The 113560-nt window shown below is 53.1% G+C and carries 111 protein-coding genes, 8 tRNA genes and 3 pseudogenes (2 of these 122 only partly in view); 50 read left to right on the forward strand and 72 right to left on the reverse strand.

Annotated features, from left to right (window positions below):
• The 3 genes from motA to flhD form a co-directional block, all read right to left on the reverse strand.
• Positions 1-688, reverse strand: the 5' portion of a protein-coding gene (gene motA / locus AC1MKH_RS15045) for a flagellar motor stator protein MotA (RefSeq protein ID WP_015963992.1). The gene continues 203 nt to the left of window position 1, outside the view; the window shows 688 of its 891 coding nt (coding positions 1-688); it begins with the start codon at positions 686-688; the stop codon falls past the left edge of the window.
• A 118-nt stretch (positions 689-806) separates the two neighbouring features.
• Positions 807-1385: a flagellar transcriptional regulator FlhC gene (gene flhC / locus AC1MKH_RS15050; protein WP_015963991.1), complete on the reverse strand. Its 579-nt coding sequence runs from the start codon at positions 1383-1385 to the stop codon at positions 807-809.
• A 2-nt stretch (positions 1386-1387) separates the two neighbouring features.
• Entirely contained in the window at positions 1388-1738 is a 351-nt protein-coding gene (flhD, locus tag AC1MKH_RS15055) for a flagellar transcriptional regulator FlhD (RefSeq protein ID WP_276219871.1), read from the reverse strand.
• Positions 1739-2519: 781 nt separating this feature from the next.
• On the opposite strand from flhD, the gene uspC reads away from it, so the two are divergent.
• Complete coding sequence (gene uspC / locus AC1MKH_RS15060) at positions 2520-2939, forward strand: universal stress protein UspC (protein ID WP_231826977.1); 420 nt, start codon at positions 2520-2522, stop codon at positions 2937-2939.
• Positions 2940-2987: 48 nt separating this feature from the next.
• Here uspC and otsA read toward each other — a convergent pair whose 3' ends face one another.
• The 6 genes from otsA to AC1MKH_RS15090 all read right to left on the reverse strand — a co-directional run bounded on the left by otsA (position 2988) and on the right by AC1MKH_RS15090 (position 9753).
• Complete coding sequence (gene otsA, locus AC1MKH_RS15065) at positions 2988-4409, reverse strand: alpha,alpha-trehalose-phosphate synthase (protein ID WP_276219870.1); 1422 nt, start codon at positions 4407-4409, stop codon at positions 2988-2990.
• The gene (gene otsB, locus AC1MKH_RS15070; RefSeq protein ID WP_276219869.1) at positions 4384-5184 is read right to left on the reverse strand and encodes a trehalose-phosphatase; all 801 of its coding nucleotides are present in this window, start codon (positions 5182-5184) and stop codon (positions 4384-4386) included. Before otsB ends, otsA begins: the two co-directional genes overlap by 26 nt.
• Before the next feature lie 163 nt (positions 5185-5347).
• A complete protein-coding gene (gene araH, locus AC1MKH_RS15075) occupies positions 5348-6328 on the reverse strand; it encodes an L-arabinose ABC transporter permease AraH (protein ID WP_253899039.1) in 981 nt (326 codons plus the stop codon).
• A gap of 14 nt (positions 6329-6342) precedes the next feature.
• Complete coding sequence (gene araG, locus AC1MKH_RS15080; protein ID WP_276219868.1) at positions 6343-7857, reverse strand: L-arabinose ABC transporter ATP-binding protein AraG; 1515 nt, start codon at positions 7855-7857, stop codon at positions 6343-6345.
• A 65-nt stretch (positions 7858-7922) separates the two neighbouring features.
• On the reverse strand, positions 7923-8903 hold the full coding sequence (locus AC1MKH_RS15085) for an arabinose ABC transporter substrate-binding protein (protein ID WP_015963984.1): 981 nt from the start codon (positions 8901-8903) through the stop codon (positions 7923-7925).
• Between the two features lie 292 nt (positions 8904-9195).
• Positions 9196-9753 carry a DJ-1/PfpI family protein gene (locus AC1MKH_RS15090; RefSeq protein ID WP_276219867.1) on the reverse strand — a complete coding sequence of 186 codons (558 nt, stop codon included), beginning with the start codon at positions 9751-9753 and terminating at the stop codon, positions 9196-9198.
• A 603-nt stretch (positions 9754-10356) separates the two neighbouring features.
• Between AC1MKH_RS15090 and AC1MKH_RS15095 the strand changes: the two genes are divergently transcribed.
• On the forward strand, positions 10357-10860 hold the full coding sequence (locus AC1MKH_RS15095) for a non-heme ferritin-like protein (protein WP_231826973.1): 504 nt from the start codon (positions 10357-10359) through the stop codon (positions 10858-10860).
• 66 nt (positions 10861-10926) lie between these two features.
• On the opposite strand, the gene AC1MKH_RS15100 is transcribed toward AC1MKH_RS15095, so the two are convergent.
• Both AC1MKH_RS15100 and azuC read right to left on the reverse strand, forming a co-directional pair.
• Entirely contained in the window at positions 10927-11175 is a 249-nt protein-coding gene (locus tag AC1MKH_RS15100; RefSeq protein ID WP_015963981.1) for a DUF2766 family protein, read from the reverse strand.
• A gap of 96 nt (positions 11176-11271) precedes the next feature.
• On the reverse strand, positions 11272-11361 hold the full coding sequence (gene azuC / locus AC1MKH_RS15105; RefSeq protein WP_015963980.1) for a stress response protein AzuC: 90 nt from the start codon (positions 11359-11361) through the stop codon (positions 11272-11274).
• 208 nt (positions 11362-11569) lie between these two features.
• On the opposite strand from azuC, the gene AC1MKH_RS15110 reads away from it, so the two are divergent.
• Positions 11570-12994, forward strand: a complete 1425-nt coding sequence (locus AC1MKH_RS15110) for an MFS transporter (protein WP_327621908.1) — start codon at positions 11570-11572, stop codon at positions 12992-12994.
• A gap of 45 nt (positions 12995-13039) precedes the next feature.
• On the opposite strand, the gene AC1MKH_RS15115 is transcribed toward AC1MKH_RS15110, so the two are convergent.
• Complete coding sequence (locus tag AC1MKH_RS15115; protein WP_149462858.1) at positions 13040-13678, reverse strand: RpiB/LacA/LacB family sugar-phosphate isomerase; 639 nt, start codon at positions 13676-13678, stop codon at positions 13040-13042.
• 253 nt (positions 13679-13931) lie between these two features.
• Here AC1MKH_RS15115 and yecR point away from each other — a divergent pair, with 253 nt between their 5' ends.
• A complete protein-coding gene (gene yecR, locus AC1MKH_RS15120) occupies positions 13932-14270 on the forward strand; it encodes a YecR family lipoprotein (protein WP_276219865.1) in 339 nt (112 codons plus the stop codon).
• Between the two features lie 159 nt (positions 14271-14429).
• Positions 14430-14927, forward strand: a complete 498-nt coding sequence (gene ftnA, locus AC1MKH_RS15125) for a non-heme ferritin (protein ID WP_276219864.1) — start codon at positions 14430-14432, stop codon at positions 14925-14927.
• A gap of 34 nt (positions 14928-14961) precedes the next feature.
• Here the strand turns inward: ftnA and AC1MKH_RS15130 are convergent, their stop codons facing one another.
• A complete protein-coding gene (locus AC1MKH_RS15130) occupies positions 14962-15201 on the reverse strand; it encodes a YecH family metal-binding protein (protein ID WP_276219863.1) in 240 nt (79 codons plus the stop codon).
• 194 nt (positions 15202-15395) lie between these two features.
• On the opposite strand from AC1MKH_RS15130, the gene tyrP reads away from it, so the two are divergent.
• A complete protein-coding gene (tyrP, locus tag AC1MKH_RS15135; protein ID WP_231826969.1) occupies positions 15396-16607 on the forward strand; it encodes a tyrosine transporter TyrP in 1212 nt (403 codons plus the stop codon).
• A 31-nt stretch (positions 16608-16638) separates the two neighbouring features.
• Here tyrP and AC1MKH_RS15140 read toward each other — a convergent pair whose 3' ends face one another.
• The 8 genes from AC1MKH_RS15140 to mzaA form a co-directional block, all read right to left on the reverse strand.
• On the reverse strand, positions 16639-17307 hold the full coding sequence (locus AC1MKH_RS15140; protein ID WP_276219862.1) for a YecA/YgfB family protein: 669 nt from the start codon (positions 17305-17307) through the stop codon (positions 16639-16641).
• A 114-nt stretch (positions 17308-17421) separates the two neighbouring features.
• Complete coding sequence (locus tag AC1MKH_RS15145; RefSeq protein ID WP_276219861.1) at positions 17422-17817, reverse strand: hypothetical protein; 396 nt, start codon at positions 17815-17817, stop codon at positions 17422-17424.
• A 35-nt stretch (positions 17818-17852) separates the two neighbouring features.
• Positions 17853-19021 (reverse strand): IS3 family transposase gene (locus AC1MKH_RS15150; RefSeq protein WP_488450847.1). Its coding sequence is split into 2 segments (ribosomal slippage): positions 17853-18772 and positions 18772-19021, totalling 1170 coding nucleotides; the frame shifts between segments, so codons are not numbered across the junction.
• A gap of 563 nt (positions 19022-19584) precedes the next feature.
• Positions 19585-21381, reverse strand: coding sequence for an MZA anti-phage system associated AIPR family protein MzaE (gene mzaE / locus AC1MKH_RS15155; protein WP_276220360.1), 1797 nt, complete (start codon positions 21379-21381; stop codon positions 19585-19587).
• On the reverse strand, positions 21368-22396 hold the full coding sequence (gene mzaD, locus AC1MKH_RS15160; protein ID WP_276220361.1) for an MZA anti-phage system associated PD-(D/E)XK motif protein MzaD: 1029 nt from the start codon (positions 22394-22396) through the stop codon (positions 21368-21370). Before mzaD ends, mzaE begins: the two co-directional genes overlap by 14 nt.
• Positions 22380-25238 (reverse strand): MZA anti-phage system associated Z1 domain-containing protein MzaC, encoded by a 2859-nt coding sequence (gene mzaC, locus AC1MKH_RS15165; protein WP_276220362.1) that lies wholly within the window; start codon positions 25236-25238, stop codon positions 22380-22382. Before mzaC ends, mzaD begins: the two co-directional genes overlap by 17 nt.
• Positions 25235-26737 (reverse strand): MZA anti-phage system associated ATPase MzaB, encoded by a 1503-nt coding sequence (gene mzaB / locus AC1MKH_RS15170; RefSeq protein ID WP_276220363.1) that lies wholly within the window; start codon positions 26735-26737, stop codon positions 25235-25237. Before mzaB ends, mzaC begins: the two co-directional genes overlap by 4 nt.
• Entirely contained in the window at positions 26734-28785 is a 2052-nt protein-coding gene (gene mzaA / locus AC1MKH_RS15175) for an MZA anti-phage system associated sigma-70 family RNA polymerase sigma factor MzaA (protein ID WP_276220364.1), read from the reverse strand. Before mzaA ends, mzaB begins: the two co-directional genes overlap by 4 nt.
• 267 nt (positions 28786-29052) lie before the next feature.
• Here mzaA and AC1MKH_RS15180 point away from each other — a divergent pair.
• Positions 29053-30185, forward strand: a pseudogene (locus AC1MKH_RS15180) (IS3 family transposase).
• A gap of 152 nt (positions 30186-30337) precedes the next feature.
• Here the strand turns inward: AC1MKH_RS15180 and AC1MKH_RS15185 are convergent.
• The 6 genes from AC1MKH_RS15185 to uvrY all read right to left on the reverse strand — a co-directional run bounded on the left by AC1MKH_RS15185 (position 30338) and on the right by uvrY (position 33863).
• Positions 30338-30424: transfer RNA gene (locus AC1MKH_RS15185), tRNA-Leu, on the reverse strand.
• Between the two features lie 11 nt (positions 30425-30435).
• A tRNA-Cys gene (locus AC1MKH_RS15190) sits at positions 30436-30509 on the reverse strand.
• Positions 30510-30547: 38 nt separating this feature from the next.
• A tRNA-Gly gene (locus AC1MKH_RS15195) sits at positions 30548-30623 on the reverse strand.
• Positions 30624-30774: 151 nt separating this feature from the next.
• Positions 30775-31323: a CDP-diacylglycerol--glycerol-3-phosphate 3-phosphatidyltransferase gene (gene pgsA, locus AC1MKH_RS15200; RefSeq protein ID WP_015963969.1), complete on the reverse strand. Its 549-nt coding sequence runs from the start codon at positions 31321-31323 to the stop codon at positions 30775-30777.
• Between the two features lie 54 nt (positions 31324-31377).
• The gene (gene uvrC / locus AC1MKH_RS15205; protein WP_276220365.1) at positions 31378-33210 is read right to left on the reverse strand and encodes an excinuclease ABC subunit UvrC; all 1833 of its coding nucleotides are present in this window, start codon (positions 33208-33210) and stop codon (positions 31378-31380) included.
• Positions 33207-33863 (reverse strand): UvrY/SirA/GacA family response regulator transcription factor, encoded by a 657-nt coding sequence (gene uvrY / locus AC1MKH_RS15210; protein WP_015963967.1) that lies wholly within the window; start codon positions 33861-33863, stop codon positions 33207-33209. Before uvrY ends, uvrC begins: the two co-directional genes overlap by 4 nt.
• Positions 33864-34316: 453 nt before the next feature.
• On the opposite strand from uvrY, the gene AC1MKH_RS15215 reads away from it, so the two are divergent.
• Positions 34317-34541, forward strand: coding sequence for a DUF2594 family protein (locus AC1MKH_RS15215; RefSeq protein ID WP_015963966.1), 225 nt, complete (start codon positions 34317-34319; stop codon positions 34539-34541).
• A gap of 67 nt (positions 34542-34608) precedes the next feature.
• Here AC1MKH_RS15215 and sdiA read toward each other — a convergent pair whose 3' ends face one another.
• The 8 genes from sdiA to AC1MKH_RS15255 form a co-directional block, all read right to left on the reverse strand.
• Positions 34609-35331, reverse strand: coding sequence for a quorum-sensing transcriptional regulator SdiA (sdiA, locus tag AC1MKH_RS15220; RefSeq protein WP_276220366.1), 723 nt, complete (start codon positions 35329-35331; stop codon positions 34609-34611).
• A gap of 205 nt (positions 35332-35536) precedes the next feature.
• Entirely contained in the window at positions 35537-36289 is a 753-nt protein-coding gene (gene tcyN / locus AC1MKH_RS15225; protein WP_276220367.1) for an L-cystine ABC transporter ATP-binding protein TcyN, read from the reverse strand.
• Positions 36286-36954 (reverse strand): cystine ABC transporter permease, encoded by a 669-nt coding sequence (gene tcyL / locus AC1MKH_RS15230; RefSeq protein WP_108475248.1) that lies wholly within the window; start codon positions 36952-36954, stop codon positions 36286-36288. Before tcyL ends, tcyN begins: the two co-directional genes overlap by 4 nt.
• 15 nt (positions 36955-36969) lie before the next feature.
• Positions 36970-37956, reverse strand: a complete 987-nt coding sequence (gene dcyD / locus AC1MKH_RS15235; protein WP_253899020.1) for a D-cysteine desulfhydrase — start codon at positions 37954-37956, stop codon at positions 36970-36972.
• A 93-nt stretch (positions 37957-38049) separates the two neighbouring features.
• Entirely contained in the window at positions 38050-38850 is an 801-nt protein-coding gene (gene tcyJ, locus AC1MKH_RS15240; protein ID WP_015963961.1) for a cystine ABC transporter substrate-binding protein, read from the reverse strand.
• Between the two features lie 85 nt (positions 38851-38935).
• The gene (gene fliZ, locus AC1MKH_RS15245; RefSeq protein WP_276220529.1) at positions 38936-39487 is read right to left on the reverse strand and encodes a flagella biosynthesis regulatory protein FliZ; all 552 of its coding nucleotides are present in this window, start codon (positions 39485-39487) and stop codon (positions 38936-38938) included.
• 32 nt (positions 39488-39519) lie between these two features.
• Entirely contained in the window at positions 39520-40242 is a 723-nt protein-coding gene (locus AC1MKH_RS15250; protein ID WP_231826961.1) for an RNA polymerase sigma factor FliA, read from the reverse strand.
• 162 nt (positions 40243-40404) lie between these two features.
• Positions 40405-42117, reverse strand: a complete 1713-nt coding sequence (locus tag AC1MKH_RS15255; protein ID WP_276220368.1) for a FliC/FljB family flagellin — start codon at positions 42115-42117, stop codon at positions 40405-40407.
• A 247-nt stretch (positions 42118-42364) separates the two neighbouring features.
• On the opposite strand from AC1MKH_RS15255, the gene fliD reads away from it, so the two are divergent.
• From fliD to amyA, 4 genes are all read left to right on the forward strand, one after another.
• A complete protein-coding gene (gene fliD, locus AC1MKH_RS15260) occupies positions 42365-43774 on the forward strand; it encodes a flagellar filament capping protein FliD (RefSeq protein WP_276220369.1) in 1410 nt (469 codons plus the stop codon).
• Between the two features lie 15 nt (positions 43775-43789).
• Entirely contained in the window at positions 43790-44200 is a 411-nt protein-coding gene (fliS, locus tag AC1MKH_RS15265) for a flagellar export chaperone FliS (protein WP_015963956.1), read from the forward strand.
• Entirely contained in the window at positions 44200-44574 is a 375-nt protein-coding gene (gene fliT / locus AC1MKH_RS15270; protein WP_276220370.1) for a flagella biosynthesis regulatory protein FliT, read from the forward strand. The genes fliS and fliT overlap by 1 nt, the downstream gene beginning before the upstream one ends.
• 85 nt (positions 44575-44659) lie before the next feature.
• Positions 44660-46147 carry an alpha-amylase gene (gene amyA / locus AC1MKH_RS15275; protein ID WP_327621868.1) on the forward strand — a complete coding sequence of 496 codons (1488 nt, stop codon included), beginning with the start codon at positions 44660-44662 and terminating at the stop codon, positions 46145-46147.
• A 106-nt stretch (positions 46148-46253) separates the two neighbouring features.
• On the opposite strand, the pseudogene yedD reads toward amyA, so the two are convergent.
• A pseudogene (gene yedD, locus AC1MKH_RS15280) lies at positions 46254-46664 on the reverse strand (lipoprotein YedD); the annotation flags it as partial.
• A gap of 181 nt (positions 46665-46845) precedes the next feature.
• Here yedD and yedE point away from each other — a divergent pair.
• Both yedE and yedF read left to right on the forward strand, forming a co-directional pair.
• A complete protein-coding gene (yedE, locus tag AC1MKH_RS15285; RefSeq protein ID WP_149462201.1) occupies positions 46846-48060 on the forward strand; it encodes a selenium metabolism membrane protein YedE/FdhT in 1215 nt (404 codons plus the stop codon).
• Positions 48057-48290: a sulfurtransferase-like selenium metabolism protein YedF gene (gene yedF / locus AC1MKH_RS15290; protein ID WP_108475236.1), complete on the forward strand. Its 234-nt coding sequence runs from the start codon at positions 48057-48059 to the stop codon at positions 48288-48290. The genes yedE and yedF overlap by 4 nt, the downstream gene beginning before the upstream one ends.
• A gap of 141 nt (positions 48291-48431) precedes the next feature.
• On the opposite strand, the gene fliE is transcribed toward yedF, so the two are convergent.
• Positions 48432-48743, reverse strand: coding sequence for a flagellar hook-basal body complex protein FliE (gene fliE, locus AC1MKH_RS15295; protein ID WP_015963950.1), 312 nt, complete (start codon positions 48741-48743; stop codon positions 48432-48434).
• A gap of 213 nt (positions 48744-48956) precedes the next feature.
• Between fliE and fliF the strand changes: the two genes are divergently transcribed.
• From fliF to rcsA, 14 genes are all read left to right on the forward strand, one after another.
• Positions 48957-50618 (forward strand): flagellar basal-body MS-ring/collar protein FliF, encoded by a 1662-nt coding sequence (fliF, locus tag AC1MKH_RS15300; RefSeq protein ID WP_276220372.1) that lies wholly within the window; start codon positions 48957-48959, stop codon positions 50616-50618.
• Positions 50611-51606 carry a flagellar motor switch protein FliG gene (fliG, locus tag AC1MKH_RS15305; protein ID WP_015963948.1) on the forward strand — a complete coding sequence of 332 codons (996 nt, stop codon included), beginning with the start codon at positions 50611-50613 and terminating at the stop codon, positions 51604-51606. Before fliF ends, fliG begins: the two co-directional genes overlap by 8 nt.
• Positions 51599-52294, forward strand: a complete 696-nt coding sequence (gene fliH, locus AC1MKH_RS15310) for a flagellar assembly protein FliH (protein ID WP_276220373.1) — start codon at positions 51599-51601, stop codon at positions 52292-52294. The genes fliG and fliH overlap by 8 nt, the downstream gene beginning before the upstream one ends.
• Positions 52294-53664: a flagellar protein export ATPase FliI gene (gene fliI, locus AC1MKH_RS15315; protein ID WP_276220374.1), complete on the forward strand. Its 1371-nt coding sequence runs from the start codon at positions 52294-52296 to the stop codon at positions 53662-53664. The genes fliH and fliI overlap by 1 nt, the downstream gene beginning before the upstream one ends.
• Positions 53665-53685: 21 nt before the next feature.
• Positions 53686-54132, forward strand: coding sequence for a flagellar export protein FliJ (gene fliJ, locus AC1MKH_RS15320; protein ID WP_276220375.1), 447 nt, complete (start codon positions 53686-53688; stop codon positions 54130-54132).
• Positions 54125-55267 (forward strand): flagellar hook-length control protein FliK, encoded by a 1143-nt coding sequence (locus AC1MKH_RS15325; protein ID WP_276220376.1) that lies wholly within the window; start codon positions 54125-54127, stop codon positions 55265-55267. Before fliJ ends, AC1MKH_RS15325 begins: the two co-directional genes overlap by 8 nt.
• A 106-nt stretch (positions 55268-55373) precedes the next feature.
• A complete protein-coding gene (gene fliL, locus AC1MKH_RS15330) occupies positions 55374-55841 on the forward strand; it encodes a flagellar basal body-associated protein FliL (protein ID WP_276220377.1) in 468 nt (155 codons plus the stop codon).
• Between the two features lie 4 nt (positions 55842-55845).
• Complete coding sequence (fliM, locus tag AC1MKH_RS15335) at positions 55846-56850, forward strand: flagellar motor switch protein FliM (RefSeq protein WP_276220378.1); 1005 nt, start codon at positions 55846-55848, stop codon at positions 56848-56850.
• On the forward strand, positions 56847-57260 hold the full coding sequence (gene fliN / locus AC1MKH_RS15340) for a flagellar motor switch protein FliN (RefSeq protein ID WP_149462261.1): 414 nt from the start codon (positions 56847-56849) through the stop codon (positions 57258-57260). Before fliM ends, fliN begins: the two co-directional genes overlap by 4 nt.
• Positions 57261-57262: 2 nt before the next feature.
• Positions 57263-57646 carry a flagellar biosynthetic protein FliO gene (gene fliO, locus AC1MKH_RS15345; RefSeq protein WP_276220379.1) on the forward strand — a complete coding sequence of 128 codons (384 nt, stop codon included), beginning with the start codon at positions 57263-57265 and terminating at the stop codon, positions 57644-57646.
• A complete protein-coding gene (gene fliP / locus AC1MKH_RS15350; RefSeq protein WP_276220380.1) occupies positions 57646-58383 on the forward strand; it encodes a flagellar type III secretion system pore protein FliP in 738 nt (245 codons plus the stop codon). Before fliO ends, fliP begins: the two co-directional genes overlap by 1 nt.
• 12 nt (positions 58384-58395) lie before the next feature.
• On the forward strand, positions 58396-58665 hold the full coding sequence (gene fliQ, locus AC1MKH_RS15355) for a flagellar biosynthesis protein FliQ (protein WP_007371488.1): 270 nt from the start codon (positions 58396-58398) through the stop codon (positions 58663-58665).
• Positions 58666-58670: 5 nt separating this feature from the next.
• On the forward strand, positions 58671-59465 hold the full coding sequence (gene fliR / locus AC1MKH_RS15360) for a flagellar biosynthetic protein FliR (RefSeq protein ID WP_276220381.1): 795 nt from the start codon (positions 58671-58673) through the stop codon (positions 59463-59465).
• 278 nt (positions 59466-59743) lie between these two features.
• Positions 59744-60367, forward strand: a complete 624-nt coding sequence (gene rcsA, locus AC1MKH_RS15365) for a transcriptional regulator RcsA (RefSeq protein ID WP_276220382.1) — start codon at positions 59744-59746, stop codon at positions 60365-60367.
• 46 nt (positions 60368-60413) lie between these two features.
• On the opposite strand, the gene dsrB is transcribed toward rcsA, so the two are convergent.
• Entirely contained in the window at positions 60414-60602 is a 189-nt protein-coding gene (gene dsrB, locus AC1MKH_RS15370; protein WP_015963935.1) for a protein DsrB, read from the reverse strand.
• Positions 60603-61415: 813 nt separating this feature from the next.
• On the opposite strand from dsrB, the gene AC1MKH_RS15375 reads away from it, so the two are divergent.
• On the forward strand, positions 61416-61625 hold the full coding sequence (locus AC1MKH_RS15375) for a YodD family protein (protein WP_015963934.1): 210 nt from the start codon (positions 61416-61418) through the stop codon (positions 61623-61625).
• A gap of 294 nt (positions 61626-61919) precedes the next feature.
• The gene (locus tag AC1MKH_RS15380) at positions 61920-62732 is read left to right on the forward strand and encodes a mannosyl-3-phosphoglycerate phosphatase-related protein (protein ID WP_276220383.1); all 813 of its coding nucleotides are present in this window, start codon (positions 61920-61922) and stop codon (positions 62730-62732) included.
• Here the strand turns inward: AC1MKH_RS15380 and dgcQ are convergent.
• The 3 genes from dgcQ to AC1MKH_RS15395 all read right to left on the reverse strand — a co-directional run bounded on the left by dgcQ (position 62729) and on the right by AC1MKH_RS15395 (position 65718).
• Positions 62729-64417, reverse strand: coding sequence for a cellulose biosynthesis regulator diguanylate cyclase DgcQ (gene dgcQ / locus AC1MKH_RS15385; protein ID WP_276220384.1), 1689 nt, complete (start codon positions 64415-64417; stop codon positions 62729-62731). The two genes, AC1MKH_RS15380 and dgcQ, sit on opposite strands and share 4 nt — an antisense overlap.
• 132 nt (positions 64418-64549) lie before the next feature.
• A complete protein-coding gene (locus AC1MKH_RS15390) occupies positions 64550-64729 on the reverse strand; it encodes a YodC family protein (protein ID WP_015963932.1) in 180 nt (59 codons plus the stop codon).
• Between the two features lie 77 nt (positions 64730-64806).
• Positions 64807-65718, reverse strand: coding sequence for a DUF808 family protein (locus AC1MKH_RS15395; protein ID WP_276220385.1), 912 nt, complete (start codon positions 65716-65718; stop codon positions 64807-64809).
• Between the two features lie 177 nt (positions 65719-65895).
• Between AC1MKH_RS15395 and yedA the strand changes: the two genes are divergently transcribed.
• Positions 65896-66807, forward strand: coding sequence for a drug/metabolite exporter YedA (yedA, locus tag AC1MKH_RS15400; protein ID WP_276220386.1), 912 nt, complete (start codon positions 65896-65898; stop codon positions 66805-66807).
• On the opposite strand, the gene AC1MKH_RS15405 is transcribed toward yedA, so the two are convergent.
• Genes AC1MKH_RS15405 through drpB form a run of 4 tightly spaced genes read right to left on the reverse strand, consistent with a single transcriptional unit; the run spans position 66782 to position 69752 of the window.
• A complete protein-coding gene (locus tag AC1MKH_RS15405; RefSeq protein WP_276220387.1) occupies positions 66782-67276 on the reverse strand; it encodes a very short patch repair endonuclease in 495 nt (164 codons plus the stop codon). The genes yedA and AC1MKH_RS15405 overlap by 26 nt on opposite strands.
• Positions 67257-68672, reverse strand: a complete 1416-nt coding sequence (locus tag AC1MKH_RS15410; protein ID WP_276220388.1) for a DNA cytosine methyltransferase — start codon at positions 68670-68672, stop codon at positions 67257-67259. Before AC1MKH_RS15410 ends, AC1MKH_RS15405 begins: the two co-directional genes overlap by 20 nt.
• A gap of 57 nt (positions 68673-68729) precedes the next feature.
• Positions 68730-69425 carry a phosphohydrolase gene (locus AC1MKH_RS15415; RefSeq protein WP_276220389.1) on the reverse strand — a complete coding sequence of 232 codons (696 nt, stop codon included), beginning with the start codon at positions 69423-69425 and terminating at the stop codon, positions 68730-68732.
• Positions 69426-69482: 57 nt separating this feature from the next.
• Positions 69483-69752, reverse strand: a complete 270-nt coding sequence (gene drpB, locus AC1MKH_RS15420; RefSeq protein ID WP_276220390.1) for a cell division protein DrpB — start codon at positions 69750-69752, stop codon at positions 69483-69485.
• Between the two features lie 699 nt (positions 69753-70451).
• On the opposite strand from drpB, the gene AC1MKH_RS15425 reads away from it, so the two are divergent.
• On the forward strand, positions 70452-71645 hold the full coding sequence (locus tag AC1MKH_RS15425; RefSeq protein ID WP_276220391.1) for a porin: 1194 nt from the start codon (positions 70452-70454) through the stop codon (positions 71643-71645).
• Positions 71646-71703: 58 nt separating this feature from the next.
• On the opposite strand, the gene AC1MKH_RS15430 is transcribed toward AC1MKH_RS15425, so the two are convergent.
• A complete protein-coding gene (locus AC1MKH_RS15430; protein WP_276220392.1) occupies positions 71704-72600 on the reverse strand; it encodes an N-acetylmuramic acid 6-phosphate etherase in 897 nt (298 codons plus the stop codon).
• A gap of 165 nt (positions 72601-72765) precedes the next feature.
• Here AC1MKH_RS15430 and AC1MKH_RS15435 point away from each other — a divergent pair, with 165 nt between their 5' ends.
• Together AC1MKH_RS15435 and dcuR are read left to right on the forward strand one after the other, a co-directional pair.
• Positions 72766-74385, forward strand: a complete 1620-nt coding sequence (locus tag AC1MKH_RS15435; RefSeq protein WP_276220393.1) for a sensor histidine kinase — start codon at positions 72766-72768, stop codon at positions 74383-74385.
• Positions 74382-75101 carry a two-component system response regulator DcuR gene (gene dcuR, locus AC1MKH_RS15440; protein ID WP_276220394.1) on the forward strand — a complete coding sequence of 240 codons (720 nt, stop codon included), beginning with the start codon at positions 74382-74384 and terminating at the stop codon, positions 75099-75101. The genes AC1MKH_RS15435 and dcuR overlap by 4 nt, the downstream gene beginning before the upstream one ends.
• On the opposite strand, the gene AC1MKH_RS15445 is transcribed toward dcuR, so the two are convergent.
• The gene (locus AC1MKH_RS15445; RefSeq protein WP_276220395.1) at positions 75082-76047 is read right to left on the reverse strand and encodes an FAD:protein FMN transferase; all 966 of its coding nucleotides are present in this window, start codon (positions 76045-76047) and stop codon (positions 75082-75084) included. The genes dcuR and AC1MKH_RS15445 overlap by 20 nt on opposite strands.
• 60 nt (positions 76048-76107) lie before the next feature.
• Positions 76108-78888 carry a flavocytochrome c gene (locus tag AC1MKH_RS15450; protein ID WP_276220530.1) on the reverse strand — a complete coding sequence of 927 codons (2781 nt, stop codon included), beginning with the start codon at positions 78886-78888 and terminating at the stop codon, positions 76108-76110.
• Between the two features lie 632 nt (positions 78889-79520).
• Between AC1MKH_RS15450 and AC1MKH_RS15455 the strand changes: the two genes are divergently transcribed.
• Both AC1MKH_RS15455 and fumA read left to right on the forward strand, forming a co-directional pair.
• Entirely contained in the window at positions 79521-81029 is a 1509-nt protein-coding gene (locus AC1MKH_RS15455) for an anion permease (protein WP_276220396.1), read from the forward strand.
• Between the two features lie 54 nt (positions 81030-81083).
• Positions 81084-82733 carry a class I fumarate hydratase FumA gene (fumA, locus tag AC1MKH_RS15460; RefSeq protein WP_276220397.1) on the forward strand — a complete coding sequence of 550 codons (1650 nt, stop codon included), beginning with the start codon at positions 81084-81086 and terminating at the stop codon, positions 82731-82733.
• An 82-nt stretch (positions 82734-82815) separates the two neighbouring features.
• Here the strand turns inward: fumA and AC1MKH_RS15465 are convergent, their stop codons facing one another.
• The gene (locus AC1MKH_RS15465; RefSeq protein WP_276220398.1) at positions 82816-83538 is read right to left on the reverse strand and encodes a YnfC family lipoprotein; all 723 of its coding nucleotides are present in this window, start codon (positions 83536-83538) and stop codon (positions 82816-82818) included.
• 226 nt (positions 83539-83764) lie between these two features.
• The gene (locus tag AC1MKH_RS15470) at positions 83765-84148 is read right to left on the reverse strand and encodes a VOC family protein (RefSeq protein WP_276220399.1); all 384 of its coding nucleotides are present in this window, start codon (positions 84146-84148) and stop codon (positions 83765-83767) included.
• Positions 84149-84323: 175 nt separating this feature from the next.
• Here AC1MKH_RS15470 and AC1MKH_RS15475 point away from each other — a divergent pair.
• The 4 genes and pseudogenes from AC1MKH_RS15475 (at position 84324) to AC1MKH_RS15490 (ending at position 87442) form a co-directional block, all read left to right on the forward strand.
• Positions 84324-85445 (forward strand): annotated as a pseudogene (locus tag AC1MKH_RS15475) (alkene reductase).
• A gap of 18 nt (positions 85446-85463) precedes the next feature.
• Positions 85464-85778 carry an ArsR/SmtB family transcription factor gene (locus AC1MKH_RS15480; RefSeq protein ID WP_015963915.1) on the forward strand — a complete coding sequence of 105 codons (315 nt, stop codon included), beginning with the start codon at positions 85464-85466 and terminating at the stop codon, positions 85776-85778.
• A gap of 110 nt (positions 85779-85888) precedes the next feature.
• On the forward strand, positions 85889-86797 hold the full coding sequence (locus AC1MKH_RS15485; RefSeq protein ID WP_276220400.1) for a LysR family transcriptional regulator: 909 nt from the start codon (positions 85889-85891) through the stop codon (positions 86795-86797).
• 126 nt (positions 86798-86923) lie between these two features.
• On the forward strand, positions 86924-87442 hold the full coding sequence (locus AC1MKH_RS15490) for an SRPBCC family protein (protein ID WP_276220401.1): 519 nt from the start codon (positions 86924-86926) through the stop codon (positions 87440-87442).
• A 38-nt stretch (positions 87443-87480) separates the two neighbouring features.
• Here AC1MKH_RS15490 and AC1MKH_RS15495 read toward each other — a convergent pair whose 3' ends face one another.
• Complete coding sequence (locus AC1MKH_RS15495) at positions 87481-89064, reverse strand: MFS transporter (protein WP_276220402.1); 1584 nt, start codon at positions 89062-89064, stop codon at positions 87481-87483.
• A gap of 109 nt (positions 89065-89173) precedes the next feature.
• Positions 89174-89416, reverse strand: coding sequence for a hypothetical protein (locus AC1MKH_RS15500; protein WP_488450866.1), 243 nt, complete (start codon positions 89414-89416; stop codon positions 89174-89176).
• Positions 89417-90002: 586 nt separating this feature from the next.
• On the opposite strand from AC1MKH_RS15500, the gene AC1MKH_RS15505 reads away from it, so the two are divergent.
• On the forward strand, positions 90003-91274 hold the full coding sequence (locus tag AC1MKH_RS15505; protein ID WP_442961926.1) for an amino acid permease: 1272 nt from the start codon (positions 90003-90005) through the stop codon (positions 91272-91274).
• A gap of 58 nt (positions 91275-91332) precedes the next feature.
• Positions 91333-92658 carry a branched-chain amino acid transport system II carrier protein gene (gene brnQ / locus AC1MKH_RS15510; protein ID WP_276220405.1) on the forward strand — a complete coding sequence of 442 codons (1326 nt, stop codon included), beginning with the start codon at positions 91333-91335 and terminating at the stop codon, positions 92656-92658.
• 167 nt (positions 92659-92825) lie between these two features.
• Here brnQ and AC1MKH_RS15515 read toward each other — a convergent pair.
• A tRNA-Ser gene (locus AC1MKH_RS15515) sits at positions 92826-92915 on the reverse strand.
• Between the two features lie 90 nt (positions 92916-93005).
• Between AC1MKH_RS15515 and mtfA the strand changes: the two genes are divergently transcribed.
• A complete protein-coding gene (mtfA, locus tag AC1MKH_RS15520) occupies positions 93006-93803 on the forward strand; it encodes a DgsA anti-repressor MtfA (protein ID WP_276220406.1) in 798 nt (265 codons plus the stop codon).
• Between the two features lie 100 nt (positions 93804-93903).
• A tRNA-Asn gene (locus AC1MKH_RS15525) sits at positions 93904-93979 on the forward strand.
• A 38-nt stretch (positions 93980-94017) separates the two neighbouring features.
• Here the strand turns inward: AC1MKH_RS15525 and cbl are convergent.
• Both cbl and nac read right to left on the reverse strand, forming a co-directional pair.
• Positions 94018-94968 carry an HTH-type transcriptional regulator Cbl gene (cbl, locus tag AC1MKH_RS15530; protein WP_276220407.1) on the reverse strand — a complete coding sequence of 317 codons (951 nt, stop codon included), beginning with the start codon at positions 94966-94968 and terminating at the stop codon, positions 94018-94020.
• Positions 94969-95069: 101 nt separating this feature from the next.
• A complete protein-coding gene (gene nac / locus AC1MKH_RS15535; RefSeq protein ID WP_108475194.1) occupies positions 95070-95987 on the reverse strand; it encodes a nitrogen assimilation transcriptional regulator NAC in 918 nt (305 codons plus the stop codon).
• 309 nt (positions 95988-96296) lie between these two features.
• Here nac and AC1MKH_RS15540 point away from each other — a divergent pair.
• Positions 96297-96372: transfer RNA gene (locus AC1MKH_RS15540), tRNA-Asn, on the forward strand.
• A gap of 56 nt (positions 96373-96428) precedes the next feature.
• Here AC1MKH_RS15540 and AC1MKH_RS15545 read toward each other — a convergent pair.
• Positions 96429-97505, reverse strand: coding sequence for a glycosyltransferase family 9 protein (locus tag AC1MKH_RS15545; RefSeq protein ID WP_276220408.1), 1077 nt, complete (start codon positions 97503-97505; stop codon positions 96429-96431).
• 292 nt (positions 97506-97797) lie between these two features.
• On the opposite strand from AC1MKH_RS15545, the gene shiA reads away from it, so the two are divergent.
• The 4 genes from shiA to AC1MKH_RS15565 all read left to right on the forward strand — a co-directional run bounded on the left by shiA (position 97798) and on the right by AC1MKH_RS15565 (position 101540).
• Positions 97798-99111: a shikimate transporter gene (gene shiA, locus AC1MKH_RS15550; RefSeq protein WP_276220409.1), complete on the forward strand. Its 1314-nt coding sequence runs from the start codon at positions 97798-97800 to the stop codon at positions 99109-99111.
• A gap of 114 nt (positions 99112-99225) precedes the next feature.
• Positions 99226-100674, forward strand: coding sequence for an AMP nucleosidase (locus tag AC1MKH_RS15555; RefSeq protein WP_276220410.1), 1449 nt, complete (start codon positions 99226-99228; stop codon positions 100672-100674).
• 205 nt (positions 100675-100879) lie between these two features.
• Entirely contained in the window at positions 100880-101272 is a 393-nt protein-coding gene (locus tag AC1MKH_RS15560) for a type II toxin-antitoxin system RelE/ParE family toxin (protein WP_276220411.1), read from the forward strand.
• Positions 101238-101540, forward strand: a complete 303-nt coding sequence (locus tag AC1MKH_RS15565) for a helix-turn-helix domain-containing protein (RefSeq protein ID WP_276220412.1) — start codon at positions 101238-101240, stop codon at positions 101538-101540. Before AC1MKH_RS15560 ends, AC1MKH_RS15565 begins: the two co-directional genes overlap by 35 nt.
• A 46-nt stretch (positions 101541-101586) precedes the next feature.
• On the opposite strand, the gene AC1MKH_RS15570 is transcribed toward AC1MKH_RS15565, so the two are convergent.
• From AC1MKH_RS15570 to AC1MKH_RS15580, 3 genes are all read right to left on the reverse strand, one after another.
• Positions 101587-101662, reverse strand: a tRNA-Asn gene (locus AC1MKH_RS15570).
• Positions 101663-101801: 139 nt separating this feature from the next.
• The gene (locus tag AC1MKH_RS15575) at positions 101802-103226 is read right to left on the reverse strand and encodes an EmmdR/YeeO family multidrug/toxin efflux MATE transporter (protein ID WP_276220413.1); all 1425 of its coding nucleotides are present in this window, start codon (positions 103224-103226) and stop codon (positions 101802-101804) included.
• A gap of 94 nt (positions 103227-103320) precedes the next feature.
• Positions 103321-103413, reverse strand: coding sequence for a DUF5951 family protein (locus tag AC1MKH_RS15580; protein WP_223145796.1), 93 nt, complete (start codon positions 103411-103413; stop codon positions 103321-103323).
• Positions 103414-103419: 6 nt separating this feature from the next.
• Here AC1MKH_RS15580 and AC1MKH_RS15585 point away from each other — a divergent pair.
• Positions 103420-103495: transfer RNA gene (locus tag AC1MKH_RS15585), tRNA-Asn, on the forward strand.
• 65 nt (positions 103496-103560) lie between these two features.
• Here the strand turns inward: AC1MKH_RS15585 and AC1MKH_RS15590 are convergent.
• The 13 genes from AC1MKH_RS15590 to AC1MKH_RS15650 form a co-directional block, all read right to left on the reverse strand.
• Positions 103561-104331: a riboflavin synthase subunit alpha gene (locus tag AC1MKH_RS15590; RefSeq protein WP_276220414.1), complete on the reverse strand. Its 771-nt coding sequence runs from the start codon at positions 104329-104331 to the stop codon at positions 103561-103563.
• Between the two features lie 38 nt (positions 104332-104369).
• Positions 104370-105173, reverse strand: a complete 804-nt coding sequence (dctP, locus tag AC1MKH_RS15595) for a TRAP transporter substrate-binding protein DctP (protein ID WP_276220415.1) — start codon at positions 105171-105173, stop codon at positions 104370-104372.
• Positions 105174-105188: 15 nt separating this feature from the next.
• Positions 105189-105413 (reverse strand): hypothetical protein, encoded by a 225-nt coding sequence (locus AC1MKH_RS15600; RefSeq protein ID WP_276220416.1) that lies wholly within the window; start codon positions 105411-105413, stop codon positions 105189-105191.
• Between the two features lie 65 nt (positions 105414-105478).
• Positions 105479-106411 (reverse strand): L,D-transpeptidase, encoded by a 933-nt coding sequence (ldtA, locus tag AC1MKH_RS15605; RefSeq protein WP_276220417.1) that lies wholly within the window; start codon positions 106409-106411, stop codon positions 105479-105481.
• Between the two features lie 142 nt (positions 106412-106553).
• Positions 106554-107609, reverse strand: coding sequence for a nicotinate-nucleotide--dimethylbenzimidazole phosphoribosyltransferase (gene cobT / locus AC1MKH_RS15610; RefSeq protein WP_276220418.1), 1056 nt, complete (start codon positions 107607-107609; stop codon positions 106554-106556).
• A gap of 30 nt (positions 107610-107639) precedes the next feature.
• Positions 107640-108380, reverse strand: coding sequence for an adenosylcobinamide-GDP ribazoletransferase (gene cobS, locus AC1MKH_RS15615; protein ID WP_276220419.1), 741 nt, complete (start codon positions 108378-108380; stop codon positions 107640-107642).
• Entirely contained in the window at positions 108377-108922 is a 546-nt protein-coding gene (gene cobU / locus AC1MKH_RS15620) for a bifunctional adenosylcobinamide kinase/adenosylcobinamide-phosphate guanylyltransferase (RefSeq protein ID WP_276220531.1), read from the reverse strand. Before cobU ends, cobS begins: the two co-directional genes overlap by 4 nt.
• Positions 108916-110442, reverse strand: coding sequence for a cobyric acid synthase (locus AC1MKH_RS15625; protein WP_276220532.1), 1527 nt, complete (start codon positions 110440-110442; stop codon positions 108916-108918). The genes cobU and AC1MKH_RS15625 overlap by 7 nt, the downstream gene beginning before the upstream one ends.
• On the reverse strand, positions 110442-111254 hold the full coding sequence (locus AC1MKH_RS15630) for an energy-coupling factor ABC transporter ATP-binding protein (RefSeq protein ID WP_276220420.1): 813 nt from the start codon (positions 111252-111254) through the stop codon (positions 110442-110444). The genes AC1MKH_RS15625 and AC1MKH_RS15630 overlap by 1 nt, the downstream gene beginning before the upstream one ends.
• Positions 111255-111262: 8 nt before the next feature.
• Positions 111263-111940, reverse strand: coding sequence for an energy-coupling factor ABC transporter transmembrane protein (locus AC1MKH_RS15635; RefSeq protein WP_276220533.1), 678 nt, complete (start codon positions 111938-111940; stop codon positions 111263-111265).
• Positions 111927-112208, reverse strand: a complete 282-nt coding sequence (locus AC1MKH_RS15640) for an energy-coupling factor ABC transporter substrate-binding protein (protein ID WP_015963893.1) — start codon at positions 112206-112208, stop codon at positions 111927-111929. The genes AC1MKH_RS15635 and AC1MKH_RS15640 overlap by 14 nt, the downstream gene beginning before the upstream one ends.
• Positions 112209-112946 carry a cobalt ECF transporter S component CbiM gene (gene cbiM, locus AC1MKH_RS15645; protein ID WP_189622863.1) on the reverse strand — a complete coding sequence of 246 codons (738 nt, stop codon included), beginning with the start codon at positions 112944-112946 and terminating at the stop codon, positions 112209-112211.
• Positions 112943-113560 carry the 3' portion of a cobalt-factor II C(20)-methyltransferase gene (locus tag AC1MKH_RS15650; RefSeq protein WP_276220421.1) on the reverse strand. Its footprint extends 96 nt past the window's final position, so only the last 618 of its 714 coding nucleotides appear in the window; its start codon lies off the right edge, out of view; its stop codon occupies positions 112943-112945. Before AC1MKH_RS15650 ends, cbiM begins: the two co-directional genes overlap by 4 nt.

Genomic DNA, 113560 nt, shown 5'->3' on the forward strand with positions numbered 1-113560 from the left:
TTTGTCTGAGCACGCTGGCCAGCGGCGAGACAAAACCATAAGCCAAAAGAATACCGAGGAATGTCCCCACCATAGCGTGAGCGATTAATGCACCCAGTTCTGCCGCCGGACGATCCGCCGAACCCAGTGCATGAACGACGCCCATCACCGCCGCCACGATGCCAAACGCCGGTAATGAATCGCCTACCAGCGCCAGACTGTTGGCTGGAACTTCGCTTTCGCTTTCGAAGGTTTCAATTTCCTCATCCATCAGCGCTTCAATTTCGAAGGTATTCATATTGCCGCTGATAATGAGTCGCAGATAATCGACGATGAAATCCAGCATGACGCTGTCAGCAAGAATGCGCGGATAGCTGGCGAAGATTTCACTTTCGCGCGGGTTTTCAATATCGCGCTCGAGCGAGAACATCCCCTGCTGGCGTGACTTGGCCATCAGGCGATAGAGCAGCGCCAGCAGGTCCATATACATGGTTTTGGTGTATTTTGAGCGGCGAAAAAGCAGCGGCAGCGCTTTAAGCGTGCCCTTAATCGCTTTCCCGTTGTTACCGACGATAAACGCGCCGACGCCAGCTCCGCCGATAATAATCAGTTCAGCGGGTTGATACAGTGCCCCAAGGTGCCCGCCGGTCATGGCATAACCGCCGAATACTGTCCCGATGACGACCAGGTAACCGATTAAGATAAGCACGTTTCATCCTTCCACTGTTGACCAGGCTGAAGGACAGATAAAAGCGTCGCCGAACGACAGGCAAAAAAAAGCAGCGGTCACGGGCCCCGCTGCTGGAGTGTTTGCCACACCGTTCCGGCTAAACAGCTTGCTCTATCTGTTCATCCAGCAGTTGTGGATTACTATCGGCAGCGTTGTCGGAAAGTTTACGTCTTTTTACGGCGCGTGATGGCGGCTGGCACAGACTGCAAACGAAGCTGCCCACCGGTTGATGTGCGTGAGTGATAAAATTACCGCCGCAGCTGTTGCAGTGCGACAGTTCCAGCAGGCCGCTTTCAACGAAGCGCACCAGCGTCCAGGCGCGGGTCAGCGCCAGTAGCGGCGCCTCATCCTGAGCCGGGCACTGTTCAAGATAGAGCCGATAAGCCTTGATGACGGCATCGACGCCGGAACATAAGCCGGTGCTGAGAAGAAATTGCCAGGCATTGCAGAACATGGAAGAGTGGATATTCTGCTCCCACGTCATAAACCAGTCAGTGGAAAATGGCAGCATTCCTTTAGGTGGCGGGCTGCCGCGCAGTTCTTTATAGAGCTTAATCAGGCGACCACGGCTCAGCTGCGTTTCACTTTCCAGCATCTGCAAACGCGCGCCCAGGGTAATCAGCTCCATCGCAAGCTGAATATCGCGGGCTTCCTGGACAATACTTTTTTCGCTCATGCTCAGGCCCTTTTCTTACGGCCGGAATCAGCGGTCTGGCTGGCGTCGTTCAGTAAACGCGTAGAAAGAAGAATACCGGTGTGAATCTGTTGCAGGTCATCGACCCGAGAATCCTGCGTGAGTTGAGTGATGGTTTGATGACTGTCGAAGCGGAACTGGCAAACCAGTTGATTGGTTTCCGCCAGTTTTACCATCTGCGGAAGCGTCAGTTCACCCAGCGTGGTGGCCATCTCTTCATTTACGCCCAGGCGAAACATGGCGGATGCTTTATCCTGACCGATCAGACGTTGCGCAAGAAGTAGATAGGACAAATTGATGTCATAGATATGTTTTAGCAACTCGGATGTATGCATTTTCCCCATCCCGAATAACCAACTATTGTTTTAATGCGGTCAAACCGCACACCCCGTGATGTCGTCGGGAAATCCCGATAAAAAAAAGAAATGGCTGAAATGCATAGCCGATGCTGATTGAAATATCGGCGAGTGCGCTTCACGTTATGAAGCAACAAATTTAAACATTTCTTACAAATGACTAAGAATTTTCCTAAATCCACGCAACTTTACCCGCCAGCTATGACACATACAATCTGGCCTTAGGGTAAATTTAGGAATTATGTGATTTATGTCACATAATTTACCTGAATGTTAATCGCCAATCCATCAGATTACATTGTTATTTGAACACTTATTAATCAAATGAGCTATTTTTCTATTCTTCAGGGACGAATATTCATTCAAAAGGGGAAAGAGTGCTTAACCCGATGAAGAACCATAGACGACAGAGGATTGACAACGGGCACGATGATTCGCTTAGCACCGGAGATTATAAATTTATATCTTAAATTCATACAATTAAATAAAATTAGCATTTGCATAATAACTCAATTAAATCATTTTTATTTTGTTAATCACTTTCGAATATGGGTTAAGTGATTACTATAACTTAAGGAAAGTAGTTACATTCTCAGCATAATTTGCAACACGCCCGCTTTTTACACTATTCCGAACATAAGAATAATTAATGCATACATTGAAGCAGCTCACAGTTACATTTGAAGCCACCCTTGCAGTCAGGCGGCAAAAAGAGTATGAGCTTAAATAAGGTTAGTGAAGTGTCCTGCAAGGAGGTCTGATGCCTTACTCTCACCTGTTAGTGGCGGTAGCGCCAACGCCAGAAAGCCACGCGCTGTTACGCAAGGCGGTTTCGATTGCGCGCCCGGTCAATGCCCGCGTCAGCCTGATCACGTTCTCAACCGATCCGGAAATGTATAACCAGCTTGCCGCGCCGATGATGGAGAATTTGCGTGAATTAATGCAGGAGGAGACCCAACAGTTTCTTGATACGCTGGTTGAACAAGCCGAATACCCCATCTGGAAAACCCAAATTGCCAGCGGTGAATTGTGTGAAAGTATTAAATCCTGGTGTCAGCACTACCAGGTCGATTTAGTCATCTGCGGGAACCACAATCAAAGCTTTTTCTCGCGTGCCACCTGCTCAGCGAAGAATATCGTCGGCAGCAGTTGCGCCGACGTTTTGCTTGTGACGTTGTAACATTCCCTGTGCGACGCCGGTTTTGTCTGCTCCGGCGTCACTCTTTCCTTATGCCAGCTTTGGGAAGGCCGCCACTTTACTCTCCATCTGACTCTCTTCACTTCTCGGCGTGATGCGTTTCAAATCGCTCATAAACTGCGCCTGCCAGTGGTGAATATCGTTACGCGTGATGATCTCCAGCATTTCCGCATGGCGCGAGATACGCTCGGCAAGCGGCATATTCAACGCTCTGTCCAGCGCCGCCGCCACTTCATCACGATCGTACGGATTCACAATTAGCGCAGAGGTCAGTTCATTGGCGGCCCCGGCAAACTGCGAGAGCACCAGCACGCCGGGGTTTTCCGGGTCTTGTGCGGCAACGTACTCTTTGGCTACCAGATTCATCCCGTCGCGCAGCGGCGTGACCAGGCCGACATCGGAATAGCGGAAGACCTTCATCAATAATTTACGGTCAAAATGCTGATTCAGGTAGTAGAGCGGCGTCCAGCCAAGCTGACCATACTGACCGTTAATCCGCCCTGCCGCCGTTTCCAGTTGATGACGAATATCCTGATAAGCCTGCACATCGCCACGCGACGTTGGTGCAATCTGGGTATAACGAATTTTGCCATGATGATGCGGGAATTTCTCCAGCAGCGCTTCATAGGCCTGAAAACGCTCCGGCAGGCCTTTGGAGTAATCCAGTCGTTCGACCGAAAAGATATTTTTGACGTTTTTCAGCTCGGCTTTCAGTTGCGCCAGCTTCGGCGGCAATGGCCCCTGCGCCTGTTTGGCTATCTCGTCCGGTTCAATACCAATCGGGTACACTTCCGTGCGGAAGGTTTTCCCCCAGGCGGTATGCGTTTTGCTGCGCGTGGTAAGCCGCGTTTGCGCACTGACGCAGTCAAGGAACGCCAGCCTGTCGTTTTCCGTCTGGAAACCCAGCAGATCGTAATCGCAGAGCTGCTCCAGCAGTTCGGCGTGCGGCGGTAGCGCGTTAAAAATTTCCGGCGTCGGGAAAGGAATGTGGAGGAAGAATCCGATACGGTTATTCACGTTGCGCTTGCGCAGTTCGCTGGCGAAAGGCAGCAGATGGTAATCGTGAACCCAGATGTCATCATCTTCTTTAAGCAACGGCAGCAGTTTATCCGCCAGCTTGCTGTTTACCCGCAGGTAACCTTCCCAGCATTCACGCTGAAAAGTGACCAAATCCAGTCGATAGTGAAACGCGGGCCAGAGTACCGCATTGGAAAACTGATTGTAGTAGTGTTCGTGATCCTGCTCGTTCAGCGTAAAAGAAGCCCAACTGATGTTGCCCTGGGTCACCTTTTCCAGCGGCGCATTCTCATCACCAATTTCGCCATTCCAGCCAAACCACAGCCCCCCTTTACTCTTCAACGCACCCATGATCCCCACGGCCAGCCCACCAGCACTGGCCTTTTTATCATCAGGAACGGAAATACGGTTAGATACTACGACTAAGCGACTCATAGCCATCTCTCCTGTCAGTAAGCGCGTTTTGTTTTTGATTTTCAGCCGCGTTTTGCAACCACTGGTGAACGGCCGCCACATCAGGCAAACGAGCAATCGCCTGCGTGTCGCCCACTCCCACTTTAATCGATAGTCCACCCAATCTGTTCACGGCGGCAAAACCCGCCTCATCCGTTAAATCATCGCCGATAAACACGGGCAGCTTGCCGCGAAACGGGGCTTCCTGCATAAAGGCCTCAATCGCTGCACCTTTGTTGATGCCTCTGGGTTTAATTTCCACCACGCACTTGCCCGGCTGCAGCGCCAGTTCGGGAAACTGCGTGACAATCTCCTGCGCCAGCGCCACGATCGCCGCTTGATGCTGTGGTGCCTGACGATAATGCAGCGCAAATGCCATCCCTTTGGCTTCGAGCTCCACCCCCGGCAATAACGCCAGCGCCTCACTCAGCTGCCGTTCCACGCGTTGAGCCGTCTCATCTTCCAGCGCAACGATATGCGTTTTCCCGTTGATATCGCGGCGTTCCGCCCCGTGTACGCCCGCCAGAGGAAAGCGATACGGACTGGCGAGCCTGTCCAGCTCTGCCATTGAGCGCCCTGAAATCAACGCTACTGCGCCACCATGCGCCTGCGACAGCCGCGACAACGCATCACGAACGGGCTCAGGTATAGCAACATGATCGGGATGCAGTTTGATCCCAGCGAGAGTGCCATCAAGGTCAAAGAAAAAAGCGACGTTTTCAGTTGGTGCAGGGGGTACAGATAACAGGTCAGCCACCCTGGGTTCCTCCTTATAAGTGAATTACTCAGTAGTGTGTTAACAAAAAGTTAGCAATTAAAGTATAGACAGTGTGACGCGGCTCGCCATTTTCAAATGAAAACGCCGGTGGGATTAGCCACCGGCGCTGTCAGTACATACACTTAAAAATTGGGTCCGTTTTTTAGACTGTTCGTTTCGCTTTTTGTTTGTAGCGGTCAAAGATAACCGCCGCCAGCAGAATCAAACCGCGTACCACATACTGCGAGAATGGCGAAATATTCAGCAGGTTCATGGCGTTTTCCACCGTGCCCAGAATCAGTATCCCGGCCACCACGTAGGAGATTTTCCCGATACCGCCTTTGAGCGACACGCCGCCCAGCACGCAGGCTGAGATAACAATCAGCTCATAACCGATAGAGGTCATCGGCTGTCCGCTGGTCATACGCGAAGCCAAAATAATCCCCGCCGCTGCCGACACCAGGCCTGACAGAATAAAGATGATAATTTTGGTACGAACCACCGGAACACCTGCCAGACGTGCAGCCTCTTCGTTCCCGCCAATCGCCAGAGTATTGCGCCCAAAAGTGGTCTTATTCAGTAATAATCCGAAAATGATTAAACAGGCCACGGTCAGCCAGATTGGCGCAGGTAAACCGAGCCAGTTAGCGTATCCCAGTTCAAAGAAACGCTCATCTTCAATCCCTACGGCTTTACCATCAGAGATGATATAGGCAAGGCCGCGCACAATTTGCATGGTGGCAAGCGTGGTGATCAGGGCGTTGATCTTCAGTTTGGCAATGACGAAGCCGTTGACCAGACCGCTCAACACGCCCAGCATCAGCCCGGCGAAGACGCCTATCCACAGGCTTTCTGTCAGGTTAATCACCACCGCAGCGGTGACGCCTGCGCAGGCAATCACCGAGGCAACGGAGAGGTCAAAGTCGCCAGAAGCCAGGCAGAACAGCATCCCGCAGGCGACCATGCCGGACATCGATATCGCCAGCCCCAGCCCTTTCATGTTGACGAAGGAGGCAAAATTCGGCACAAAAATCGCGCAGCCGATAAACAGTACCGCGAAGACAACCAGCATGCCGTACTGATCCCAGATACGGCCAAAGCTGAGTGATGGTCGGCGTGCGCCGGAAGTCGTTACAGAAGACATCATAAACTCCTTTCTCAGGCGACGGCCTGACTCACTTTAGGCATAGCGAGGCTTAACGCCTGCTGTTCATTCGCGCTGCCATGCAGCAGTTCACCGGCAATTTCGCCTTCGCGCATTACCACGATTCGGTCCGCTACGCCCAACACTTCTGGCAGGTCGCTCGAGGCGAACAGTACTGCCACGCCGGACGCCGCCAGTGCGTAAATGACGTTATAGATTTCATGCTTCGCGCCCACGTCAATGCCGCGCGTGGGCTCATCAAGCAGAATGACTTTCATCTCTTCCGACAGCCAACGCCCCAGAATCGCCTTCTGCTGGTTACCGCCGGAAAGATTCATAATCAGCTGCTCGGCACCCGGCGTTTTAATATTCAGAGATTGAATATGATGATCCGCGTTGCGCGCCTCCCAACCGTTGTTGATCAGGCATCCGGCGTGAATATTGTTGCGCCGTGCGCTGATGTTGATGTTGTCGCGTACGGAGTGAACGGGAATAATCCCTTCGGCTTTGCGATCTTCCGGACACAGCATCATGCCAGCGCGAATCGCATGCGCGGGCTTGTCGATGGTGACGGCCGCGCCATCAATATAAACCTGGCCGCTGGATATTTTGTTACCGCCAAACAGCCCTTTCATCAGTTCGCTACGCCCGGCCCCAACCAGCCCGAACAGGCCGACGATTTCACCGCTGCGCACCGTCAGGGAAATGGGTGTCCGCACGCCTGGCGCCTTGACCTGGTCCAGCCGCAGGCGCTCCGCACCGTGTTCGCGTGGCTGCCAGCCATAGATGTCACCAATGTCACGCCCGACCATCGCCTGAACCAGACTGTCGTGGTTCACTCTTTCCATATCGCTGAAGGTGCAGACATAACGTCCGTCTTTAAAGACGGTGATGGCGTCGCTCAGGGCAAAAATTTCTTCCATACGATGAGACACATAGATGATCACGCGGCCTTCTTTGCGCAGTTCGCGGATCACGCGGAACAGATTCTCAATTTCACGCGCTGAAAGTGAGCTGGTCGGTTCGTCGAAGGCGATGACTTTCGCGTTGCGGGCCAGCGCTTTGGCAATTTCCACCATTTGCCACTGACCGATAGAGAGATACTTCAGCGGTGTGTCCGGGTCGATATCGAGCCCAAGATGCTGTAACTGTAGCCCGGCTTCGTAGTTCAGCAGCGAACGATTAACAATGCCGCCTTTGCTGGGCAACTGCCCGAGGTAGATATTTTCCGCGACGGTCATCTCCGGCACCAGGTGCAGTTCCTGATAGATAATCGCGACGCCAGCGTTCAGCGCGGCGGTGGTATCCGCAAAGGCGACATCCTGCCCGCGCAGCGTTAGCGTGCCCGCCGTCGGCGCGTAGTTGCCGCTAAGAATCTTGAGCAGCGTAGATTTCCCGGCGCCGTTTTCACCCATCAGCGCGTGCACCTGGCCGGCATAGCAGTCGAAGCTGATATCGGATAACGCTTTCACGCCCGGGAAGGTTTTAGAAATGCCGCGAAACGAGAGATAAGGGGTTGACTGTTGCATAACCACTCCTGAATGACAGGGTCACATCTCCCCCGGCAACCTGGCCAGGGGAGAGACATCACGACTTACAGACCTTTTTTCGCCAGCTCTTCTTTGAAGTTTTCACGGGTAATCAGTACCACGTCGGTAACCGCAGTAAATTTCGGCGGCTCTACGCCCTTCTCAACCCAGTTGTAGAGCATTTCACTGGTTTTGTAGCCGTGAATATCCGGGCTTGGCAGCAGGGAACCATAGAAGCCGGTAGCCTGTGCTTTCGACAGTTCGTTCACTGCATCCACACCGTTGATACCGATGCCGATGACGTCGGCCGCTTTAAAGCCCTGACCTTCCGTCGCACGCACGCCACCCAGTACGGTGTTATCGTTCATACCGACGATCAGCCAGTGCTTCACGCCTGGATGTTGCACCAGCATGGAGTTACCAGCATCGAAGGCGCCGGGGATATCGTTAGATTTGGTTGGGACCTGATAAATCTGTTTTTCCGGGAAACCCGCGGCTTTCAGCGCATCCAGCGAGCCGGTGGTGCGACGACGCGCGGTATCCAGCTCGTTCGCCGTGATCGCCATCACGGCGGTATCTTTCACGTCCCAGCCGCGTTTTTGCATCTCTTTATAGAGTTCCTGCCCCTGACGTGCGCCGATTTCACTGGCCGCCATCATCACCAGCGGAACGGTGTCCATCGGTTTGCCTTTGGCGTTAACGAACTGGTCATCGACGGTGATCACTTTCATGTCATAGCCGCGCGCTTTCGCCATAATTGCCGAGCCCAGTTTCGGGTCTGGGGTACAGATAACGAACCCTTTCGCGCCGTTAGCCGCCAGGCTATCGATGGCGTTCAGAGTTTTCTCGCCGTCGGGCACGGCAATTTTAATCACGTCAAAGCCCAAATCTTTGCCGGCTTTGTCAGCAAACTTCCATTCGGTCTGGAACCACGGCTCTTCCGGTTGTTTCACCAGAAAACCGAGCTTCAAATTTTCTGCCATAGCTGATTGTGACATAACCGCTGCCAGGCCGATGGCGGCCAGCGCTTTAGTGAATTTGTGCATGGTATACTCCAGCCTTTGTGCTTTTATTTGTAGGGAAATAATCGGTTATAAAATTTAATTAGGACGTAAAACAACGTATTAGCCGTTTCGTTAATTGCTATACGGTTGTTAGCACATTAATAGCGGGAAAATATTTATCCATAAGAGAGCCGCATCACACCGCAGAATTACAGTAGTTGCATACATGGATTTAGCAGAAAATGACATACAGAAAGGGCGAATTGTCCGACAATTCGCCCTGGCAATAGCATTATAATCTATATTGTTAGCTAACTAATCCTTGTTTAACGGGTTACCACGGATAGTAGATGTGGTCCGCGTGATCGCGGACTGGCGCCTCATCCCCTAATAAGCGCGCCGCTACGGTAAAGGCGAAATCGAAAACATGACCAAATCCTTTTCCGCTGATGAGGTTGCCATCTTCCACTACCGGGGCATCAATATACTCACCGTCTTTAATATCCTGCCATAAGTCGCCAGAACAGACGTAGCGACGGCCTTTCAGCAGGCCGTTACCTGCCAGCACGCGGGCGGCGGCAGAGCAAATGGGGCAAATATATTTTCCGGCTTCATCATGTGCGGCGACAAACTTCACCACGTCTTTATTTGCCGCGAGATTCACACTGCCCTGCGGCCCGCCGGGCAGTACCACGGCGTCGTAGATTTTATCCATGCGTTCTGCAAGCGTGGCATCCGCCACCATCGGGATATCGTGATAGCTCACCACCGCACGCGATTCAGCGCAGGACACCAGTTCAACCTCAAGATGCAAACGACGCAGAATATCAATTGTGACGATCGCTTCACCTTCTTCAAACCCGGGTGCTAACAGCACGGCAACCTGTTTCATTGTAACTCCTGTTTTATCGTAATCGGGGATTGGCCGGATAATTGCGCGCGAACCAATCTGCCTCACCACTGGCAAAAATGATCTAAAACAATTTACTGGCTATTGAACTGTTTGCCTGACTCATAAAATAAACAAACAAAAATAAACCACTGTTTCATTTTATTCTACGAATAGTACGTAATGCCTGGCAAGCAGTGAAACAGGTTTATGTGATCGTCCACGAAAAATGCTAATGCGATCACAAATAAAGATGAGGCTTAATATATTCACCATACAAATCATATAGCTGTAATAATTAATTACGGTAACATGCGCAGGCATAATCCTTTTCTGGAATATAGTTGTAACAAAACGTAAATGAACAAACTTAAGAGTTTTCTTAGATGGTGACGCGCGGTATTATTTTTCGAGCCGATTCAGGAATCGTACATCGGTCACATTCAGAGGTCGTCGAATATTACATTCTGTCATTGTTCTCTGACGCGTAAATAGCGCGATTTAAACTTGCATTAATTTACGCTACTTAATCGTAGCGTCATGATGAAAAGTAAGAATCCCGATTGTTAACGCGAGTTGTCCCTTCCAGGAAATAAGGATATTGGTATGGCAGTCCCAGGAATGGTTCAAAAACTGAATACTCAAATGAACCTTGAGTTTTACGCATCGAATCTCTACCTCCGTCTGAGCGAGTGGTGTTCCGAACAACGTCTCAACGGCACCGCAACGTTTCTTCGCGCACAGGCACAAACCAGCGTCACGCAAATGATGCGCGTGTTTGATTACATGAAGAAATCCGGCGGGTACCCGGTAGTGAAAGCCATCGAGCCGCACGAAGAGAAGTGTGCCTCACTCGAAGAACTCTTCCTGAAAACCATTGAAGAGTATAATCAGCGCAGCAATACGCTTTCTGAGCTGGCTGAACAAGCGAAGGTTCTGCGCGACGACAGCACGCTGAGCTTCTTAACCAATCTTGAAGAAGAGCAGCAGCAGGATGGGGTTTTACTTCAGGCGATTCTTGAAGAAGTACGCAGTGCGAATAAAGCGGGCCTGTGTATGCAACAAACCGATCAGCACCTGCTGAACGTAGTGAACCACCAGGTGCACTAATCCCTCCCCCGCTCTACAACCGGCAGCATAAACCTGCCGGTTGCAAATCACGTCTCAATTACCCAATCAGTGTGCTTCACCCTGCGGTGTAAACTTCAGCTCAATCAGGGCAATCGCTTTCTGGATGGCGCGCAGCGTGACCGGGTCAGCTGACGGATGCCCGGCGAAATCGATAGATTTCAGCTGAGTGGACATCTTCTCACGCACTTCGACGGGGGCGATGACATCGATGACATCAAGAATTTGCTTAATGACCAACTGGCAGGCTACCACGTCGGATACCAGTTCTTCATCAGCAGTCAGGTTCTGGGACATATACGCTCCTTAACATTTAGGGGTACTATGGTACCCGAAAGGACCGAAGCGCGCCCCTTACAGACATAAAAAAACCTGCCGTGGCAGGTTTTTTTATCAGAACATAGCGCCTGGCGGTACGTCTTTGAAGGTTTTGCAATAGTTCTCGAACATGCTTTTGAGGATTTTGCGCATGCGTTGTTTCATTGTGATGCTCCTATTTTGTTACGCAGGTGTTATTGTCTTTTGACACATAGTATGACATTCATCACAAAAATCAACCAAAACGAGATGTACATCACGTTTATTTTTTCAACAAATGGCGATAAAGACCTATTATCTGAAACAAATCCGTTACTTAGCTTAAAACTTAAATTATAAAATTTGCATATTATTTTGATAGGGTAAAACAGAAATGAGTGAGCCTCTCCAGGCACAAAACGGGCGCGGCCTGTCGCCCGCTGCTCTGTTGGTTGCTGGCGCGTTTTTTATGGAGTTTCTTGATGGCACCGTGATCGCCACCGCCCTGCCCGACATGGCCAAAAGTTTCGGCGTTGACGCCGTCGATCTTAACATTGGTATCAGCGCCTATCTGATTACGCTGGCTGTACTCATCCCTGCCAGTGGCTGGATAGCCGACCGATTCGGCGCCCGAAAAATATTCACGCTGGCGCTGGCTATTTTTACTCTGGCGTCCGTATTTTGCGGCCTGGCGACCACTGTCGACAGTTTCGTCGCCATGCGCATTCTTCAGGGGATGGGCGGCGCGCTCATGGTGCCCGTTGGGCGTCTGGCGGTTTTGCGTACCACGCCAAAACATCTGCTTATTACGGCCATCGCCACGCTAACCTGGCCTGCGCTCATCGCACCAATTATCGGGCCGCCGCTGGGCGGGTTTATCACCAGCGTCGCGGACTGGCGGTGGATCTTCTTTATTAACGTTCCACTGGGTATTATCGCCATTTTGCTGTCGCTACGTATCATTCCCGATATACGCGATGACGAACGCCGCCCCTTTGACCTGCCCGGTTTTCTCGCCACGTCGGTGGCGATGGTGAGCCTGGTATGCGCCATGGAGGCGCTGGGCGGACAGAGCATGCAGAGCGGGCTGGTGCTGACACTGTTTGTTATTGGCGGGCTGGCGTTTTATTACTCGCTGTATCATTTCCGGCGGGCAAAATGGCCAATGATCCGCCTGGATGCGCTGAAGGTCCCGACCTTCAGGGTCACGATGTACGGCGGATCGCTGTTCCGCGCCTCAATCAGTGCGGTGCCATTCCTGCTGCCGCTGCTTTTTCAGGTCGGTTTTGGGATGGACCCATTCCATTCCGGCCTGCTGGTGCTGGCGGTATTCGTCGGCAATCTGACCATCAAACCCGCTACCACGCCGTTGATTCGCTGGCTGGGTTTCCGCCGCCTGTTGCTGATCAATGGCGCATTGAACGTGCTGGCCCTGACCGCCTGCGCCTTTTTAACACCACAAACGCCCGTATGGGCCATATTACTGGTGCTTTATTTAGGCGGCGTATTCCGTTCCATCCAGTTCACCGGCGTGAGCACCCTGGCTTTTGCCGACGTGCCAGGCCCGCAGATGAGTTATGCCAATACGTTGTTCAGCACTGCCAGTCAGTTAGCCATTGGGCTTGGCATCACTCTCGGGGCAATCGGTATTCGTTTGGGGGAGAAAGTCAGCGAGGTGCTGGCGCTCGGCGCAATGCCGGGGATAAGCTTCAGACTGGCGTTTGTGTTTATCGCCCTGATCTGTCTGATTGGGATGATGGATACGCTACGGCTGACTAAAGATGCCGGTGTGTCGGTATCCAGAAAAGTGAAGGCGTAGAAACAAAAATCCCCACGCAGGTGGGGATTTTCATATCATGCAGAATTAGCCGAGGATCTGGCGCACGAACGCTTCGATCTCTTTATTCTGGCAGTTTTCGAAGAAGCATTGCTGGAAACGCTGACCAGAAACGGCGGTTTTCACCAGTTCCGGGTCAATGGCGCGCAGCGTATCCAGATAATTTTCTTTCACCACTGCGGCTTTGACCTGGTTCAGAATGCCCGCGTTACGCACCTGCGGTTCTTTACGCTCTGGCGGATAGCCTTCACCGTTGCGCCCGGTGAACGCTTTTTCAAAGATAAAGCGCACGTTCAGTTCCGCACCCCAACCGAACCCTTTCGCGAATGGCAGCGACAGCGCGTTACCGTTGTTGATCTGCGCGAACAGGAAGGCATCAGCCGGGTCGATACAGTAGCCGCACACCACGCCCGGGTGGATGTTGAGAGACATCAGCGCGCCCTGGCCGGTACCGCAGCCAGTCACCACGAAGTCAACCGCTTTGGAATTCAGCAGGATGCTGGCCATGATACCCAGGTGAATGTAGGTCAGATGATGGTCGTTTTCATCGCTCATACCTACGTTGAAAACCGGGAATCCTTTTTCATCGGCAACCGCTTTTAACTCATTATGAATGATGGCGTTTTTGCTGGCCTGGCTGTTTTCCATCATCAGTGCAATTTTCATTCTTTCCTCTCCTGAATGCAGCGCGGGCGTCTCCCGCAAGGGTACGATAACAATGTATCAACCTTACAACCTTGCAAACATACTTTCAAATTTTATGAAAAATGGTTTTAAAATTCACAGCAAGGCTCACATTTTTGCTTGCCCGATGGAAAATCGTCGCCTTAAGAAGGCAACGTTATCGTCTTTATTCGAGGGATTACCCGCGCTTGTCTATGCCAGGATAAAGCAATGATAGATTGCCTCGAGTACTACCATGAAAACTCTCTTCCCGATTAGCGCTATCGCGCTGGTGCTTTCAGCCTGTAGCGTCCACCGACAGGCTGCCGTAAGCGAAATGGATGCGACCAGCGGGATCGTACGGCTGACGTATGGCCAGGCGATGTTGCAGAACGCGAAAACCGACGACTATGTTGTTACCGGCACCGCGACCAATGCCTGCCAGCAAATGGGCTATGCCACTGCCTTTGCCTATGGACAGCCAATTACCACCTGCGTCAGCAGCAGCGGGCCATTATGTATTAATGAAAGCGTGACGCTGCAGTATCAGTGCAGGGGGATCGCCGTTACGCCAGTTGCGCCGGCCTGGAATTAAATTATACGCCGGAATAAATCCCGGCGATATTATTATGCCAATGCGTTTTATTCCCATTCGCATTATTAAATAAAAATTTTTATTTTTACCTTTTGCAAATAATTTAATAACAACTTATAGTTCCTCCATAATTAATTAACGCCTTTATGGAGCCTGACAATGTTAAAAGCGGAAATGATCGAGAAATTAAACCAACAAATGAATCTCGAGCTTTATTCCTCCCTTCTTTACCAACAGATGAGCGCCTGGTGCAGCTTCAATAGTTTTGAAGGGGCTGCGGCATTTCTGCGACGCCACGCACAAGAAGAGATGCAGCATATGCAGCGTCTGTTCGATTACCTGACCGATACCGGTAGCCTGCCCTGCATCAGCAGCGTCGCCTCGCCGGTGGCAGAATATGCATCGCTGGACGATCTGTTCCGTGCCACCTACGAGCATGAACAGCTGATCACGTCTAAAATCAATGAGCTGGCACATGCCGCGATGACCAATCAGGATTACCCAACCTTTAACTTCCTGCAATGGTATGTGGCTGAGCAGCACGAAGAAGAGAAACTGTTTAAATCTGTGATTGATAAACTGACCCTCGCCGGTAAAAGCGGTGAAGGCCTCTACTTTATTGATAAAGAGCTTTCTACGCTCGATACGCAGAATTAATTAACAGGCAGCGGCGTTAATTCGCCGCTGCTGATTAATGTCGACAGATTTTACTTTCCGCCGTTGTGAAGCCCGCGTCCACCGGAATAAACTTGCCTTTTTTCTCCAGAAAAGCCACCAACTCAGCCGCACACATATTCTCTGCCGAACAGGTATGAAAACGCGCACTCTCGCCAAAACGACTTTCAATCGCCGCCACCAAACTTTCTGTTGAATAAGACTCACCCGATGCGATCATCATATTCAGTACTTCATGACCGTGAATAGATTCCATAATGCCTCCGCTAAAAACCGCACAATAACCTGCATTTGACTTACCTGTTTTGCGCTAGCGCAGACTTTCGTCCCTCGCCTCAGTTGTAAACATTTTATTACACCCACTGTAATCGCGATTTGACGAATCGTCTGGTTTCACATAACCTGCGCGACATATTTGTGTCGTATATGCGTGCTGTAGCAGAGGAAAGCGTGAAGAACCGTACCCTGGGGAGTATTTTAATCGTAGCGGGCACCACGATTGGTGCAGGGATGCTGGCGATGCCGCTGGCAGCGGCTGGCGTTGGCTTTGGCGTGACGCTGGTGCTGTTAATTGGGCTCTGGGCGTTGATGTGCTACACCGCCCTCCTGCTGCTGGAAGTGTATCAACACGTGCCTGCCGATACCGGCCTGGGCTCCCTGGCGCAACGTTATCTGGGTCGCTATGGTCAGTGGGTAACGGGTTTCAGCATGTTATTTTTAATGTACGCCCTGACTGCCGCCTACATCAGCGGCGCGGGTGAACTGCTGGCCTCCAGCCTCAGCCAGTGGTTCTCGGTTGATATGCCGCCCGCCATTGGCGTACTGCTGTTTACGGCAATCGGCGGCACGGTGATTTGCATTGGTACATCGCTGGTCGACCTTTTCAACCGCTTCCTGTTCAGCGCCAAGATTATTTTTCTGGTGGTGATGCTGGCGCTCTTGCTGCCGCATATTCATAAAATCAATCTGTTAACCCTGCCGTTGCAGCAGGGGCTGGCGCTGTCGGCAATTCCGGTGATTTTTACCTCATTCGGTTTCCACGGCAGTGTACCCAGCATTGTAAGCTATATGAATGGCGACATTCGCAAGCTGCGCCGCGTGTTTATGATTGGCAGCTTCATTCCGCTGGTCGCTTATCTCTTCTGGCAGCTGGCGACGCTTGGCAGCATTGAGTCTGGCGTCTTTGCCGGGTTGATGGCACAACATACCGGGCTGAACGGTCTGCTGGAAGCCATTCGCGCGGTGGTGGCTTCGGCCCACGTTGAGCTGGCCGTACACCTGTTTGCCGATCTGGCGCTGGCGACCTCTTTCCTCGGCGTTGCTCTGGGATTGTTTGATTACCTGGCAGATCTGTTCCAGCGTCAGAATGGCGTGCGTGGCCGCCTGCAAACGGGTGGCATCACCTTCCTGCCGCCGCTGGCATTCGCGCTTTTCTATCCGCGCGGTTTTGTGATGGCGCTGGGTTACGCGGGTGTTGCACTGGCGGTGCTGGCACTGATTATCCCGTCACTACTGACGATGCAGAGCCGTAAACATCACCCACAAGGGGGATATCGCGTCGCTGGCGGCACACCCGCGTTATGGTTCGTGTTTGCCTGTGGAATCGCGGTGATTGCGATACAGGTAGCGATAGCGGCAAACCTTTTGCCTGCCGTGGGCTAAAAAAATGCCGGGTAATTTACCCGGCATTTTTTCATTTATTGGCGCAGCACTGTTTGTATTTCTTACCGCTGCCGCACGGGCATGGGTCATTACGCCCCACTTTCCCATCGTTTCTGATTGGCTGCTGCACGGGCGCCACTTTCGGATGCGCCATCCAGTAACCATGCAGCATCAGCGCCGCCGGGCGAATCTTATCGATACTTGCCAGATACTCGTCAGCGGTGAAGTTATCAAGCGCCTCTGCTTTCTCTTCATCGCCGTGCAGCGCGATGGCATCCAGCTCTTCCTGTAACGCTGGCGGTAAACCAGACCAGTCGCTTAAGCCCACACCGCGCATATAGCCATAGCACCACTCTTCAACAACGGTCAGCTCCTGACCTTCTTCCTCGCGCGTGCCGAACAGGGGTTCAAACTGATCGGGATAGTCATTCAGACGCTCGGCGATATCACCCATATGCTGCAGCGTGAGGTTGATGAAATGATCACGCTCGCGATCTGCCGACCAGCGGGGCACGCTATCAGCCCCGCCCCATACGGCCACCAGCCAGTCCGCAGGTTCAATGTCTTGCGGTGAGGAAAGAATTGCCGTCAACATACCGTCCAGCTCGGAAACGTCGAGGATGGATTTATCCGTCGAATGTTTATCGATGGTCTCATCCAGCCATTCCAGCTCGCTTTCGGTTAAGGGTCCTGTTTTCATGTCATTCTCATCGTAGTGGGATTGTGGGGCAGTGAAATTCACCCGCCATCGGTAAATGTTACCACGCCCACCGTGCTGAGATCTGCTTTCACTGAAATGAGGATGACATTATTGCTATGGCTTTTTAGGTGTGCCCGGCTTTTGACCTGCCGCGCGGATTTGCATAAAACGTTGCAAAATGTCGAACCAGAACGGCGCGCCCAGAGAAACGGCGATGATGCTGATGAGCAGGCCGGCTATTTTAGCCAGCCAATGAGTACGAAACGTATCATAAAAGTCATCCCAATCAGTCCATCCAATTGATACTCCCGCAGAAATCAAGTCATTGACGGCATCATGTTGAATCTGTTGAGCAGACTCCGTCTTGCACATTGCCTCCCTGAGCTGTTCTTCTGTGCTTTTACTGACACATCGGGTTGATCCTTTATCATCGCCTTTAACCTGCTCTTCAGTCACCGTTAACAGTTTTTGCAACACTTCAGGGTTGCTCGACAACTGTTTTACCAGCACCAACGTATCCACGTTGAAACTAAGCACTGAAGTGGTCAACTAAAACTGGCCACAGCTTTAGAGTTTTTCCAGTATCGGTTTTCCGGTTCGTTTGGGGGTAACCCACCGTTATAGTCATGCGGCCTTAGCGAGCTGTAATAACCGACGATATAGTCTGTGATCGCATGAGCAGCTTCGCTAAAGTTTATATAACCTGTCACTGGCACCCACTCGTTTTTCAGACTTCTGAAGAAGCGTTCCATCGGGCTGTTGTCCCAACAGTTTCCACGTCGGCTCATACTCTGCCTGATCCGGCAACGCCACAGTAACTGCCGGAACTGCCTACTTGTATAGTGGCTACCCTGGTCACTGTGGAACATCACTCCGACTGGTTTACCGCGAATTTCCCACGCCATTTCCAGCGCTTTGATGGTCAGCCTGCTGTCTGGTGAGAATGACATTGCCCAGCCCACCGGTTTCCTTGCGAACAGATCGAGAACAACAGCGAGGTAAGCCCAACGCTTGCCTGTCCAGATATACGTCACATCGCCGCACCACACCTGATTAGGCTCTGTCACTGCGAACTGTCGCTCAAGACGATTCGGGATAACGATGTGTTCATGACCACCGCGTTTATACCGGTGGGTAGGTTGCTGACAACTCACCAGCCCCAGTTCTTTCATGAGCCTGCCGGCAAGCCAGCGTCCCATTCTGAAGCCTCTCAGGGTTGCCATAATCGCTATACTTCTTGCGCCAGCAGAGCCATGGCTGATGTTATGCAGCTCCAGAACCTGACTGCGTAACACCGCTCGCCTGCCGTCTGGCTTTTCGGGGCTTTTTTCCCAGTATTTGTAGCTGCTGCGATGAACCCCGAACACGTGGCAGAGTGTGACCACAGGATACTGCGCTCTGAGTTTCCCGATTAACGAGAACTGTTCAGGGAGTCTGACATCAAGAGCGCGGTAGCCTTTTTTAATATGTCGTTTTCCATTTCAATGCGTTGTAGCTTTTTCTTCAGCTGACGTATTTCAATCTGTTCCGGGGTTATAGGGGAGGCTTTAGGTATTTTGCCCTGTCGTTCATCCCGCAACTGCTTTACCCATCGCGTCATTGTCGAAAGACCCACATTCATAGCACTGGCCGCAGCTGCAACGGTGTAGTTCTGATCAAGGACCAGTTGAGCGGATTCGCGTTTAAACTCTGCGCTGAAATTTCTTTTTTTCATTGGGACACCTGTATTGTTCTGAGATGAGCATATCACCTCTGTTCAGGTGGCCAAATTCAGTAAACCACTTCAGATATACAGTACTCCGAACACCGAGCCCATGTCAGGAAGGTGAATTTCAGGCACAAAAAAACCACCCGTAGGTGGTTTCACGACACTGCTTATTGCTTTGATTATTCTTTACTTTCCCATGGTACCCGGAGTGGGACTTGAACCCACACAGCGCGAACGCCGAGGGATTTTAAATTCTACGCAGAATCAATGAATTACATAGCAATGTATTGTGAAACTTTGCTGCAATTTTCCTTCAACCTTTACTGTAATTAGCAGTAAATAGATAGACTTGGATAACTTTGAGCACAGAAAAAGCACAGGAGAACAGTTTCCTGTCTGAGAATATTTTAAAGAATGATGATGTGAAGCGCCATGGGGCTACCGGCGTTGTAAGGTGATGTGTAATCTAAGTCTTCAACTAAGAAAAAGTTCGGTTTATTCAACAAAGCCCCGCTGCGAGCAACCCATAACACACACGCGGGGCTTCGATCATGAACTCAGTGGACAATTTAACTACTCATGTGATCTTCCATTTTTCCATGTGCGGAGAAATAGATTTTACTGCGCACATACTCCCAGCATTCAGGCTTCTTCGCCCACTCCGATATCATCCTGCCATTCGCGGATTCAGTCAGAAGACTATTTACCCGATGGGCTAAGCTGACAAGCCGGTTGCCCATCGTTTCCTCAATGCCTTGTTGATTCCATATCTCTGCAAGATCCGTTTGGTTGCCATAAAGATGTGAATAGGCGGCCACGGTATAGGCGGCAATATTCGCCTTAAATGCGGGGAAAAGTGAATTAATCAACTTATAGGCTTTCTTATAAATAATGGCCTGCGCGATGTAATTTTTAAAACGCTCAATGTTCAGTTCATCCCCATAACGGTCAGTATCCTTGTCGATCATTGTCATTAATGCGGCAAAGTTCTTCTGTCCGCCAAGGCTGACTAAATCCGGACGCTGGAGCCAGGCACAGTGATATTTTGCGAAATCCGTTTTTGTTATCCGACGAGATGAAGGAATTGCTTCTTTTAACCGTTTGATTCCAGTTGGTGTTTTACCTTCTCGTTCCAGCATAACCTTATAACTGCCGTTCGCTCGCTCGTAAAACCAACGACTGTATCCGTCCGGGCAATACACCGTGTTTGCCATTTTTTCTAGCTGTACATGTACCGGTCGATTGGCTGACAGATCGGAAATATTGACTTTATTCTGGCTATTCGAGAAGCGCGAAATATCTGCAATTAGCATCTCTTCTTGCGCATTATTTGTCTGTTTCAGCACAATGACTTTTGCGGGTACACGTACGTTACGCAGATTGGTTGCCGGGAATTTCTTTTTGGTGAAAAACATGGAAGCCGTCGTCTGCCCACCGTTGACAATCTGCATCCCCTGCATCCACGCAATACCTGGGCCACCTCCCGTCGCTTCGCCAAGCCTGACCTGATCGGCTACAATCACAATGCCGTTGTTATAAGCCATAAAACGCTCAGGCTGCTCACGTAAAGTGTCGCGAATCCCTTTGTTGACTTTCCCCGTCTGGCTCAGAAATGAGCGAACGTTCGCTTCCAGAATCCGGTTGCCATATTTTTCATAGATAAATCGCAGCGTCTCGCCCGGAACCACCGTCAGCGCATAATCATATTCCCCCATTTCATCCGGGATCCAGACACAGGGGAGTGCGCCTCCCGCCACCTCATCAAAATTAATCTGCAGTTCGTCGCGTGGCTTACCTTCCTGCCAGTGGTTAAACAGGCGGACAATGTCCATAACCTCTAATTTAATGGTTTTACCGGCCACGTCACGGGACTGATACCAGCGGGTTTTCACCTGACCATCGGTCAGAACATAAATTCTGATTTGCTCCAGTTCCGTATAGGACTGTTCGATGGTCGTCACCAGTTGCCAGGCATCATTGGACTGATCGAGCGTGGATGATAATTTACCGTCAATGCACTTCTGCAAAAATTGAATGCAGTGACCAGCAATCGCTTTTGTTTCAGCATCCGGGACATGACAAAGCTCGTCGCTTCCGTGATAGATGCTGACAAAAAGGTCAAGCTGATCGCCATCCTCAGAGAAGGCATAACCGCTTAGTCGCACATTGTGGCCACTGACTTTCGCCATAAAGTGACACGTTTCAGCATCATCGAATGTCATGCCGATATCGGCCATATGACGCATAACAATATCGGTAAAAATCAGTTCCGGAAAAGGCGACTCAACCCCAGGCTGAGCCATTTGATCCTGATACTCCTTGCGAATCTCATTCTGAGTTTGACGTAAAAAATCAATAAGTTCCATGCGGTAATCCTGCAAAGTCTGACAAGCAATGGTTAAAATTTTGAGCCTGAGGAATAAGTGTCTGGAGTTCGAGTTGATAGCACGCACTCACCACCGGCAACGGGACATTGGCATGCGTCAAAGAGGGAAAATCCGCTTCAATGGGAAGTGCGAACGCCTCTGTCAGCAAGAAATGACGTGTATAGAATTCAGCATGCTCAGTGAAATATCCGACGTGACAAAGCGATCCCTCAAAAATACAGGCCGCCGGAGCGTTCCCCTCAAACCGCTGACGCAGACGGCTAATGAGGCCATTGAGGGTAGCGCCAGTGGGATGCTCGCTGAAGCGCAAACCGCACAATATGAGCGAGCCAGGCCGCTGCCAGTCCAGTTGTTCAAGAGCGTGGATGGTTACGCAAAAGCCCTGCTCTGCTGTGGTGCTTTTAACCTCAATGGCACGTTCATCGAGTTCAAAATCCTGTAGGCCATGCTGCGGTCCTACCCATGCTTCGACTGCCGTTGACGACGCAAGACCGCTCTCGATCAACCGCTCCAGACACGTCAGTTCCCCGATTAACCCCACTTCTTCTTCGTGACTGAGTGGACGGGTATCGCGTTCCATAAATGCCTGCCATAAACGAATCCGACGGAGCAGTGTTTCAAACAGACGCGGTTCAGAAACGTTCAGGAGCGAATGGAGAATATCCAGAATCATCGTCGTAAAGACATCCGCATTCCCCATTTTCTGGCGACGGATCATCAAACCGTTCTGCCGTCCCTCCTCTGTACCGGTCATCTCAACGCGAAATCCTTTACAGGACGGCAGCACCGTCGCCCCCGGCAAAAGAGGATGAGGAAACACGGCAATCAGCATTTCTTCATTATCAGGCTGACGACGTCCGGCATGAAAGCTACAGCCCTGGTGCGTGAAAAGCCGAATCCCACGCCAGCCCTGAACGCCGGGCTGTTCGTCTATCTGAGATCTATCTAAGGCTTTCCAGGCCGCCAGCAGATCATCTTTACTCAGCCGAACCATACTCTTGCTCCCACAGTACATTGTTCACTTTGTACTCCACGGTTACCCCACTACGGCTTCCCGGAAAACTGATGCCAAAAGCCACCACAGGCAAGGCATCATCCTGATATTCCGCTGGCGACAATGCCTGTTGCGGATCCAGTAAGTAAATGAGCAGTAACCCTTTTTGACGCTGTGCCGGGATGTCGTTTATGCCAAATCCTTTAATCCGACGCAGTACTACGCCACCAGGAATGACGGGCTCCTCTCGCCCTTCATTGCGTCCGGGATCGGCATGAAAAATACGCTGCGTTTCTGCCAGCGCGGCAAGCCAGGTCGATTCATCGCAGTCAATCCCTTCATCGCGTGGGGAAAGTAAACGGCCAATGGAATAGCGGTCAGTGACCCCCTCAGACGCTTTACGCATCATTAGCGGGACCGAGAAGCCACGGACAGCATGATGACGATCCACTCCCCCACCTATCACCGCCACTGTCCATTGGGTGAGTTCATCAACACGATTCATCCGCGTAATGAAATCCGCCAGCAGTTTGCTGTTGGCTTTCCTGGCCTGAGCGTGGGTCTCATATTCCGTTAAAAAATCAATGATCGGCTCGGGAGAGACGTTTTGCCAAATGACCCCTTGCCATTTTTCAATCTTCTCTCCGCGCCGTCTCTCAGGGATCGGCGCGCCAAAACCGACACGCCCGGTCAGATGCTGGAAGGCCGCGTAGTTACGCTTGTGGTACTCCGATTCTTTAAACAACGAAATCGTTTCGACCACCGTGCCACTGAAAGAGAGCCATAATGAGCGTGCGCTACGCATTTTTAAGGGGGATGTCACCATTAAAACGGGGTGTGATTTCACTTTTAGCCCGAAATCACGCGGGGTTCCGCCGCTGGCGACCATATTGTCAAATTCTTCTCTCAGCTCTTCCGATGCATCCGCAATGTGTTCAAACCATTCAATCAGCTCATCGGTGGTATACAGGCGACATACGTCCAGATATCCCTGGCGATAGCCAAACCAGCGTCCCATCTGCATTAACGTGTCATACATGCGGGAGGCGCGTAAGAAGTAGCTGGTGCATAATCCCTCAAGCGTTAGCCCTCGAGCCAGTTTATCTCCGCCAATCGCAATGACTTTTAAGCCTGTCGCACTGTCAGAATAATCAAGCGCATCCTTCGCCGTTCCGTTTATCATTCGTACCGACACGTTTTCGATCACGGTATACAGCTTGTCGACGATCTCCGGCCATGCAAAGGCGTCGTCCGGAACCTGCTGCGGCATAACGTCGCGGATCCTCTGACTAGTCGGCAAAAAGTCGGCCTGCCAGAGTGATTCAAGCTGATGTATAAAAGGCTCGTGTCCAATCCTTCGCGTCAGTCGTTGTCTCACGTCCTGAATGTAGGCGTTAATATGTTCATAAACGACCGACTGCACTTTATTGAAGCGGGTCACATGGACCAGCATCGAACTGTGTTTATCTCCCTGACCGCGTAATTCCCGGACGCAGCACGCCAGCAAAAAGCTATCGATGGCGTGTTTTAACGAGTCCGGAAAATGGGTTAGCGTATCGAGCGAAGGGTGGTGAGAGCTCTTATGAGAAACAGGCATCCACCCTCTTTTTCCATCATCGCTGCAATGATCGCTCACCCGCCTGATCAAAGGCAGTTCACCGGTCCGCTCTTCCGCAGCGGTCCGACCAAATACCTTCGCCGGGCCGATGTAGTTAGAAGGTGCGCCGAGGTTAATGATAAATGCGGAAGGGAACAAATCTGGGCCTTCATCACGCGTTTCATTGCTCTCGTGAATAAAAATATTGGCAAAGGGCGTGGCGGTATAGCCGACATACGCCTTACGGCTGAACTGCATCAACAGCTTACGAATCAGGCTATTGATTGCCGTTGGCTGATGTTCAGCATCCGGTTTTCCATCGTCATCGTAGACAATTTCCCCCGTATCAACTGAGGCGTTATCCGCCTCATCATCAATCATCAGCAGCGGTAATTCCGAAACAAAACGCTTTCCGGTGACGGGATCAACACTGGTGGCTACATGGTTTTCAATCCAGGTATGCAGGCGTTTCAGAATAGATTTATTTTTCTTTACCACGAACAACCAGGGCCGTTGCTCGGGGCTGATTCCCAGATTCTTAGCCACTCCGGCACTGAAGTCACCCTTTTCAGATCTGTTTGTGACGTAATTCGGACGAATGACGGGATCGCTATCAATATCCCCTACCCCAATGATGGTCACTTTTTCTCTGAGGGGACTCGTCTCGTAACCAAGAAATCCTTCATCAAGACGCATTTGGGTCTGCGAGCGAAGGTTATTATGCAAACCGGCAAGTACAATGATTATCTTATATCCCGCATCCGCGGCTTTACAGATTAGACCGGTATAATGGCTGGTTTTCCCCGACTGAACATGGCCGACCACCAGCCCACGCCGGTCCCAGCGCCCTTCCCGCCCCGGCTGCTCAAGTAATCCAAGAACACGATCCGTTGAACGGTCCAGGGTATCCAGGACTCCCCAGGGCATCGTTTTGCCAAGCCACTGGCGATATCGATGCCAGTAGCGCCACTCGCGTTTCGCATCAGCGGTCAGCCAGGGTTGATGCCCTTCGTCATTACTCAGAGAAGTATCCTCTTCCATCCAGATGCTATAACGGCGAATCAACTCTTCGACCAGAATCTCCCGGTTATCAAGGCGGCCCCACTCCGGTTTCATCTGACAAACCATGTCAATATGTTGGCGCAGAATGCCAGGCGAGATCGTGCTTTTATCATGGCCTTGCAGGAGCGTTTGTACAATCTGCAATACATTCAGTTGCGTGTCATCCAGGGGATTCAAACTCATAGCGATTTCTCTTGTTGATCGTCGGGGAGCTGTGCAATTAATTCGGGATAATTATCGAAAGGTTCCATGTTTTGCAGATGCTGTTTCGCCAGCACCGGTGACATCGCTTGCTGACCAACCAGGGTCTGGTACATGACCTGCAATACGGATAACACCTCTGCGGGCGGTGCGGTTTCAAACCCTGTTCGCGGCGTCTCTTTTGTCTCAGCCGTATCAAGCCAGATTTGCTGAACAGGAACAGTTTCCTCAATCAGTCTTAGCATGGCCTGAATTTGTGGGGATAACTCGCCAGCCTGCGAAAGGACATGGCTGATGACAGGATGTTGTAACGAAATCTGGTAACGAACACCGGATGACGTCTTCTGCGCCTGCCAGAGATGAACGAGTTCTTCGCCGGGCTTGCGCTTATTCATTTTCCCGCGTTTTGCAAATGTCCTTACCGCACGATCGCGTGTTGATTGCGCCAGTTGGGATAACCAGGGACGCAGCGAAACCGGCGGGCGCGCCATCGACTTACGAATATCAATCTTCCAGTCTATGTCGGCATCATTAGGGATATCCAGACGGATCCGCGCAAGGCGGTGGGTTTCATCTTTCGTCCAGGCCCGGGGGCTACCGAGTCCAAGCCAGTTGCCCGCGACCAGCAATCGCTCATTCCGATATACATAGAATCCTTGCTGAGCCGTCCATCCTGCCGGTCCTTGAGCCTGTTGATACTCCTGCGTCGTCAGATGATCCTGATGCGGCAGAACATGACACTCCACCTTCACGGCAGGAGCACCTGGCGCCATTGCCAAAGGCGAATGCCAGGGCTTGGAAGGATGCCCGCTGAGAAAGGGATCCCAGGCTTTAATTTTGCGACCATTAAGGGTGAGAGTGAGCCGGGGAGAGTGCCCCTCAAGGAATCGGTGAAATACCATCGCCAGATGTTGTTCAACGCCATCCATCAGATTGAGGAAATCTTTCTCACCGTAACCGGGTGTGACAATTCGGTCTAAAACTTCCCACAGCACTAGCGTACCCTGGGAGTCAGGTTCCGCATTTGCTAACGCATCCTGACTTCCTGGGTCAGCACCTTCAAGCAAATACCAACCGTCGTCCGTACTGGCGGCGAGAATGTCCAGATCCCACCGCAGGACAGTCGTTATCCCCTCTTTTTTAGAGGAGACAGTCAGACGGCGACATTGCGAAAAGGAGGCGGTTTTGAGTCCAAGACCGAAGCGGCCCAGATCGTGTCCCGGGCGTTTTGTCAGCGGGTTTTTGACACCCAGCCGCATCGCAACATCCAGCTCAGCGGCCGACATGCCGCAACCATTATCCCGAACCACGATATAGCTATCCGAATCACGCCAGTGAAAAGTCAGATCGACCTTACGGGCACCAGCACTAATGCTGTTGTCGATGATATCAGCCAGCGCGGTGGCGGTGTTGTAACCGAGCCCTCGCAGAGCTTCGATCATAATGGCTGCATTCGGTGGCGCATGGCGCATGGTCGTCATTCTTCTTCTTCCTGCATCTCGCTCAACGCGGTTTCCCATTGTTCGACGAAGCCGCCTAATTTCGACGCCCGGCTGTGATGGCGGAGCTTACGGAGCGCTTTGGCTTCTATTTGACGTATCCTTTCTCGCGTGACATCAAACTGTTTGCCTACCTCTTCCAGCGTGAAATCTTGCGTCATACCGATGCCAAAACGCATTTTTATGATCTGTGTTTCGCGGGGCAACAGCGTATTCAGAACCGATGAAATATGTTCTCTTAACTCCAGAGACTGAACGGGAGCGCTGGTAGAATCCCTTTTGGTCAGCAGCGAGTCTCCTGACAACGCCGCTTCGCGGTCCTGAGCGTCATCATGAAAATCACCAATCAGGACCGTCTGTTCTTCATATTTAGCCATCTGAAGAAGTTGACGCTCTGATAGGTCGGTCATTTCCTGCAACTGCCTAAGGGGGGGCGTTATCCCCTGGCGATACAGCAACTGATCCCGACTGCTCCGCCAGCGTCTGAATTGCTCATAGAAGTGAACGGGTAAACGAATGAGCTGCGCCTGATCGGCAATCGCACGGGTGATCTTCTGGCGGATCCACCAGGAGGCATAGGTGGAGAATTTAAATCCACGCCGATAGTCGAATTTTTCAACGGCCTTGATCAAGCCCAAATTACCTTCCTGGATCAGGTCCTCAATATCTAATCCTCGCCCGCAGTGTTTTTTCGCAATCGCGACTACAAGACGTAAATTGGCGTGGATTAACCCCTCCCATGCGTCTCTGTAACTACTGACATACAGACTCACTTTAGAGCATTCATCAGGGCTGAGCTTTTGGGCGCGCTCGACTATCTGTTGCAGGTCAGGGTACTCCGGGCGAGGGATATGATTATCCTGGTACTCTTCAGCTTTCCCACTTCTCAGCAGAATGAGCAGCTCGCTAAAGGTGATGGTGTCATCGTCATCGGCTGCGGCAGAGATTTCCTCCTCCGCTTCTTCCGCGTCGTCTTCCTCTTCAGTAACCTCAGGCGATGTCGCCGGAAGGCAATTCGGATGCAGCAACTGAAGATATTCTGCTTCAGGTAATCTCGCCAGGATCGTCATCAAGTTGATAAGCGCCGTATCCATGCGCTGCCCGAGTCGCTCTTCCTTTGTTTTATCGACGACATCCCATTGGCGAATGTCCACAAGATAACGTTCAAAGATGCCGGACTGCCGCAATGCACCGAAAGCGTCAAACCAGGGTTCGAGATCATCACTCGCCGCTAATTCTCCACAGGCATCACTTTCCGGGAAAGCATCATCGCCATCCACAATCAAAGGTAAGTCCTTGATCAATGCCTCTACGCTAACCCGGAATTCAGACCACGGCATGCCGAAATCCTCTTCCCCGGCGGACCGGATGTCACGAACAGAGACACGACCGGCATCCAGCGCGCCTGTGAGCAACGTTGATAAATGAGGATAATTTTGCGGAGAGTGAGTAACTGATGTCGGCGGGTCAGGAAGCGTGAGTTCAATATCGCTCCACTCAGCAGCGTCATCTTTAGGGCGATAGCGGGATAATAATTGCTGAGTCTCAGCGGAAGCGTGTCGTAATGTCAGATTATCTTCGGCGGGCTCCGACTCTACCTCAGCATCCCACTGCATAAAATCCATTACAGCTTCGGTTTCGGGAGGTTCTGTTTCAACATCGACTCCGATTACAACCTCAATGTTTGCCTCATCATCTAGCCCCCCTGCTGGTTGCTGCCCGGCAGGCGGAGGAGATTGCCGATAACCAGCCAACAGATCACGTAGCGTTTGCTCCTGCGCTAGGTCACTCGCGCAAAACCCGAGGTTGTTTTGATGCTCAACATCGAAACCCGCACACAACAACATTTCGCAAATAGCAAAATGCCCATTCTGGGCCGCAATCATCAATGGGCTATTTCCCATAGAATCTCGTGAATCTTTCGGCAATCCTCTGCTGAGATGAAACTCCACCACGGAGGAGACTCCACTTTTTAGCGCCCGAATAAGTAAAGGGGGGATGCGATAAAACTCAGAAACAGAGCGATGCATGTTGACAGCCTTTCCTTGTATACCATACCCGCTGAAATGCAATCTATCTTATAGGGAGAAAATCGAATTTGGTACTGTATATATAAGCAACATATCATTTTTGGTGATCTTCATCGCTAATTGAACTTTGATGAAAAAATCGATCTTTTGCTGAGATGAAGGACCTGTTAAAGCATTTGCTGACAACACATCTAGTCACGTAGCAAACTGGACTCAGCCCTCCCCGGTAGACCTTCCTGCCCTATAGTTTGAGCATAGGAGGAGCTTATGGGCGCACCACGAATTCCACCTGAATTTAAGGAAGAAGCCGATCGTCAAATAACGGAACGCGGTTATTCCGTTGCCAAAGTATCTGACCGTCTGGGTGTTTCTGCACACAGCCTCTACAAGTGGCTACGGGCTATCAAACCGATAACAGCGAAAAGCATGCACGGGATTTACTGGAAGCCAAAAGCGCGAGCCTGAAACTCCGGGCGCAGCTAAAACGCACCGAAGAAGAACGGGATATTCTGAAAAAGGCCGCGCGGTACTTTGCAAGCGAGCCCAACTGAAGTACCGCTTTATCAATGAATACCGCACTGTATGGGGTGTGATGACGATGTGTCGGGTACTGAATGTCGCCCGGGCCGGGTTCTATGTGTGTCTGCACAATCCTTCTCGGCACGTGATAAAGATAACCCGCGTCTGCTGATGCTTATCTGCGACTCATATTCACTGAGCGAAGGCGTATACGCTTACTGGCGGGTTCATGGCGATCTGAACGAAATCGGGGAAACCTGCGGTAAAAACCGGGTGGGCCGCATCATTCAATTGAACCGAATTAAAGCGGTACGCGGCTATAAAGCGCCACGTCATATCGCCGGCAGACGTTCAGTGGTTGCTCCTAATCGCGTGCAGCGGCAGTTTACCCTTCTCCGGGCAATCAGGTTTGGGTCATCGACATTACTTATACCCACACCTGGCAGGGATGGTTGTATCTGGCGGTGGTTATCGTTCTCTTCGCCCGTAACGTGGTTGGCTGGTCGATGAAACCCACTCTCTCACGCGAACTGGCACTGGATGTGCTGATGATGGCGGTCTGGCGTCGTAAACCTGACGGCGAAGTCATCGTGCACTCAGACCAGGGCAGCCAGTACGGCAGTGACGGCTGGCAGCGTTTCTGTAGGGCCAATAACCTGGCCCCGAGCATGAGCCGGCGTGGCAACTACTGGGATAATCCGGTGGCAGAATCGTTCTTCACTTCACTGAAAAAAGAACGCATCAGAAAACGTATATTTAAAACCCGGGATCTAGCCCGGGTGGATATCTTCGATTACATTAAAGTGTTCTATAATCGGTCCTGCCGCCACAGCCACCTCGGCAGCGTCAGTCCGGAGGACTTCGAACAGGCCTCGTCGTGAGAACAGGAAATGTCTACTGCCGTGGGGTCAGTCCACTCATTGCACTCCGCGAGCACAGGTAATGCACAGGGTGTGAATTTCAGGCACAAAAAAACCACCCGTAGGTGGTTTCACGACACTGCTTATTGCTTTGATTATTCTTTACTTTCCCATGGTACCCGGAGTGGGACTTGAACCCACACAGCGCGAACGCCGAGGGATTTTAAATCCCTTGTGTCTACCGATTCCACCATCCGGGCTCGGGAAAAAGTGGAGGCGCGTTCCGGAGTCGAACCGGACTAGACGGATTTGCAATCCGCTACATAACCGCTTTGCTAACGCGCCTTTAAAACTTAACACCCGCAACTGCCGATGCTTTAATTTGGAGCGGGAAACGAGACTCGAACTCGCGACCCCGACCTTGGCAAGGTCGTGCTCTACCAACTGAGCTATTCCCGCATCATCAAGTTGATTTGCTAACCACTTGATTTTGCTATCGTCTGGCAATCAGTGCTGCCGTTCGATGCGTTGCATTCTACTTATCTGACGCACTGAGTCAACGGTATTTTTCGCATCCTGGTGTTGTTTGCTGAAAATTACGCCGAAACGATCACTGTTCAAGCAAATCTGCACGCGCAGCGTTCAAATATTGCAGCATTGACCACAGCGTCAGCACCGCGGCAAACAGGAACAGCACGATACCGGCCCACTCAACCCACTCATTCGGACGCCACAGCAGCCACGCCAGGGCTGCCATTTGCGCGGTGGTTTTCACTTTGCCGATCCAGGAGACTGCCACGCTGCTGCGTTTACCCAGTTCTGCCATCCACTCACGGAGGGCGGAAATAATGATTTCACGGCCAATCATAATGGCAGCCGGCAGCGTCACCCACCACGTGTGGTAGTGTTCAACCACCAGCACCATGGCGATGGCCACCATCACTTTATCGGCAACCGGATCAAGGAATGCGCCAAAACGCGTGCTCTGATTCCAGCGACGCGCCAGGTAGCCATCAAACCAGTCGGTCACGGCGGCAATACAGAAGATAAGCGCGCAGGCGAACGGCGCCCAGACAAACGGGAGATAAAACGCCAACACAAAGAACGGGATAAGGATGACGCGGAACAGGGTAAGCAACGTAGGAATATTATATTGCATGCAAGGTAACTATCTGTTGTTAGTAAATATTAGCCCTATGTTGCTACAGAGCCCCTAATGTTTCAACGAGTAGAAGATCTTTTCTGCCAGGCCGTGTGAGATACCCGGAACTTTTGCTATCTCTTCTACGCTGGCATTCTGCAAGCCCTGTAGGCCGCCCATGTACTTGAGCAGCATCTGGCGACGCTTCGGCCCGACGCCTTCGATAGTCTCCAGCGTACTGGTGCTCTTTACTTTAGCGCGTTTTTTACGGTGCCCGGAAATCGCATGATCGTGTGATTCGTCACGAATATGCTGGATAACGTGCAGCGCAGGTGAATCTGGCGGTAAGCTGAAGCCCTCACCTTCCGGTTCGAAGAACAGCGTTTCGAGCCCTGCTTTACGGTCGCTGCCTTTCGCCACGCCGAGCAGTAAGGGATGGTTTTTATCCCACGTGACATCAAGTTCGGCAAAAACGGCTTTTGCCTGGCCCAGTTGCCCTTTCCCGCCGTCGATCAAAATGACATCCGGGATCTTACTCTCTTCTATAGCTTTGCCATAGCGACGTCGCAGCACCTGGTTCATCGCAGCATAGTCATCGCCCGGCGTGATGCCAGTGATGTTGTAGCGACGATACTCGGCGCGCAGCGGCCCGTTCTCATCAAACACCACGCAGGAGGCCACGGTCTGTTCCCCCATCGTATGGCTGATATCAAAACATTCCATACGCTTGATCTCGGGCAGCTCCAGCTGTGTCGCCAGCGCTTTCAGGCGCTGATGCACTGTGGACTGTTGCGAAAGTTTAGTCGTGAGCGCCGTCGCCGCGTTGGTACGAGCAAGTTTCAGGTATCGTGCGCGGTCGCCGCGCGGTTTGGTTTCAACGTGAATGCGTCGCCCGGCCAGCTCAGATAAGGAATCGGCCAGCAGTGTTTTATCACTGAGCGCAAAGTCGAGCAGGATTTCCCCCGGCAGAGTACGCATCTGGCTGCCCTGGAAGTAGAACTGACCGACGAAGGTTTCCACCACTTCGTCCAGCTCCGTACCGCCAGGCACTTTCGGGAAGTAACTGCGACTGCCCAGCACTTTACCCTGACGGATAAAGAGCACATAGACGCAGGCCATTCCCGCCTCAAACGAGACGCCGATAACGTCGAGGTCATCGCCGTTATTCGAGACAAACTGTTTCTCGGTCACGCGTCGCACGGCCTGAATCTGGTCGCGAATGCGCGCTGCCTCTTCAAACTCCAGCGCCTGGCTGGCTTTTTCCATCCGCGCGATAAGCATCGTCAACACCTGATCGTCTTTCCCGGCGAGGAACAGACGCACATAGTCGACCTGCTGCGCGTACTCCTCTTCGCTTACCAGCCCGGCCACACAGGGCCCGAGGCAGCGGCCAATCTGGTATTGCAGACAGGGACGCGAGCGGTTGCGGTAGACGCTATTTTCACACTGGCGGATCGGGAAGATTTTTTGCAACAGCGCCAGCGTTTCCCGCACAGCGTAACCGTTAGGGAACGGGCCAAAATATTCCCCTTTCGCATGCTTCGCGCCACGGTGCATCGCCAGCCGTGGGTGAGTATCACCGCTCAGGAAAATAAAGGGATAGGATTTATCATCACGCAGCAGCACGTTGTAACGCGGCTGATAGAGTTTGATGTAGTTGTGTTCCAGCAGCAGCGCTTCGGTTTCCGTGTGCGTCACGGTCACGTCGATCTGCGCAATTTGCGCCACCAGCGCTTCCGTTTTACGGGAAGAGACCTGGCGACGAAAATAGCTGGAGAGGCGTTTTTTAAGATCTTTGGCTTTACCGACGTAAATAACGGTGCCGCCGACATCGTACATGCGATAGACGCCGGGCTGGCTGGTGACCGTTTTCAGGAAGGCTTTCGAATCAAAAACTTCACTCACTGACTTGCTAACGACTCCGCATTACACAGACCATGGCGAATTGCCAGGTGAGTCAGCTCGACATCGCCATGAATGTTCAGTTTACTGAACATGCGATAGCGATAACTGTTCACCGTTTTGGGACTCAGATTCAACTGCTCTGAGATCTCATTTACTTTTTGGCCTTTGGTGATCATCAGCATAATCTGCAATTCGCGTTCAGACAAACTGGCGAATGGCGATTCTGTTTTTTCCGGCTCAATCTGACTCAGGGCCATCTGTTGCGCAATATCAGATGCGATATAGCGCTGGCCAGAGAATACAGAGCGGATTGCATTCACCACTTCTTGCGGTGCTGCCCCTTTGGTTAAATAGCCAGCCGCCCCTGCCTGCATAACCCTGGCGGGGAGCGGATTTTCGGTATGAACGGTTAACATAATCACTTTTGTGTCAACCGCAGAGCGCGCAATCTTACGCGTGGCCTCAAGGCCGCCGATGCCCGGCATGTTCATATCCATCAGTACAACATCAACGGGATTAGCGCGGCACCACTTAACAGCATCTTCGCCGCAGTTAACTTCACCGGTGACCCTAATACCCTTTATATCTTCGAGAATGCGTCGTATCCCTGCGCGCACCAGTTCGTGGTCATCAACAAGAAGGACGTTGATCAAAGGAATAATCTCCAGAATAGGGATAACGCTACTGCCTCTTAATTCACCCCCATAGTACCGGGTTTTATATCAATTTTGAAAGTCTAAAAGTGTCACAGCGTCGATTTTGATCTCGTTTTTGGAAATTAGAATGTACATCTGCTGGAAAGCTCTTAAAAACAGTGAGATGCAAAGTGCTCTTTTTACAACTTCCTACGCAATTTGTCCGTATATGGACAATTTTTCGCAGATGAGAAATACGCAATATAATATGTAACAATAATTAACGATGAGAGAACCAGATTTAAACATTTTGTGTGCATAATCACTGTTCTGGTCATTTTTAATTATCAGGAAAGGTGAAAGTAGCGGGTAAAAAACAAGCACTCCATTTTTTCTACTGGCTTGTGGTATACTTCGCGCCCTTCACTATCCAGTATCGCGCACCAGCGCAGAATTCATACGAGGCAATAAATGAGCACACCTGATTTTTCCACCGCGGAGAATAACCAACACCTGGCCCAGGAGGTATCCTGTCTGAAAGCCATGCTGACTCTGATGCTACAGGCCATGGGTCAGGCAGATGCAGGCCGCGTGATTCTCAAAATGGAAAAGCAAATTGCACTGCTGGAAGATGAAGCCCAGTCTGCTGTATTTTCCAGCACCGTTAAGCAAATTAAACAAGCTTACCGCCAGTAATAAAAAACCGGCTGTAAGCAATGCCTACAGCCGGTTTCCAGTCTGACACGCAGAACCTTAAGCAGAGTCAGATAAGACCAATCGCCACCGCATAACAGGCAATCTGCGTTTTATTGGGCGCATCAAATTTCTTCTGCATATTCTTTTGGTGGAAGTTCACCGTATTCTCGGAAATTGACAGAATCATCGAAATCTCCGCCGATGTTTTACCTTCTGCCGTCCATTGTAGTATTTCCAGTTCACGTTTACTGAACTTCATCTCCCTCGGCATGACCATTTCATCTTCTACGCGTAATAGCGCAAGGGAACTCATCTCTAATAACATTTGCAGGCGAAGTTCTATTTCATCGCTATGCGGACCCGCTTCTGTAGCGTGAGTTCGTGATACCGAAAAGAAACTATGAGCATGATTAGGAAGCATCAGGCATTGTGTCGCGCCGGTGCGCAGACCATGGTCCCGTGCGGCATCCCACAGCTCCTGGGCTTCACAGAATAACGCATCATCCCAGCGTAAATGTCCAAGACGGAAATTACCTTGCTTCAGTACCGGATCGACTGCCAGATAATTCGCCGCTTTGTAATGCGACATCCAGGCGTCAGGATAAGTGGTATAAAGTGAAATTTTAGGTCGCGTGAATGGCACCGGATGGCGCACGCACAGCGAGAAGAAGTCATATTCAAGGAGTTCGGTTTGCTGCTGCAGAAGCGTATAAATTTGATCGCTGGTCGATGCGGATTGAAAACGGTGCAGCATCTCCCGCCGCCAACTGAAAAAGTCACTGTCCCTCATAACGAACGAGAAAGCCTCTTATTGAGAATTATTTTTATCAGTACAGAAAACTAACACATAAACAGTGCTTATATGTATAAAATATTACATTCTCGCAAAATTAACTTAATTTTCGACTGCCGGGCTGAGATATGTCAGGCAAGTCTGCGGGAGGGCAGGACAATTACCGTCCTGATTTAGGTTAAGGACGGTAATTGATTACGGCTTATTGCATGAGGAATTTTTCGAGGAACTGACGGGTACGCGCCTGCTGTGGATTAGCAAACAGCGCTTTCGCCTCGCCCTGCTCCACAATGCGTCCCTGATCCATAAAAATGGCGCGGTCGGCGACATCGCGAGCAAAACTCATCTCGTGCGTCACAATAACCATGGTGCGTTTCTCCTGAGCCAACTGGCGAATGGTGTTCAGCACCTCGCCGACCAGTTCGGGATCCAGCGCAGACGTCGGCTCATCAAACAGAATCACATCCGGGCGCATTGCCAACGCACGGGCGATAGCCACACGCTGCTGCTGACCGCCGGACAAGCGGCGCGGATAGCTCCCCTCTTTCCCGGTCAGTCCCACTTTCGCCAGCAATTCACGCGCGCGCGCGCTGGCTTCAGCCTTATTTTCACCTTTAACAATCACCGGACCTTCAATGATATTTTCCAGTACCGTCCGATGGGGAAACAAATTGAAGCTCTGGAAGACAAATCCCACATGCTGACGCAGACGGCGAATTAACCCCTTCTGCTGGCTGATGGATTTTGCCGTGTCGATGGTAATATCACCCACCCGAATGGTGCCGCCCTCCGGCTGCTCCAGCAAATTAATGCTGCGCAGAAGCGTGGTTTTCCCCGAGCCGCTCGGCCCGATAATCGCCACCACTTCCCCTTCGTTCACCTGCAAATCGATGCCATGCAGCACCGTCTGGCCATGGAACTTTTTCACCAGTTTTTTTACGTCGATGGCACTCATTTTGGATCACGCTCCTGGCGGTTAAGCTGATTTTCAAAGTAGTTTTGCAGCGAGGAGAGTACCGTCGCCATCACCCAGTAGATCAACGATGCCGCGAGATACATGGTGAACACTTCCAGCGTACGCGACGTGATCAGCTGTGCCTGACGGAACAGCTCCGGCACCTGAATCGTTGCCGCAAGAGACGTATCTTTTACCAGGCTAATAAAACTGTTCGACAGCGGCGGCAGCGCAACGCGCGCAGCCTGAGGCAGAATCGCCCGACGCAGCGTTTGCCACGGCGTCATCCCGATACTGGCGGCCGCTTCCCACTGGCCTTTATCGATTGAAGAGATCGCCGCGCGCAGCGTTTCAGACGTATACGCCGCCGTGTTCAGCGACAGACCAATCATCGCCGACGGGATAGGATCTAATTCGATACCAAACTGCGGCAGGCCGTAGTAAATCATAAACAGCTGCGCGATAAGCGGCGTTCCACGAAAAATGGAGATGTAGAATCGCGCCAGCCAGCGCACCGGCCAGACTTGCGACATGCGCATCAGCGCCAGCAGGAACCCCAGCACCAAACCAAAAAACATGCCGCCAATACTCAATTGCAGCGTGAACACCGCGCCTTTGAGCAGATAGGGCAGCGAATCAACAACCAGTTGTATACTCTCTTGCATAAGTCTTTTTCTACGTTAGATATGCGGATGATAGGCGAAGAGCGCAGGCGCGCCGCCCGTATGAACAAACAGAATTGGCCCTTCATCCTTAAAGCGTTTCTGCGTAATACCGTCGATAAGCCCGGCCATCGCTTTACCGGTATAAACCGGGTCCAGCAGAATACCTTCGAGGCGAGAAAGCAGTTTCACCGCTTCCATGCCGGCTTCATTCGGCATGCCGTAAGCCGGGGCAAAATAGTCATCCCACAGCAGAATATCGGCACTGGCGCTCACTTCAAGGCTTTCGGCAACGGCCTGTTGCAGGGTCACCACTTTCGGTTTTTGGTCCGCGACGCTGCGCGAAACGGTTACACCAATCAGTTCCGCATCCGGCATCACCTGCTCAAGGCCCACCGCCAGCCCGGCGTGGGTGCCTGCGCTACCTGACGCCACCACCACGGAAGAAATCGCCACCGCACCTTCACACTGCTGAGCGATCTCCAGCGCGCTTTCTACATAGCCCAGCGCACCCAGCGCATTAGAGCCGCCTACCGGAATGACGTAGGGACGAAACCCCTGCGCTTCGATGCGCGTCGCCAGTTCAGCCAGCTGCGCGTTCGGATCGGTCAGCGCGTCGCACATTTCCACCTGGGTATTGAACAGATCCAGCAGCAGGCGGTTACCGTTGGTAAGATAGTTTTCCGCCGTGGTGCCAATCGGGTTTTCCAGCAGCGCCACACAGTGCAGGCCGAGTTTCGCCGCCACGGCAGCCGTCTGGCGCACGTGGTTCGACTGAATGGCCCCGGCGGTAATCAGCGTATCCGCACCTTCACGCAGCGCATCCGCCGCCAGAAATTCCAGCTTACGCAGTTTATTACCGCCCATCGCAAGCGGCGTGACGTCATCGCGTTTGATAAAAATGTCGCGTCCTACGTAATCGGAAAAACGCGGCAGATATTCCAGCGGCGTCGGCGCGCCAATAAATTCGAGGCGCGGGAAGCGCGTTAAGTTTTGCAGAGACATGAAACCTCCTGACTAAATTCTCTTGATTATGCACCCAGTTGCCGCGGAAATAAAAAAAGGCGCTCTGTTAGCGCCTTTTTTAAGCAACTTCGATTATTTCGTCACGTCAGCGCCGAACCATTTTTCGGACAGCGCCTTCATGGTGCCGTCTTTCTGCATGGCATCGATCGCGCCATCAATCGCTTTCAGCAGGTCTTCATTGCCTTTGCGCAGCGCCACGCCAGATTCCTGGTGAGAGAACGCTTCACCGGTTACGGCCAGCGTGTCATTGGTTTTCTTCACCATATCCAGCGCCGCCAGGCGATCAACCAGAATGGCGTCAACACGGCCTACGCGCAGATCCTGGAATTTCGTCGGGTCATCATCATAGGTGCGAACATCAACGCCCTGCACATTCTGACGCAGCCACTCTTCGTAGTTGGTACCCAGACCCACGCCGACTTTTTTACCTTTCAGGTCAGCCGGGGTTTTAATGGAACCTTCATTGCCTTTTTTCACCAGCGCCTGAATACCGGAGATGGTATACGGAGTAGAGAAATCATATTTTTTCTGACGTTCAGGTGAAATGGTCACCTGGTTAATCGCCACATCAATGCGTTTAGAATCCAGCGACGCCAGCATCCCGTCCCATTTGGTCGGTTTGAGGTCCGCTTTTACGCCCAAATGTTTCGCCAGGTCGTTGGCAAAATCGACTTCAAAACCGGTCAGTTTGCCATCGTCGCCCTGGAAGCTGAACGGCGGATAGGTGCCTTCCAGACCAACGCGCAGCGTGCCGCGCTCTTTCACCTGGTTAAGCAGATTTTCCGCTGCAAACGTGTTCGCGCTGACGCCTGCCATCAGAGCCACTGCCATCACGCCCATCAGTGCCTGACGACCGAAAAGTGCTAATTTCATTATACCCCCGAAAAGATTGCTTTTTTTGTAGTGTAGGCCGTTTGTGAAAACAGACAAACACCAGACAGTTATAAGCTATTCCGTTTTAATATATATCAGAGGTCGCGGGATACGCGAGGTTCTGACCCGGCGCCATGCCAGCCCGATTAACAAATTGCGTATATTTTCGTAGCGCAATACGATAATTATTGGTGCTGGTCACCGGCAGCCAGGGAATTAATATCTCATCCGGCGCGCCATTCTGCAGCAGGTTTCGGGGAATATTATTTTTAACCAGATGCTCGCCCAGACGCCGTAAGCGCACGACATACTCGCGCACCGTGCCAGGGCTCATTTCGGTCTGTTCAAAGAGAAACTGCTTAAAGCCGATGATATCGAAGAAATCACTCTGCTCTTTGCAGTGCAGGTCGCCGCAGAAACGGCATAGCGCGGCCCACTCGCCACGCTGCTGCAACCATGTTTCCTCGTCCACCAGCATATCCAGACGGGCGATGGCGAGTTTGTTAACGATTTCGCCAAGGCGAACGAGCGTCACCCGATCGAGCGCTTTATGGCAGTGAGTACAATGTGTTTGGCTGTGTTTAAAGTCTTTAAGGTAGCGGCTTAGTGGCCGTCTTTTTAATTGCTGCATAGTGATGAAAACTCCACGTAGTCATTTCTTATGCGGCATTACTCCAGCTTACCCAGCTTAGTGCGCAGGCGTTTGATTGCCTGGCTATGCAACTGACTGACTCGCGACTCCCCTACTTCCAGTACCGCGCCAATCTCTTTCAGATTTAGCTCTTCCTGATAATAGAGCGTCAGCACCAATTTTTCCCGCTCAGGAAGGGCTTCGATGGCCTCCATCACGCGCTGGCGGAGATTCCCCTCCAGCAATTGGTGTAGCGGGTTTTCCTGCTGATTTGCCTCCGTCACCATCTCGACGCTATCGCCATGCTCTTCCCGCCACTCATCGTAGGAGAACAGCTGGCTATTATTGGTATCGAGCAGCATCTGACGGTACTCTTCAACGGGAATACCCAACCGATGCGCAACTTCTGTTTCGGTCGCGTTACGGCCCAGTTCCTGTTCCAGTTGCCCCATCGCCTGCGCAACTTCACGCGCGTTACGCCGAACGCTACGCGGTGCCCAGTCCCGGCTGCGTAGTTCGTCCAGCATCGCCCCACGGATGCGTTGCACTGCGTAAGTGGTAAATGCCGTGCCCTGCAGAGCGTCGTAGCGTTCAACGGCATTCAATAACCCTATGCCGCCCGCCTGGAGCAAATCGTCAAGTTCCACACTCGCCGGCAATCGCACCTGAAGGCGCAGTGCCTCATGGCGCACCAGAGGTACGTAACGTTGCCATAGCGAGTGTTTATCCATTACACCATCAGCGGTATAGAGTGAATTCACGATAAACAGCCCTGCATTAATTAAGTTATCGGCATAATTATCCGTTTCTGCATAATTTTTAATTGAGGGAATAGTGGGTGAAATGAGGGGTTATTTGCGCAGTCGGGGGAGCGGAAACGTGAAAAACCCCGCCGGAGCGGGGTTTGCGAGGTGTTCAGGCGATTAGCCCTGCAGCAGAGACAGAACCTGCTGTGGTACCTGGTTGGCTTTCGCCAGCACGGAGTTACCGGCCTGCTGAATGATCTGCGCTTTCGACATGTTGGACACTTCGGTCGCATAGTCGGCGTCCTGAATACGGGACTGCGCTTCTGACAGGTTGGTGGTGGTGTTGTTCAGGTTGGTAACCGCGGAATCCAGACGGTTTTGAACGGCACCGAGGGAGGAGCGGAATTTGTCTACAGATGCGATAGCATCGTCCAGCGCTTTCAGCGGATCCGTGGTCGCTTCAGATTTACCTGTAGCTTCAGTGGTCAGAGAACCGTCAGCCGCTTTGTACAGAGCCGCGCCGTCATCATCCAGAATATTGCCGTTAGCAAATTCGTGATAAGTTTCTGTGACAGTCTTGTTGGTCGCAGTCGTCAGTTCACCATCAGAATCAACATTTACGGGAGCGCCACCTGTAGTAGCGGTTACTGCACCACCAGCGGCAACGTCATAAGACTTTGCGCCATTAGCTACGGTATAAGCCTGCCCGGTTAACGCAGTGTCCATATCTTCGGCGGATACCGTCGCGCCCTTAATATCCACATTGTTGCTAGCCTGGGTGAAATCAACGGTCATGCCGCTTCCGAAGGTAATCTTCGCATCAACTGCTGCTTTACCATTCGCACCGTTGAAAATACCGTCCAACGTTGCCGCATCTGGGCCGCCGGCTTGGTTTTTAGTCAGATTGCCGTCAGAACCAATATATAAAGCATCGCCATTGACGTCAGTCAGGGTGCCATCGCTGGCAATTTTAACGTCCTGAGCGCTTCCGCCGATGGAGATCTGAGCCGTGTTATCACCGTTTGCTGCATATGCTTTCAGCACATCAGCAACTTTAGTGGTGGCCCCAGTACCATCGCCATTGGTAAGTGCGGTTGCGTCAAATGAATAAGACTTGCTGGTTGCGTTGTAGGTATATGCAGTAGAAGCCGCTACGCCTAAGCCATTGTTTGTACCGGTATAACCGCTAATAGTGCTGCCGCCGCTAACGCTAGCCAGCACGTCGGTAGCTGTTGCTGCATTAAAGGTAGTAACAGTAGATTTAGTCCAGGTGCTGTTGCCACTGACGACTGCACCTTGGGAGAAGCCCGCAGCAGTCAGATCTGCTTCAGTGGCTTTCGCATTATCAACAGCGCCTTTACCGTTAACATTGAAGCTGGTCAGCTTCAATGTAGAAGAGTCGATTTTTTTCAGATCGATGGTGATGGTTTCACCATCATTTGCGCCAACCTGAATTTTCATTGAACCGTCTTTGGACAGCACGTTCACGCCGTTGAACTGGGTCTGCCCAGATACGCGGTCAATTTCATCCAGACGAGATTTAATTTCGTCCTGAATGGAGTTCAGGTCAGAATCAGAGTTAGTGCCGGTAGACGCCTGAACGGTCAGTTCACGGATACGCTGCAAGTTGTTGTTAATCTCAGACAGCGCGCCTTCAGTGGTCTGCGCCAGAGAAATACCGTCGTTGGCGTTACGTGCAGCCTGAGTCAGTCCTTTGATATTAGCGGTGAAACGGTTAGCAATGGCCTGGCCCGCTGCATCATCCTTTGCGCTGTTAATACGCAGACCGGAAGACAGACGCTCGATAGACGTCGACAGAGCAGACTGGTTTTTGTTGATGTTGTTCTGAGTGATCAGCGAGAGGCTGTTGGTGTTAATGACTTGTGCCATGATTTCTTTTCCTGTTTTCAAGTCTACGGTTTAGGTATTGGGCTTCCACCCTTCGGCTTCGTCGCCGTCAAACCTGTTATCGTCTGGTCACTCACAACCTTTAGAATTATTTTCTAGCCGCCGAAATACTCTCCTCTCACCGTCCTATTCTCGCCATTAAATAAGCAAAATTAATCGTAAACTTTGTGCCAATCCCGCCGATAACCCCGGTATTCGTTCTACGTGTCACACGATTAAGGAATTCATAATGGCAAGTATTTCAACGCTGGGCGTCGGGTCGGGTTTGGATCTGAGCGGCATTCTGGACAGTCTTGAAGCGGCGCAAAAATCGACGCTGACGCCGATTTCAACGCAGCAGAGTTCATATACCGCGAAGCTAAGCGCCTACGGCACATTAAAAAGTGCGCTGGAAACCTTCCAGACCGCCAACACTGCGCTGAATAAAGCCGACCTGTTTACCGCCACCTCCACCACCAGCAGCAGCACCGCGTTCAGCGCCACCACCACCGGGAGCGCGATTGCCGGGAAATACACCATCAGCATTACTCAGCTGGCGCAGGCGCAAACGCTGACCACTAAAAACAGCCAGACCGACACCAAAACCGCCATTGCCAGCAGCGACAGCGTGCTGACTATCCAGCAGGGCGGCGGAAAAGATCCGGTGACCATTGATATCAGCGCGGCCAACTCCTCGCTGACAGGTATTCGCGACGCCATCAACAATGCAAAAGCAGGCGTCAGCGCCAGTATTATCAACGTCGGCAACGGACAGTATCGCCTGTCGGTGACCTCGAACGATACGGGCAGCGACAACGCGATGACCCTGAGTGTGAGCGGAGACAAGGATTTACAAAGCTTTATGGGCTACGACCCGAAAGCGTCCAGCAACGGCATGGAAGAGAGCGTCACCGCGCAGAACGCCAAACTGACGGTCAACAACGTTCCGATTGAAAACAGCAGCAACACCATCAGCGATGCGCTGGAAGATATCACCCTCAATCTGAATGATGTCACCACCGGCAACCAGACGCTGACCATTACCAAAGACACCTCGAAAGCGGAAAGCGCGATTAAAGCGTGGGTAGATGCCTATAACGCACTGCAGGACACCTTCAGCAGCCTGACCAAATACACCGCCGTTGATGCGGGCGCAGAGAGCCAGGATACCAGCAACGGCGCACTTCTCGGCGATTCCACGCTGCGCACGATCCAGACGCAGCTGAAAACCCTCCTGGGTAATACTCACAGTAGTTCCGATTACAAAACGTTGTCGCAGATTGGCATTACCACCGACGCCAGCACCGGCAAGCTCGAACTGTCGACCGACAAACTGCAGGCGGCGCTGAAAAAAGATGCCTCCGGCGTCGGTGATATGTTTATCGGTGACGGCAAAAATACCGGCGTCACCACCACCATCGGCAACAACCTGACCAGTTGGCTCTCCACCACCGGGATTATCCAGGCGGCGAAAGATGGCGTCAGTAAAACCCTGAATAATCTGACGGATCAGTACAACGCCGCCAGCGATCGTATCGACACAATGATGGCGCGCTATAAAGCGCAGTTCACCCAACTGGACGTGCTGATGAACTCCCTGAACTCGACCAGCAGCTATCTGACGCAGCAGTTCGATACGTCCAGCAGCAACTCTAAATAATTAGCAGGAGACGACATGTACGGCGCAAAAGGCACGCAGGCCTACGCACAAATCGGAGTAGAGAGCGCAGTCATGAGCGCCAGCCAGTCGCAACTGGTGACCATGCTGTTTGATGGGGCGCTCAGCGCGCTGGTACGCGCTCGCCTGTTTATGCAGGACAATCAGTTGGAAGGAAAAGGTCTCTCGCTGTCGAAGGCCATCAACATTATCGAAAACGGCCTGAAAGTGGGGCTCGATGAGAACAGCCGTGATGAACTCACCCTGAATCTCGTTTCGCTGTACAGCTACATGGTACGACGCCTGTTGCAGGCTAATCTGCATAACGATGTCGCCGCCGTTGAGGAAGTGGAAGGCTTGCTGCGCAATATCGCAGATGCCTGGAAGGAGTCGTTACTTACGCCTAACTTGATTCAGGACGCCGTCTAATGAACCACGCACCGCACTTGTATATTGCCTGGCAACAGTTGGTTGAGAAAAGCAAAACGATGCTGCACCTTGCCACCGAAGGATTGTGGGATGAATTAATCGCCAGCGAGATGGAGTACGTGCGTGCGGTGCATCAGGTCGCGGAGCTCACCCAGCAGAATCCGCCGTCGGGCGCCATTCAGGACCAGCTCCGCCCGCTGCTGCGTGCCGTGCTGGATAACGAAGCCGAAGTGAAACGCCGCTTACAGCTGCGGATGGATGAACTGGCCACGCTCGTTGGGCAGTCCTCCATACAAAAATCGGTACTGACCGCGTATGGTAAACAAGGGGGACATGTACTGGTGCCGCAAAGCAGTAACGACACCAGCCATTAACCTTCGCGGCGTGAGATTGCGCAAATCTCGCGCCGTGCGCATTTCCCACTTATAGTACTTGTGTCGCCTTTCACGGAGAACAGGTATGCGCAACCCCACCCTCTTGCAGTGCTTTCACTGGTATTACCCCACGGGCGGCGAATTATGGCCCGAAGTTGAGGCGCTTGCGCCGAATCTGAATGAAATTGGTATCAATATGATCTGGCTGCCACCCGCCTATAAAGGCGCTTCCGGCGGCTATTCCGTGGGCTATGACAGCTACGACCTGTTCGATTTAGGCGAGTTTGATCAGAAAGGCACCGTTGCCACCAAATATGGTGATAAAGGCCAGCTGCTGGCGGCCATCGATGCGCTGAAAAAAAACGACATTGCCGTACTGCTGGACGTGGTGGTGAACCACAAAATGGGGGCGGATGAGAAAGAGCGCATTCGCGTGCAGCGGGTTAACGAAGACGATCGCACGCAGATCGATGAAGAGATCGTCGAATGTGAAGCCTGGACGCGCTACACCTTCCCTGTTCGCGCCGGGCAATATTCAAAATTTATCTGGGATTACAAATGCTTCAGCGGGGTCGATCATATTGAAGATCCCACGGAAGACGGCATTTTTAAAATCGTCAACGACTATACCGGCGAAGGCTGGAACGATCAGGTTGATGACGAGATGGGTAACTTTGATTACCTGATGGGCGAAAATATCGATTTTCGTAATCACGCGGTCACCGAAGAGATTAAATACTGGGCGCGCTGGGTGATGGATCAAACCCACTGCGACGGTTTTCGTCTCGACGCGGTAAAACATATTCCGGCCTGGTTCTATAAAGAGTGGATTGAGCACGTTCAGGAAGTGGCGCCCAAACCGCTGTTTATTGTGGCCGAATACTGGTCGCATGAAGTGGACAAACTGCAACAGTATATCGATCAGGTCGACGGCCAGACGATGCTGTTCGATGCGCCATTGCAGATGCATTTCCATGAAGCCTCACGCATGGGCGCGGATTACGACATGAGCCAGATTTTCACCGGCACGCTGGTGGAAGCCGATCCCTTCCACGCGGTGACGCTGGTCGCCAATCACGATACCCAACCGCTTCAGGCGCTGGAGGCTCCGGTTGAAGCCTGGTTTAAACCGCTGGCCTATGCACTGATCCTGCTGCGGGAAAACGGCGTGCCTTCCGTCTTTTATCCCGATCTTTTCGGCGCGCACTACGAAGATACGGGTGGCGACGGCGACACTTACACCATCGATATGCCGGTGATTGAACAACTGCATGAACTAATCGACGCTCGCCAGCGCTTCGCCCACGGCGTACAAACCCTGTGGTTCGATCATCCCAATTGTATCGCCTTCAGCCGCAGTGGCACTGACGACGCGCCGGGTTGCGTGGTGGTCATGTCTAACGGCGACGATGGCGAGAAAGCCATTACGCTTGGCGAAAATTACGGCAACAAACGCTGGAAGGATTTCCTCAATAACCGGGAAGAAATTGTTGAGACCGACGACGCGGGCAGCGCAACCTTCACCTGTAAGGGGGGAAGCGTCAGCGTGTGGGTACTGGAGGACGTGCTGTAAAACGTACCCGGCGGGAGAACCGCCGGGATAACACTTATTTGATGGGAACGATATCCGCAGGCACGCTGCTGGATTGAGTTTCCGGCTGCGTGGCTGGCAGCTCTGTCGGTAACGCGCTCGCCAGCGGTTTTTTCTCCAGCGCGGCGATACACTCGATGGTTGGGCGATCGACGCGTTGTAACGTCATGCCATCATAGTCCAGCGTCCCGTTTTCGCGATCGACGGAATAGACATCGCGTTTTTCGGTCACGTTATACAGCTCATCCCCACGCAGCATCAGTTTGCCCGGCACGGCAATCGTACGCTGCCACTGACGGCAATCCAGCGTATCGCCATCGCGGGTGACGATTAAACTGCCGATGGCTTCCGGGCTGACCAGCGAACGCTGCGGCCCTTTCGTTTGCCAGTAACCAACCAGCCCTTCTGGCGCGGGCGCTTTCACCACGTCTTTATAGTTCTCGACCTGCACGCAGCCTGCCAGCGTCATCAGCGCGGCAACCATTGCTAATTTTTTCATGATTCATCCTGCACACGGAGAAAAAAATATTGTGACATTATAGCCTTAAGCCCGCCACCCTTTCACGCCCGTTGTCTGAAATTGATCTGTTCGAGGTTTTACGCAAAAAGCATTCGCCAGATGAATAGAGCAGCGTAGAATTCCCGCTCTTTCGATCCTTCTGAGTTCAGAGGCTAGCACCATGACCTGGCAACACTTCAAACAGGCGTACCTGATCAAATTCTGGGCCCCTGCCCCGGCGGTTATCGCTGCCGGTATTCTCTCCACCTATTATTTTGGCATTACCGGCACCTTCTGGGCGGTGACTGGCGAATTCACCCGCTGGGGTGGACAACTGCTGCAACTGGCAGGCGTTCACGCTGAAGAGTGGGGATACTACAAACTCATTCACCTCGACGGCACCCCGCTGACCCGCATCGACGGCATGATGATTATCGGCATGTTCGGGGGCTGCTTTGCCGCCGCGCTGTGGGCCAATAACGTCAAACTGCGCATGCCACGCAGCCGCGTGCGTATCCTGCAGGCCATCATCGGCGGCGCGATTGCCGGTTTCGGCGCGCGTCTGGCGATGGGCTGTAATCTGGCGGCATTCTTCACCGGGATCCCTCAGTTCTCGCTGCACGCCTGGTTCTTCGCCGTGGCAACCGCGATCGGTTCCTGGTTCGGCGCGCGCTTCACCCTGCTGCCGCTGTTCCGCATTCCGGTAAAAATGCAGAAAGTCTCTGCCGCATCGCCGTTAACGCAAAAACCGGATCAGGCGCGTCGCCGCTTCCGTCTGGGCATGCTGGTGTTTATCGGCATCGTTGGCTGGGGGCTGTTTACCGCCATCGATAAACCCAAACTCGGCCTCGCGATGCTGTTCGGCGTCGGTTTTGGCCTGCTGATTGAACGCGCGCAAATCTGCTTTACCTCGGCCTTCCGCGATATGTGGATCACCGGGCGCACCCATATGGCGAAAGCGATTATCTTCGGTATGGCGGCCAGCGCTATCGGTATTTTCGGTTATGTTCAACTGGGAGCAGAAGCCAAAATCATGTGGGCGGGTCCGAATGCGGTGATCGGCGGTCTGCTGTTCGGCTTTGGCATTGTGCTGGCAGGCGGTTGCGAAACCGGCTGGATGTATCGCGCGGTGGAAGGTCAGGTACATTTCTGGTGGGTGGGCATTGGCAACGTCATCGGTTCAACTATTCTGGCCTACTACTGGGATGATATTTCCCCGGCACTGGCAACCAACTGGGATAAAGTCAACCTGCTCAATACCTTCGGCCCGACGGGCGGCCTGCTGGTGACTTACCTTCTGTTGTTTGCGGCGCTGATGCTGATCATCGGCTGGGAAAAACACTTCTTTAAACGCAAGAATCAGTCTGCCGTTGTCACGGCGAAGGAGATAGCATGAAAGATATCGTGCCTGATTACCGTCTGGATATGGTCGGCGAGCCGTGCCCGTACCCGGCAGTCGCCACGCTTGAAGCGATGCCGCAGCTGAAAAAAGGCGAAATTCTGGAAGTGGTCAGCGACTGCCCGCAGTCGATCAATAACATACCGCTGGACGCCCGCAACTACGGCTACACCGTGCTGGATATTCAGCAGGATGGGCCAACAATTCGCTATTTGATTCAGAAGTGAGTGGGTTTAGCCCCTCACCCCGGCCCTCTCCCACAGGGAGAGGGTGAAAAACGCAGGAAATTCAGCAACGTGCTCGATCGGTTCCCTCTCCCTGTGGGAGAGGGTTAGGGTGAGGGGACCCCGCGAGCACTCACCCATCAATTACACCTGCATGCCCATCACTTCCTGATACGCACTCACCATTTTATTCCTCACCTGAATGCCCATCTGTAACGACACGGATGATTTTTGCAGATCGGTCATAACATCATTCAGCGCCACGCCCGGTACGCCAAGGGTAAAGTTCTCCGCCTGGGTGCGTGCGGCGTTTTGCGTATCGCTGATGCGATCCAGAGCGGCGCTCAGTTGCCCGGCGAAGCTCACGGTTGACTGCGTATCAACCTGCTGATTCCGCGCCACATTGGCCGTCATTTGTAACTGTGACAGCACGCCCTCTATACCCTGAATTGCCATAACCCACCCCTGAAAATGTTAATGGAGCAGAGATTAGCATCTTGTCAATAAGATAAAGGCGTTAATTAGCGGCAAAAAAACGGGTTATTTGGACCATAGAAAATCCCGCGACAGCAAATAATGGCAGCGCTGTCATTTTGTGTTCGTCGCCCGGGAGTCTGCTTTGTTTTTGTACACATTTAACGCCATCTTTCAGGATTTACGAGGTGCGCAATGAGCGCGAACGCCACGACTACGCCGCAAACTAAAACGCTGGAGTGGGTCAGTCGCCTGCGCGCAAACCCGAAAATTCCGTTGATGGTGGCCAGCGCTGCCGCGGTGGCTATCGTTGTTGCGCTGGTGCTGTGGGCGAAAAGCCCGGACTACCGCACGCTGTTTAGCAACCTTTCCGATCAGGACGGCGGCGCCATTGTCAGCCAGTTAACGCAGATGAACGTCCCCTACCGCTTCGCGGATAACGGCGGCGCAATCGAAGTTCCTGCGGATAAAGTGCATGAACTTCGCCTGCGTCTGGCGCAGGCCGGTTTGCCAAAAGGCGGCGCGGTCGGTTTTGAATTGCTCGATCAAGAGAAGTTCGGCATCAGCCAGTTCAGCGAGCAGGTGAACTATCAGCGGGCGCTGGAGGGCGAGCTGTCGCGCACCATCGAAACCCTGGGGCCGGTGAAGAGCGCCCGCGTCCATTTAGCGATGCCCAAACCGTCGCTGTTCGTGCGTGAACAAAAATCCCCTTCTGCCTCCGTGACCGTCAATCTTGAACCGGGTCGCGCGCTCGACGAAGGGCAAATTTCCGCGGTGGTGCATCTGGTCTCCAGTTCCGTCGCCGGGCTGCCGCCAGGCAACGTTACGCTGGTCGATCAAAGCGGGCATCTGCTCACGCAATCCAATACCAATGCCCGTGATCTGAACGACGCACAGCTGAAATACGCCGCCGACGTTGAGAGCCGCGTGCAACGCCGCATCGAAGCCATTCTGGGGCCCATCGTGGGCAACAGTAACGTACACGCGCAGGTCACCGCGCAGATCGATTTTGATAATAAAGAGCAAACCGAAGAGCAGTACCGCCCGAACGGCGACGCCAGCCAGGCCGTGCTGCGTTCACGTCAGGTGAACGAGAGCGAGCAAATCGGCAGCCCGTACCCGGGTGGCGTGCCAGGCGCGCTGTCAAACTCCCCTGCGCCCGCGCCGTCAGCGCCGATTGCGACTCCGCCCGCCAATAGCACGACCCGCACCACCAGCACCCAGAGCAGCGGCGGGCCGCGAAACACACAGCGTAACGAAACCAGTAACTACGAAGTGGATCGCACCATTCGCCATACCAAACGCAACGTGGGCGACATCCAGCGTCTTTCCGTGGCGGTGGTGGTGAACTATCGCGCGCTGGCGGATGGCAAAACCCAGGCGCTCAGCGCCGAGCAAATGAAGCAAATTGACGATCTCACCCGCGAAGCGATGGGCTTTTCCAGCCAGCGCGGCGATACCCTCAATGTGGTCAACTCACCGTTCACCCAGTCGGAAGAAACCGGCGGTGAACTGCCATTCTGGCAACAGCAGTCGTTTATCGATCAGTTGATGTCGCTGGGCCGCTGGTTACTGGTGCTGTTAGTCGCCTGGCTGCTGTGGCGCAAAGCCGTGCGTCCACAGTTAATGCGCCGTCAGCAGGAGACGCAGGTCGCCGCCGAGCAAGCGCGCGTTGTCCAGGAAACGCAGGACGCGGTGGAAGTGCATCTCAGTAAAGATGAGCAACTCCAGCAGCGTCGCGCCAACCAGCGAATGGGGGCGGAAGTCATGAGCCAGCGTATTCGCGATATGTCTGATAACGATCCGCGCGTTGTCGCGCTGGTCATCCGCCAGTGGATGAATAACGATCATGAGTAAATTAAGCGGTGTAGATAAGAGCGTCATTCTGCTGATGACCATTGGCGAAGATCGCGCCGCCGAGGTGTTTAAGCACCTGTCGGCGCGCGAAGTGCAGCAGCTGAGTACCGCGATGGCCAATGTGAAGCAGATCTCCAATAAACAGCTTACCGAAGTGCTGGCGGAGTTTGAGCAGGAAGCCGAGCAGTACGCCGCGCTGAGCGTCAACGCCAACGAATATCTGCGCTCGGTGCTGGTGAAAGCGCTGGGCGAAGAGCGTGCCGCCAGCCTGCTGGAGGACATTCTCGAGACCCGCGAAACCGCCAGCGGCATCGAGACGCTCAACTTTATGGAGCCGCAGAGCGCCGCCGATATTATTCGCGACGAGCATCCGCAAATCATCGCCACCATCCTGGTCCACCTCAAGCGCGCGCAGGCCGCCGATATTCTGGCGCTGTTCGACGAGCGCCTGCGCCACGATGTGATGCTGCGTATCGCCACCTTCGGCGGCGTACAGCCTGCTGCGCTGGCGGAGCTGACTGAAGTGCTCAACGGTCTGCTTGATGGTCAGAATCTTAAGCGCAGCAAAATGGGCGGCGTAAGAACGGCGGCTGAAATTATTAACCTGATGAAAACCCAGCAGGAAGAAGCAGTTATCACCGCCGTGCGTGAATTCGACGGCGAGCTGGCGCAGAAAATTATCGACGAGATGTTCCTGTTCGAAAACCTGGTCGAGGTGGACGATCGCAGCATCCAGCGCCTGTTGCAGGAAGTGGACTCCGAATCGTTACTCATCGCCCTCAAAGGCGCAGAACCACCGCTGCGCGAGAAGTTCCTGCGCAATATGTCTCAGCGTGCCGCCGATATTCTGCGCGACGATCTCGCCAACCGTGGCCCTGTACGTCTGTCGCAGGTGGAGAACGAGCAGAAAGCGATTCTGCTGATTGTGCGTCGTCTGGCGGAAACCGGCGAGATGGTGATTGGCAGCGGAGACGACACCTATGTCTGATACCACGCCGTGGAAAGTCTGGCAGCCGGACGATCTCGCCCCGCCCTCAGAGGACGAGATATTCATCCCTGAGCAGGAACCCGACGCGGAAACGGTGACGCTTTCCGAAGAGGCGTTGCGACAGCAGCAACTGGCGCAAATTCAGATACAGGCCCATGAACAGGGCTATCAGGCGGGGTTGCAGGAAGGCCGCGCCGCCGGGCAGCAGCAGGGTTATCAGGACGGACTGGCGCAAGGGCTTGAACAAGGCCAGATGCAGGCGCAACAAGAGCAAGCCCCGCTCCATGCCCGCATGCAGCAACTGGTCAGCGAGTTCCAGCATACGCTGGATGCGATGGATAGCGTTATCGCCTCACGTTTGATGCAGATGGCGCTGGAAGCCGCCCGGCAAATCATCGGCGAGACCACGTCCATCGACAGTTCTGCGTTGATTAAACAGATTCAGGCGTTACTGCAACAGGAACCGTTGTTTAGCGGCAAACCGCAGCTGCGCGTAAACCCTGACGATCTTCCTCGCGTAGACGCGGTGCTGGGTGCCACCTTAAGCCTGCACGGCTGGCGGCTGCGAGGCGATCCGTCGTTACATCCTGGCGGCTGTAAAGTCAGCGCCGATGAAGGTGATCTTGATGCAAGCGTCGCCACCCGCTGGCAGGAACTCTGCCGTCTTGCCGCGCCGGGAGCCTGCTGATGACCGCGCGTCTCACTCGCTGGCTGACGACGCTGGATAACGTCGAAGCGCGCATCGCCCAGCTTCCCGCCGTACGTCGCTATGGACGCTTGACCCGCGCGACCGGGCTGGTGCTGGAAGCCACCGGTCTGCAACTGCCGCTCGGCGCGACCTGCATTATCGAGCGCCAGCTTGGCGCAGAAACGCAGGAAGTGGAAAGCGAAGTGGTGGGCTTCAACGGTCAGCGCCTGTTTCTGATGCCGCTGGAAGAAGTGGAAGGCATTTTGCCCGGCGCGCGCGTCTATGCGCGTAATGCCTCCGGCGACGGGTTACAAAGCGGCAAACAATTACCGCTCGGCCCTGCGCTGCTGGGGCGCGTGCTTGACGGCAGCGGCAAACCGCTCGACGGCCTGCCCGCACCGGAGACCACCGAAACCGGTGCGCTCATTACCCCCCCGTTTAACCCGCTCCAGCGCACGCCGATTGAACATGTGCTGGATACCGGCGTGCGGCCCATCAACGCCCTGCTCACCGTCGGTCGCGGGCAGCGTATGGGGCTGTTTGCAGGCTCCGGCGTCGGCAAAAGTGTGCTGCTGGGGATGATGGCGCGCTACACCCAGGCGGATGTGATTGTGGTTGGCCTGATTGGCGAGCGCGGACGCGAAGTGAAAGATTTTATCGAGAACATTCTCGGTAGCGAAGGCCGGGCCCGCTCGGTGGTGATCGCCGCTCCGGCGGATGTGTCGCCGCTGCTGCGTATGCAGGGCGCGGCCTATGCCACCCGCGTGGCGGAAGATTTCCGCGATCGCGGCCTGCACGTGCTGCTGATTATGGACTCCCTCACCCGCTACGCGATGGCGCAGCGCGAAATTGCCCTGGCGATTGGCGAGCCGCCCGCCACCAAAGGCTACCCGCCTTCCGTTTTTGCCAAACTGCCCGCGCTGGTTGAACGCGCCGGGAACGGCATCAGCGGTGGCGGTTCAGTGACCGCATTTTATACGGTGCTGACCGAAGGCGACGATCAACAGGACCCCATCGCCGATTCGGCGCGCGCCATTCTCGACGGGCATATTGTGTTATCGCGCAGGCTGGCGGAGGCCGGGCACTACCCTGCCATCGATATTGAAGCCTCGATCAGTCGCGCCATGACCGCGCTTATCAGCGAGCCGCACTACGCCCGCGTACGTCATTTCAAACAGCTGCTCTCCAGCTTCCAGCGTAACCGCGATCTGGTGAGCGTTGGCGCTTACGCCAAAGGCAGCGACCCGATGCTGGATCGCGCCATCGCCCTGTGGCCGCAGCTGGAAGCATTTTTGCAGCAGGGCATTCTGGAAAAAGCCGACTGGGAGAGTTCTCTTCAGGGGCTTGAGCGAATTTTCCCGTCAACCTGATGAAGCAGGAGGTACCGCAAGATGGCGCAACAAGGTGCATTGGCCACGCTCAAAGAGCTGGCGGAAAACGAGGTGGATACCGCCGCGCTTAAGCTCGGCGAAATGCGTCGTGGTTTTCAGAAAGTAGAAGAACAATTGCAGATGCTGATGGATTACCAGCTCGAATATCAAAACAACCTCAACAGCGACATGAGTCAGGGGATTGCCAGCCTGCGCTGGCGAAACTATCAGCAATTTATTCAGACGCTGGAAAGTGCGATTGAACAACATCGCCAGCAGTTGCTGCAATGGAATAATAAAGTTGAGCAAGCGCTGACCTTCTGGCGCGAGAAAAAACAGCGTCTTCAGGCGTGGGAGACGTTGCAGGAGCGCCAGGCCAGCGCCGCGCTGCTGGCGGAGAACCGCCTCGACCAGAAAAAGATGGATGAATTTGCCCAGCGCGCCACGTTGAGGAACCGCAATGATTAACATGCTCACACTTTTAGCCCCGGACGTCGAGAGCGGCACGCCGGGTATTTCCACGCAGGCGGGCGGCGAGGCGGATTTTCTCAGCCTGCTCAGCGATGCGCTGGGGAGTGAAAATAGCAAATCGCTGAAAAGCCTGACCGCCGCCCTTTCTCAGGAGCCGGCGGACGCAAAAACCACGGCAAAAACCTCCATTACCGAGTGGCTGTTACAGCAGGAGACGGCAAAGATTCCAGTCGAACTGCCGGACGGTACGACAACGGATACGCAGACGCTGCTCAGCCAATTGGCCTCGCATCTGAAAAGCGATGTTCAGAGCACCAAACCGCAGGAGGATAGCGATGACGACGAAACCGTTAGCGACGCATCGCTTGCCGGGATGAGCGCGCTGATGGCCATGCTGCCAACGGTGCAACCTGCACAACCAACGACGGTCACCGCAGGCACTAACATGCCCATCCTGAACGGTGTCTCAGAACGCGGCGGTGATAAATCTTTTGCTCAGCACGCCACCAGCAACGATACCGCGCAGCCACTCGCCAGCAGTGAACTGCCCGCCGCCGCACAAAGCGCGCCGCAGCTGGCGCCAATTGCCCTGAAAGCAGAAGCCGACAGCACACCAACCGCATCGGCTCCCACGGCAACGTTCTCCGGGTTGGTCAGTGTCGCCGCACAAACTACGCCTGCATTACCGGCCCCAACCGTACAGGCTCCACTCGGTTCGCCGGACTGGCAGCAGAGCGTCAGCCAGCACATCACCCTGTTCACACGTCAGGGGCAGCAGACAGCGGAACTGCGTCTGCACCCGGAAGATCTCGGTCAGGTGCATATCTCGCTTAAGCTCGACGATAACCAGGCGCAGATTCAAATGGTGTCGCCACACAGCCACGTGCGCGCCGCGCTGGAAGCCGCGTTACCAGTGCTTCGCGCACAACTTGCCGATAACGGCATTCAGCTTGGACAAAGCAATATCAGCAGCGAGAGTTTTGCCGGGCAGCAGCAGCAACAACACGCTTCGGGCCAGCAGTCGGCCTGGCGCGGCGCGGCATCCGGGGATGACGAGGATGATACGTTGATCGCCCCTGCTGCGTTGCAATCCACCGCTCGCGGCGATGGCAGAGTCGACATTTTTGCCTAAACGCCAGAGGTAGCGTGATTATTCCCGTCTTTTCCACGCTTTGACCCGCGCGGGAGTCGGGATAATCACACGATAAGCAGTATATGCAACAGGAAGACCGCATCAGATGACCGACACCGCTATCACCAAAAACCGCAAACGCGCCATTTGGCTGCCGCTGCTGATCCTCGTGACGCTCGCCGCCGTGGCGACCGCCGGTTACAGCTACTGGCGGATGCAGCAGCACAGCACCACGAAAAGCAAAACCGAGACGCCGCCCCCTGCCGCGCCGGTCTTTTTCGCGCTGGATACCTTTACGGTGAATCTTGGCGATGCGGATCGTGTGCTTTATCTCGGCATTACGTTGCGTCTGAAAGATGAAGCGACGCGCGCACGTCTGAGTGAATATCTGCCGGAAGTGCGCAGTCGTCTTTTACTGCTGCTTTCTCGCCAGGACGCCACGCAGCTGGCGACCGATGCCGGGAAGCGAAAACTGGCCGCCGCCATTAAAGAGACGTTGAGCACGCCGCTTATTGCCGGTCAGCCAAAGCAGGACGTGACTGACGTTCTCTACACCGCCTTTATTCTGCGATAACCTCATGGGCGATAGCATTCTTTCACAGGCCGAAATCGACGCCCTGCTCAACGGCGACAGCGATAATCGCGATGAGCCGCAGGCAGGCGTGGCGGGCGAAAACGACATTCGCCCTTACGATCCCAACACCCAGCGTCGTGTGGTGCGCGAGCGTTTGCAGGCGCTGGAGATCATCAACGAACGCTTTGCGCGTCAGTTCCGCATGGGGCTGTTTAACCTGCTGCGTCGCAGCCCGGATATTACGGTCGGGGCGATTAAAATCCAGCCGTATCATGAGTTTGCGCGCAATCTCCCCGTGCCGACAAACCTGAATCTGATCCACCTGAAACCGCTACGTGGCACCGGGCTGTTCGTGTTCTCGCCGAGTCTGGTGTTTATCGCCGTGGATAACTTGTTCGGAGGCGACGGTCGTTTCCCAACCAAGGTTGAAGGCCGTGAGTTTACCCATACGGAACAGCGCGTTATTAACCGCATGCTGAAGCTGGCGCTCGAAGGCTACCGCGACGCGTGGAAAGCGATTAACCCGCTGGAAGTCGAATATGTGCGCTCCGAGATGCAGGTTAAATTCACCAATATCACCACCTCGCCCAACGACATTGTGGTCAACACGCCCTTCCACGTTGAAATCGGCAACCTGACCGGCGAATTCAATATCTGCCTGCCGTTCAGCATGATCGAACCGCTGCGTGAACTGCTGGTAAATCCGCCGCTGGAAAACTCGCGCAGTGAAGATCAAAACTGGCGCGAAAATCTGGTGCGCCAGGTGCAACACTCCGAACTGGAGCTGGTGGCAAACTTTGCCGACATTTCACTGCGACTGTCGCAGATCCTGAAGCTAAAACCCGGAGATGTGCTGCCAATTGAGAAACCTGACCGCATTATCGCGCACGTCGATGGCGTGCCGGTGCTGACCAGCCAGTACGGTACGGTGAAAGGACAATATGCTTTGCGCGTCGAACACCTGATTAACCCGATTTTGAATTCGTTGAATGAGGAACAGCCCAAATGAGTGATATGAATAACCCGTCCGACGAGAATACCGGCGCAATGGACGATCTGTGGGCTGAAGCGTTGAATGAACAACAATCCACCAGCAGCAAAAGTGCGGCCGATGCCGTGTTCCAGCAACTGGGCGGCGGCGACGTCAGCGGTACGTTGCAGGATATCGATTTGATTATGGATATCCCGGTCAAGCTGACCGTTGAACTGGGCCGCACCCGCATGACTATCAAAGAATTGCTACGTCTGACGCAGGGTTCCGTGGTGGCATTGGATGGCCTGGCAGGCGAACCGCTGGATATCCTGATTAACGGCTATCTGATTGCCCAGGGCGAAGTGGTGGTAGTGGCGGACAAATATGGCGTGCGCATCACCGACATCATTACGCCGTCCGAGCGCATGCGTCGCCTGAGCCGCTAATCATGAAAAGCCCGACCCATGCCACCGTCACGCACGCGTCTGCGCCCGATGCCTCACCGCTGATTCAGGTGAGCGGCGCATTGCTCGGTATTATTTTGCTGATCCTCGCGGGGGCATGGATTGCCAAACGTTTTGGCCTCGGCGGCACTCACGTGCGAGGTATGCAGGGTCTGAAAGTCAGCGCCAGCGCCTCGTTAGGCCAACGCGAGCGCGTGGTGATGGTGAACGTGGAAGATGCGCGACTGGTGCTGGGCGTCACCGCCAATCAGGTCACCCTGCTGCACACGCTGCCGCCCGCGCCAGCGGATACTCACACGACGCAGCCTGCTACCGCCGATTTTTCGTCATTGATGAAAAATGTTCTCAAGCGTTCCGGGAGATCCTGATGCGCCGCATTTTCGTTGTCCTCATCTCCACGCTGTTGTTGCTCTCGCCTGCTGCCTTTGCGCAGCTACCGGGGCTGGTCAGCCAGCCATTACCGGGCGGCGGTCAAAGCTGGTCGCTGCCGGTACAGACGCTGGTGTTTATCACCTCGTTGACGTTTATTCCGGCCATTTTGCTGATGATGACCAGTTTCACGCGCATCATTATCGTCTTCGGTCTGCTGCGCAACGCGCTGGGCACTCCCTCTGCGCCACCGAATCAGGTGCTATTGGGGCTGGCGCTGTTTCTGACCTTTTTTATTATGTCGCCGGTCATCGATAAGATTTACACCGATGCCTATCAGCCCTTCAGCGAAGACAAAATTTCGTTGCAGGAAGCGATGGATAAAGGTTCACAGCCGCTACGCGAGTTTATGCTGCGTCAGACGCGTGAAGCCGATTTGGCGCTGTTTGCGCGTCTGGCGAACAGTGCGCCCATTGAAGGCCCGGAAGCGGTGCCGCTGCGCATTCTGCTGCCTGCTTACGTGACCAGCGAGCTGAAAACCGCCTTCCAGATTGGCTTCACCATTTTTATTCCGTTCCTGATTATCGATCTGGTGATCGCCAGCGTATTAATGGCGCTGGGGATGATGATGGTACCGCCCGCCACGATCGCCCTGCCGTTTAAGCTGATGCTGTTCGTGCTTGTCGACGGCTGGCAGCTACTGGTGGGTTCGCTGGCGCAAAGTTTTTACAGTTAACAGGAACCCGCCATGACACCTGAATCCGTGATGATGATGGGCACCGAAGCGATGAAAGTCGCACTGGCGCTGGCTGCGCCGCTTCTGCTGGTGGCGCTGATTACGGGGCTGGTTATCAGTATTTTGCAGGCGGCGACGCAGATTAACGAAATGACGCTCTCATTCATTCCTAAAATCATCGCCGTGTTTATCGCTATCGTGGTCGCCGGGCCGTGGATGCTCAACCTGCTACTTGATTACGTACGCACCTTGTTCAATAACATCCCGTATATCATCGGCTAATCCTGATGCTCAATATCACCAGCGACCAGTGGGTCCACTGGATAAGTCTCTATTTCTGGCCGCTGCTGCGTGTGCTGGCGCTGATTACTACAGCCCCGATATTAAGCGAACGCACCGTACCTAAACGCGTCAAACTGGGGCTCGGGCTGGTGATAACCGTGGTTATCGCCCCCGCCATTCCGGTACCGGATGTTCCGCTTTTTTCGCCTAACGCCCTTTGGCTGGCGCTTCAGCAAATCCTGATTGGCATTGCGCTGGGGTTTACCATGCAATTCGCCTTTGCCGCCGTGCGTACCGCCGGGGAGATTATCGGCCTGCAAATGGGGTTGTCGTTTGCGACCTTTGTCGATCCTGGCAGCAACCTGAATATGCCCGTACTGGCGCGAATTATGGATATGCTCGCCATGCTGCTGTTTTTGGTTTTTAACGGCCATTTATGGCTGATTTCGCTGCTGGTCGATACTTTTCACACCTTGCCCATTGGCGGTGAACCTCTTAACAGCAACGCCTTTCTGGCCCTTTCGCGGGCTGGCGGACTCATCTTCCTCAATGGCCTGATGCTGGCACTTCCGGTCATTACGCTGCTGCTCACCGTTAACCTTGCATTAGGTATGCTTAATCGTATGGCGCCACAATTGTCCGTATTTGTGATCGGTTTCCCAGTCACATTAACTGTAGGGATATTATTAATGGCAGCGTTAATGCCACTTATTGCGCCTTTTTGCGAACATTTATTTAGCGAAATATTCAATCTTTTAGCGGATATTATCAGCGAGTTACCCCGGGTCAATTCTCCATAAATCCGCTCCCGTTATTGTAAGGAAATTCCTAAAAGGGAATTTATAAAACATCAACCAGGATATATCTGGCGCGGATTATTTGTTTTTACCCTACTCACATAACATAACATTTACTTTACTTTGAGAAGATTCCTGGCAAATTATACGTAACTTTACGGGATAGTTTAGGCCGCCTGATCGTCTTCGCTTGGTTCTTAGTTTTAATAATTTGCTCAGGCAGTTATGAAGTGTTCAGGCAAGAGGGTTAATTATCGTTACGCATTGAGTGAGGGTATGCCATGTCAACGATTATTATGGATCTATGCAGTTACACCCGGCTAGGATTGATAGGGTACTTGACGAGTCGAGGGGTTAAGAAGCGCGATATTGATAACGTCAGCGACGTTGACGGACTTGCGGCATTGTGTAGCACCCGCCGCCCGTCTGTGGTGTTCATTAATGAAGACTGTTTTATCCACGATGCACAGAGCAGTCAGCACATTAAACAAATCATTAATCAACACCCCAGAACGCTGTTTATCGTTTTTATGGCGATTGCAAATATCCATTTTGATGAATATTTACTGGTTAGGAGTAATCTGTTAATTAGCTCCAAATCGATCAAACCAGAAACCCTGGACGATATTTTAGGGAATTATCTGAAAAAAGAAACTGACAATGTAAAACAGATCAACATGTCGACATTATCGTTAAGTCGAACGGAATCGAGCATGTTACGGATGTGGATGTCGGGACAAGGAACGATTCAGATATCGGATCAAATGAATATTAAGGCCAAGACGGTATCGTCACATAAGGGTAATATCAAGAGGAAAATTAAAACGCATAATAAGCAAGTGATCTATCACGTTGTGCGTCTTGCTGAAAATGTCACCTCCGGCATTTACGTGAATATGCGTTAATGGCGACTTACTGGCGGATAACACCGCCAGTCAATTTTACCCCGATTCAGTCTACTTTCTCGACGAAAATACCGTCCGGGTGGCCATGTTCATTGAAAAACCAAATACCGAGCGGATAATCTTCCAGCGAGACCAGATACATTGTTCCTTCACTGAACTGCTCAATCGCCAGTACCACGCCCGATCGACGCGGGCCGCCATCCGTTTTGACCGTGACACGATCGTTTACCTGCATACGCAATCTCCTCAACGTTTCTGCCCAGTGTAGAACAAAACTCCCCCGCTGACAGTAATGCTGGTCAGTTAAGCGCAAAGTTCCGTTCACTTTATGTATTGCGCTACATGTAACATCAGCATCAGTGAACGGGCAAAGGGGGTCAACCGCGACCCCCTTCGCAATCCCCGCGGCCCCGCAGGGAAATCGGTGCTTCGCACTGCGCTCTCCTCCGAACTCCAGCCTGCGGCACGGCGAAACTCGACGTCCTGTCTCGGTTCGCCTCAGTCCGCCATCCATGGCGGACTGACCTTGTCTTCCATTCTCCGGCTCGCCGATTTCCAGCGGGGACTCGTCGGTTTCAGATACATTGGTTTTCGCTGTTAACTTAAAGGCCGCACCGCCGTTGGTGGCGTCAAAATCGCCGAAGCGTTCCCTGGAGGCCGGGGCAGCCCACATGGATGTGGGCTGAGGGCGCGGCTTTACAGGGATGTTACCTCGCGCCCGACCCGAAAGCCGTAAGGGATAAGCTGAGAGAACCGCGAAGCGGCGATTTTTCCGCCAAAGCCCGGGGGTGCAGGGGGCGGCGGCGATTGGCCGCCCCCTGCGTGCTCCCTGCGCCTGCACGATTTATATGGCATGGAGCCAGGAAGGAGCGCAACGGGAAGATGCTCTGAAAAGTGAATCAGCCCTTAACTGACCAGCCTTACCCCCGCTGACAGCGCCTTACTGCATAACTGCTGCTTTCTTCATCAATCACTCATCCGCTCATAAAATGAGCACATTGATAAATGCCGGGTATACTTATTATTGCACGGGCTGTAAGAGGTAGTGATGATGAACAATGCCAAAGCGACCCACGGCGTCAACGTTGATGCGCTGCTGGCAGCAATCAATGAAATCAGCGAAAGCGAAATCCATCGTGCCGCTGACGATCCCTATCATGTGAGCGTTGATGGCCGCGAATACCATACCTGGCGAGAACTGGCTGAAGCGTTTGAGCTGGATATTCACGACTTTAGCGTGAACGAAGTGAATCGCTGAAGATGGGGATAAAAAAATCCCGACGCTTGAGGAGTCGGGATCAAACTTGCATCTGCAAGAAGTCATCGAAAAATTCGTTACACCAGGAAATCTGATGTGGATGAAACATTATCTGCGTTTATATCCAATGACAAGATTTATTCACCAGACCGAACAATCCATTCACAGACAATGCATCGGTGTACTACGGCCGGCCCAGCATCCGACGCGGGTTGTCATCAGTTTTATCTCAATTATATCGTTTTATTATTTTGAGATTTTTCTTAATAGCAAAAGAGTACATAAGGAGACCTTATGTTTGATCGGCAACAACCGCTGGTTATCTTCACTGATTTGGATGGTACGCTGCTGGATAACCACACTTATGACTGGCAGCCGGCCGCCTCCTGGCTGATGCGTCTTAAACAGCGGGATGTGCCGGTTGTCCTGTGTAGCAGTAAAACTGCCGCAGAAATGATGCTTATTCAGAAAGAGATTGGTCTGGAAGGCCGCGCGTTTATTGCTGAGAACGGGGCAGTTATCCAGCTTGATGCAAAATGGCAGGATGACGAGTCCTGGCCACGCATCATTTGCGGGGCGACACATGCAGATATTCTTGGTGTCCTGCACCATCTTCGCGAACGGGAAGGCTATAAGTTTACCGCGATTTCCGATGTCGACGCGCAGGTGCTCAGCGAGTGGTCTGGTCTGAATGACAAACATGCGGCGCTGGCACGCCTTCAGGAGGCTTCTGAGACGCTTATCTGGCGCGATACCGATGAACGCATGGCCGCATTTTCCGCGACGTTACATCAGCTTGGGCTGCGTTTTATTCAGGGGGCGCGTTTCTGGCACGTGCTGGATGAGCAAAGCGGTAAGGCACAGGCGGTCAGTTTTCTGCGCCGCAGGATGCTACAACGGGAAGGTCACAGTCGCCTTTCCCTTGGTTTAGGTGACGGCCCTAACGATGCGGACCTGCTGGATAGCACCGATTACGCCGTGGTGGTGAAAAGCCTGAGCCGGGAAGGCATTCATTTAAAAAATGACGACCCGCAGCGGGTCTACCATACACAACTGCGTGGCCCGAGTGGCTGGGACGAGGGCCTCAGCCACTTCCTGGGTAATTAATCTTCGGCGCGCACCTGATTACGTCCGGCCTCTTTCGCCAGATAGAGGCGGCGATCGGCCACGGATTGCAGATAGGCAAAATCATAACGTTCCTGCTCATCGTCGCTGGCTGAAACCCCAACGGACGCGCTTACGCGGATGGTTTGCCCTTTCGACACCAGTATCTCACGGCGGTTAATACACTCGCGTATCCGCTCAGCTATCTCGCGCGCCTGAGCGAGCGTGGCGTTCGGCAGAACAACGCAGAACTCCTCTCCACCCACACGCCCGGCAATATCCCCTTCGCGTATTTTATTAGCAATTAAACGGGCGATATGTGCCAGCACGCGGTCGCCAGCCTGATGGCCATAGCGATCGTTAATCGATTTAAAATGATCGAGATCGAGTTGCAGAACCGCCAGCGGTTTTCCAGCCTGCCGACACTGTGCCGATGCCGTTGCCGCACGTTCGAACAATGCGCCACGGTTGTATAAACGCGTCAGTGCATCGTACCAGGCGCGCCATTGCAGGGACTCCTGCAATGTGGACATATTGCTCACCATTTGGCGAATAACCATCCACGAGAGAATCAGCATCCCGGTGAACAGCACCCACAGCAGGGTAAGCGCGATGCTGATACGCCCGAAATCGCCTTTTAGCCCCTCTTCCAGGCTATGAATGCGCAGCAGAACACCGTCAAAATTACGCAGCTTTTCCCAACTGATATAGCGCGTCATTTCGCGAAGACTACCGCGATTATTATCTTCATAGGCGCGAGCAAGCTGGGCCTGCACTTCCTGCGTGAGTGGCGTAACGCGAGGGTCGGACGAGGCAATGAGGTTCATCCGGCTATCGTACAGCTGGTACTCCCCTTCGGTTTCGCCCTCAACGGCGCGCAGTAAAAAATCGCCCATTTCTCTGACCGAAAGCTGTGCCGCCAGCACGCCAAACCAATAGTGCTGATAATTCAGCGGCACCGATGCCGTGACCATCTGCGCTTCATGCTGTTTATCGCTGGAGAATGAAGTGTACCAGCGTACACCGCGCCCCGGGTTCAAACGTTCAGACTGCTGTTGGAACCACGGGCTGGTCACCTGCTCATAAAACTGCTCGGTGATGTTGCGGGTTACCGGCTCGCTGCTCAGGAAAAATCCGGCCCGCGATACATACAGCATACGCGGTGAAAAGCGCGAGAGATGGTTTTTGGTAATGGTTGACAGTCGCAGCAGATAACCCAATTCGAGCGTAGCGGTGAATTCGTTAGTCACCAGCGGATTATCACGAGATAAGAGCTCAGACTGCTCGACAAAGGCATCCGACACGCCATTAAGCGGCAGAGTACGGCGGTTTTCCAGCGCGATATGCCAGTCTGGCTCATGGCGTTTGCGGGAGAATTCCGCTTCCGCATTACGCAAAACTTCAAACGCCAGCGGCGCCTGCAGCGCGGCTTGCATACCATGACGAAAAAAAAGCAGGCGATCGACGTTGAATTGCAGCTGCCCGTCCATCTCACGGGCAACGTTTTCCAGATTATTGCGCTGGCTGGAGATATAAGCCTCCTCCAGTACCACCGTTTCACGCCACGTCAGAATCGTTGAAAACAGCAGAACAACGCAAAAGCAGAGGTTTACCACTCTACCGGGTCGGGAGTGCTGGCTAAGCTTTCTCAACCAACCGGGGGATTTTTCGGGGGCTACGGGATGCACAAAGGCTCCCGGCAAAACTCCTGATGAAGAGACAACGTACTCACTCCTGAACGGAAAAACAGCTTTGAATTCATGATGTACAACAATCGAGGCACTGAGTCAAAAACGCCCGACCCATGCCGGGCGTTTTGGCTAGGCTTTCTCCTGCGCGCGATCGCCGCCGGGCATAAGCTCATCTTCACGGAAGGCCTCACGCTTGACGCCAAAACCGTCATACCAGCGGCATTCAACCATCCCACTGGCATAACCCGTCACGACCATGCGCTGACCACCATTTTTAGACCGAACTTCATCACTGACCAAAAAGACCATAGTTGCCTCCGGTATCAGGGTGAAACAGTTTCACATTAGTCGATCGCCGGCGGGTTTGCGTAATCGGTGCGCACTTTTTAGCCTTCACGCTGACGAAGGCAATTGACGCCATTCACGACCGCCACCACGACAGCGCCGATAATAAAACCGAGCACCAGATTCGCAATCGTCGGTAGTAACATCGCGACAACGGCTCCCTGCTGCGCGGCAAAGCCTTCAATCGCGTGATGCAACGGCGCAACGCCGTGGACCACAATCCCGCCGCCAACCAAAAACATCGCCAGCGTACCGACCACGGATAATATTTTCATCAACCATGGTGCAACAAAAAGTAAACCTTTCCCGACGCCTTGTGCCAGCGCGCTCTTTTTCTCCGCCAGCCAGTAGCCCATATCGTCCAGTTTAACGATGATGCCCACCAGCCCGTAAACGCCGACGGTGACCAACACGGCGATACCTGACAGAATCAAAACCTGGTTCAGTAGCGGGGCTTCTGCCACGATACCAAGGGTAATCGCGACGATTTCAGCGGAGAGAATAAAATCGGTACGGATTGCGCCTTTCACTTTATCGCGTTCATACACCATCGGGTCCTGATTGGCGATGGCGTCTAATCGCTGCTGACGCGCGGCATCATCCTCTTTGTGCTTACGCGCATGCAGCGTATGCACCACTTTCTCGACCCCTTCAAAGCACAGGAACGCCCCGCCTATCATTAACAACGGAGTCACCGCCCAGGGGATAAACGCGCTGATCAACAGGGCCAATGGCACGAGGATCACTTTATTGAGCAGCGAACCCTTCGCCACGCTCCAGACCACCGGAAGTTCACGATTCGCGCGCACTCCCGAAACCTGCTGCGCATTCAGCGACAAATCATCGCCCAGCACGCCCGCCGTCTTTTTCGCCGCCAGCTTGCCCATCATGGAGATGTCATCCAGCAGCGTGGCAATATCATCCAGTAAGGTTAATAAACTACTTCCCGCCACAATCCGTTCCTTTCATTATTTTGTTTATTAATCACACAGTATGGAGCAAATGTACGGGTTACACATACCATACATTTTGCATACATAAATTCAACATTGCACTACGAATAAAAGCACTCGCAGAGAATCATTTTGCCGCTTACTATATCCCGCCTTGGTGTTTTCCCGTGAGAAATTATGCGTATCAAACAGCTGTTACCGCTTATCGGTGCATTATTTGCGCTCTACATTATCTGGGGTTCGACCTACTTCGCCATCAGCATCGGCGTTGCCAGTTGGCCACCGTTAATGATGGCTGGCGTGCGTTTTCTTTCGGCGGGAATTTTGCTGCTGAGCTATCTGCTGTTAACCGGACATCGCCTGCCGGCATGGCGTCCGTTGCTGAACGCCGCGTTAATTGGCGTACTGCTGCTTTCAGTGGGTAACGGTCTGGTGACTGTCGCCGAACATCAGAATGTGCCTTCCGGTATTGCTGCCGTGATGGTCGCGACAGTGCCGCTGTTTACACTCTGCTTCAGCCGCTTTTTTGGTATCGCGACGCGTAAACTCGAATGGTTGGGTATCGCCATCGGTCTTGCCGGGATTATTCTTCTCAACAGCGGCGGCAACCTCAGCGGTAACCCGTGGGGCGCGGTTTTGATTTTAATTGGCTCGATGAGCTGGGCTTTTGGTTCTGTCTACGGTTCGCGCATCGAATTGCCCGTCGGTATGATGGCGGGCGCGGTTGAAATGCTGGCGGCAGGTATCGTGCTGATGAGCGCTTCTCTGCTGACGGGTGAGCGTCTGACCACAATGCCGGATACTTCTGGCTTTCTGGCGGTGGCGTATCTGGCCGTGTTCGGCTCCATCATCGCCATCAATGCGTATATGTTTTTAATCCGCAACGTGTCGCCTGCGGTCGCAACCAGCTACGCCTATGTTAACCCGGTGGTGGCGGTACTGTTGGGTACCGGGTTTAACGGCGAGCGTTTATCGGGCGTCGAGTGGCTGGCGCTGGTGATTATTATCGCCGCCGTGGTGCTGGTGACATTAGGAAAGTATCTGGTCGGCGCGAAAAGCAGCGTTACATCGTGTCAGGTAGAGAAGTAATCGCCAGTTGCGACATCCCCTGAGTGCCGATCTGCGCGCTGCCCTCGCCGCCGCAGATCCACTCTTCCAGCCGTTCCTTCAGCTCGTTATCAGCCAGTTTTTCACGCCCGCGCAGGGCGCACTCCCAGATAATCAATACCCGCCAGCCCAACTGATGCAGTCGGGCAACATCGCGCCTGTCGCGCGCCACATTGCTGGCGATTTTTGTCAGCCAGAATTCCGTACGCGTGGCGGGGACCTTAAACAAGTAGCAGTCGTGATGATGCCAGAAACAGCCATGGGTAAAGATGATGCAGCGGTAATCGTCCAGCGCGAAGTCGGGCCGCCCCGGCAGGTTTTTCTCCTGCGCGGTCCAGGCAAAGCCGCACTCGGCGAGCAACGCGGCGACGCGTTTTTCAATCGCCGTGTCGCGCGTGCCGATCGCCCGCATGTTTTTACTGCGGGTGGCTTTATCGTGAACGTCCGCCATTTTTCTCTCGCATCGCAACGGCCTGCAAAATGCGCGAACGCAGCAGACGCGCCACGGCGGCAAAGACCGGCACCACCACCGAGTTGCCAAACTGGCGATACGCCTGGGTATCAGAAACCGGGATACGGAACTGATACCCCTGAGGTTGTTCAAAGCCCATCAGGCGCGCGCATTCCCGTGGCGTTAAGCGGCGCGGGCGATGCTTCTGGTTTTGCGGATCGTCAAAATCTTTCTCACCCAGCGCTTTATCCCATCCGCGATCGATGAGGATCTCCGCGCCGTCTTTGTAATAGCGTGCAGAAAGCGTACGCGCCACGCTGCCGGGACGGGTCGGGTCAACCATGCCGTAACCAAAACCGTTACCTTTTGCCTGATGCTTACGCGCGTAGCGGTAGAGATATTTCCACAGCACAGGGGTGAGAATGAATTTTTCATCCACTATTGGGTCCAGCAGTTCGCCAAAATCCGGTCGCCGTGCCGGGTAGTAATCCGGAATATCGCGCAGGGTAAATCCTTTGTGCAGACCAAGGTCGCGTCGGAAACCCACCAGCACGATACGTTCGCGGTGCTGCGGTAAAAAGTGCTGCCCGTCGATAATTTTCGGGTCATCTGCGCCCATATCCGCCGCATCCGAGACTTCGTACCCCAGTTCATCCAGGGTTTGCATAATGATGCGGAAGGTTTTACCGCCGTCGTGGCTTTTGAGGTTTTTGACGTTCTCCAGCACAAAGACAGGCGGACGGCGCGCGTCGATGATGCGCACCACATCAAAAAACAGTGTGCCCTGCGTATCACAGGCAAAACCGTGCGCACGGCCCAGCGCATTTTTCTTGGATACGCCCGCCAGGGAAAACGGCTGGCACGGGAAGCCCGCGAGCAAAACATCGTGCTGGGGAATGTGTTGACGAATATGCGCCTGGGCTTCGCTGTCGCTCACATCAGTGTGATGACTTAAGGTGATGTCACGGATGTCGGCGTTGAACTGATGCTCGTGCGGATCGCAGAACCAGTTAGCTTTATAGGTACGCACCGCGTGTTTGTTCCATTCACTGGTAAACACACACTTCCCGCCGATGGCTTCAAACCCGTGGCGAATGCCGCCGATACCGGCAAACAGATCGACAAAACGAAATGCGTAATCTGGATGATGTGCGGGAGGTTTGGGCAATAAAGCCGTCAGCTGTGCAACTTCATTATCACTCAACCGCGTATTGGCACGCGCCAGCGTCACCACCCGTTTAACGATGGCCGGGCTCCAGTGCTGCTCGCCCACCGCATTCAGCTGCGCCACGATGGTTTTGAGATCGTATATTTCCAGCACCTGTTCAAGCAGTGCCTGGGCATCGGTTTCAACCGCCCGATGCGGGGCCGCACTCAGTGACTCACTCTGTTGCATAGATTCAACCAGACCAGACAAATAAGCGTGAGATTACCATACTTTGCAGCAGGAAATTCATTCCGACGGCGCAAATCGGCGCACCACCGCCTCATCCAGACCCTGCGGGTCGCCGCTCAGCTCAGCGCTCAGTTTCGCCATAAACTGCACCAGATAATCCGCATTATGTTGCGCAAGCTTGCGCCCTCTGGGCGTTTGCATGGTTTGCGGCAACCGTAACAGCTTGGTTTGAAAGTGATCCAGCGCCCAACGTTTATCGTCTAATGGGCGAGAGTCAGCAAAAGGATCATCCGCATCAAACAGCGGCGTGTTCAGGGCGCCCGACACGGCAAAGACGCGCGCGAGACCGATGGCGCCCAACGCTTCAAGACGATCGGCATCCTGCACAACTTTCGCTTCCAGGGTCCGTGGCGTTATCTGCGCACTGAAACTGTGGGCCTCAATGGCGTGCGCCAGCGCGGGAAAGAGATCGTCCGGGAAATCAGGGAAATCCTGACGCAGAATGACCTGCGTTCGTTCGGCGGATAACCGCGAAGCGCGAGAACGATCGGGATGATTTTTGGGCGGGCTGATAATGTCGTGAAAATAGCAGGCCGTGAGCAGCACCAGTAAGTTGACCGGCTCGTCGGCGGCAATGTGTCTGGCGCTGTGCCAGACACGGCGGAAATGGGAAATATCGTGGGCGGCATCGCCACCGGGGTAATGTTGTGCGAACCAGCGTTCGAAACGCTGCTGCCAGGCATCGATTGTCATGCTTTGCGGCCTTAATCCGTTTCCAGGCCGCGAGAATAACAAAATTCGCTTAGCGCATCATTCCTGAATCTGACGAGGACGGGTATACCAGGCGATGCCGCCGAGGATCAACCCGACAATGCCGAGCACGATAAACCCCGCAAGCGCACCAAGCAGTTTGCCGGAGGTTGAGGCGATTTCGCCATCCAGCGTCGCGCCAGGAATGGTTTCTACCTCGCTAATAACCCAAAAGTAACGCACCATCGCCCAGACAAAATAGCCGCAGAACGCATAAAAAACCCATAACGCCAGCTTACCGCCAGGGCCACGCGTCATTGTTTCTTCCATATAACACTCTCATTTAGCGAGGAAAATCGTTGTTGCCGCAATTCCACTTAAGGAGCAAATGTGATTGCCGTCACATTATAGCGACTCTTTTCACGCTGAGTAGTACTGGTCGGTCCTGCCTGAGGGCAAAATGCCGATCGTTTGATCTTCGGCAATTTTGTGAGGTGATGCACAATCCATAACAGGTCCCGCGTCATGGTTTTATGATCTTATTGATGAACATAATTTCACTATATGCTTTCGATGCATACATTCATTTTTTTGATATTTAACGATCCGTTTCCAGACTTTATTTTTCATTCTGTTCATGCAACTATAAGTCTGTTATTAGCCTTTTGTTGTTTTACACTGCACTCGTTAATATTTTTTTCATCTATAGCAGGCCCGATGAGTTTTTGATCGGGCTTTTTTTTTGATTTTTCCCTCCCCCTCCCCGCCGTTAAATCATATATAAGCATTGAATGCATTAAGAGATTTGCATATATAAAACACAATAAAATCAATCACATGAATTCACAATACATATATATTTAATTCAATGCATACAAATAAACAATTAAAGAAATATTTTGCAATATTTAATATAGAATAGTTACATCTTTGACGTAAAACAAAATGAACTCTATGGCTAATATCGCCGATGTAATGCTGATTTATCTAAAAGCATTCATAACCATTATTATTTAAAGGAAATAAATAATGAAAAGAAAAGTATTGGCAATTATTGTCCCGGCATTATTAGTGGCTGGTGCAGCAAATGCGGCAGAAATCTATAACAAAGACGGGAACAAACTGGATATCTATGGGAAAGTCGATGCACGTCATACTTTCTCTGACAATCCGGGTGATGACGGTGATGAATCTATCGTAGAACTGGGATTCAAAGGTGAGACTCAGATTACTCCAGAGCTGACTGGTTATGGACAGGCGCTGGGTAAAATGATCGCTAATGATACTGAATCTGCTGGCGGTAATGGTTACATGAAACTTGCCTTCGCTGGCCTGAAGTATGCAGATGCGGGTTCATTTGATTATGGCCGTAACTACGGTGTCGTTTACGACGTTGAAGCCTGGACCGATATGTTGCCGGTATTCGGCGGTGACTCCTATACCTGGACAGATAACTTTATGACAGGCCGTGCCAACGGCGTGGCGACCTATAGAAACACTGACTTCTTCGGTCAGGTAGAAGGTTTGAATTTTGCACTGCAGTATCAAGGCAATAACGAAAGTGGTGGCACTGATGACGGCCAGAATGAAGGCACTAAAAACCGCCACGATGGTGATGATTTCCGACTGGACAACGGTGATGGCTTTGGTATTTCTACAACCTATGACTTTGGCGATGTACTGGAAGGTCTGAGCGTAGGTGCGGCATATTCTTCCTCTGACCGTACCAACGATCAAGTCGCTGCTGGCACTATTCACAACCGTTATAGCAAATACGCGGGCGGGGATGAGGCAGAAGCTTGGACCATCGGTATGAAATATGATGGTGCTGCTTCAGGTACAAATGGCGCTTACTTAGCGTTAATGTATGCTGAAACACGTAATATGACCCCTTATGGTGATGACGGTATCGCCAACAAAACCCAAAACTTTGAAGCGGTTGCGCAGTATCAATTCGACTTCGGTCTGCGTCCTTCTTTAGCCTGGGTTTATTCTAAGGGTAAAGACTTAGGTGGTTATAATGGTCGTCACAATGTCACCGAATACACCGATAAAACGCTGGTGAACTATATCTCCGTAGCTGCAACCTATTACTTTAATAAAAACATGTCCACTTATGTTGATTACAAAATCAACATGTTGGATAACGACGTGAAATTCTACCACGACAACGGTATCTCTACCGATGACGTTGTGGGTGTTGGCCTGACCTATCAGTTCTAATCCCTACATATTATAAAGCCCGCATTGCGGGCTTTGTTCGTTTATCAATCCAGAAACCTTACGGCGCTTCCTGCAACGCCACTCGCACAAAACCATTGTTCTGCGCCAGCAGGGCATTCGCATCCTGTGCTTCCATTCCTGTGAGCACCATCAGAATTGCGGTTTTACAATGATGATCGCAGCGTTCCAGGGCCGCTTTCGCCACGCCGCGTGAACAACTTCCCGCTTCCATCACAATCGCAATCTGACGTTCGCACCACTGGGTAGTATCCCCGTCGAGATCCACGCGCAAATTGCTGTAAACCCGACCGCTTCGAATCGCAAGCCCGGTGGTCAGCATATTCAGGATCAGCTTCTGTGCGGCATTGGCTTTCGGATTACCATAGCCTGCCACCACTTCCGCCCCGGTTTGTGGCGCGATAACCAACGACGCCAGATGGGCGGCTTCGCTTTGCGGATTACGCGTGAGCACCGCTACCGGCGCGCCCAGCGACCAGGCGTGACGCAGTGCGCCCCAGACCCACGGCGTTTTTCCACCGACGGTCAGGCCCAGTAGCATATCTTTATCATTAAAGCCGATGGCCTGGAGATCCAGCACTCCGCGATCGTAATCGTACGCGGCTTCGCTTTTTTCATTCAGCATCGCCTGCGGCCCACCGGCGATAAGCCCGACAACCGGGCCGCGGCCCTGCGGGGTAAACTCACTGGCGGCCAACATCCCGGCACGCCCCGACGCGCCTGCGCCGACTATCACTAAACGCCCACCGCGGCTTAGCGCCGCCGCAGCTTGATCCACTAAACGGGTAATTTCATCCAGACAAGGCGTGATGGCATCGGCAATACGTTTATCTTCCTGATTGATAACGTTAAGCATGTCCTCAGTGGACAATCTGTCGATATCGGCGGTAACAGTACTGCGTCGTTCCATGACTGCATCGGTAAGCTTAATGCTCATAAACTGCCTCCTTATTATGAGTTGCCTCTCAATATAAAGTGTTTCATATGGATAGCCTGCGAGTGGCGTCACAAAGAGACGTTTGATTTGGTAAGGGTTACACTGCTTTAAGAAATCAGGCTTATCAGCGATAATGCGTGTTTATTATTGACGACAGGGATCCCGATGCACGATTTACAGCAGCCTCAACGCGCGCCAAAACGTCCGATGAAGCTCAGTACGCTGGTCACCCTGATGGTCTGCGGTGTCATCGGTGCCGTCCTGCTGGTTATCTACACCTTTTATCTTGCGCAAATCGCCAAAGCCACGCGCACGGGGTTGCAGGATACCGCCTTTGCTATCGCGCGCACCCTCGCCGATTCGCCGGAGATCAAACGCGGCCTCACCTCGCCTTCTTACAGCGATATTATTCAACCGATTTCAACCGCCGTGGAACAACGTAATCATCTGCTTTATGCGGTGGTGACCGATATGCATGGCATTCGTTATTCGCACCCTGATCCCCGCCGCGTCGGCCAGCGCTTTATCGGAGAAGATTTACAGCCCGCCCTGCTCGGCCAGGAAAATGTCTCGGTGAACCACGGCGTACTGGAAGAGGCGCTGCGCGTCTTTACGCCAGTTTATGACGAACAGCGCCGTCAGATTGGGGTGGTGATTGTCGGCATCTCGATGAACGATGTTCAGGCGCAAATCAACGCCAGCCGCTGGAACGCCATCTGGTTCGTGCTCTTTAGCGCCATCATCGGCAGCTTCGGGACCTGGGTGCTGGTTCGGGTACTGAAAAATATTCTTTTCGGCCTTGAGCCCTACGAAATTTCTACGCTGTTTGAACAGCGTCAGGCGATGCTGCAATCGCTTAAAGAAGGCGTGATCGCCGTCGATAGCCTCGGGAACGTGACGCTGATTAACCATACCGCGCGGCAAATTCTGCTCTCCGCCAACAATCGCCAGCCTGGAGAACCGCCACACGCGCCGTTGCAGGGAAACCTGCAACAGGTTTTGTCAACCGGAGTCGCGATTCCGGATCAAGAAGTGGGCTGCAATGGGCGTCTGTTACTCACCAACACCGTGCCGGTCCGCAGCCAGAACCGCGTGATTGGTGCGATTTGCACCTTCCGCGATAAAACCGAAGTCAGCCAGTTGATGCAACGCATGGATGGTATGGTTAACTATGTTGATGCCCTGCGCGCCCAGTCTCACGAATTTATGAATAAACTGCACGTGATCCTCGGGCTTTTGCACATCAAGCGCTATGACAAGCTGGAAGAGTACATCCTGCAAACCGCGCAAAATTATCAGACCGATATCGGCGAAATTCAGCATAAAATTAAATCACCGATTGTTGCCGGGTTCCTGCTCGGCAAAATCAATCGCGCAAAAGAGGCCGGGTTTACGCTGACGCTGGCAGAGGAGTCGCGCGTGCCGGACAATGCCAACGAGCAACAGGTGGCGGTACTGGTCACCGTGCTGGGCAACCTGATTGAAAATGCGCTGGACGCCATGTCCGGCCAGCCGGAAGGCGAGATAAGCCTGCTGCTGCACTATCAAAATGGCTGGCTCTCCAGTGAAGTCAGTGATGATGGGCCTGGCATCGCCCCGGATAAAATTGATGCTATTTTTACCAAAGGTTTTTCGACGAAAGGCGAGAATCGCGGCGTCGGGCTCTTTCTGGCCCGGCAACAAACTGAAAACCTCGGCGGCAGCATCGCCGTGGAATCAGAGCCGGGCGTCTTTACGCAATTTTTTGTACAAATCCCCTGGGACAGCGAGAGGAATGCCGAGTGATTAATGTGTTAATTGTTGATGATGATGCCATGGTGGCCGACCTGAACCGTCTCTATATCGAACGGGTTGAGGGGTTTAGCTGCTGTGGTATCGCGTCAACCCTCAGCCAGGCTCGCGAATTTATTGAAGAGAGTGTGCAGCCCATCGATCTGGTGCTGCTGGATGTTTATATGCAACAGGATAATGGGCTGGATCTGCTGCCGATCATTCGCGCATCGGGCCGGGCCATCGACGTTATCATGATCTCTTCCGCTTCAGATGCGGAAACTATTCAAACGTCGATGCATTATGGTGTGGTGGATTACCTGATCAAACCGTTCCAGTTCCCGCGCTTTGAAGAGGCGTTAACCGGCTGGCGTGAGAAAAAACAGCTGATGGGTAATCATAAGTATTACGAACAGGCCGATGTCGATCGCCTGCTGCACGGCGGCGCGCCGGAACTGGCTGACACCAAACGTCTGCCGAAGGGCTTAACGCCGCAGACGCTGCGCACGATTTGCCAGTGGATTGACGCGCATCCGGAAAGCGAGTTCTCCACCGACGACCTGGCGAACGCGGTGAATATCTCGCGCGTATCATGCCGTAAATACCTGATTTGGCTGGCGCAGATTAATATTTTGTTTACCAGCATTCACTACGGCGCAACCGGACGCCCGGTGTATCGCTATCACCTGCTGCCGGAACAGTACGGCCTGCTTAAGCAGTACGCACAGTAAGCCGGTAATCGTCATCAAGCAGCGTAAACCGGTAATGTCTGGCCGATGAGAGAATGATCTCCCGCTGTTTGGTGACAAATATCGCTTCAATATCCGGGCGGCTACGCAGCGCCTCTGTGCCCTTCTCAACGCCCATTCCGTAAATCAGCGTGGTCCAGAGATCACAGTCGAGCGATTCGCTGGCGATAATGGTGACGCTGTCGAGCTCGTTATCCAGCGGATACCCGGTGCGCGGGTCAAGAATATGGTGATAGCGGCGCCCGTCCAGCTCGAAAAAGCGCTCGTAGACGCCAGAGGTCACCACCGACTTGTTCACCACCTCAATGGCCCCGAGCAACGCGTTATCCTGTGCAAAGGGCTTCTTCAGGCCAATCGACCAACCGCCCTCCGGCGAGCCCAGCGTCTGCACATTCCCGCCAAGATTAATCAATCCCAGCTTCACACCCTGCTGGCGCAAATAGTCGCGCACGCGGTCAGCGATGTAACCTTTTGCAATCGCTCCCAGATCGATTTCCATCCCGGCACGCGTCAAAAATACGCTGCTTTTGGCATCATCCAGCACCACATTATGTGGATCGGTCAGCGCCAGCAACTGCGCGATATCTTCAGCAGGCGGCACACTATCGCCCTTAAAACCGATTTTCCAGCGTTTCACCAGCGGGCCAATCGCCAGATTAAACGCGCCACCACGTACAAGGCTTGCGGCTTTGGCGCATTTAATAAGTTCATAAACCGGGCGGCTGACGCTGACGGGGTTTAATCCTGCGGCGTGATTGATGTCCATGACCTGCGATTGCGCGCGGTTAACGGTGAGGAGATCTTCGTATTGCTTGATGAGGTGAAAAACGCGGGAGGCGAGCGATTCGTTGTGTTCGAAGAGTTTAAGCAGAATGGGCGAGCCCATCAGGACCGCGGAATAACTGTACACGCGTGCATCATCTGACATTCCAGCCTCCTTTCACAAAAGAGAACCCGGTAGCCTGGGCTACCGGGGTTTCATGGGCTGCTAGCTGCGTTTTGCGCGCATTGCGGCCTGATGACCGGCGAGTGTACCAAAGATAATGATATCGGCGACAGCGTTACCGCCGATACGGTTGCCACCGTGGATGCCGCCAACCACTTCGCCTGCGGCGTACGCCCCGGCGATCACCTTGTGCGCTTTATCCAGCACGCAGGTATCGGTATTGATGGTCACGCCGCCCATGGTGTGGTGCACACCTGGCGCAATCTGAATCGCGTGGAACGGGCCTTCGTTGATTGGCGCACGCAGCGCGGTCGTACGACCGAAGTCATCATCGTGCTGTTTTTCAACAAAACCGTTATAGCGTTCCAGTGTTGCCAGGAAAGCGTCTTCATTAAGCCCCAGTTTTTTCGCCAGGTCGCGCGGTGAGCTGGCGCTGGTGACAAAGCCACGGCCAATGTACTCATCAGCGGCTTTGTTTTTCGCCCGAACATGCTCATCAAACACGATGTAGGCATATTTTTCCGGCAGCGCGATGATTTGCGCGGAGACTTTGTCGCGGGTTTCCATTTCATTGAAGAAGCGGTTGCCCTGTTGATTGACCAGAATCGCCCCGCCGCCGCGGATAGATTCGGAAATCAGGTACGATGTTTTCTGCTCAACGGTCGGGTGAATCTGAATTTCGCCCATATCCACCGTGCCAGCACCAATGTTTTCCAGAAGCGAGATACCGCCACCGGTTGCGCCTTTATGGTTGGTGGTGACGAAGCCCGCCAGATCCGGACGGTATTTCACCACCATCGCGCTGTTGGCGCTGAAGCCACCGGTCGCCACGATAATGCTTTTGGTTGCGACGGTAAGCGCCTCTTTCTCTTCGGTCAGCAGACGAACTGCGGAAACTTCGCCGCCATCCATCACGATATCCACGACGGAAGTATCGAGCATCACATCAATATTGCGTTTGTTGACGTTACGCACCAGGCCACTGATCAGATAGCCGCCAACCGCCGACCCGTCACGTGGACGGTGGGTACGGTCGATGCTCATCCCGCCGGTAGTGGTGATGTCGTTCAGCATAATGCCGCGCGTCGCCAGCCATTCGATGGCTTCTGGTGCGTTTTCGACAAAGCGACGCAGCAGTTCCGGGTTGTTTTTGTTTTTCCCGCCTTTCAGGGTTTCCTGGTAGAACAGCTCTTTGCTGTCCTGAATCCCTTTCACACGCTGGAAGCGAGTTTCCGCCGCGTTCATCCCGGCAGAGGCTTTGATGGTATTCCCACCAATGGTTGGCATTTTTTCGACAATCAGCACGCTTGCGCCTTCGTCGTGCGCCTGAATCGCCGCAGCCAGACCCGCACCGCCGCTACCCACAACCACAACGTCGTAGCTTTTCGCTTCTTCGACGTTACCGCCCTCTTCTGCCACCAGCGCTTTGCTCGATTTCAGCATCGCTTTAGAGACGGCTTTTTTCACTGCTTCACTCTGACTGGTTGCGCCAGAAATAGCATCAACGTGCGGGGTGTTCGCATCGAGAATACGGGTACGAATCTCTTCAAAACTGGTGGTGAATTCCACGCTTTGATCCGGCGCGCTCGCCAGTTCGATATCGGCGATACGGTCCGTATCCAGGCTGACGTTGATAACCAGTTCATTGGTGTCGTCCATCACGGTTTCCACAAAGGTACCCGCTTTGAATTTGGACTCGCCCATGCTCATGTCGCGGATCATCGCTTCAACCAGGAAGAAACGCCACAGCGGTTCCGGGATGCATAAGGCTTCACGCTGGGTGCTGTCGATGAACAGTTCCGGCGCTTCATTACGCGCAATGCGGTCAGTCCAGTCCGGATAGGCGATGCAGGCGCGTCCCACGGCGACCAGGTCATAACCGTTATCCAGCGCGGTATCGACATCCGCTTCGTTCACTACGCCGCCCACGCCCATTACCGGGATTTGCGCGAGCGTTTCAGAACGCATGGCGACATATTTTTGAATCAGCGGCGTCGGATCGTTGGTCTCGACGATAGAAGGACGCAGCGTAGCGCCTACGGAGAAGTGCAGGTAATCGACGCCGCGCTCCGCCAGTTTTTCCAGCAGATACATGGTGTCGTCAAAACGGATACCGGGGACTTCCATCTCTTCCGGTGAGAAGCGATAACCGATAATGAACGCGTCATCAGCATACTGGCGCACCATTTTATGGGTGATATCCAGTACTGCCAGCGGGAATTTTGCGCGATTGTCGCGGCTACCGCCCCACTCATCGTCACGCTGGTTGGAGTTCGGCGAGTAGAATTGTTGAATCAGATAGGTGTTGGCGCCATGAATTTCCACGCCGTCGAAACCGGCCTGGATTGCACGACGTACCGCATCGCCGAATTTACCGACCATGCCATACACTTCTTCCGTGGTCAGGGCGACCGGGGTTGCGGCTCCGTCACGCGGTGCAGCTACGGCGCTTGGGCCTACCGGCGTACGGCCGCCAATCAACTTCGGATCGACCATACGGCCGCCGTGGTAGATCTGCAGCAGCGCTTTAGAACCTTTAGATTTGATCGCTTCGGCAATTTTCGCCAGGCCAGCGATTTTGTCGTCGTTGTCGATACCCAGCGCGCCTGGGAAGGCGAGGCCGAGATCGTCAACAAAGCAGCACTCAACGATGATGGTACCGATGCTGCCAGAACGGGCGCGATAGTACTCAATCAGCTCGCTGCTGACTGAACCGTCGTAATACCCCGAACATGTGGTCATCGGGGCCATGAACAAACGGTTTTTAATTTCAGTCCCGTTCGGTAAGGTGAATGACTCAAGTATGCGATGGTTTGTGTTCATCATATAAAACTCCAAACTTTAAAAATTGAAATCTGCGAATTCTGAATCGGTGTGTATTTGAGTTATTTTTTCTTGCCGATATTGATGCTACTAATATAATGGTATTTTTAGTTACGAAAGTAATTACGTTAGTTATAAAACTAATTAAGTACCGCTATAACACCAATACCCCCATAGTGTTATTAATTAAAAAATAATTTGTTCACAATTATTTAAATTATTATTACTTTTACGCTACCTCTTAAGGCGCAGTTCAACCCTCAACGAAACCCAAAACAACCAATTAAAATCAATATCTTAGACAAACGAAAACTTATGTTCTATATTTAAGATACACGCGATCTCGCGAGTCATTAGCGACCAATACCCTTATAGTCCAACAGGGTTATTCAAAAATAATAAAAAGCGCGTTATCGTCCTGTTTTTTTGATCGAGATCAATTGCCTTATTCTTTAAAAGAGCATTAAATAAATATAAAGAATTCCTGATTTATCGCTAACGAAATAGCGCTAAATTTCCATGCCAGTAATACAAAAAGCCGCCTTTAATAATTAAATAAAGTAAAAAAACTAAAGAAAGCAAAAAGTCATTTCTGGCATAACCGAATTACTAACAACTTAAGACGCAAAACTATGAATGAGAAAACCGCCGTAACGCCCCCCGTGGCGAGCAAGCCAAAAGACGGAAAGAAAAACCGTCTGATGATGATGGCACTGCCGATTATCGTCGCCGTGCTGCTGCTGTTTGTGCCGGTTCCTGAAGGGCTGCCGCCGTATGCCTGGCACTACTTCGCTATCTTTGTCGGCGTAATTGTCGGCCTGATTTTCGAACCCCTGCCGGGTGCGGTCATCGGTCTGACGGGCGTCGTCGCCATCGCATTATGCAGCCAGTGGGTGCTTTTCAGCCCGGAACAGCTGGCCGATCCAAAATTCAAACTGGCAGGCGCGTCCTTCAAATGGGCGGTGAGCGGCTTCGGTAACTCAACCGTTTGGCTGATTTTCGGTGCCTTTATGTTTGCCGCCGGTTATGACAAAACTCGCTTCGGTCGCCGCCTGGCGCTGATTCTGGTGAAATACCTGGGTCGTCGCAGCCTGACGCTCGGTTATGCTATTACCTTTGCAGACCTGCTGCTGGCACCGTTCACCCCGTCCAACACCGCCCGTAGCGGCGGGACAATCTACCCGATTATCGCCAACCTGCCGCCGCTGTACGGTTCTAAACCGAACGACCCGAGCGCGCGTAAAATTGGTTCTTACCTGATGTGGGTGGCAATTACCGCCGCGTGTATCACCAGTTCTATGTTCCTTTCCGCACTGGCACCAAACCTGCTGGCGCTGGCGCTGGTGAAAAGTATTCTCGGTATCACCATCTCCTGGGGCACCTGGTTCATCGCCTTCCTGCCGCTGGGTATCCTGCTGATTCTGACCATGCCGCTGCTGGCTTACTGGTTCTATCCGCCGGAAGTGAAAGTGAACGACGAAGTGCCGCTGTGGGCGAGCCGTGAACTGGAAAAACTGGGCAAACTGTCACGTAACGAAATTCTGCTGCTGGTCTTCGTGTGCTGTGCGCTGCTGATGTGGATCTTCGCTGCGGCGTGGATTGAACCGGCAATGGCGGCCCTGTTAATCGTCGGCCTGATGCTGTGGACCGGCGTGCTGGAGTGGAACGATATCACCGGCAACAAAGCCGCATGGAACACCTTTGTATGGTTCGCAACGTTAGTTGCGCTGGCCGACGGCCTCTCCTCTACTGGCTTTATCAGCTGGTTGGGTAAAGAAGGCGGCCTGCTGATGAGCGGCATCTCTCCGGGTGTGGCAACCGTTGTTCTGCTGCTGGCGTTCTACCTGCTGCACTACCTGTTTGCCAGCACCACCGCACACACCACGGCGCTGCTGCCCGCGATGCTGACCATCGCCGCCACTATCCCAGGCATGAATATGGAAGTGTTCGTCCTGCTGATGGTGACATCACTGGGTATCATGGGGATCATCACCCCGTACGGTACTGGCCCGAGCCCGATTTACTACGGGAGCGGCTACCTGCCGACCAAAGACTACTGGCGGTTAGGCACCATCTTCGGTGCCATCTTCCTGGCGGCCCTGCTGCTGATTGGTTACCCGTGGATGTCCATGATGTTCTGATTCTCAACCGCCGGAGGGTAACGTCCGGCGGTTTTATTTTATGGAGCAATAGCTATGTCGAATAAACCTTTTGTTTACCAGAACCCCTTCCCGCTTGGCAAAGATGACACCGAATACTATCTGCTGAGCCGCGAGCATGTTTCCGTTGCCGAATTTGAAGGCCAGGAAATTCTCAAAGTTGAACCAGAAGCGCTGACGCTGCTGGCACAGCAGGCTTTCCATGACGCCTCTTTCATGCTGCGCCCTTCTCACCAGAAACAGGTTGCCGCCATCCTGAACGACCCGGAAGCCAGCGAAAACGACAAATACGTCGCACTGCAATTCCTGCGCAACTCGGAAATCGCGGCCAAAGGCGTGCTGCCGACCTGCCAGGATACCGGTACTGCCATCATCATGGGTAAAAAAGGCCAGCGTGTGTGGACCGGTGGCGGCGATGAAGCCGCTCTGGCGCGCGGTGTTTACAACACTTACACCGAAGATAACCTGCGCTACTCACAGAACGCCCCGCTGGATATGTACAACGAGGTGAACACCAAAACCAACCTGCCTGCGCAGATTGATCTCTACAGCGTTGATGGCGACGAGTATAAGTTCCTGTGCGTCGCCAAAGGCGGCGGTTCAGCGAACAAAACCTATCTCTATCAGGAAACTAAGGCGCTGATCACCCCGGCGAAACTGAAAAACTATCTGGTTGAGAAAATGCGTACGCTGGGTACGGCGGCCTGCCCTCCTTACCACATCGCATTCGTGATTGGCGGTACATCCGCTGAGAGCACGCTGAAAACCGTAAAACTGGCGTCAACCCGCTACTATGACAGCCTGCCAACCGAAGGCAACGAACACGGTCAGGCGTTCCGTGACGTTAAGCTGGAGCAAGAACTGTTACAGGAAGCGCAGAATCTGGGCCTCGGCGCACAGTTCGGCGGCAAATATTTCGCTCACGATATCCGCGTGATCCGTCTGCCGCGTCACGGCGCATCCTGCCCGGTCGGCATGGGCGTTTCCTGCTCGGCGGACCGTAATATCAAAGCGAAGATCAACCGTGACGGTATCTGGATCGAGAAGATGGAGCACAATCCGGCGCAGTACATCCCGGAAGCACTGCGTCAGCAGGGTGAAGGCAGTGCCATTGCTATCAATCTGAACCAGCCGATGAGTGAAATTCTGGCACAGCTTTCAGCACATCCGGTATCTACCCGCCTGTCGCTGAATGGGACGATTATCGTTGCCCGTGATATCGCGCACGCCAAACTGAAAGAGCTGATTGATAACGGTGAAGAGCTGCCGCAGTATGTGAAAGATCACCCAATCTACTATGCAGGCCCGGCTAAAACACCGGAAGGATATGCTTCTGGATCTCTCGGCCCAACCACCGCAGGTCGTATGGACAGCTACGTGGATCTGTTGCAGTCGCACGGCGCAAGCATGGTAATGCTGGCGAAGGGCAACCGCAGCCAGCAGGTCACCGATGCCTGTAAACAGCACGGCGGTTTCTACCTCGGCAGCATCGGCGGCCCGGCGGCGATTCTGGCGCAGGACAGCATTAAGAGTCTGGAATGCGTGGCGTATCCTGAACTGGGTATGGAAGCCATCTGGAAAATCGAAGTGGAGAACTTCCCGGCCTTTATCCTGGTGGATGATAAAGGGAATGATTTCTTCCAGCAGATCCAGAACAAACAGTGCTCAGGGTGTTCGCAGCATTAATCGCGTAAAAAAGCCTGATTTGCTTCGCTTATCAGGCCGACATGACGAAGCCAGGCATCCGCCTGGCTTTTTTGTGTTTGTCTCAATAAAACGTCGCTTGCGTATACACTTTCAACCTGAGCGGCTTTTTGCCCGGCTTATCTTCCCAGGTAATGGTCAAATCACACTCTCTCGGCGTACCGCGTTCATCGTACTGACAGACGCTGTTGGTGGCATAGTTTTCTGAATAGCGTGAGGAGTTGATCAGCGTGTAATCCAGCGGCTTATGCTCCGGGTCACTGTACATCACTACGTTCGAGGCCGTTACCCCGCGTGAGGAGTAGAACTTCGTCATATTGACGTTGCCGCGTTCATCATACAGATATTCAGAGACTTTATTGCCCATAAAACGTGTCGACATCAGTAGACCATTATTCGCGGTATTGTATTCTTCCAGACCGCCATTTTCTGTTTTTGACACAATATTACATTTTTCATCTAATGACATAGTAATAATTGACCAGTCTTTAATTCCTTTGAGCGTTCGTCCATCGCGCCTGAGAATCAATTCCGATCGCTTTCGTTTATCATTAAATTGCAGACTATCAAGGCATCCATTTTGACTTAGCGTCGCTTCCAGTTCATATATCGCCTGCCCTTTTTCGTTCTCAATAGCGACGCTTAATTCTTTGACCGGGCCGCTAATAGGAGTAAATCCATATAACAATGAAAGATTATATAAAACAGGCACATAAGAATTGCTCGCCAATGCAGAGGTTGATAACACGAAAAAACCGAGCAATGGTATTTTCTTATTAAAGAACATAAGACCCTCCGTCATTGGCTATTATTGTTTTATCATAGTAAGCCACAATCAGCACGGGCGCTCAATATCTCAAACAATTATTTTTATATGGAATTATCCTATCAAAAGATAAATACAGGGCAATCACTGCGTAGCCATCATACAGGATACGTAATAATTCACAGAATATTCCCTGATGGTGTGAGAAATGACATCAGGGAATCATTCTTAAATGCCGAAATAACGTTTACTCAACAATCTCAATTAAATTACCATCGGGATCTTTAATCACTGCTTCATAGTAACCGTCCCCGGTGGTACGCGGGGGTGAGACTAATATCCCCTGCGTTTGTGCTTTCTGCGCCAGGGCATCGACTTTGATCTTCGCGCCGACGGCAATCGCCAGATGCACCCAACCGCTGGTGTTGTTATCCGGCTCGCGTGCACTTAATCCTGGTTTGGTCATCAGCTCAATAGCCACATCCTCGCCAATCTTAACAAAGTAAGATTCAAAGCCGGGATTGGTTTTGCTGCAGTACTTTTCGTTGATTGATCCCTCAAAGAAATCAACCCAGAAGCGAGCCTGAGCCTCAAGCTGTCGCGTCCAAAGTGCAATGTGGGCAACTTTCATCTTTCACCTCTTTCTCAGATTTTAATCAGTAACCAGTTGTCTGCTCGGCTTATTTTTCCTCACTATGCCAGTAATCAGCGCAGAAATCGTCACCTTAAAATTGCAATTTGCATTTACACATTTAAATTTATAAATATAATAACCCACACCTTTTGTAGCAGAAGAATGCTTGATTATGAAAAACGACACTCTCTTTAGCCCACTCTCCCTGGGCGGCCTGACCTTACGCAACCGCGTGATCCTGCCGCCGCTGACTCGCTGTCGCAGCGAACAACCGGGGAATGTGCCTGGCCCGCTGATGGTTGAATATTATCGCCAACGCGCCAGCGCCGGGCTGCTGATCACCGAAGGCACGCAGATTGAACCCCGTGGCCAGGGCTACGCCTGGACGCCGGGCATTCACAGTGATGCCTAGGTTGCAGGCTGGAAAAAAGTGACGGATGCCGTCCATCAGCAAGGCGGTGTGATTTTCTGCCAACTCTGGCACGTTGGGCGCGTGTCGCACACCTCGCTTCAGCCGAATCAACAGCCGCCAGTGGCACCGTCGGCCATTGCCGCCACGAACGTGCGTGTTTTTATCGAAACCGAGCCCGGTGAAGGCATGCTGACCGCCCCGAGCCAGCCGCGTGAGCTGAGTACGGCAGAGGTCAAAGAACTGGTCGAGTTCTACCGACAGGCCGCTATTAACGCTAAACGTGCCGGCTTCGACGGCGTGGAACTGCATGCGGCGAACGGGTATCTCATCAATCAGTTTATTTCTGAACACACCAACCAGCGTACGGACGAATACGGCGGCAACCTGACAAACCGCCTGCGCTTTTTAAAGGAAGTCACCGATGCGGTGAGTGATGTGTTTGGCAGCCAGCGCGTCGGCGTGCGTTTCTCACCGCTGTTCACCACCACCGACGAAGACAGAGTCTATCTCGGCCTGGTCGAATCGGACCCGCATGAAACCTGGACCACCGCTGCCCGCCTGCTGAACGATACCGGTGTGGGTTATCTCTCCATTGCCGAAGCAGACTGGAACAACAGCCCGGACCTGCCGGAAGATTTCCGCGCCGCGCTGCGCGTCGCATTCCGCAATCCGATTATGTATGCGGGCCGCTACACGGCAGAAAAAGCGCAGCGCATGCTGGCAAACCACTGGGGCGATATGTTTGGTTTTGGTCGCCCGTTTATCGCCAACCCGGACCTTCCGGCGCGTCTGAAAAACGGCTTCCCGCTGAATGCGGTGGATGAATCATCCATGTATGGCGGCGGCAGTAACGGGTATACTGATTACCCGGTTTATTCATAAACAGAGTAATGAGGTCGCATGACACCTGAAAACGCCATGAAGTTACTGTCGAATCCCACGCGCGTTGCCATTCTGAAATGGCTGAAAAACCCGCACGAGTCATTCGCCGAGTACAGCCAACTTTATGACTATGATGTCTATGGTGTCTGCGCCAGTCTGATTCAGGACAAAGCCGGGCTCTCGCAGCCCGCCACCTCCCTGTGCCTGAAGGCGATGCAGGAAGCGGGCTTGCTGGAGGCCAGTAAGGTCGGAAAATGGACCTACTATCGGCGCGTTGAATCGGGCATTGATACTATGGCCCACAATGTTTCTGAGTTTCTGGAACACCTCTGATCCCTCGGGCGACACCTCGTCGCCCGATTTGCTTCGCCGCTGCATAGACACCACCCCGCCCAGACGCTAGCATTCCATAACTATTCTTATCGCATCGTGACGCTTACATTATGAATAATGATATCAGATCGCTGGATCTCAACCTCCTGAAGGCGCTCGACGCATTGATTGACGAAGGCAGCGTCACCCGCGCCGCCCAGCGGCTTTCGCTGACGCAACCCGCCGTCAGCGGCATGCTGACGCGCTTACGCGACTATTTTGGCGATCCGCTGTTTGTTCGCGCACAGCGTGGCATGGTGCCCACGGCACGGGCCCGCGAGCTTGCCGCGCCGGTGAAGCAGATCCTGACCGATATCTCTATCCTGCTGAAGCCCGCCCATTTCGACCCGTTGAGCGCCGAAATGACCTGCTCGATTATGGCCACCGATTACGCGTTAAAAGCGGTGATAGTGCCGCTAATGAGTGCGCTAAAAAAACGCGCACCGGGTATTCGTGTCGCCGTGCGTCCGGTTGATGATGAACGTCTGTTTTCCCTGCTGGAGCGTGGCGATGTTGACCTGGCGCTGGTCACGCCTGCAACGACACCCGGCGATCTTCACGGGCGTGCGCTGTATGAGGAGGAGTACGTTTGCATGCTGCGCGCCGATCATCCTGTCGCCGTCTCGGGCACACTCAGTCTCGACCAGTTTTGCGCGCAGGACCACATTCTCGTTTCCTCAGAAGGCGGTTTCTGGGGCGTGACTGACGAGGCGCTGGCAGCGCTTGGCCGCACACGGCATGTCGGCATGTCCGTAAACAGCTTCCTTGTATTGCCGGAAATTTTACGGATGACGGATATGATTGCCGTCGTGCCCCGCCGTCTTGCCCTACAGCATGAACATTTGACCATTATGCCGCCACCGCTGGACGTGCCCGGCTTCACCAAAAGTATGGCCTGGCACGAACGTAACCATCGTGACCCTGCGCATCAGTGGATACGGGCGCTCTGCGTCGAGGTTAGCCAGAACGCCTCATCCTGATATAAGTTATCTTATGAATTATATCGTGATCGCTAATTTGTCTTATAAGTGAATTTGCCGATAATAGCTTCATACCGCTGAGATGCACGCCTTCAGCGCCATTGACATGATTTGAGGAGATACACTATGAACGCAATTAACTGGCCAGAAGGTTTTGTTCCGGGCTTCACCGATAACTTCGTCTCAAACGAAATGATCATTGCCGGGCTTAGCGTGAGCGACGTTTGGCCGTTCCTCAACCAGCCTTTCCTGTGGCCGGACTACTACAAAAATTCCGCAGATGTTCGTTTCTACGATAATAAAGGCCCGGAACTGGAAAACGGCGTCCGTTTTTACTTCAGCACTTTCGGCTTCCCGGTGGAATCTCAGGTCGTCGAGCATGTCCCGCCAGCTGAGAGACAACCCGCGCGCGTCGCCTGGCATGGTTGGTCTGGTGAAGAGAATGCCGCCGATCGTCTCGATGTACACCACGCGTGGCTGCTGGAAGACTTGCCGGGTAACCGCGTGCGTATTCTGACCCAGGAAACACAGAACGGCCAGCCAGCAAAAGCACTCGCCGCCACACGCCCTAACCCAATGCTTAACGGGCACCAGGAGTGGCTGGACGGATTGGTTGCTGCGGCGATGAGTGCGAAGAAAGCGTGATGAATTCGCGTCAGGGGCCACGCCCCTGACGCGGTTATTTATGGCCTGGATGTGGTAATAAAGTGCCGTACTTTTGGCGGTTCATCACCCGTGTGATATTGCAGGAGTTCTGCCTGGATATCCGCATCAGCCTTTGACACCCTTCTGTGCTGGCGCAAATGTTCCGCCCAGGACTCCACCATAAACCACTCCAGTAAAATGCGCGGATTGGCAGAATCTTCGGTGATCCCCCAGTTATAGGCCCCATCCCGCCGCCGTTCGTACGCCAGGTTATAAATGGCTTTCAGGAAAGGCGCGCGATGCTGCGGATCAACGTCGTATTCAATCTGAATCAGCACGGGCCCGCGATCGTGCTCAACCACCTCTGCCGTCAGCGGCTCTGGCCAATGGTTGGACGGCAGCAGATCCGATTCCCCTTTTGGCAGGCGCAGGCGATAACTGACAACACCAATAACAATGATGCCAATAGCGCCAATGAACAGGGTTTCCTGAACGCCAGCCGATTGCGCCAGTGCCCCCCAGGCCAGGCTCCCCGCCGTCATCGCCCCATTAAAGACGGTCAGGTAGACCGCCAGCGAGCGGCCACGAACCCAGTTCGGTAAAATCGACTGCGCTACGCCGTTGAATGTGGTCAGCGCAATAATCCAGCCGCAGCCCAGCACTACCAACGCCACCACGGCCAGCCATTGTGGCGGCGCAATCGACAGCAGCGCCATCACGGAAGCGGTAATGATCGACGCCAGTAAAAGCAGGCCATCCGCGCTGCATTTTTGCCGCAATGTGGGTAACAGAAACGCGCCAGCAATCGCCCCTACGCCGACTGCGCCCAGCAAAATCCCGTAGAAGCCGGCATCACCGCCCAGCACGCGGCGTGCAACCAGCGGAAGCAACGCCCAAACGGAGCTGCAAAACGCGAAGAACAGAAACGTGCGCAACAGCACAACGTGCAGCTCACGGCTGGCCATGGTGTAGCGCAACCCGGCACGAAAAGCACCGAGGAATTTTTCCGCCAGCTCATCGCTATCGGTTTTCGCTCTTTTCCACCACAGCAGGGCCGTGATCACAAACAGATAACTGATAACATCCACGCCGTAAGTAACTGATGTACCGAAGGTTGCCAGTACAATCCCGCCCAGCGCCGGACCAATCGCGCGTGCGATATTGATGCCCAGCGAGTTCAGCGCGACGGCATCACGCAAATCCTGCTTCTTCACCAGCTCAGGCACAATCGCCTGCCAGGTTGGCCCCATTAACGCCGCGCCGATCCCACCTACAAAGGTAAGCGCCACCAGCGAAAGAATGGTTTGCAGCCCCGTTGCGGAAAGCAGCAACAGGCAAATACTGACGCTTGCCATCAATATCTGAATACCAATTAAGAATTTACGGCGATCAAGAATATCAGAGAGTACCCCGGCAGGGATGGCGAGCAGGAAAACCGGCAGCGTCGCCGCAGCCTGAACCATCGCAACGGCCAGAGGCGAAGAAGAGAGATCGGTCACTAACCATGAGCTGGCAATATCACGTGCGAAAGAGCCTATATTGCCAATAATTGTTGCAACCCACAGAACTGCGAATACAGTCTGGCGTAATGGGCCAAAGCCGCTGGAGGCGGTGGTCGTCATTATTCATCCTCAACAAAAAGTCGTGGATTAAATTTAGCCTAAGGGCATGTGTATTACACGCAATAGTATTAAAAGCGCCCCGAATATTTATCCGGGGCGTACAGGGAATTTAACGGAAATCGAGGACATCAGGCTTTGAAGAGGGGTAACGATCGACATGCTGTGGAGCAAAGCCCTTTAGCTGATCGCGATAAAAGCGCAAACGCTGTTGGAAGTGCTCAGACATCTCTAACGGCATATTACCCACGACAGCGCGTGCGCACAGGCCACGTTGTTCATACTCCATTTTCGCAACGGTAAAGGCAATGAAATCTACGTTAGTTTTCATAGACTTTGGACAAAACTCAAACATATAAGCTCCTTTATTGTTTGTTTTCTCCACCCGACATACAGTCGGTTTTTTAAGCATAGCCTGTTTTCTGACCGTTGAGTTAAATACACCTGAAACGAAGGGGGTTACTTACCCATATTTTAATTTATGCAGATATCTATACGCAGGGTTTCACATCATCCAAATATCCGACTGCTCATCCTCTACGCCTGAAAGTTCATCTTTTCGGATTGCCCGTCGTCGTCATCCCCGCTCATTGTGCGAAGGCCGGAGTGCATCAAAAGTAGTCGCTGTGTAATCACTTACTCATCCTTAAGTTAATCCATTGAAACAATTATGCTACGCGCAGTTTAAATCATACTTAAAAATTAATTTTCTTGATTTTATTCTTTAAAGAACAGATTAATTGTGGTAATAAAATAATACACGGGATTATACTTAATAACTTCACATTACAGATTTAAGCATCATCTCGCATTCACTCATTGTTCACACCGTGACCAATTAATGAATTAGAACCAGGTAACAAAAGGAACTGTTATTTTATATGCAAATGGAAGAAAACATAGCATTTATATTTTGACAGTTACGAGCATTAATAATAAAAATGGTTACCAACACAATAAACAATATTGCATCACCCACATCGGCATGGAAGTTTAAAGATACAATCTGGTCCATGGGAGTTTATGGCGCAACCGTCGGAGCCGGTGTTTTGTTCCTTCCGGTTGAAATAGCCATGCGCGGGCCGCTGGTCTATTTGTTGCTGATTATCCTTAGCCTGCCGCTCTCGATGATCCCGCATATGCTGATTTGCCGCGTATTTATGCGCGAAGAAGGTCCGAAGGATAAGTCACTTCCGCTCTTCAATAGCTTCTTTGATCACAAAGGTAAAAAGGCGATTAAAGTCTTTTACTGTTTTTCTAACTTTCCGGTCACTCTGGTTTATGGTATTTCGCTGGTTAATGCTATCAACAGCTACGTGATAACCCATTTGCATTTACCGGGTATTAACCGTGCGGTGCTGTCGTTTATCGTTGTGGCGATTTTATTTTTACTGTTGAGCCGGGGCCGCGATAAAGTTGTCGGCATGATGTCGGTACTTGTTTTACCTTTCGCTGTCACCGTCACGCTCATCGCAGCCTTTCAAATTCCACAATGGAACCTCGCCAACGTGATGCCTGCTATTCATGGCGTCGGGCAGCAACCCGCAGGCAACTCCCTTAAAAACATCTGGCTTACCATTCCCCTTATCACCTTCGCCTTCTGCTCCGTGCCGTTGATGTCGCCACTGGCATCGTTTTATCGTGAAGCCGGACACGGCGGTGAAGAAAAATCCGTAAGGGTCATCAAAGTCGCTTATTTCAGCATCTATGCCAGCATCATCTTTTTCGTTACCAGTTGCCTGTTAAGTATTCCGCACGATGTCTTTGCGCTGGCTAAATCGCAGAATTTGAACGTGCTTTCCGTACTGCAAAAAGATAACAGTAATATCGTCCTTTTTTACATTGCCCCGTTTATTGCCATTATCGGCATGACCAAGTCGTTTTTAGGCATTTGTTTATCCGTCGCTGAAACCTTTGCCCGCATGGTCAGTGACGCGCTTGGCGAAAAAGAGGACACGCCACATAAAAAAGGGAAACTCATTGCGTGGCTTATCATGTTCGGCATCTCTTATGTCATCGTGTATATTAACCCCGATGTCATCGAACTGATTGAGAAATTCTGCGGACCGCTTCAGGCAATCTTCCTGTTTCTAATCCCTGTTTATTTAATCTACAGTCGAAGCGCGCTCAAAAGTTTGCGTGGTATTCGCCCTCTGGTGGTCCTGATTGGCGGTATTCTGACCGTATCTGCGCTTTTTTATTCCCTGTTCTGAGAGGAAAACGACGCTGCCTGCACGCGAAAAACCGTGTACGTCAGCGTCCATAATAACGATGAAAACATTATCTACACGCGACATTATCTCTCTCGGCTGTATGGCTTTTGCGCTATTTATGGGCGCGGGAAACATTATTTTCCCGCCCATTATTGGCTTACATTCAGGCGAAAACATTCTCTATTCCGGTAGCGGTTTTCTGATTTCCGCCGTGGGTTTACCCGTGGTCACGATCGTTGCGCTGGCGCGCGTTGGCGGAAAAATGAATCAACTGAGCGAACATCTTGGTCCCGTCACGGGTCTGATTCTGGCGCTGGTTTGCTATCTTTGCCTGGGGCCACTGTTTGTGGTTCCGCGCACAACCACCGTGTCGTTTGAAGTGGGCATTTCGCCGTTGATCGGCAACGATGGTCACCAGTTGGCTATTTATAGTCTTATCTACTTTGCGCTGGTTTACCTGTTTTCACTGTACCCCGGCAAACTCCTTGACCTGATTGGCGGCGTTCTGGCGCCCATCAAAATTGTCGCGCTGATTATTCTTGGCGCCTCGGCCTTTTTTGTCGTCTGGCACTACCACCTGGGTTCTGTCTCCGAGGCGTATCACTCTCATCCCTTTTCAAACGGCTTCGTCAGCGGCTATCTCACCATGGATACGCTGAGCGCGCTGGTCTTTGGTAGTGTCATTGTTAATGCCATCCACTCACGCGGGGTGAGCGAAAGCACACTCATCACACGCTACACGATTATCGCCGGGTTAATTGCCGGAAGCGGATTAATTCTCGTCTACATCGCGCTGTTCCGCCTGGGGCTGGTGAGCTATGAGTTTGTGCCTGATGCCAGCAACGGTGCCGAGGTATTGCACGCCTTCGTACAGCATACCTTCGGCGAAACCGGCAGCCTGTTCCTGGCACTGCTTATTTTCATCGCCTGCCTGGTGACGGCTATCGGCCTCACCAGCGCCTGTGCCAGTTGGTTTAGCAACCTTATCCCGCTGTCATATAAAACGATGGTGTTGGTGATTGCCGTGCTGTCGTTCGGTATTTCAAACCTGGGACTCACGCGTTTAATTACCGTCTCCGTACCGCTACTGACAGCGGTCTATCCGCCCTGTATCGCCATTGTGCTGCTGAGTTTCACCACATCATGGTGGAAAAATCCCGCGCGCGTCTTTGCACCTGTAGTGGCGGTTGCCTGCGTATTTGGCCTGGTAGATGGCATCATCGCCAGCCCGCTAAACGGAATGCTGAATCAAGTTCCTTCACACCTGCTGAAACCGCTACCGCTGTTTAGTCAAAGCCTTGAATGGTTGCTGCCCTGTGCGGTGGTGTTGGTTATTGCGTCGGTCATTGACGGTAAAAAACGACAGGAAGCGTACGAGGATTAATCCGGTTTTAAGCCAATAAAGGGTGTGCGCAAGGCGTGCATCCTTTTTTTTGCTAATACTGACGTAAAGCAATGAGCAATTGACGGAAGATTTTAGGTTGGGATTCTCTCAGATTACCTCAATGCGAGTTGAGTCACTGAAAATTAATGCGGTAAGTGCTTGAATAATGGCGGAGAGAGGGGGATTTGAACCCCCGGTAGAGTTGCCCCTACTCCGGTTTTCGAGACCGGTCCATTCAGCCGCTCTGGCATCTCTCCGTTTTGATGGTTGCCATGATGCCAGGTTATTTGGCATTTTAACAGACCCAGTCTCTTCAATTGCGTTCAAGTGACGAGTTTGCGAGCAAAATGATGATTAAATGGCCCTGGAAGGCAGATGAGTCTGCTGAAAAAACCGACATCCCGTGGGAACAAGCGTTCTCCGTCCCACTTTTAGCCAATCTCAGCGCAGATGAACAAACCAAACTCCGCGTGCTTGCCGATCGTTTTTTGCAGCAAAAGCGGCTGGTTCCTCTTCAGGGATTAGTGCTGGAGCCTATCACTCAGGCACGTATTGCGCTGCTATTTTGCCTGCCGATAATGGAACTGGGGCTCGAATGGCTTGATGGCTTCCACGAGGTGCTCATCTACCCCGCGCCCTTCGTGGTGGATGATGAATGGGAAGATGATATTGGCCTCGTGCATAATCAACGCGTGGTGCAGTCCGGTCAAAGCTGGCAACAGGGGCCCATCATTCTCAACTGGCTCGACATTCAGGACTCCTTCGACGCATCCGGCTTCAATCTGGTCATCCATGAAGTCGCGCATAAACTCGATACCCGTAATGGCGATCGCGCCAGCGGCATTCCGTTGATTCCGCTGCGGGAAGTTGCAGGCTGGGAGCACGATCTCCATGCGGCGATGGATAATATTCAGGATGAGATTGATTTAGTGGGTGAAAGCGCCGCCAGCATTGATGCTTACGCGGCAACCGATCCGGCAGAGTGTTTCGCCGTGCTGTCCGAATATTTTTTCAGCGCCCCCGAACTTTTCGCTCCGCGCTTCCCGGCACTGTGGCAGCGTTTTTGCCAGTTCTACCGCCAGGACCCGCTCGCACGTATGCGCGATAACGACACGCAGGAAGATATTTCACCGGTAGTTCACTAAAACAACAGCTTGCGCTAAATTCATGCAATTGAATCAGGCAGTTAAATTTAGTGTTGACACAATATTACGGGGCCAGTAGTATTCGCCCCGTTCACACGATTCCTCTGTAGTTCAGTCGGTAGAACGGCGGACTGTTAATCCGTATGTCACTGGTTCGAGTCCAGTCAGAGGAGCCAAATTTAGAAAAGCCCGCTTATTGCGGGCTTTTTGCTTTTTAGATTTGATAATCCAGTGCCAGCTCATCTGGCTCCATCGCCTGCCGTTTAATTTCCTCCAGCGACAACCCGGCATTACACAATTCGATAAAACGCCAGACATAATTACGCTGCAACTGCCCGCGTTTAAGCCCCAACCACACCGTGTTGGCATCAAACAAATGATGCGTATCCAGTCGCACAAGTTTCCCGGACTCCTGAACATCACCAGACTGTTCAGCCACCAGCCCAATGCCCAGCCCCAGTTCAACGTAAGTTTTGATAACGTCTGAATCCTGCGCGCTGAGGACGATATCCGGCAACAGCCCTTTGCGGTTGAAGGCTTCATCAATACGCGAGCGCCCGGTGATCCCCTGGCGATAAGTAATCAGCGGCCAACGCGCGATGGCTTCCAGCGTCAGCGGTGTGATTTGCGTCAGAGGGTGATCGTGCGGTACCAGCACATTGTGATGCCAGCGGAACCAGGGAAAAGCCACCAGCGTACTGTCATTGCTCAATCGCTCGCTGGCAATGCCAATATCCGCGCCACCGTTATGCAGCAGCGTCTCGATTTCCTGCGGTGTCCCCTGTACCAGTTCCAGACGCACATCCGGGAATATTTCACGAAAGGCTTTAATCACCGGTGGCAGGCTATAGCGCGCCTGGGTATGCGTGGTTGCGACCGTCAGAACGCCCGAACCATCATTGGTGAAAAGATCGGCAAGACGACGAACGTTACTTGCCTCATTCAAAATACGTTCGGCAATCACCAACAACGCTTTACCCGGTTCGGTCATCCCCAGCAGTCGCTTTCCGCGGCGGATGAAGATCTCAATCCCCAGCTCTTCCTCCAGCTCACGGATATGACGGCTTACACCCGATTGCGACGTGTATAGCATATTGGCAACTTCAGTCAGGTTGTAATCCTGCCTTGCTGCTTCACGAATTATTTTTAGTTGCTGGAAGTTCACCTTCCCCTCCGGGTCAAACAGACATTGCACTATTGTTAAAGTCTGTCGCCTCCGCTAACAAATAATAAAAACCAGCAACTTATTCCTTAAAAGAATATACGTTAGCTCACCAGCTGCAATTCGCGGTTATCCAGCGCCGGTCGACTGACCAGTGAAATCAAAATTTCTTTCACCGCCTGCGCCTGAGGAGAGAGCGACCCACGGGCTGACATATTCAGCGACAACGGCAGGCTCATTGATGGCGTGGTGATTCGGGCCATCCAGCCATTCGCCGCCTGTGATAGCGTTCGCGCGGCCGACTCCGGCAGAACGGTGACGCCCATTCCACTGGCAATCGCCGCCGTCAGCGTAGAAATAGATTCTATCTCACCAATGATTTTGGCCGTCAGACGACGCAGCGAAAACGCCTCATCCACCCGGGCACGGACTGCGCTGTAATCGCGCGGCAGGAACAGGTTCATTTCAGCAACCGCCGTTAAATCGATACTCTGCCCCGGACAATCACGCGTGCCGACCAGGTAGAGATCTTCTTTCAGCAACGGCTGACTGTTAACGCCCGCCACGGGAGAGCGGTCGTAAAGTACCGCCATATCCAGCTGGCCGCTCAGCAGTTTGTCATTCAACGCCGCGCCGCTGTTTTCATGAAGATAAATCAGCACCTCCGGCAGTTCGTTACGCACGGCTTGCAACAGCGGCATGGTGATAGACGATGCCGCTGTACCCGGTGCCAGACCAATGGAGACCGGGCCGCTTAACGTTTGCCCGACATTATTCACCGCCAGCTGCGCCTGCTCACACTGGCGCAGTATCGTACGCGCATGGGTATAAAGCACTTTCCCCGCTTCCGTTGGCGTAACGCCGCGCTTGGTGCGGATCAGTAATTGCTGATCGAGCTCCCCCTCCAGAGTGGCAACCTGCTGGCTCAGTGCGGGCTGTGCGATATGTAACACTTCAGCGGCCTGGGTCAGGCTACCGATATCGACGATTTTCACAAAGTACTTCAGTCGTCTTAAGTTCATTTTGCCTCCTGTACTGCCAACAATGGCGTTTAGATATCGAAGGAGTTGCAAGATGCTTGCCAGCTTTTTAAGAAAAGGCGTCACGGGCGCGTAACAAGGCTTTCCAATCGATAAGCGCATTTTCGCAGGCAGTCAGAAGATGTTGATCTGCCCCATTAGGGGTAAATTCGCACCACCCCGGTGCAAATCAGCTAAAAAATAGCCATTCATCGGTGAATTGCTGAAATTGTCAGCAAACGAACACAAAGTGGAGAGACACCCTTTGACAAGCCAGAAGCACCCCGTTAATATGCGCCCCGTTCACACGATTCCTCTGTAGTTCAGTCGGTAGAACGGCGGACTGTTAATCCGTATGTCACTGGTTCGAGTCCAGTCAGAGGAGCCAAATTTAGAAAAGCCCGCTTATTGCGGGCTTTTTGCTTTTTTATGGCGAGTTGCGTGTTACCTCGCAGAACGCGGTTGCCTGTCGATTCTCATCAAAATTCGCCGTAACGTTACTTCAAACTCATTCATATTGATGTGGTCAATATCTCTCCCCACCACAATGTTTTCTGCAATATCCTGCATCGTCGGCCAGCGTGTTTTATAATCCGCGTAGATTGCAATCGCTGGCGTATTATAAGCACTGGCCATATGCAGTATTGATGTGTCCGGTGTGATAGCCAGAAAAGCGTCTTTAATAATGGTCGCCGATCGCATCAGTGAGGGGCTCAACGATAATCGATAAACATTACGGCACGATTCCGTGAGTTTTTCCGCACTCTCAATCCCCCTGGGGCCGTGAACAATGACAATCGGCATATCACATTCATATTGAATTATCGCAATAAGATTCTGCGCAACAGAGTATGACAACGTTCTTGCCGCGATGCTGCCTTCTAAATTGATGGCGATATAGGGCCCCAGCGCACAGGTTTCTCGACGCACCTCGGTGATGGCCTCAGCACTTAGCGGGAATTCATACTTCGCAGCAACAGCAGGAAAACCCGCATCTCTCATTAACGTCGCCCAGGTCATAGGGACAGGCGCGCGAAGGTGCTGGTCCATTCTGGAGGCTATCTTACATAACGGGGAGTAGCATTTCTGAGTTAGCCCTACTGCCTGATAGTTAATTCCAGCTTTAAGCGTGCGGATAAAAACCATCGTTTTGAGATTCTTTTTACGCATTGCCTCGATGCAAAGGTCGGGTGTGCCATATTGTTCTTTTATCGTCTTCGCGATCTTTTTTATTTCAGCAATCGTGGCATGGTCCTGCATCGTCATCGTCATGACAGTTAACTTTGTATTATTAAGCGTCAAAGCCTCAAATACGGGTTTATTCAGCGTGGATGACACAATTAACAGATGTGCTATTGGTTGTTGTTCCAGCGCGCGAATAAGAGGATAAATCGCCATGGCATCCCCAACCTGGTCGGGAATGTGAATAACAACAAACTTTATATCATTAATATGAATGTTTTTAGCATTATAATCATAAAAATTAAATATTATATTCCTGAACATCGTTAGCAATGGCATTAAGTCGCGACAACTCCCTGTCGAATAAAATATTATGTTTTGCCGCAGTCTATCAGATCTCTCGCCATCGACTTCATAGTTCTGCGCATCGTATTGTGATCCATTCTGAAAAATTGAATAATTTTACTGCGCAACTAAGTGTAATCTTATCGTTACGGAAAAATTCAGCACATAAAACCATTTCCCTGCCGAGTCAGTCGCGGTAGTCTCATAAGCACCAGTTATGGACTGGTGCAATGTGTACAATTTTATTTACGAATATAAGAAAAAGAACGGTACAGACAGGATAACTATGGACTCCACCCTCACCTCCACGCGTCTCCAGGAGAAAACACCTTCACTTAGCCGCGCCCGACGCGCCGCACTCGGCAGCTTTGCCGGAGCCGTCGTCGACTGGTACGATTTTCTGCTTTATGGCATTACCGCCGCGCTGGTCTTCAACCGAGAATTCTTTCCACAGGTAAGCCCGGCGATGGGTACACTGGCCGCGTTCGCAACCTTCGGCGTCGGATTCCTGTTTCGCCCGCTTGGCGGAGTGATCTTTGGTCATTTCGGCGATCGTCTTGGCCGTAAACGTATGCTGATGCTGACCGTCTGGATGATGGGCGGCGCGACGGCATTGATCGGCCTGCTGCCCTCCTTTGCTTCGGCAGGATGGTGGGCGCCCGCGTTGCTGGTCACGCTGCGCGCTATTCAGGGGTTTGCCGTTGGCGGTGAATGGGGCGGCGCCGCACTGCTCTCGGTAGAGAGCGCGCCCGAGAATAAAAAAGCGTTCTATAGCAGCGGCGTGCAGGTGGGTTATGGCGTGGGGCTGCTGCTTTCCACCGGGCTGGTTTCGCTTATCAGCATGCTCACCACCGACGAACAGTTCCTGAGCTGGGGCTGGCGCATTCCCTTCCTGTTTAGCGTTGTACTGGTACTTGGCGCGTTATGGGTTCGTAACGGAATGGAAGAGTCCGAGGAGTTCGAACAGCAGCAGCAAACGCCGCCGGTCAAACAACGTCTGCCGGTAATGGAGGCGCTGGCGCGTCATCCTGGCGCTTTCCTGAAGATTATCGGTTTACGCCTGTGCGAGCTGCTGACCATGTACATCGTCACCGCCTTCGCCCTCAACTACTCGACGCAGAATCTCGGGCTGCCCCGCGAACTTTTCCTCAACATTGGCCTGCTGGTCGGTGGCGTAAGCTGTCTGACTATCCCCTTCTTTGCCTGGCTCGCCGATCGCTTCGGCCGACGCCGCGTCTACATTATTGGCGCATTAACCGGCACGATAAGCGCCTTCCCGTTCTTTATGGCTCTGGAAGCGCAATCCCTTTTCTGGATAGTGTTCTTCGCCATCATGCTGGCTAACGTCGCGCATGACATGGTGGTATGCGTTCAGCAGCCAATGTTCACCGGGATGTTTGGCGCCGGCTATCGTTACAGCGGCGCCGGTGTCGGTTATCAGGTCGCAAGCGTGGTTGGCGGGGGATTCACACCGTTCATCGCCGCAGCGCTGGTCACCTTCTCGGGAGGCGACTGGCACAGCGTAGCCATTTATCTGCTGGCTGGCTGCCTGATATCTGCCGCCACTGCCCTGCTGATGAAGGATAAGCCGCAGGCCTGAGCATCTTGCTTAAAGGTTAATCAGTTGTGACAAAGGCGTCTTCTGACGCTTTTGTTTCATCTGAGGCTGACATACTATCGAAAAACGCCGCAGACCTGACACAAGGAGCGAAGGATGAATACTACGAGCGCAAGCCTGACGCCTGAACAAGCCCTGGAAAAACTTCAGGCACTGTATGACCAGTCGGTCACAGCCCTGCGTAATGCCATTTCCGTGTACATTGACAATCATTCGCTGCCTGATGCCAAAGCACGCGCCGAGGGGCTTTTTGTTTACCCCCAGCTCTCGGTTTCATGGAGTGGAAACGCCCACAAGGCACAGAAAACACGCGCCTTTGGCCGCTTTACCCACTCCGGGTGTTACACCACAACCATCACGCATCCCACATTGTTCCGCCCTTACCTTCTGGAACAGCTCACGTTGCTGCATGAAGATTATGATGCACACATTGAGGTGGGCCTGTCGCAGCATGAGATCCCTTATCCGTACGTGATCGATGGCTTAATGCTTGACCGTTCCATGAGTGCCGACCTGACGCGCTTTTTCCCCACCACGGAGCTGGCGCAAATTGGTGATGAGACTGCGGATGGCATTTTCCATCCCACCGAGTTCTATCCGCTTTCGCACTTTGACGCGCGCCGTGTGGACTTTTCGCTCGCTCGCCTGCGTCACTACACCGGCACGCCGGTAGAACATTTCCAGCCTTTTGTGTTGTTCACCAACTACACCCGTTATGTGGATGAGTTTGTCCGTTGGGGCTGTAGCCAGATTCTCGACCCGGACAGCCCGTACATCGCGCTCTCCTGCGCCGGAGGGATTTGGATTACGGCGGAAACGGAAGCGCCGGAACAAGCGATTTCCGATTTGGCCTGGAAAAAACATCAGATGCCCGCGTGGCACCTCATCACCGCTGACGGCCAGGGGATCACGCTGATTAACATCGGCGTAGGCCCGTCGAACGCCAAAAACATCTGTGACCACCTGGCAGTGCTGCGCCCGGATGTCTGGCTGATGATTGGCCACTGCGGCGGTCTGCGCGAAAGCCAGACCATTGGCGACTACGTTCTGGCGCACGCTTATCTGCGCGACGACCACGTGCTGGATGCGGTGCTGCCGCCCGACATTCCCATCCCAAGCATTGCCGAGGTGCAACGCGCCCTCTATGACGCCACCAAGCAGGTCAGCGGTATGCCAGGCGAAGAGGTTAAACAACGTCTGCGCACCGGCACCGTGGTGACGACGGACGATCGTAACTGGGAGTTGCGCTATTCGGCTTCCGCGCTGCGATTCAACCTCAGCCGTGCCGTGGCGATTGATATGGAAAGCGCCACTATCGCAGCCCAGGGTTATCGCTTCCGCGTACCTTACGGCACCCTGTTGTGCGTCTCTGACAAACCGCTGCATGGCGAAATTAAACTGCCGGGCCAGGCAAACCGTTTCTATGAAGGGGCGATTTCCGAGCATTTGCAGATAGGCATTCGCGCAATTGACCTGCTGCGTGCCGAAGGTGACAAACTGCATTCGCGTAAGCTACGCACCTTTAACGAGCCACCATTCCGGTGATAAGAGATAAAACGGGCCGCCACGGCCCGTTTTTTTTGGAATTTAGTTCGTAACGTCTGAGCCCTCTTTCTGCAAAACATCGAATGTCCGGAACCGCTATTCCACGTTTAACTTTTGATGGATGCCTTCCCGGTTACATCGTTGCATACTGCCAACATAGCATTGCACCTATATAGTTTCTGACCTATATTATTCGGGAGGCTGTGTGTGGTTAATTAAAACAACGGATACGTTCGATCGCTGGTTTATCTCGCTGGGCGACACCGACCGTGCCAGCGTACTCGCTGGTATGATGGTGCTTAGAGTGAAAGGCCCAATGTTACCTCGCCCATGGGCCGATACGCTTAAAGGTTCCCGCTATCGCAACATGAAGGAACTTCGTGTTCAAAGCCAGGGAGATCCCATCCGTGCCTTTTTCGCTTTCGACCCGCATCGCTCAGCCATTCTGCTTTGTGCAGGTAAGAAAACGGGTAATGACAAACAATTCTATGATGAGATGCTGCCGATCGCCGAACGAGAATATAAGCACCATCTGACAAAGCTTAACGATGAGGAAAATCAACATGGGCAGAACGCTGGAACAACTACTAAAGGATGAAAAAACCGAAGTAGTTCAACAGGCAGAAGCAATGGCAGAGGAGATGTTGCTTAATATCCACCTCGCGGAATTGCGAGAAAAGGTCAAGAAGACGCAGGTGGAGATCGCTGAAACACTGGGTGTAAAGCAGCCGACAATCGCGGGAATGGAAAAACCAGGGCGAGATCTAAAACTTTCTACGCTCAAGCGCTATGTAGAAGCCGCTGGCGGGAAATTACGCCTGGATATCGAGCTCCCGGATGGTTCTCATTATGGTTTTGCACTGTAAACGCAGAAAAGCAAAAAGCCCGCTAAAAAGCGGGCTTTTCTAAATTTGGCTCCTCTGACTGGACTCGAACCAGTGACATACGGATTAACAGTCCGCCGTTCTACCGACTGAACTACAGAGGAATCGTGTGAACGGGGCGAATATTAACGGGGTGCCCCGGGGTTGTCAAAGCCTGTTTTCACAAAAAAATACCGTTTGCTGTTTTATTCCACACTTCGGTTAAAAATCATCGGTTTCTGATGATTTTCACAGCAATGGCGCTTACTCCGTCTTCACGCGCGGGTATTTCCACAACCAGCGGCCACTGACCAGTCGCCAGTAGAACAGCGCACCACGGACTGCCCAGTCGAGGAACATCCCTAACCACACACCGACGACGCCCATACCGAGCACAATACCCAGCGTATAGCCTGCCACCACGCGACAGCCCCACATCCCCAGCATCGATACCCACATCGCAAAGCGCACATCACGCGCGCCTTTAAAGCCAGAGGGCAGCACCCAGGAAGCAGCCCAGATCGGCATAAATGCCGCGTTCAACCACAGCAGCACTTTCACCACTTCTTTTACATCCTGCTCCTGGGTATAGAACGACGCGAACAGCCCCGCAAATGGCGCGGTCCCCCAGGCAATTGCCGTCAGTACGATGGTCGACATCCAGAAGACATGGCACAGCTGGCGTTCCGCCTGACCAATCTGCCCGGTACCCAAACGTTTACCCGTGATGATGGTCGAGGCGGAACCCAGGGCGTTACCTGGCAAGTTAATCAGCGCCGCAACCGAAAAGGCAATAAAGTTCCCCGCGATAACGTTGGTCCCCATCCCGGCAACAAACATCTGGGTGAGTAATTTCCCGCCGTTAAACAGCACCGACTCAATGCTCGCCGGAATACCAATTCCCATCACTTCCCAGATAATGGCGAAATTCAGCGGCTTCAGATAGCTTTTCAGCGGAATGCGTAGCGCCGGGTTAAAGCCTATCATCAGCACCCAGATAATCGCTGCCGCGCCGATATAGCGCGAAATGGTTAACCCCAGCCCCGCACCCGCAAAACCCATCCCCTGCCAGGAGAACGCCCCGTAAATCAGGATGCTACTGATGATAATGTTGAGGATGTTCATTCCGCCGTTAATCATCAGCGGGATTTTCGTGTTCCCTGCGCCACGCAGCGCGCCGCTACCAATCAACGCAATCGCCGCCGCGGGATAACTCAGCACCGTCAGTTCAAGGTAGGTTAAGGCCAGCCCTTTTACTTCCGGCGTCGCTTCACCCGCGACAATATTAATAATTTCACTGCCGAAATAGTGGATGACCGCTGCCAGCACAATGGCAAACAAGGTCATAATGACCAGCGACTGTCGCGCAGCCGCCCTCGCCCTTCGCCTGTCACGTTTACCCAGGCTAAAGGCCACCACCACCGTTGTCCCGAGATCGATAGCCGCAAAAAAAGCCATGATCACCATATTGAAACTGTCGGCAAGCCCGACGCCCGCCATCGCTTCTTTTCCCAGCCAGCTCACCAGGAAGGTACTCAATACCCCCATCAGCAGGACGCAGGTATTCTCCAGAAAAATAGGTACAGCAAGGGGGGTGATTTCACGCCAGAAGAGGACTCGATAGCTTTTGCGTTTTTTATACCAGGGCGTGCGTGCGACGGCCTGACGGAGCGCGGTGGTGACGTTCAAAGTGGACCTTAGTGAGAAAGTTGAAACTCCATTTCAAATGATGAGGGAGAAACCCGAATCCTGCAAAACATTTTTCCTTAATATTTGTCGGTAATTACAACAAATTGTTGACGGAATCGGCAATCAGCATGAACAGCCAGAATTGGTGTTTGACAAAATTTTTTTCGCCGCTAATATGTGCCTCCACAACGATTCCTCTGTAGTTCAGTCGGTAGAACGGCGGACTGTTAATCCGTATGTCACTGGTTCGAGTCCAGTCAGAGGAGCCAAATTCGAGAAGCCCGCTTTTTAGCGGGCTTTTTGCTTTTCTCAGCATAAACGAACTTCAGAAGCGCTAACGCGGCATGTCACCAATCGCGTTTGCACTCTCCTGGTTCTGACGGGATGTATCCTCTGCCGTCTCTGGCAAGGCCAAAGCCTTCAACACGGATGAGGTAAGGTCAATCTGCCTCTCAGCAAGTAATGTTTCAAAAGCTGGGTATAGCGCCCCTAAATGTTTCTCAAGAGTATCCTTAATCGTATCGACGACGACCTGAGTTCCCCGCTCAATCTCGATGTTGACCCAATCCCCGATGCCTTTATCTGCAAAAGTTGTCACACGACGAGTCTCAGGGATCAACCAAACCTCAAAATATCCCTGTTTTTTATCAACTTCCGACAGCGTCAAACTACAACCATTAATCGCTATATATCCTTTTGGGAATATATAAGGGCGCCATTTCGCCTTGCAATGAAACCTCACCCGGCAATTACCTTCAATTTCTTTGATATCGATGATTTGTGTACAAAAATCAATATGGCCTGACAGAGGATGCCCGCCGATCTCAGCACCGTCTCTGGCTGCACGCTCAACATTGACAATCTGCCCTTCCAGATGTCGACTCAATGTAGTGATTCTTAGACTTTGCAAAACGACATCAAATTTAGTCTTTGTGGGGCTAACAATTTCCGTGACGGTAAGACATACACCATCAACCGAAACACTCGCCCCAACTTTCAGCCCATGACAAAAACCGGCTGGAAACTCAATGACAAATGTTCGAAGCCCCTCATGATCGTTTATGTTACAAATACGCGCCGTATCCTGAACAATGCCTGTGAACATATATTCACCTCATTACTGGCTAACAAATTGAAAGATGTTCAACGATACGTCTGCAAAATGTGACTTACTTTTTCCAGCGTATCTTTCATATATACCACGCCCTTCGTTTCCTGATCTTTAACCCATGCCAATTGAACCTGTGGGTATTGGGTCTTATCTTCCCAGGCAAGCACTTCCTGTGGCTTCAGAATACGTACGCTTGCGCCGCTGTGCTTCAGATCGGCAATCTGCTTATCGAAACTGCGGTCCATCACGCTACCCAGTTGCATATAAGCGTCGTTAGCGGCACGCTGGATTGCCGTGCGATCGTCTTCTGATAACGCCGCCCACCTGGCTTGATTAATAACCAGCAGATAGACATGCCCAAGCCAGAGCTCTTTAGACACCAGCACATGTGGCGCGTAGCGTTGTGCGTTAAGGTCGTAACCGCTATCGATATTAAGCATCAGTCCATCAATACTGCCGCTTTGCAACGCCTTATATGTCGCGTCACCCCATGGCATCGTCACTGCGTTAGCGTCTGTATTTTTTAAGAATGCCTGATGCCAGAAACTCGCTGAACGCCAGGTTTGGCCTTTCATATCTGTAAGGTTATTTATTGGCTTGCTGCTGAAGAAAGCGAGCGGATAACCGGTCGCAATAAAAACGGGGCTTACATTAGCCCGGCTAAGTTCGTCGGAAAAAGCGGGAATGCGCGAAAATACTTCGCGGAAAAATGCAACCTGCTGTGCGCCTGATGGGCCAACAGGGAAGCTTTTAAACAGCTGATGTAACGGCAATGCTGATGGGGCGTATTCAGGAACCACGACGGCTATATCGGCTTTTTTACCCTCCCCGGCCATGGCTAAAGCATCGTATCAGTTACTGAGCTCACTGCCCCAATGCGCCTCAATGTTAATGCGCCCATGAGACTCTTTATTAATGGCGGCAAAAAAGACATCGTTAATAAAGCGAGTACGCATGTTACCCAAAGGTTCATGGTCGCTGTAAATCAGCGTTTGTGCGGCACTAAGTGGGCTGGAAAATAAAAAAGCCGTAAAAAGAATGATGGGTAACTTCCAGCGGTATTGAACGAATGACATTTGATTCACAGCTCCCTGTGGATTATTTCCGCACGGTATAGCACGTGCGGAAATATCCCCCTGCACTAAAAGTGCGAGTTTTCTGCGGAACTGATATTCACCGGCATGCCCGAACGGCGCTGCATTTCGCTTTGCGCCCGGTTAGCATCAACCCCTTCCCCGCGCACGAAAGCCTGCATGGCTGGCGTGACCGGGAGCGGTACTTTTTTATTCGATTCATATTCTGAGCGGTTACGGGATAACGGCTCGTGAACTTCCAGCCAGCGGCTACCGTCTGGCTCGGTGGTGTATTTAACCGGGCGGTCGATAATTTGCACCCGTGTCCCCACCGGCACCGTATCAAACAAATATTTGATATCGTCATTACGCAGGCGAATGCAGCCCTGGCTTACGCGCAGGCCAATACCAAAATTCGCATTGGTGCCGTGGATGGCATACAGCCTGCCAATATATATAGCGTACAGCCCCATCGGGTTTTCTGGCCCGGCAGGCACCATCGCGGGCAGGGTTTTGCCCTCTTTGGCATATTCACGGCGCGTATTGGCTGTCGGCACCCAGGTCGGCCCCTCCTGCTTACGTTCCACTTTCGTTACCCAGTTGCGCGGCGTTTCGCGTCCTGCCTGGCCGATACCAATCGGCAAAACTTCAACGCTGCTCCCGTCCGGTGGGTAGTAATACAGACGCATCTCCGCGACGTTAATCACGATACCTTCTCGCGGCGTATCAGGCAGGATGAGCTGCTGCGGGATGGTCAGCGTCGTACCGCGCGCGGGAAGATAAACATCCACGCCAGGGTTGGCCTCCAGCATATTGCTCAGCCCCTGCCCATAGCGGGCGGCGAAGGCTTCCAGCGGGAAGTTACTGTCGAGAGGGACAATGATTTTTAACGGGCTACCGACCAGTCGGCTTCCTTCCGGGGGCAGCGGGTAGGTCACCGCCAAAACGCTCTGGCTGGCAAGCAGCAACAAAGCGGAGCATAACAGTTTGACACGACACATAATTTCCCTTCCTCAGCCGTGAAAGATAATTGTTAATTATAGCTTTTTTATCCACCTCCCGCTGATAAAGGCAGTGATTAACGAGGGAAATTTTATTTAGGCTAAGCGAAACCGCTCCAGAGCGGAGCGGTGAGGGGAAAAATTACTTCTCTGGCAGGACGATATTGCTTTCGGCTAACGTGCCCATGTTGTTATAGATAGCGCAGGCGGATTCCACGATATGCATCGCCATTGCCGCCCCACTTCCTTCACCCAGACGCATCTGCATATTGAGATACGGCTCAAGCTGCAATGCTTCCAGCGCGATACGTGCGCCCTTCTCCGCCGACAGATGCGAGGGGATCAGATACGGTTTGACCGCCGGGGCGATTCGACACGCAGCCAGCGCCGAGGCGTAAGAGAGGAAGCCGTCCAGTACCACCGGCAGGCCACAGGATGCCGCACCCAGCATCACGCCCGTCATGCCGACTAAATCAAAACCGCCCACTTTTGCCAGCACATCAACGCCATCGGCAGCATTGGGCTGATTAACAGCTATCGCGCGTCGCACCACGTCCACTTTATTCGCCAGCTGTGCCTGTGGCAGGTTCGCGCCAATACCTACGGATTCCTGCGGATCGGCGCCCGTTAACACACTGACAATCGCCGCGGCGGGCGTGGTATTCGCCATGCCCAGCTCGCCAACGCCGAACAACGTCACGCCCTGCTGGGCCAGATTTTGCGTATAGCGGATGGTTTCCAACAGCAATTCCTGCGCCTGTTGATGGCGCATTGCCGGGCCACGCGCGATGTTACCGCTGCCGCGCGCCACTTTCATGTTCACCACATCAGGGATAGGATCGGCGTCAATCCCGACATCAATCACATGCACTTTCACGCCCGCCTGCGCCGCCAGCACGCAAACGCCGGTGTTGTGACGAGTCATATTGGCGGTCTGAATGGCGGTGACCACCTGCGGCGAAATCGCCACGCCTTCATGCCAGACACCATGATCGGCGCACATCACCAGAATCGCTTTTTGTGCTACCTGCGGCTTGCCTTTTAGCCCCGGCATGCCCGCCAGCTGTATCGCCAGCGCTTCCAGACGTCCCAGGCTTCCCGGCGGTTTAAGCAATCCGTCGATATGATGTTGCGCCTGCGCCATCGCGGCGCTATCTAACGCCGGAATGGCGGCGAGCTGCGTAGAAAGTGTTTGCATCTTTTTCCCCGATGTTCCGTTAAGGCTGGTTTAAATTAACGCCAGCAGAAAGATAAGTTCGCCCAGTTCAATGCTTGCGCCCATGGTGTCACCCGTCTGGCCCCCCAGGGTACGTTTCAGCAACTGGCCAAGAATAAACACGGCGATGAACGTCACCAGTAGTGCGCGTAGCCCATGGGCCCCCAGCAGCGTCACCACCAGCACGGCGGCCAACGCAAGGGTAATCACCGCCTGGCGGAAGGTGACTTTGCCAATAAAGAGATTGCCCAGCCCCTCTTCACGCGCGTAGCGGTGGCGATACATCAGCAACACCACACAGCCGCGGCCGGCGATACAGGCACAAGCCAGCGCCGCCAGCATCGGCGTATCCCGCAGCGCCACTTCGTTCACCGCCAGCACTTTGCCAAGCAGAACAAAAATGAGCGCCAATCCGCCGTGCGTGCCCAGGCGACTGTCGCGCATGATTTCCAGCATTTTTTCGCGACGACGCGCAGAGAAGACGCCATCACAGGTATCGGCCAGGCCATCCAGATGGAATCCACCGGTCAACAGCGCCAGCGCCAGCACCGCGAAAAATGCCGCCAGCGGCACGCCGCACCAGGGCTGTAACAGCATAAAGACCAGCCCGCTTAATACCCCAAGCAGCAAACCGACAAGGGGAAACGTGACGATGCCACGGACATATTGATCGATATCCAGTCCCTGCGACCAGCGCTGAGGCACCGGCAAACGGCTCATAAACGACAGCGTGGCAAAGAAGATCCTGCTCATTTTATTTTGACTCCAATTCCTGACACCACCAGCCAGACGTCGTCCGCCGCCTGCGCCAGTTTTTGATTCACTCGCCCGGCAATGTCGCGAAAATGGCGCGCCAGACGGTTCTCCGGCACGATCCCCATTCCCACTTCATTGGTTACCAGCACCACCAATGATGGGCAATGCTGGCAGGCTATAATAAGCTTCTCAATTTCCAGGTCCACCGCCCTTTCCAGCGCCGCGAAATCCCAGTTATCGACATCGCCTTCCCCGCCGTTGGCAAACAGCACGTTGGTCACAAGCGTCGTCACGCACTCCAGCAAAATCGCTTCTTCGGGATCGTTTGTCGGGGCGATCACCGCGTCTAAATCCTGCCAGCGTTCGGCGGTCCGCCAGTGCGCCGGACGACTATCGCGGTGATGCTGAATGCGCGCGTCCATTTCCGCATCGGTAATTTGCGAGGTGGCGATGTAAAGCACGTGCGGGTATTCGCGCAGCAGTGATTCCGCGTGACGGCTTTTACCGCTGCGCGCGCCACCGGTGACCAGTATCATGATTGCGGCTCCTGATAGTCGTGCATAATCTGATAAATCTTCTCAATATTAATATGTTCACGCATCGCGTTGGCGAGGATATCAAACTGCTGCGCTTTGTAATCGGCATAGCTCACCGTGACGTCCAGCGCGGAAAGCCCTTTGCGCTGACGCAGGGCGTTAACGATGCCGCGCGTGAAAGCGTCGCTGTCAAATAAACCGTGCAGATAGGTGCCGAATACCATCCCATCGTCGCTGACCGCGCCGTCGGCAAGCGTAGAGCCGTCCGGGCGATGCAGTTCCAGCGCCGCGCGGCAGTGCGCGTGGCGGGTGGTGGTCCCCATATGAATTTCATACCCGGAGATATCCATCCCTGAGACATTTGCCAGCCAGCCGGGAAGCGCAGTTTGCAGGCGCGCGCGCGTTTGCTCGGTAGTTTTCTCCGGCGCAAACAGCGTGTCGGTCGCCAGCAGTCCCAGACCCGGTAGTACGCCGAGCCTGGATTCAATCTCATCGGTAATAGTTTCGCCAAGCATCTGATAGCCGCCGCAAATGCCCATCACCGGCGTGCCTTCGCGATGCCGTGCCAGCAGCGCCTGCGCAAGCCCGCTTTGCCGCAACCAGTTAAGATCGCCAAGCGTATTTTTGCTGCCCGGTAGAATGATGAGGTCAGCATCGGCCAGTTCCTCCGGCGTGCGCACATAACGCACCCGCACATCCGGCTGCGCCGCCAGCGCATTGAGATCGGTGAAGTTGGATAAGTGCGGAAGTTGCGCCACCGCGATAGTTACCGGGCGATCGCCAATATGGCGGTAAAGCCCTCGCTGCATGGCGACGCTGTCTTCCTCTTCAAGGTCAACATCCAGCCACGGCATTACGCCGAGCACCGGTACGCCGGTAAGGTCTTCAATCTGTTTGACGCCAGGCATCAGCAGCGATACATCGCCGCGAAACTTATTGATGATCACCCCTTTTACCCGCGCGCGCTCATGCTCAAGCAGCAGCGCCAGCGTGCCGTAAATAGAGGCAAAAACGCCGCCCCGGTCGATGTCAGCCACCAGAATTACCGGGCACTGTGCCAGTTCGGCCATACCCATATTGACGATATCGCGATCGCGCAGATTAATTTCTGCCGGGCTCCCCGCGCCCTCCAGTACCAGCGCGTCGTACTCCTGCCCAAGGCTGGTATACACCTCAAGAATTTGCTGACGCAGGCGCGGCTTATAGTCGTGATAGCTGACAGCGTCCATATCGGTCATGACTTTGCCCATCAACACCACCTGCGCCTTGCGGTCGCTGGTCGGTTTGAGCAGTACCGGATTCATGCGCACATCCGGGGTAATACCGGCGGCTTCCGCCTGAAAAATCTGCGCCCGTCCCATCTCTTTGCCATCCGGCGTGATGCCGGAATTAAGGGCCATATTCTGCGATTTAAACGGCGCGGTCTTCAGCCCGTCCTGATGAAAAATACGGCACAACCCCGCCACCAGCACACTTTTGCCGACGTCGGACGCGGTACCCTGAATCATAATTGCCTGCGTCATCATGTTTGTCCCTGACTGTTGTTGCGCATACGGCTGAAAAATTCATCTTCGGTTTTACACAGCGGCAGGCCGAGTTGGGCATGCAGCTTTACCAGCCAGGGCTGCGTCAACCCGGCTTTCGCCATCACATCCGCGCGTGAAAAAACGTCGCCCGGCACGCCCTCGGCCAGCACTTCACCACGGTGCATGACATACACCGCATCGCTCACTTCATAAATCAGGTCAATATCGTGGCTGGAGATCACCACGTGATTTCCCTGGCCAACAATGCGCCTGATGATGTCAATCATCTGCGTACGCCCTGACGGATCAAGCCCCGCCGTCGGTTCATCGAGCAACAGATAGCGCGCCTTCAGCACCAGCGCGCCGGCAATCGCCACGCGCTTTTTCTGTCCATGGCTCAGACACTGAATCGGCTGATGACGAAAATGTTGTGCATCCACCAGCGTTAGCGCGTCCTCGACGCGGCGGGCGATTTCCGCCTCATCTACGCCCAGGTTGCGCAGCGCGAAGGCAATATCGCTGTCGATGTCGGTGTAGAAGATTTGCTGGTCCGGGTCCTGAAAGACAGTGGTGACCTGCTGGCGAAGCGCCAGCAGGCCGCGTTTGCTGTATTCCAGCGGTTTACCCTGCCACAGTACCGCGCCCTGTTGCGGGCGCAATATCCCGCTTAAATTCATAAACAGCGTCGATTTCCCGCAGCCGTTGGCCCCGACCAGCCCGGTAACGGCCTGAGCAGAGAAATCAAGATTCAGGCCGCTCAACACGGGAGAATCCTGATAGCGAAAACAGAGATTGGTGGTCGCGAGCATCCGGGCCCCTAAAGGTGAAAATCACCCTGATAAAGTTTGATATCCAGCGTCGTCGCCATCTGTTGATAACGCATCAGCACCCTCGTGAACAGCAACCCAACCAGCATCGCCAGCGAGCGATAGCCTTTCGGCAGACTACGATACCCAAAACGCAGCGTCTGTGCGCGATGAATGGCCAGTGCTTCATCTAACAGGATAAAAATGAAGCGCCAGGTCAGCAGAATTTGTTCGGTGATTAAGCGCGGCACGCGCGCGCGCTGTAGCAACACGATAAGCTGATCGAACGGCAGATTAAGCACCAACCAGAACGTCGCCGACAACGCGCACAGGCTGCGCCAGAATGTGTCGTTGGCGGTGATAAGCCCTGAAGGCGTCATGCCCAGCCAGTAATCGCCAATGGAAATGCCCCACCACAGGCTTTGCGGGTCGCGACCGATACTGAACAAAATCGTCAGCACGCCCACCAGCAAAAACCCCAGCGGCAGCGCCATCCAGCGGCACCAGCGCCACAGGGAAATGCGTGCCACAAAGCAGGTCAGCGCGGCGGTAAACAGCAGCGTCATCACGCGCCCGAGAACGGGCAGCGTAAATGCCAGCACCATCAGCAGCAGCCAGAGCAGAAATTTCCACTCCGGCGCGATATGTCGCCAGCGGCTCTGATAACTGATGCGGTCAAGCCCGGTCATCACGACGCTGGCGTCCTTTGGTGTAGCCAAGAATATAGAAAATCACCGCCGCGCCAATGGAGCCTTGCAGCGTGAACAATAAACTTTCAATCTCACCGCTGGCGGGCTCATACAGCGGCTGGAACCAAGGTTGATAGTCAGGCGCGACTACCTGAATCTGGTTTTCCGCTTCACCGTCCGACCCGCCATATTCGCCGCCGTGATTAATGAAAAACGGCAGGATCACCAGCGCAATTACCATCGCCAACAGAATCAACGTCTTTTTCATTTAATGCCCCTGTACGGAAATCAACTGTCGTTTGGTGAGCTGATCGTAAATCAGCACCGTTAATAACCCTTCAGCAATAGCAATCGGGATCTGCGTCAGGCAGAAGATCCCCATAAATTTGACGATGGATCCTGTCGCGCCCGTTTCAGGGTCCGGGAACGCAACGCCCAGCTGTACTGAAGTGACGAAATAGGTCACCAGATCCGCCAGCATGGCGCACAAAAACACGCACACATCGCGACGCAGCCCGGCGCGGCAGGCCATTTTCCACACCAGATACCCAACCACCGGGCCAATGACCGCCATCGACATGCCGTTGGCGCCCAGCGTGGTTAACCCGCCGTGCGCCAGCAACAGCGCCTGGAACAATAGAACAATGGCGCCCAAAATCGCCACCACGCCGGGGCCAAACAGAATCACTGCCAGACCTACCCCGGTGGGGTGCGAACAGCTTCCGGTGACCGACGGAATTTTCAGTGCGGAGAGCACGAAGATAAACGCCCCACACAGCGCCAGCAGCACCTTCTGATGATTATCTTCCGCCACGATGCGGCGCAGGCGCACTAAGCCGTACCACAGGCACGGCAGAAACAGCAGCCACCAGGCCAGCGCCCACATCGGCGGTAAAAAACCTTCCATAATGTGCATGGCGAATGCCTGCTCGGGCACCACCATCAGCAGCAGCGCCGCGGCCAGGCCGCTCAGGGAAAGCTGTTTGAGCTGTTTTTCCAGCATCATTGTGCGGTCCTCCACTGTTTATTGACCAGAATGGTTGAGAAGTACGGCAACGGCTGGTCATCACTGACGTCAGCCAGGTTGTGCCAGCACTGTTCGCCGGGAAGCGTGGCTTCTGCCATCATCAACGCGCACTCCAGCAGCTCCGCCTGCGCCAGTAGCGCCTTAATACGGGCGAAGCGACCATACACTTTCATCAGTACCAGGCTGTCGTGCTGCGCCAGCGCCTGAGCAATCTCCGCTTCCGGCGCGGTACATGCGATCACCGCCATCGACTGCTGCTCCATTGCCAGCGGCGTTTTACTGCGGGCGGCGATGGCGGCAAACGAGGTCACGCCAGGCACAATCTCCAGCCAGTCTGGATTGCCAATACGGGCCAGCAGAAAGACCCAGGTGCTGAACAGCATCGCGTCGCCCAGCGTGATAAATCCGACCTGTTTACCGGCTTCCACTTCCTGCACCAGCGCGGCGGCAACATCGTTCCAGACAGCTTCTTTTTCCGCACTGTCGGCGCTCATCGGGAAGTGGCAGCAGCGAATTTCCGTCTGCTCGCCGAGATACTCCCGCACAATAGAGAGCGCTAAACTGTCGCCGCCTTTGCGTCCGGCGGGTGCATA

The organism is Pseudocitrobacter sp. CD920760 (genome assembly GCF_057782505.1).

Bases quoted from the DNA above. Each gene is read 5' to 3' on its own strand.
- flhC (WP_015963991.1), bottom strand. From the start codon at position 1,385: ATGAGCGAAAAAAGTATTGTCCAGGAAGCCCGCGATATTCAGCTTGCG.
- flhD (WP_276219871.1), bottom strand. From the start codon at position 1,738: ATGCATACATCCGAGTTGCTAAAACATATCTATGACATCAATTTGTCC.
- uspC (WP_231826977.1), top strand. From the start codon at position 2,520: ATGCCTTACTCTCACCTGTTAGTGGCGGTAGCGCCAACGCCAGAAAGC.
- otsA (WP_276219870.1), bottom strand. From the start codon at position 4,409: ATGAGTCGCTTAGTCGTAGTATCTAACCGTATTTCCGTTCCTGATGAT.
- araH (WP_253899039.1), bottom strand. From the start codon at position 6,328: ATGTCTTCTGTAACGACTTCCGGCGCACGCCGACCATCACTCAGCTTT.
- araG (WP_276219868.1), bottom strand. From the start codon at position 7,857: ATGCAACAGTCAACCCCTTATCTCTCGTTTCGCGGCATTTCTAAAACC.
- AC1MKH_RS15085 (WP_015963984.1), bottom strand. From the start codon at position 8,903: ATGCACAAATTCACTAAAGCGCTGGCCGCCATCGGCCTGGCAGCGGTT.
- AC1MKH_RS15090 (WP_276219867.1), bottom strand. From the start codon at position 9,753: ATGAAACAGGTTGCCGTGCTGTTAGCACCCGGGTTTGAAGAAGGTGAA.
- AC1MKH_RS15095 (WP_231826973.1), top strand. From the start codon at position 10,357: ATGGCAGTCCCAGGAATGGTTCAAAAACTGAATACTCAAATGAACCTT.
- AC1MKH_RS15100 (WP_015963981.1), bottom strand. From the start codon at position 11,175: ATGTCCCAGAACCTGACTGCTGATGAAGAACTGGTATCCGACGTGGTA.
- azuC (WP_015963980.1), bottom strand. From the start codon at position 11,361: ATGAAACAACGCATGCGCAAAATCCTCAAAAGCATGTTCGAGAACTAT.
- AC1MKH_RS15110 (WP_327621908.1), top strand. From the start codon at position 11,570: ATGAGTGAGCCTCTCCAGGCACAAAACGGGCGCGGCCTGTCGCCCGCT.
- AC1MKH_RS15115 (WP_149462858.1), bottom strand. From the start codon at position 13,678: ATGAAAATTGCACTGATGATGGAAAACAGCCAGGCCAGCAAAAACGCC.
- yecR (WP_276219865.1), top strand. From the start codon at position 13,932: ATGAAAACTCTCTTCCCGATTAGCGCTATCGCGCTGGTGCTTTCAGCC.
- ftnA (WP_276219864.1), top strand. From the start codon at position 14,430: ATGTTAAAAGCGGAAATGATCGAGAAATTAAACCAACAAATGAATCTC.
- AC1MKH_RS15130 (WP_276219863.1), bottom strand. From the start codon at position 15,201: ATGGAATCTATTCACGGTCATGAAGTACTGAATATGATGATCGCATCG.
- AC1MKH_RS15140 (WP_276219862.1), bottom strand. From the start codon at position 17,307: ATGAAAACAGGACCCTTAACCGAAAGCGAGCTGGAATGGCTGGATGAG.
- mzaE (WP_276220360.1), bottom strand. From the start codon at position 21,381: ATGGAACTTATTGATTTTTTACGTCAAACTCAGAATGAGATTCGCAAG.
- mzaD (WP_276220361.1), bottom strand. From the start codon at position 22,396: ATGGTTCGGCTGAGTAAAGATGATCTGCTGGCGGCCTGGAAAGCCTTA.
- mzaC (WP_276220362.1), bottom strand. From the start codon at position 25,238: ATGAGTTTGAATCCCCTGGATGACACGCAACTGAATGTATTGCAGATT.
- mzaB (WP_276220363.1), bottom strand. From the start codon at position 26,737: ATGACGACCATGCGCCATGCGCCACCGAATGCAGCCATTATGATCGAA.
- mzaA (WP_276220364.1), bottom strand. From the start codon at position 28,785: ATGCATCGCTCTGTTTCTGAGTTTTATCGCATCCCCCCTTTACTTATT.
- pgsA (WP_015963969.1), bottom strand. From the start codon at position 31,323: ATGCAATATAATATTCCTACGTTGCTTACCCTGTTCCGCGTCATCCTT.
- AC1MKH_RS15215 (WP_015963966.1), top strand. From the start codon at position 34,317: ATGAGCACACCTGATTTTTCCACCGCGGAGAATAACCAACACCTGGCC.
- sdiA (WP_276220366.1), bottom strand. From the start codon at position 35,331: ATGAGGGACAGTGACTTTTTCAGTTGGCGGCGGGAGATGCTGCACCGT.
- tcyN (WP_276220367.1), bottom strand. From the start codon at position 36,289: ATGAGTGCCATCGACGTAAAAAAACTGGTGAAAAAGTTCCATGGCCAG.
- tcyL (WP_108475248.1), bottom strand. From the start codon at position 36,954: ATGCAAGAGAGTATACAACTGGTTGTTGATTCGCTGCCCTATCTGCTC.
- dcyD (WP_253899020.1), bottom strand. From the start codon at position 37,956: ATGTCTCTGCAAAACTTAACGCGCTTCCCGCGCCTCGAATTTATTGGC.
- tcyJ (WP_015963961.1), bottom strand. From the start codon at position 38,850: ATGAAATTAGCACTTTTCGGTCGTCAGGCACTGATGGGCGTGATGGCA.
- AC1MKH_RS15255 (WP_276220368.1), bottom strand. From the start codon at position 42,117: ATGGCACAAGTCATTAACACCAACAGCCTCTCGCTGATCACTCAGAAC.
- fliD (WP_276220369.1), top strand. From the start codon at position 42,365: ATGGCAAGTATTTCAACGCTGGGCGTCGGGTCGGGTTTGGATCTGAGC.
- fliS (WP_015963956.1), top strand. From the start codon at position 43,790: ATGTACGGCGCAAAAGGCACGCAGGCCTACGCACAAATCGGAGTAGAG.
- fliT (WP_276220370.1), top strand. From the start codon at position 44,200: ATGAACCACGCACCGCACTTGTATATTGCCTGGCAACAGTTGGTTGAG.
- amyA (WP_327621868.1), top strand. From the start codon at position 44,660: ATGCGCAACCCCACCCTCTTGCAGTGCTTTCACTGGTATTACCCCACG.
- yedE (WP_149462201.1), top strand. From the start codon at position 46,846: ATGACCTGGCAACACTTCAAACAGGCGTACCTGATCAAATTCTGGGCC.
- yedF (WP_108475236.1), top strand. From the start codon at position 48,057: ATGAAAGATATCGTGCCTGATTACCGTCTGGATATGGTCGGCGAGCCG.
- fliE (WP_015963950.1), bottom strand. From the start codon at position 48,743: ATGGCAATTCAGGGTATAGAGGGCGTGCTGTCACAGTTACAAATGACG.
- fliF (WP_276220372.1), top strand. From the start codon at position 48,957: ATGAGCGCGAACGCCACGACTACGCCGCAAACTAAAACGCTGGAGTGG.
- fliG (WP_015963948.1), top strand. From the start codon at position 50,611: ATGAGTAAATTAAGCGGTGTAGATAAGAGCGTCATTCTGCTGATGACC.
- fliH (WP_276220373.1), top strand. From the start codon at position 51,599: ATGTCTGATACCACGCCGTGGAAAGTCTGGCAGCCGGACGATCTCGCC.
- fliI (WP_276220374.1), top strand. From the start codon at position 52,294: ATGACCGCGCGTCTCACTCGCTGGCTGACGACGCTGGATAACGTCGAA.
- fliJ (WP_276220375.1), top strand. From the start codon at position 53,686: ATGGCGCAACAAGGTGCATTGGCCACGCTCAAAGAGCTGGCGGAAAAC.
- AC1MKH_RS15325 (WP_276220376.1), top strand. From the start codon at position 54,125: ATGATTAACATGCTCACACTTTTAGCCCCGGACGTCGAGAGCGGCACG.
- fliL (WP_276220377.1), top strand. From the start codon at position 55,374: ATGACCGACACCGCTATCACCAAAAACCGCAAACGCGCCATTTGGCTG.
- fliM (WP_276220378.1), top strand. From the start codon at position 55,846: ATGGGCGATAGCATTCTTTCACAGGCCGAAATCGACGCCCTGCTCAAC.
- fliN (WP_149462261.1), top strand. From the start codon at position 56,847: ATGAGTGATATGAATAACCCGTCCGACGAGAATACCGGCGCAATGGAC.
- fliO (WP_276220379.1), top strand. From the start codon at position 57,263: ATGAAAAGCCCGACCCATGCCACCGTCACGCACGCGTCTGCGCCCGAT.
- fliP (WP_276220380.1), top strand. From the start codon at position 57,646: ATGCGCCGCATTTTCGTTGTCCTCATCTCCACGCTGTTGTTGCTCTCG.
- fliQ (WP_007371488.1), top strand. From the start codon at position 58,396: ATGACACCTGAATCCGTGATGATGATGGGCACCGAAGCGATGAAAGTC.
- fliR (WP_276220381.1), top strand. From the start codon at position 58,671: ATGCTCAATATCACCAGCGACCAGTGGGTCCACTGGATAAGTCTCTAT.
- rcsA (WP_276220382.1), top strand. From the start codon at position 59,744: ATGTCAACGATTATTATGGATCTATGCAGTTACACCCGGCTAGGATTG.
- dsrB (WP_015963935.1), bottom strand. From the start codon at position 60,602: ATGCAGGTAAACGATCGTGTCACGGTCAAAACGGATGGCGGCCCGCGT.
- AC1MKH_RS15375 (WP_015963934.1), top strand. From the start codon at position 61,416: ATGATGAACAATGCCAAAGCGACCCACGGCGTCAACGTTGATGCGCTG.
- AC1MKH_RS15380 (WP_276220383.1), top strand. From the start codon at position 61,920: ATGTTTGATCGGCAACAACCGCTGGTTATCTTCACTGATTTGGATGGT.
- AC1MKH_RS15390 (WP_015963932.1), bottom strand. From the start codon at position 64,729: ATGGTCTTTTTGGTCAGTGATGAAGTTCGGTCTAAAAATGGTGGTCAG.
- yedA (WP_276220386.1), top strand. From the start codon at position 65,896: ATGCGTATCAAACAGCTGTTACCGCTTATCGGTGCATTATTTGCGCTC.
- AC1MKH_RS15405 (WP_276220387.1), bottom strand. From the start codon at position 67,276: ATGGCGGACGTTCACGATAAAGCCACCCGCAGTAAAAACATGCGGGCG.
- AC1MKH_RS15410 (WP_276220388.1), bottom strand. From the start codon at position 68,672: ATGCAACAGAGTGAGTCACTGAGTGCGGCCCCGCATCGGGCGGTTGAA.
- AC1MKH_RS15415 (WP_276220389.1), bottom strand. From the start codon at position 69,425: ATGACAATCGATGCCTGGCAGCAGCGTTTCGAACGCTGGTTCGCACAA.
- drpB (WP_276220390.1), bottom strand. From the start codon at position 69,752: ATGGAAGAAACAATGACGCGTGGCCCTGGCGGTAAGCTGGCGTTATGG.
- AC1MKH_RS15425 (WP_276220391.1), top strand. From the start codon at position 70,452: ATGAAAAGAAAAGTATTGGCAATTATTGTCCCGGCATTATTAGTGGCT.
- AC1MKH_RS15430 (WP_276220392.1), bottom strand. From the start codon at position 72,600: ATGAGCATTAAGCTTACCGATGCAGTCATGGAACGACGCAGTACTGTT.
- AC1MKH_RS15435 (WP_276220393.1), top strand. From the start codon at position 72,766: ATGCACGATTTACAGCAGCCTCAACGCGCGCCAAAACGTCCGATGAAG.
- AC1MKH_RS15445 (WP_276220395.1), bottom strand. From the start codon at position 76,047: ATGTCAGATGATGCACGCGTGTACAGTTATTCCGCGGTCCTGATGGGC.
- AC1MKH_RS15450 (WP_276220530.1), bottom strand. From the start codon at position 78,888: ATGAACACAAACCATCGCATACTTGAGTCATTCACCTTACCGAACGGG.
- AC1MKH_RS15455 (WP_276220396.1), top strand. From the start codon at position 79,521: ATGAATGAGAAAACCGCCGTAACGCCCCCCGTGGCGAGCAAGCCAAAA.
- fumA (WP_276220397.1), top strand. From the start codon at position 81,084: ATGTCGAATAAACCTTTTGTTTACCAGAACCCCTTCCCGCTTGGCAAA.
- AC1MKH_RS15465 (WP_276220398.1), bottom strand. From the start codon at position 83,538: ATGTTCTTTAATAAGAAAATACCATTGCTCGGTTTTTTCGTGTTATCA.
- AC1MKH_RS15470 (WP_276220399.1), bottom strand. From the start codon at position 84,148: ATGAAAGTTGCCCACATTGCACTTTGGACGCGACAGCTTGAGGCTCAG.
- AC1MKH_RS15480 (WP_015963915.1), top strand. From the start codon at position 85,464: ATGACACCTGAAAACGCCATGAAGTTACTGTCGAATCCCACGCGCGTT.
- AC1MKH_RS15485 (WP_276220400.1), top strand. From the start codon at position 85,889: ATGAATAATGATATCAGATCGCTGGATCTCAACCTCCTGAAGGCGCTC.
- AC1MKH_RS15490 (WP_276220401.1), top strand. From the start codon at position 86,924: ATGAACGCAATTAACTGGCCAGAAGGTTTTGTTCCGGGCTTCACCGAT.
- AC1MKH_RS15495 (WP_276220402.1), bottom strand. From the start codon at position 89,064: ATGACGACCACCGCCTCCAGCGGCTTTGGCCCATTACGCCAGACTGTA.
- AC1MKH_RS15500 (WP_488450866.1), bottom strand. From the start codon at position 89,416: ATGTTTGAGTTTTGTCCAAAGTCTATGAAAACTAACGTAGATTTCATT.
- AC1MKH_RS15505 (WP_442961926.1), top strand. From the start codon at position 90,003: ATGGTTACCAACACAATAAACAATATTGCATCACCCACATCGGCATGG.
- brnQ (WP_276220405.1), top strand. From the start codon at position 91,333: ATGAAAACATTATCTACACGCGACATTATCTCTCTCGGCTGTATGGCT.
- mtfA (WP_276220406.1), top strand. From the start codon at position 93,006: ATGATGATTAAATGGCCCTGGAAGGCAGATGAGTCTGCTGAAAAAACC.
- nac (WP_108475194.1), bottom strand. From the start codon at position 95,987: ATGAACTTAAGACGACTGAAGTACTTTGTGAAAATCGTCGATATCGGT.
- AC1MKH_RS15545 (WP_276220408.1), bottom strand. From the start codon at position 97,505: ATGCCATTGCTAACGATGTTCAGGAATATAATATTTAATTTTTATGAT.
- shiA (WP_276220409.1), top strand. From the start codon at position 97,798: ATGGACTCCACCCTCACCTCCACGCGTCTCCAGGAGAAAACACCTTCA.
- AC1MKH_RS15555 (WP_276220410.1), top strand. From the start codon at position 99,226: ATGAATACTACGAGCGCAAGCCTGACGCCTGAACAAGCCCTGGAAAAA.
- AC1MKH_RS15565 (WP_276220412.1), top strand. From the start codon at position 101,238: ATGGGCAGAACGCTGGAACAACTACTAAAGGATGAAAAAACCGAAGTA.
- AC1MKH_RS15590 (WP_276220414.1), bottom strand. From the start codon at position 104,331: ATGTTCACAGGCATTGTTCAGGATACGGCGCGTATTTGTAACATAAAC.
- dctP (WP_276220415.1), bottom strand. From the start codon at position 105,173: ATGGCCGGGGAGGGTAAAAAAGCCGATATAGCCGTCGTGGTTCCTGAA.
- AC1MKH_RS15600 (WP_276220416.1), bottom strand. From the start codon at position 105,413: ATGTCATTCGTTCAATACCGCTGGAAGTTACCCATCATTCTTTTTACG.
- ldtA (WP_276220417.1), bottom strand. From the start codon at position 106,411: ATGTGTCGTGTCAAACTGTTATGCTCCGCTTTGTTGCTGCTTGCCAGC.
- cobT (WP_276220418.1), bottom strand. From the start codon at position 107,609: ATGCAAACACTTTCTACGCAGCTCGCCGCCATTCCGGCGTTAGATAGC.
- cobS (WP_276220419.1), bottom strand. From the start codon at position 108,380: ATGAGCAGGATCTTCTTTGCCACGCTGTCGTTTATGAGCCGTTTGCCG.
- AC1MKH_RS15625 (WP_276220532.1), bottom strand. From the start codon at position 110,442: ATGACGCAGGCAATTATGATTCAGGGTACCGCGTCCGACGTCGGCAAA.
- AC1MKH_RS15630 (WP_276220420.1), bottom strand. From the start codon at position 111,254: ATGCTCGCGACCACCAATCTCTGTTTTCGCTATCAGGATTCTCCCGTG.
- AC1MKH_RS15635 (WP_276220533.1), bottom strand. From the start codon at position 111,940: ATGACCGGGCTTGACCGCATCAGTTATCAGAGCCGCTGGCGACATATC.
- AC1MKH_RS15640 (WP_015963893.1), bottom strand. From the start codon at position 112,208: ATGAAAAAGACGTTGATTCTGTTGGCGATGGTAATTGCGCTGGTGATC.
- cbiM (WP_189622863.1), bottom strand. From the start codon at position 112,946: ATGATGCTGGAAAAACAGCTCAAACAGCTTTCCCTGAGCGGCCTGGCC.